This window comes from Planococcus alkaliphilus (assembly GCF_057031095.1).
In genome coordinates this window covers 1622322-1728125 of the sequence record NZ_CM168060.1, presented here as the reverse complement: position 1 = coordinate 1728125, position 105804 = coordinate 1622322, and the positions used below count along the sequence as shown (strand labels likewise).

Genomic DNA, 105804 nt, shown 5'->3' with positions numbered 1-105804 from the left:
ACTTTACAATTTAAAACTTCAAACATATCATCTTCTAAGCTATCATTGTCAGCGGTAATTGACTCTATATATACATTGTTAACTACTTCATATGAGCGTTTATTCTGATTAAAAAGGCTATACTCTCTTATCTTATAGTCAATCGAATACTTAATATTATTAATTGCATACGTTTGGAATTTACAGCCTTTTGAAGGATCAAATGTTTGGGTTGCTGCAAATAAACCCATACGACCAAATTGAAGTAAATCATCTAACTCTAATCCATGAACATAAGCAATTCTATTAGGATTAGGGTAACGTTTATACAGCGTAGCTGGAACTAATTGCTGATATTGTGCATACAATTCTTCTGCTTGTTTGTTGCTTCTCATAACTATCCCCTTTTAGAAAAATAGAGAAGAGGTATAATCCCCTTCTCGTATTCTTTTATTTACTTAATCCCTGTCGATCCATGTGAACCACGATCTTCATTGGTTAATACTTCCACTTCCTCAAATACCACTTCAGGCATCTTCTCCATAATACGGAATTGACAAATGCGGTCATCAAACTCAATCTTAGTATCTCTTGTAGCTAATACAGGCATAAACCATTGGTCATTATCGCCTTTATATGATTCATCAACTACACCAACGGAGTTGCTTTCTAATACACCATAATTCTTAAATGTGCTTCCTCGTGGAGCTACGTGAGCCTCAAAGCCTTCCGGTAATTCCATAGCTACTCCAAGAGGAATAAGTTTGAACTCTCCTTCTTTTAACTCGATAGTCTCTGCTGCTCGAAGGTCAATCCAGTCGCCTTTTACAATCTTAGATAATTTAGTTGACTCAGGATTAAAGTATTTAATTTTAATCTTCAAAGGCTCAGTATCGCCTTCTTCTATAGTTCCATCTACAATTGTTAGATGATATAGATTAGACAAGACAGTAACGTTGCCTTCTAAAGCATTGATTGTAGCTGTATTAGATTTAATGTTAATCGATTCAACTTTACCTACCACTTTTAACTCTCGATCATATACTGTGTCGCCTTTATTAATTTTAACAAATGTCATTTATAATTAATCCCCTTTTTATTATAGTTTATTTAATTAAGCTGTGCAACAAGCTCTTCTAACTCATCTGGCTTATAACCAATTGAACGACTAACTTCGTTATTGTCTTCATCTACTAATACTACAGTTGGTACTGATCCAATATCAAATTGTCCAGCCATAGAAGGATTAGCAAACACATCTACTTTTTCTACTTCTACTTCATTTGCATCTAGAAAGTTTTGAACCATTGTACAAGGGTTGCATCCAGTTTTCTCAAATTTAATTAGCTTCTTCATTTAATTTCCTCCTGTATTATCTTTCTTATATTCTCAAAGTCTATATTTCTAGGATAACCTTCATATTTATACTTGAAGAGTATCTTATTTTTAGGCTGCAATAGCTCTTCTAATAAGTCTAATGCTCCACAATAGTATTGATATTCGCTTCTTCCACTTCCAAAGAAGCCAATCTTCTTGTTGCTTAATGCTACTAATTCATTTCTAATCTTAAAGAAAGGTTTAGGGGGAACGCCTCTCCCCCATGTTGATGTACCAATTATGATTGTTGAATACTTATCAATATCAATCACATTGAATTCTTTAACATTGAATACATCAAAACCATTCTCTTTAAAAACTTCTGCTATAGCCTTTGTATTACCAGTCATTGAATAAAACAAAACCAGTTTAGAGGTCAAAGTCTTCTCCACTTTCATGTGAGTAGTTAATAGCATTACCTTGAAGGAAATCAGTTCTTGTTACAATCTCGTTCTCTTCTCCTGAACGTCTTTTCTTACCATAAGTGTTAATCCAGTTTGATTTCAATTGAGCATTATCAGGGAATGGTTCAGCTACACCAATATTGCGACAGATAAGGTTAGCTAGATATTCTACATAGTCATGATATTCTTTGATTGATAATGTATCGATATCTTCAAAGATATATGATCCCCATTCTTTCTCACGTTTGACGGCTTCTTTTACGTAGTTGATTACTTTCTCGTATCGTTCTGGAGTTGCTAGTTGTGAATTCTCACCCATCATAATTTGATATAGCAAACCAAAGAATACTGAGTGTTGATTTTCATCATCTTTGATAAGTTGAATCATGTTATTTGAACCAATCATCTTCTGATCTCTAGCTAGCGAATGGAAGTATACAAACCCTGCTGAGAAGTATAGCCCCTCTAAAATTACATCTGCTAATAGTCCATCAGCAATTGCTTCTAGTAATTCATCTGAGATTTCATCTGAATCAGTCAATAGAAACTCTTTAGCTTTGTTAACCATATTCTGAATCGGCTCAATTACTAATTCATTTCGTTTAACCAATTCAGGAATACGTCTAGTTTCTTCAAATGCTTGCTCCTTCTCTTGCTGATTAAGCATAGAAGAAGTCAAATATTGATAACTACGATTATGGAGCTGCTCAAATGAACCAATCATAGCGATTACTGAACGTACAGATGAATCAGTACACAAGTAGCCTAGAACAAAGTTGAAGTCTGTAGCGATTGAATCTAACCAATTTAGTTTACCGGAGATAGTATTAAATACTCTACGTTCAGCCGGAGTTAACTTCTCACGATATTCTTCAATATCCTTGCCTAGCTTAATCTCTTGTTCAGTCCAATACTCTTCAAATAGCATTGAGTTAATTTCTAGCATTTGAGGATACTTGATGTCATCCCAATCTCGTATCCCACTAGATTTTCCTCCAAATACTTTTGTTGCAACGTTGTTCGCTTCCCCATCATAAACTCTAAAATTCTGCATATTATCCTTTTCTCTCCTCTATTAAGAACTGCACATAATACAATCTTCAGCACGTTCATATTCTTCAGTGTATGTGTAATAGATCGTTTTCACTGATTTCTTCCATGCTCCCATATCTAATCGTAGAAGCTCAGAGCCTTTAACTGATTTAGATACGTGCATATTATGACTAATACCTTGATCCACATACTTCTGAGCTGCTGCCACTATATTGATTGCCCACATTTCATCCATTTCAAATCCTGATTTATAGAACCACTTAGTTTGATTGTTGTAGTTAGATGGAACAATTACTACGTTCATTCCAGACTTTTCTTCACGATAGATAATCTCATATGGCGGATCAATACTTGGTGAAGTGTTGTTAATTACAGCATTTGAAGATGTAGGTGCAATAGCCATTAGATAAGCGTTACGCATTCCTTTAGATGCCATTTCACGAATCTCTGTCCATTCATCTGATACAAATCCACGCTTATCAAAGAACTCTCCAGTATTCCATTCTGAACCTTCGAATAGTGGGTATGATCCTTTTTCAACTGCTAGATTGTGAGATGCTTTAATTGCTGCTTTCAAATATTGTTTAAAGATATTAGCTGTAAACTCTGATGCTTCATCTGATTCCCATTGAACTCCACTTGAAGTCATATGAGTAACCAATCCCATTGCTCCAGCCCCAACAGCACGATACAAACGATTAGTGTTAGTAGCTTGTTGAACAACTGTACGATTTAATGAGATTACGTTATCAAGCATACGGAATTGAATATCAACTACACGCTGTAAAGGAACTTCTTCATCTTTATTGAAAACATTATTCAATACTAAAGATGATAGATTACATGTAACTAATCCTTCTCCCAATACTTTTGTTACTACAAATCCATCTTCATCTAACTCTTCTGATACTAGTTTATCAACTTCCATGTTCTGGATGATTTCGCTCGCTTATCTTCACTATGATTTCGCTATTATCATAACCGCTATTTAGCTGCTTTATGTCACCATAAAGGCGAGACTATATCATGATCTGTATTGTTAGTACAGACCCTCATCTTTTCCACTCGCTTGAGTGTACTCTACTCGGTTCTCACATATGTCCTCTCGACAAATGCTACCCTTTCGATAGTCGTTTGGCATTTAACTCGATATTAATATTTTAAGCATATTTCCAATCTTTAAAACTGTTTGCTTTAAGTCTGTAGCATACTGTTGAAACCTTCATATTATGGGCTTTACTAGCTTCAGTAACGCTAGGATACAAAACTCCATCAATGACTACTTTTTTAGAGTTGGCTTCTTTAACTCGCTGAATCATTCTCGCAGACTTCGGTTTTCCATACATCGGGTTTCTTTCTCCTGATGAATTAATACTTTTAAGCTTTCTAATTTCTTCCTGTCTGGGATTGTTTGTGAATGTATCTCCACCCATTTTAGCGTTTGAAATATTATATTTTGTAAAAATATCAGAATCAATATAAGACTGTTCAATTTCTATGGATTTCTCTAAATCGCTAGTAGTATAAATAACTTCAAACAAGAATGCTTCTTCACCATATTTATTCCAATCTTCTTGCATTTTAGTATTATTGTGACTAGACTTCCTAAACATATTTTTATGAGAACGCCATCGTTTTTCGATTTCCTGTGATCTCCCAAAGTATACTTTCCCATTGTTCAAACAAGTGATGCTGTAAATGTTATATATCATCTCTCCGCCTCCTTTCTTATAGTTTATTTAATATCGAGTTTTTAGCACAGGATTGTCTCAATGCCATGAGAGTTTCCCTGTTTAGATGAGTTTGCTAACGAGAATCACTTCTCGTAGGTGCTATCAATTAACACAAATTACTGCCAAATGGCATACCTGCATGAGAGTTAGGATTCATTCTAGCTGCTGTATCATGGAAGTATAAATATGGTGTACCGCCTGTTTTACGTGAAGTGAAGACGGATTTATAAATATCAGTAGCTTTAACTGTACGTTTGATTTCAAAAGCCATATTGTTTTCAGCTTTACGATACCAATAAGTGAAAGCATGATCTTCTTCATTTGGAGTTTCGTCTGCCATTAGTTTCTTTTTGTCATATAGACGGTTTAAATCGACTCCCATTTTCTTACGGAACTCATAAGGATCAAAGATAGTCCAATTCTCTTTTGCATCTAATCTACGCATAAATTCATCTGGAAGTGTTACTGCTGTTTTAACTGAGTGCGCTCGTTTCTCTTGTGAGCCAGTCTTCAATCGTAAATCTAAGAAGTCAAAAATATCATAATGCCATACCGGAAGGTACAAGCTAATTCCTGCAACTCGACTTCCCAATTGATTTACATACTCTGCTAACACACTATTCAATCGAGAAGGATGTAATACTCCTGTTGCTCGTCCTTTATATCCTCTAATCCATGAACCGGATGCACGTAGGAATCCTAGATACGTACCGATTCCTGCTCCATTTTGCGAGAACATTGCTGTCTGATCAATACTACGCATAATACTCTTTAAGTCGTCATCTGGAGTAATGATATGGCAAGATGAAAGTGTTCCATTTGTAGCACCTGCATTAAGCAATGTAGGAGTTGCTAATCCAATGTAGTTATTAGCTAGTGACCAATAAGATTCTTTAACAAATTCCATACGCTTAGATTTCTTTTCATCTCTCATCAGATATAGCGCTACTGTTAAAAATCGTTCTTGTGGTAATTCTAAAATTTCCTTTTGATAACCCTTTTTAAGATACGTATTGTTTAACATAAATAGTCCGGCATAACTAAAGTTCTTATCCTTAGACTTATCAATAAGCTTTCCAGCTTTACGAATCTCTTGCTCAGTATAAGAATCTAGTAGAGTTTCATCATAGATACCTTGTTCAACCATTTGAATTACAAATGAATAGTAATCACCATAACCATTCTTATAGTCAAAACCTCTATTTTTTGAAGCGTGTTTATATAATTTTCTACGCAAAGCAGAAGCGCTTAGATATGTGAATTCTGGTGTGTTAGCTGTAATATGCTCATTAGATGCTCGGATAATTAAATCGAACAGTTTGTCAGCTTCCAGTTCTTTCTTTGAATTCACATGTTCGATAACATCTGTTTTAATTGCAGCTAATTTATTTTTATCATACTCACGTTCAGAGTCTTGAATGATTTCATTAAAGAAACGATCAAAACGTTCCTCCATAAACTCTGACTTTTGAATGTGTGAGTTGCGGTCTTTAGTAATTGTTGTCATTCGTATTCCCCTTTATAATAGTTTTATCTTCTAGTTTGAGTCTTCTTCTACTCAACCAATCGCATCACCACCTATATATTATTATAGTTGATTTAATAGGAATTGATTAAATTTTTTCAATGTGTAACATAACATAACTTAGTTTTTCATCCATTGCTTCTCTTAATTCTAAATTTTCAACTCTACCAACTAACATTGCCAATTCTTCAGCATAACCATATGCTTTATCAGCATCATCTCGAATTTCTTCCATTGCCATTTCTACAATGTCTTTAGCTTTATCTTCATAAGTTAATGTCTTCATTAATTAATCTCCTCACTCTATTTGAGTCTATCTAGTTGTAACGCAATTATTTTCCAATGTAATTTTGTGATAATAGCATGGCTACTATAAAAGCTGTATAGAATGTAGCTGCTAAGTTTGATGTCAATGCCTTCTTCTGATCCAATACACTTAATCTATAGTATGAAACCTTAGTGTTTCTGCATTCATTCTGATATTCATAATGGTATAAAATTCTATATATGAACGCTACAGAAGCGATGATGAATAAGATAATCAGTAGTAGATTAGTTAGCAACTTGCACACCACTGTTTTCAATTAACTCGATAACTTCATCCATATTGAGGTAGGTCATTTCTTTAGTTCCGTAATTTCCTACGCTGTAATCACATTCAAATGTATCGTAGAATTTTTCAGTATGATGCTGCAAGTCTTGATTGGTAAAAGTATCTCCACGTTCAATCATACGTTTTAATCGAATACCTTCATTTACTTCAATCTTAATGAAGATAAATCCACGATTCTTTAATGCTTGATATTCATTTGGCATACGACAATCTGTAACGACAATATTTTCTTTAGGTTCATAATTCTTAATTCTATCTTCTCTTTCCTTATCAATATCCTTAAACATGGCATTGATCCATACATCAGGATTGATATTACGGAAATCTGTTCCAATCGTTTGCAGTAAAGCTCTAGGCTTCTCATAGCTGCTATACAGCTCAGGAAACCATTGACTAGCTACTTTCTTCACATTGTCAGCAAAGGCATAACGTGTGAATCCATATTCTTTCACAAGGTAATCAGCAATGAAATCTTTACCTCCACCTGCCGGAGATATTAGGGCAATTTTTATTCCCATAATCATTCTCCTTTTGGCTTAACTAATTCACATTTAGATAATCTAGATTGCAAATCTGTACGCACTCTAGCTTTATATTTTCTATATTTACGACCAGATAAATCTTTCATTCGCTTATCTAATACTTTTAAATGTCCATCAAGCTTACTATTGTTATTTGCCACCTTCTTAATTTCAAGGAGTAGCTCGATCTCATTTTTAATTTCTCTTCTATTTCTACGAGCAACTTGAATTTGCTTTGCAATCTTATATCCTTCTGAAGCATTAAAGTTTTCAAATTCCGCTAAATGTTCAAGATCAATTAGTTCATTATCGTAACGAACCTGAAGCTTATTTAACTCTTCCATTCTTGTAGGTATTCCATCCACAACCTTGCTTATACTTAAAGTAGCATTATGAAACTCTTCAATCAGTGTATTCATCTATTCGCCTCTTCTCATATTTATTTGTTGATATTGTTATAATATACTCAATTAATTAATATGTCAATTATTATAACTTATTTAATTGAGTAGCAATTATTTCCTTTTTAAATCTAATTAAATCAATCCCACCAGTTGCCGATATTCTTCTTCATTGAATCAAATACAAATGCAATGTCTTTCTTCATTAACTTACTTTCAGCCAATCTCCAAGATTGATGATCCACTGTTCCTTTATCAATATCAATGAAATCTTTAGCTGGAAGATAATCATTCTTAATCAATCGTTCCAATGCTGCAATTACATATCGAAGTTGCATGACAATTTCTTCTGTTTGAACTTTATCAATTCGTTCATTATAAAAGAATTTTTCTTTAAGTTTAAGTTTCTTAAGTAGAATCTTATAGATATAATCTTCTCCATATTGACGATCATTCCAGATAACCGGAAGCCATTCAATAAGATTAGATAGTCCACGTTTAATGCTATATAGCTTTAATTGGATTTTATGTTTGAGTCTCATTCAATCAGCCCTTCATCTTTTAAGAATAAAATAGTTTTCATTCTCATACGTTGCATATCTTTAATCATAATATCTAAATTACGATCAAACTCTTCTACATCTTCCCATGCTACTTTCTGATTCATATTCTGAACAATGCCGCCTAGATTCTGAAATGATTTACCTAGCAATTGAAACTGCTTAAATAATTCTTCTTGTTGAGACATATTAATCACTCCAATCCGCTTAAATTATATTTTTATTTATTGAAATTACACTCAATAATATTCTCATGTTCATCACAATACAAAACCTTTAATCTATCTAACATTAAAAATCTAATCACATCTTCCTGCGGTAAATACAATGTATTCATTAGAGTGTTATTCCCTTTAATAAATTTATAAATACCTCTCTTCCAACATATAACTACGTGCGCTTCCTCAAATGCTTCTTTATAAGTCACAAACTCAAACCTTTCTATTTAAAAGGGAAAATTTAATTCAATATTTTCTCTTTCATTTTGTTTAAAGCATCTAACAAGCTTGATCCTTCTGTTACATGAAGTACATTGTCCCTTCCAATTGCATGAACAGTCGGTAAACTTCCGATACTCAATGTAAGTTGAATAGAAATTAATTCATCTTGAAACTCGCTCAATAGTTCCTCAATCATTTTTCATCGCTCCTAATAAAAACTAGATTTTATAGGGTAATTAACCCTCTGTAAACGTTGATATAACAGGCTTCGTAGCCGATAAATAAGGGTTTTCCCTGCATTTCCACTAAAAACAGCTAATATAGAGATATTCTTAAATTTTATGCTCTGAAACCGTTGGGAGAGTAAGGCTTAAACACCCAATAAAACCGATATTTTATGGCATAATAGTATGTGAAATTGAAAAATGGATGCCGTATTTTCCCACCTTTTAAGGATGTCGAATTTCACAATCTTTTTCACTATTGGGTTATTTAATTCTTATCTCACTTTATGTGCGGACGGTTATTTAACATTCTCTAAATCTCTGTCTAAATACCACGCTAATTCACCAATTTCAGACTCAATCAAGTAGGCTCTCACAGATGTGTTTTCAATGAATTTGCAATTCATTACAGTGCAAACTCTACCTTTTGGTAAAAACGCTTTATACTTCGTCCTTACTTTTGTTCCTTTTCCATCTGGATATAACATTTATAAAACCTCCTTCGCTGTTTCCATCTACTTCACATTAAAAATTACATTCAAAGCCAACAGAATTAAAATTCCACAATAGATAATAGTCATCCATTTAATTAACTTATCTCCACTGTCATCAAATCTCACTTCATGTCATCCTTGAAATGCCAATCCTTAGCATCAACATAAGCTGTATTCACAAGTTTCTTAGTTGGATATCTAGTCACATTCTGCAATACAATTCGATCAGGTGTGTATTCAATCATCATTCCAGCTAATTCTTCTCCGGTTTCATTATGAATAATAGTTACATATCTATTACTTTTTAATTCGACCATGAGAAATCACCATACAATAACCAATTGATATTGCCTTCAGTATTCATAAATACATATGCTTCAGATTGATCTACTCCATAATCCATACCGATAAATGTGATACGTTCACCTTCTAGAAAATCATGTTTACCTTCATGAGCTGTTCCGAGTTCACCACGTTTCAACTGAATCATCTCCGATCATGTCAAAGTCTAAATGGATTTCACCTTGAATTTCGAATCCTGCTAAGTTAAGATAGTTATATAGTTTACTCTTTAGTTCTGATTTAATTAACCGGAAATCTTCGTCTGATATATTGTCAAAGTTTTGTACATTTTCGATGTAACTTATATTGTATTTAAGCTGCTTCATTTATTCACCTCAGTACACTGTTTCATATTCTGGATCATATTCATCTACTGGATTTAACTCGTTTGTTAATTCGTGCAGCAATTTAAGTGTTTCATCTAATACTTTCATTCCTGTTTCATTTAATGGCTCACCATCTGTTAGAATAGAATCTAGCTGTAAGGCGAAACTGGAAATTAATCCAGCCTCATCCTTCGCTATTAGTGTGTTAATGTCGTATTGATATTCGTGCATTCTCATTTTAATCTCCGCCTTTGTGGTTTCTATTATATTCGATTTATTTATATTTTTATAGTTTACTTAATTAGACTATTTTAAAATTCTAACTTGTGCTGTTATTCTACCTAATCTTACTGCTTCTCCATGATCTGCAACTAAAATATCAGCGATAAAACCTTTAATTCTCCCTCCGGTATCACCAGCGAGCGCTTTAAATGTGCCATATGGAGTCTTAACTTCTACTAATGAACCTAATGGAATTACATTTGGATCAACAGCAATAATTCTGTATCCATTATGGTGAATTGTATTTGATACATTCCATCCCAAAGCTGTAACTCCAGTACATCCTGTATTGCAAAATGCTGTATAATGTGTAGCTTCAAATTGAATCCATCCACTACCTTCTTCATCATTTTTATTATTACCTCTACTTACAGTTACCTTCTTATTCTCTTCTTTAGCCTTATTCTTAGCTACACGTTTAGCTTCTAATTCTGCTAATCGTTTCTTCTCTGCTTCTTGAGCTAATTCTAATTGGCGTTTCTCTTCTGCAATCTTAGCCAATCTAGCTTTCTCTTCAGCAGCCTTCTTAGCCTTTTCTTCTGCAATTCTTTTTTCTTCTGCTAATCGTTCAGCAACTTTTTTATTTCTATCATCTGCAATCAAGCTAAGTCGATTATCATTGAAGTTATCTTTAATCTGATTAGCTTCTTCTAGTGTAATTCCATTGCTATTTGCTAGATCAACTCGATCTGTAAACTTAGTATAGATGATGATTTCTTTTCTGTCAATTATTATAGTTGATTTATTTGAAATGGATTTAATTTCCTCTTTATCCTTCGTTAAACTATGAACAACTAACGGCATAGCCCATACCAATAATGCTGACATACATACTACAATGATAATTTTCTTCTTATTTAAATTTGAATTCATATACTCGCTTAATACTCACAATGCTTCATAGGAGAAATAAAAAACTAGAATGGTTACTAGTGATCTCCATTTGCAAGCTAAACTTCTCTTCCCTTCTGATTTTGGATTTGATGAGGTTGATTAGGCACGGATACGTTCTGCTTGTAACCCGATTGAGCCATCTGGACGAACTTCTGTGATTTTGTTGATTGTATGTTCACCTTTTGGCGCTTTGAGTACAAATTGATCTGAGCGCCTGAATCCTCGGAGCAACAATAGCTCCCCACGGTTGAACCAACTCTTATCGATAACTACCTTTTTGCCATTCTCTACTTTACTGATTTGTCTATCGTATTGTGAGAAAGCACCTGAGTATAGCTTGCATACAACTACCCCTTCAGGAGTTAATACGGTTACTGAATGGTTGTTTTTATTCTTATCTAATACTGTACCGATAATCGTAAAGAGCTGATAATTTTTCATTTCTCTTCCACGCCATTCATATTCTTCAGTAACAATAGGCTCTTCTGATAATGAATAGAAATCAGTTAATCCATATCGATTATAATCAACCACTTCCAATTCGTGATTGCCAACTTCATAGAATGAATTAGCTTCAAACTGCCATTTACTATTCGTACCGGAAGCCAACTCATTCCATATTTCTCTGAACTGAGCGTTATTATATGAGCGAATAAATGAATCGTCTTCTAGCAGCTTCATACAATCCTTCATCTTCTCATCGTATTCCTTTTTGAATTTCTTTTCTGATACAAGTGGTTGATTGCCTTCCCAACCTACGATTGATTCATCTGTAAAATTGTTAAAGAAGAATGCTTGTGAATATGAATCTAGAATGAGAATCTTATCCTTTGGCTTATCTACTTTGCTGTGTACAGATTTGCTAATATGAGACTTAAAATTGTAGAAATGTTTAAACGAGATTAAGTCTGGAGCGTCCAAAAGTCCAAGTGAGATGACTCTTGGTAGGTTCTGCCCATTCAGCTTATCCTTGACATCAACCTCTTTGATGATAAATTGCTTCATTGTTTCAACAGTAGTATCAAATTCGGTGAATGCGCCTGATTTGATTAGCTTGATGAATTGACCTTTGGTAATTAATTTGGTTTCATACATGCGTTTATAGAAGTCTTCGAATGATTGATATGGTCTGTTGGCGATGATAGCTCTCGCTAAATCGTCTCCCACACCATTAATTCCCTTCAAACCAAAGATAACTTGATTATTGTCGGGATCGGGAATAAAGCCAAAGTTAGCTTTATTGATTAAGGGGAGTGCCACATTGATTCCTGAATGCTGCATTTTTGAAATTGCACTACTTATTTTCCCATAATTGCTTCCTTTGTTACTTTCTGAATCCTCATCTGCACTAGCATTGATTGACAGACAAGCCGTTTGCCAGAATACAGATGGATATTTGTGTTCCAAAAGCAACATTTGCATGGCTATCAATCCATATCCATAAGAATGTATATTAGAAAAACTGTAGCCCAATTGAGGAACTATCTGAGTTTCCCATATATATCTTTTTAAATTATCGCTTGCCAATTAATTCACTCCTTTGCTAAATAACAAATCCTTAACTTCAGGTATCTTATCCATAAGCTTCTTACCTACCACTTTTCTAGCCATGTTAGCTTCAGGAATACTGAATCCGCCTATGTCATCGTCCATTAATAATTCCATCATTTCTTCCTGTGATGAACTTACACCGTAGGATGGATTAAGGTGTTTTCTTACAACTTCCATTTCATCTTCTGTTAATCCATAATCTTTCATTTCTTGAACCCAATCATCAGGACTATTTTTAAAACGTACATATTTGTCAATAGGCTGCTCACCACCATCTGCCATTAGTCGCATTAAATTGTTTGCTGCAACTAATTCAGCCAAGTTTGTAGGCTTAGATTTCTTTGCACATTGCAAGCCTACGTTTGTGTCAAATTGGAATAGATCAGGAACTTTATTTTCTGCAACCTTACTCCACATCTCTTGATCGTCATATTCTAATACGTCAGGATGAAGGTGTTTGTCATAAGTTTCTCTAAGAGTTTTCTCTGGTTTAATATAGCCATGCTCAATCAACAAATCCATACACGTTCTAATTTTATCGAGGGCTTCCACAGTTAACAAATCAAGCTTCAACCCTGAAAAATAATCTGAGTCAGCCATGTCGAATTGACTAACCAATAACCCCGATGAAGTTTTCATGGCTGCATTGTATGTGTAATATGGTGAATCATAGATGTAAACACCGGAAGCATGTTGAGATTTACCTTTGACTAATCCCTCGAAAGCGAGGCTCGCCTCTAAAAGTCCATCGTGCTTGAGGACAGCGTTTTTTAATTCTGCTACAGGCTTCAGTCCATCGCCACCAAAGAAAGACTTCTGCAAACTTCTAGTAAAGCCACGCTCCACTGGAATCAAAGATGTGAGATAGTTTACTTCATCTAAATCAATTCCCATTCCTCTCGCTGCGGATAGTAGAGCTGATCTGCTACCCTCATGGCTAAATGTCCCGATGTTGATTAAATTCCGTCTGCCATATTTGTCTCGTAGCGCTTCAATGATTTTTTTGCGCTTCGATTTTTCGGAATCAACGTCGATATCAGGAAGTTCGGGGCGTTCGCTACTCAAATGGCGATAGTGAGGCAGCGCATAATCTAAACTATTTAGTTGTGTAATCCCTAGCAATGCCACAGTTAACCAGCCTCCAGCAGAACCACGAGAAACACCAACCAGTGAATCGCCACCGATCCAGATTTCGTCAATTATTTCCTTTGTTAAAACGTAATATTTGGACATTCTATCTTCTAATCGTTCCGAAATTAGCCATAGCTCTTTCATCTCAAGGTTGATTCTTTCTAAACATTTATGAAAGTATTCTTTATCTGCTTTGCGTTTCTTAACAATTTGCTCGATTAATCCTTCTTGAACTAGCTGTAGATATTGTTGATCAATAGGATGTTCACTGTAAGCAAAACGTTTAATATATTCGTATTTATCATAGACAGGTTTGAGAATATGCTCTAACGTGAATTCAGTGTTCTTTGGTGTTGGGATGATGGTTTTGTGAAACAAGTCATATATTTCTACTTTATCGTAGATTTCCATTGTATTATCAAACGCCAACTGAAGCTGCTCTTCTGTTAGATGAGGTAGCATGTATTCTCTTACTTCATCTTCACTCATAATATAAGTAGAAGAATAGAAAGCATCAACTTCACGATCCTTGTTATCAGACTGTAGGTATATCTTGTGAATCTCTCTATCTTCCTTCTTCAAGTAATGTCCATCAGTAGCTACAACATATTTAATTCCAGTCTGTTCACTTAGTTTAATGATTTGATGATTAACGTAGATTTGTTCTTCGTTGTCAGATGGTTGCATTTCTAAATAGAAATGTTCTTTTCCAAATACATCAATACAAAATTTAAGGAAGTCTACTAACTCTTGATTGCGTTGCTTAACTTTTGCTTCATCATTTGCTAATTGTGCTTCTCTAATGCGAAGAATAGTTTGACCTAGCATACCTCCGATACATGCAGTAGAAGCAATTACATCACCTTTCTTTATAATTGATTTAAGTGTTGATTTGAAAGTTGGTGTTCTATCCTGCCCTTTTGATGAAAAATGCGATTCCCATGCAATTGTACTAATTTCTCTGATTTGCTGGTGTCCAGATAAATTGGTTGCAATTAAGAGGAAGTGAAAAAATCGAGAATCTGGATCGTTATTTGCAATGTTCTCTTTTAGCTGTTCTAGGTTGTCCTCAGCACATAAGTAAATCTCATCCCCAAGTCCAATTTTGAAGGATTTTTCTAGTTCGCCAGCTTCCATTAATTCTTTGTAGGCTTTAATGAACTTTATATTTCCACTGAGAATTTCGTGATCCGACAAAACTATTCCTTTAAGTCCGATTTGGTTAGCGTATTGAATCATCTCTTTAGGCTTATTCGTACTATCTTTGACTTTAACATTGCTGTACATACTATGGTTGTGAATTGAAAAATATGACAATTAATTTACCTCCTTCGGATACTTTTTATAGTACTCATCTGCAAGATTCCAGCGATATCCATGAGCAGTAAATGATTCCTTTTTTAATGCTCTGCTAATAGAGGCTGCCTTTTTACTATTAAAAAATAATCCTGCCGATTTAATAGATTCCCATTCTCTAATAAAATTCCCCTCTAAGTCTAGTTGTACAATCTTTTTTCTAAGAACTAAGTTTGGAGCATTTCTAGAGCGATCTCTTTTGTACTCGCATAGCCCTGCATTATGTGCTTTCTTTAAGTATTTATTGACTGTGACTCCGCTAACTTTTAGTTCTTTTTCGATTTCTTTTAGGAAGTATCCTTTATTCCAGAGATCGGCTGCAACCTTCACAAAAGAGTGCATAGACATTTTGTTATATTTATTCCAATCTATCTTTCTATTTTCGGGATTAATAATATCTAATAATCCACTTTCTTTTATTGACTTTGTAATATATTCCATTTCAGAAACTCTAGCATCTATAATGTAATATCTATTAATTTTATTTTTTGAAGCCATCGTTTCTTTAAAGTTGTCATTTGCTTGTTCTTCCTCCAGCGTTCTGTCGCTATAAAACATTCCTTTGACTCTATCATAGTGTTGTCCTCCATGCGTTTCTACAATGGCATTAAACTCTTTTAAGTAAAAATCATATCTCTTAGTTTTATTCCATTCAAAGATTTTTTCTGGTTCAAAGTCAATATTTAAATCGAGTAGTAAATTAAACATAAATTTTTCAGGGTATTTTCTTCCATCGGAACATCTTGGACAAGCCAATCCTGTACTATTCACGACTGCTATAGACTTATTTTCTACTACAAAATTACAATCTTTACACTTCCAATCTACTTTCTTTTCGCTTGACTGAGAATATAGATAGCCATCTTCTTTATTATTCAAAAAAGATGCTAAATCAGGATTGGTCGTCCACATATCATTAAAACCAATAAGAACTTTTGCATTAGACTTTGCACAATAGTGACATCCGTTTCCTACGTTTCGATCAGTAATAATTGCCTGCCATTCATGACCACAATCACCCAACCACCAAACTTTTTTGCCACTACCAGCCGTAAAATTATGTGGAGTTTTTTCTTTGTTCTTGATTGGATGCCATTGAGCTGCTAAAACTGGATTTAACACAGCCAATGAATTGGTGTGATTTGCTCTCTTTCCAGAGCAATATGGACAACCTTGATTGTGACTATTTTTATTCTTAATCGTCATATCGTAGTCGCTATTACATTTTAAACATTTCCACCATACTTTTTTGTGTGATCCACACGTTACTTCTTGTGGGCTTATATCTTTATTTAAAAGAAAGCTCCATTCTGATAGTAGCATGGGTTTTAGCGTTGCTAAGCTATTAGTGTGGTTTACTTTTTTCCCTGCACAATAAGGACATCCACCACTCTTTCCCCTATTGTTCGTTGATGCTTCGTAGTTGCTTGTACATTTTAAGCAATTCCACCAAACCTTTTTTCCATGCGATCTCGTCATCTTATAAATATCAATTCCTAACTCATCATTCTTCTCAAAATCCCATTCATCAAATAAGTCCGGTCTGTGTTTCAACATAGCGTTGTCGGCTAATTTAATTGTAGAATCAAATTCTCTTTTCACTAAATCAATTGTATCTTCAATTTCATCAATTACCACCAAAGCCAATCACCCTTTCATAAAACAAAATAGGTGCAGCAATTAAGCTACACCCTAATTATAACATTATAGTTTATTCAATACAAGTGTTTAGATAAACTTTTTATAACTTATTTAATAAAATTCATTAAACTTAAATCTTAATTAAAATACGAATCTAACTTGATCCTTCACTTCAACTATCTCAAAGTCTTCAATGATAAATTGTGGAGTTAAATTACCCTTCCAACTATTCATTCCGGTTTTACCAACGATATTTAATACTGCTGTTTTACCATCTGCTTTCAAATCTTTCAGCGCATCTACTCCACTAAACTTGATAATCTCGATTCCATTGAACATCATCTTAATCATATCTTCATTCTTGCCCATAATGAATGCATCTGATAAGTTTATTTCTATATTTTCTACAGCCCATGCAGGATTTTCTAAGCCTTTCCCCCACACTCCACTGTACTTCTCAATTTGATTAACAAAGTCTTTTGTTAGCATACTAGAAGGTAATACCATATCTACAATATGTGCTTCTTCATTTTCTACTTCAGATAAAGCAAAGTTAATCTTACTATCCAACTGTTTAAACTTATCATATGAAATACGTAATCCAGCCGCTTGAGGGTGTCCTTCAGCCGTATCAAATAAATCTAAATCCTGTAAAAATTTCTTAGTATCATTTAGGAATACATCATAACCCCTCATTGACCCGACAAGAAACTTATCATCTTTCTCATCTTTACGTAGCACTAATGTCGGTTTACGATACTTGCTTACAAGGAAACTTGAAATATACCCACTCATATTCATCTCAAAGTCGCCCTCAATTTCAACGACAATAAATGAATTCTCATAAAGTTTCTCACGTTCAATTTTTGCCGATAAATCTTCTAACAGTTTCTCTTTTAGTTTGCGCTGTTTAGCGTACATATTGTTGCAAATTCGAGTAATGCGTCTAGCCCAAGTCTCAGTCTTATCGGCTTTCCTTAAGCGATTGTTAATTGTAATCTCTTGGTGTCCGATAAATGCTTTAAACAAATCATCCAACTCTTCAACAGTAGCCATTCTAAGGTAGGAATTCAGTTTCGGATTAATTTTATAAGAAAATACACTAGGAGTTAATTCAACATCTTGATCAACGTTTTCCTTAACCATTTCTTTAAGGAATTCATTCTTCACATTGTTTATTCCATCAGTCATTAACCACTTAGTTTCCTTAGATGAGAGCTGCATTGCGTCCCCGATTAAGCCCCAACTAGACAAATCTCTGAAATCTTTAGCATAGTTTTTACCAATCGTTTTATCAATATGTTCAATGAACTTCAAGCACATTCCTGATCCACTTAACCATTTGTTGGGGTAGTCATCTAATTGATTGTTGATGATTAAGGCGTGTTCTGCAATAGCATCTGATTCGTGATGATCGATAACTAAAACATCAACCCCTCTATCATATAGAACCTTATGTTCTTTTAAATCATTTGAACCAGCATCCGGCACTAATAAGAGTGAAACAGTTGAAGCTACTAAATCTGGATTAATACCATGTTTCTTATCTGATAAATGATTTGACCAAGTTAAGTTGATTTGTGGAAAGGCTCTTGTTAAATAGTTATATAATTCGGCTGCCGAATTTACGCCATCACAATCTTTATCTATCTGAATATGAATATGATTGCCTTTTTCGATATGTGATAAAAGCAAACTCACTCCCTTATCTATATTTTTAAGGAGTGAGGAATCATATTCAAACTTCCGAGGATTGATGTACCATTCGATATCATCTGGTGATATATTACGATTAGCAAACACGGTCTTAATAGGATCAAACAAGTTTATATTCTCTTTATCTTTTAATTTATACAATTAAACATCTCATTTCATTATAGTTTATTTAATATAGTTAAGATAAAAACTTCCTTTTACTCAAAATATTCTCCATGTGTATCTTCGCCACATCTCAAACAATAGCCAGCTTGCTCAATGTCGTTACTTGAATATCCTGTACTTACCACATAAGTTTCCCAGTTATGTCCTTTATATTTACAAATCAAACGTTTGATATAATCAATCATTATGATATTCTCCATCTTCTTCTAGTCGATCCACATTAGCATATAAGTTTCCAATTTGAGATAACACCAGACGCAAATCTGATTCACCTTCATCTCGCATATGTCTAACCTCAAATTCAAGCAGCTCAATTAGATTTAATACTTCTTGCTTAAAACTTGCCATATTTCATCAATCCTCCTATAAAACTTTGATTTTATTGGTTAAATATTTTTGGTGCTTCCTATAAATCCATATAGCTATGATGGTTGCTGCAAGAGATGCTAGAAAGTGCCTAGTATCAAGGCTTCCAGAGGTATACATTACAGCTTCAACGGAAAAAGCCATGATTATCACTAAAACCCAGTATTTCACGCCTTTCCCTCCTCTTACATTAAAATGTGAATTTTATTGGATAGTTATTTAGCTTAGTTGTGTCAATACTTGACTCCAAAAAACATGATCTTTGTTATAATCTGCTTTAGCTAGTTTCAACAAATCTTTAGAATCATACCTAATAGCTTCCCACTCTGTGTCATCAAAATCATAACAACTACAATGCCATCCTTCTAAGACGATATAACTTCCATAATTCATTTCTAACAGTATATGTCTTGACATTTCATAGTCGGGATATGATGTAACTGCTACTACAATATGATGTGGTTTAATATCTAGCTCTTTCCAATCTACTTTCTCCATCTTACTCCTCCTCATTCAAATCTAAGCTAATGCTACGTCCATCTAATGTATCTCCAAAGAATGATTTAAATTCATATCCTGCTTCAATTAGCTTTAGGATGTCTTGATTGACGTTTTTTTTATTAGTTGTTGATTTCGCTACTTTATCCCAATTTATCTTTAAAGTGTTAACTATTGAATTAGTAGTATCAGCAGTATCCCAAGCGAAAGGACTAAGTTTAACTTTTAGTATTCCATCTGACTTGTTTGTTTTAACAAAAATTTGATTAAATAAATCTTCATTCATCTTGTACTTTGATCCTGTGTCCACGTATTCGTACTCAATTTCATTTTCCTTTCCTAGTATTTTAGTAATTTTAATTGGTTTCACAATATTGCCTCTTTCGTTTTCGAATAATCCCTGATAGTAGTCGCTAGTGTGTCTTGTCATTATAAATTCCTCCTAGTATTGTTATAGTTTAGTTATTTATATTCTAATAAAAATTATCTTTTATTGTATTAATAAATCTGTATTCATGCTCTCAAAACCCTTATATATCAACGTTTATCAGTCTCTATTTCTCTAATCGCTGACAAATCCTTATAATTAGGCGTTTCTCACACTTTTATCAAATATTAACCTCTCAAACCCTTGCTACTGTTAGGCTCATATATCCAATAAAATTCAGTTTTTATTCTACAATCTATTCCAATTCTTTCATTGATTTCTTGGTTGCCATAGCCATCAATATAATAGGAATCACACAGATTAGATAGATAATCAATCCGGCTACAACTCCAGCAGTATAATTTACATTTGCATCAGTAACTAAATCAATCAACCATGTAATTGTCCATCCTGTTCCTGCATATACAAACGCTACTAACACGAAGAATAATGCTATCAATGCTTTCATATTTCATCTCCTATTAAATTAGTGATTTATATTTAACATCAGCTTCAATGTTTAGTATCTCCTGCTTGTTTTTCATCAGCTTCATTAAAACTGATTTTCCATGATCTGAAGGAGAATCTTTGTAGCCAATCAATCCCTCAGTATCCCATAAGCAATACGTTGATACATATGGAGAAAATTTTCTGCCTATGTCTAACATTTTCTTCATAGCTCTCAACTCTAATTCAGTACCAGTCTCTTTATATTCTTTATCAGTCGCAATCAATACTCGATCTATATCTAAACTCAACAGAACATCAATTTGATGCTGCGAGATAAATGAACCAGATAATGCTACAGCAAAGCAGTCTTCTTGGAAGAAGCTAAAGCATTGCATAACGCTTTTCTCACTCTCAAAGATAATAACTTTGCGATGTTTTTTAATAGCTTCTAGATTCTGATACAATCCATATAGGTTAGCAAACGTTGGATATGAATAAGTCTTCTGCTGAATAGTTAAAGGCATGTATTTCTGGGTTGAATCTGAGAAGATTCCAGTGTATCTCCCACGTAATCCGATTAAATCTCCACTCACGTTATAATGTGGTATAACAATACGACTAGCTTTCTCATAATACATAATCTTAAATCGATCCATTGTTTCTTTACTGATTCCATCTTTTAAGAATTCGGGTGGATATCTCTTGCTAAAAATATCTAGTATAGATTCATTGATTACTGGAATGTCAGGCAACTCTACTTTCTTCTTTTTCGACATCCGGTTCATCCAATTCATTTCTTCATCGGTTGCCAACTCTTTTTCAAGTCGTTCAATTTCGAATCCAAACCCAAATCCCACTTGTTTTTGTGTTCTACTTACCACGTATTGAACGCATTCGCCAAAGGATAAATCACTACCATTAGCCTCAAACGATCTTCTAATCAATTCATATATATCAAACGAGCAAGAACAACTCGTATAACACCGGAACATTCCACCATTATCATCAGGGTAATAGTAAAGTTTCATGCTTCCATCTGATTTGTTATGACAGATAGTATTCGTAATGATATGACCTTTGTTGATTCCACTTTCATCAATTTCCGTTGAGCCTAAACTGTACAATAGAGTCTTCACATCATCTAAAGTTAGGCTCTCCTTAAGGTGATTTTTATCATATTTAATTATGACTATTCACCCCTTAAAAATTGAATGCTGCTGGTAAAGCGTCTTCTTCTTCAACTTGTTCATTATTAATAGCTGCTGGATCACTCATTAATAGCTTCTTAGGAGTAATCTGATTCATTAAATCTCCATCATATGAAACTACGAACATATCCTCAAAGCGTAAGCTCCCTTTGTTAAAGTTTCCATACACAGTTACTCTCTTGTATCTTCCCCCACGATTTTTGTAAACATGGAGTCCAATATTAGGTTGTTTACCAAATGTATTAACTGCTCCTGAAGCATAGATAGCATCTAACACTTTCTGATCTTTTTCACGAATATCAAGAATAATATATCCACCATCAATCTTATCTGCTACTGCTTTCGATCCACGAATCCATGATTGGTCACGGTTATTATTAATGTTCTGGTTATCGTTAAGTTGGGTTGAAGATTCAATGTGAACATCATATTTGTTAGCAAGATTCTTCAATGCAATTACCATGATTAACAATACCTGATCTTCACGAAGTCCTTTAACTCCTTTTTCACTTAAACTAGATAATAATTTCAACGAGGAATGTACATAGTCAAATTCACAGACATTAATATCATTTTTATTAATATGTTTAGTTATAATTGATTCAATATCTTCAATATCAAAATCGCTTAACTCTTCAAACCATAAGTTGGTTTCTTCAAGGATATCCATTGCTTTATCTAATCTAGCTTGTTGCTCAGGTGTAACTAAGTTGTCGTGAATCAAATCTTCTTCAACATCAGCAATATAACATAGGAATGGAATCTTAATTTCTTCCTCATCTAGCTCAGTTGAAATCATCAATCCTCTACCATTTGCTCCTGTTTTAACCCATTTATTCTCACTACTATCCCATATTTCTGGTACACACTTTACGGCAAGATTAGCCATTCCTAGACGACTTTTTCCCCCTCCAGTATTACCGGATTTTAGGTTCACTTTTCGAAGGCGTGATCCTCTAAATATAGCATTAAGCAAGTTGGATACCATTGGCATACCATAGCTAGGTGCTAACTTTTTCTCTGCCATAATATCTTGAATGTTATCAGCCATATGACCACCATTTAATGATTGATCACGTAAGAATTTCTCTCTAATTTCAATCATTTTTAACTCAATATGTTTAACCATATCGCTTAAAGTCATAGCATTGAAACGATCATTTTGTTCTTTCTCGTCTTTCAAATCAACTACTTTTTCATCGTAGATATCTGTAACGTCCACACCAATTTTCTTGCACTCTCTTAGAAATGAAAACTTCTTCACTCTTGTATAGTGCATTTCATAGTTATCTGATTCACCAATCTCTACAGCTTTCATCAGATAATCTAAACCATTGTTATCATTGAATGTTTTATATTGACTAGAGTAGCGACTTAACATGCCATCTATTTCAATGTAACTTACCTTTTCAGCCTTCTCTTCCAATAAATTTACGATTGCACCAAACACAATCTTGTGGAAGCTCTCAGGAAAATCATCAATATCTAAAGGAAACTCCTTCTGATTTAATCTCTCTGGTTTATCTATTAGTCCTGCAATTACATGCAGTATAGCTTTCTTGTCTTGAAGCTTGCTCATTTAATCCCCTCGATATCTATATAGTTAGTACGCTTCTTCTTAGGTTGTCTGACATAAATAACTTCTGGTTTCGTTTCAATCTTCAACTCGCTGGCATCTTGCGTAATACTATGCATTCGTAAAAAATGCTGTTTTGCATCTTCATAAATATATGGCACGATTCCAATTCCTTGCGCTTTATATTTCTTTGCGGCTTCTTCTGCGCTATGACCTTCAATCTCATGAAAGTATTTCAATGACATCAAAATCCCTGGCAGCTTATATCCATAATTCTCTGTAAAATCCTTGATTTGTTTTAAAATGAATCCTGAAATAACAGGCATATTATATAGTTCACAAATGTACTCATGGAGTTCTCTTCTGTGTTGTTTTCCTAATTCAAATTGCTCAAAGCAATGTTTGTGATAATGTTTATTTGAATGTTTTACAAATTCCTGTGCTTCTTTATCAACTTGATGGTTGCACATAGGACATTTTGGAAGCCTTCCTGCTATGATAATCGCATCCTTTGTTATAACTTCTTATAATATGTTGAGAAGTCTTGTACTAAAAAGTGTGTTCCATCCTGCAATGTGATTCGTAAAGTTGGTGTTTCATATCGATCATCCACATAAGCGTTAACCATAATATTTGATCGATTCGTGAATAACTCACAGAAGGTTTCAATTAATGAATGTGGAGTTTTGTTATCTGAAGCATCGAATACTCCTCTGACTTGATTCTCACTAATGATAATGAATTGTTCTCCATAGTCCACAATTTCATAGAAAGTTGTAACCTCTTCTACAAATGTATGGATAAGAGCATTGGTTACAATTTGATTAGCAAGTGAAACTGGAGATGATCTAGATGATTTACTCATTTCATTTCCTCCTATGGAAATTGCGTAGCAATAATAAGCTGCTACGCAATTCAATTTTAGTTTATTTGTATTGTTATAGTTTTGTTAATTAAGAGTTAAGTTTTTCTTCTGCTAAGTCTTTTACATCATCTAGAAGCAACGCCAACATATCCAATTGTGCTGGTTTCGCATCAGCAACTTTCTTCCCTGCTCCAAGATGAGATTCAACTAATTCAAGTAGGTCATCTAAGAATCCAGAGTTAGCAAGCTTACCACCTACAGCATTAATTTCTGCAATTACATCTTCAAATACTAATTTTTCTGAAGCATATGATTCTTTCTGTTCTTCATAACTAACAGCTTGAATTCCCTCTGCTTCTTCTTGTCGAGTAATAGCTTTAGCAATTGCATCTTCCAAGTTTTCTGCTGTAAATTCAGGAATACTAGTATCGATATAATCAAAGCGTGAACGAGCAAAGAATTTATCTGTTTCAGCCAACCAAGCAGTAGATTTGATTACTTTTCCATTTTCATCGATACCATTAGGCGTTAGGAATACACAAAGGTCACTATTATCAATGACTGGTTTAATCGAACGCTTATCACCTTTAGGTAAGAACTTACCTTCTTTGTTTTCTTCAACGTGTGAAATGAATACCAGTGTAAATCCAGCAGACAACAATTTATCTAATTGATCCCAATAAGTTTTCTCATATTCTTTCCAAAGACCAAATCCACCATTACCCTCTCCAATTGTTTCTACACCATGCTTACGGCATACAAAGTCTTGGCAATATAATGCTGAAGTATATACCTCATCAAAGATAATAGTTTGATACTTTTCTTTTACTGAATCAATCGTCTTAGGATCAGTAAGCTGCTTATTTACTTTTACAAAGTCTCTCCAGTTGTTGATTGGCAAGAATGGAATTCCAGCGATTGCACGAATACCTTTTTCAACGCTTACACCCTAGCTTTCGCTATATTTTAAAGGGGCTAGACTATCTCTTCATCCACTAGGGATGCCTACCACTTCGACTTGTAACTCATCTTCAAGTCTACGAGCAAACGCTCTAGTCGTTACACGTTCTCTCACCTGAGAGCTTCGCACGGTATTACCATATCTTATAAGACTTAGGCTTTCACCGTTAGCATAGTAATAACTACACACCTCTGAGTTATAGAGTTCAATAGGTTATCCTCTACTATTGCTAATAAAGGGGGCAAGTTTTTACCCAAGATAGAATGGCTTGCTCATACGTGTCGCTTGTTTGGTTTTCCCTGTGCTATTTGATCCCATTAAAGTAATAACTTTTCCATCAAGTCCTTTAGAAATTGTGCTTACCATTGGGTTCATAATATCGAAATTTGTCATAAATTAAATCATTCTCCATTCTCTTTTTAAGGTTAGAAGGGGAATTTCACCCCTTTATTTAAATATTATTATAGTTTACTTAATTAAGAATTTTTATTACCACATGTTATCAAGATTTACGTTCTTCAATCCTGTGTCCTGTGGTTTAGTAGTTGTTGCTGCACCGCCAAATCCAAATGAGCCTGTTCCAGTTGGTGCTGATGATTGTTGTTGAGATTGTCCTGCACGATTTTTCTGATTCTCAAGATAGATTTCACGAGCTGCTAATCGTGCTGTTACCGCTTCAGGATTGAATGCTTTAGGTGATTCTTCGTCATATGGCATTGCTGCATTCTGAATTAAAGCTTCATTTACATATTCATAAGTTTTCTCTTCGATTGGATCGCCAAACGCTGCTTCAATATATTTAACATTTTCAATCTTCTTATTAACCAACTGACCATATACTTTAATCGTCTGACGCTTCTCTACTTCATCTTGGAAGAAGCTTGAACCTTGTTCAATTACTGCAAATTTGTATGGTACGATTGCATTGAATGTAGGAATATATGAACTAATCAAAGCACGACCAGTTTCTTCATCATTTTCCATTTCAGGCTTAACAGAGTCAATGTAGATTTCTACTTCAAACGTTGCTTTAGGGGTTGGATCGTCTTTATCAGTCAAACGGTTAACAAATTTACCTTCAATTTGTTGGAATTGACGAAGTTGACCATCTTGACCATAGTATTCATTAGTAGTCAATTTTCCATCAATCTTAACTTTAGTAGGTGTCAATTCTGGATTTTCTGCTGCGTCTGCGACTGATACATACTCATCTTTGATCGTCACATAGCCTTTGTACAAGCTGTTTTCTTTGCCTGCGTTAGTGAATTTATTTGAACGTAACCGGATAGTGTGTACTTCATGTTCTCCTGTACGAACACTAATTGAACCGCTAATGTTTTCTACTTTAACTGTTTGACCATCTACTTGTTTATTATATTCACCGAACTCAAGATTCTTCTCAACCAATGTTCCTACTACTGTTACTTTGTTTGCGCCCTCTTTAAGTTCTACTGCTTTGTTTTCTGTTGTCATTATTAATCAAAACCCCTTTAGTTTTATAGTTTTTGTTTACTTTCATAAGGCTTAATTAGCCCCACATATTCTATTATAGGCAACTTACTCAAAAAAGGTAAGCGAATTACAAATATTTTTATAGTTTATTTAATAAACATTTTTTACAAATATTAAATCAAATCTTCCTAAGCTTCTTCAATACATCTTGCTCATACTTCAACAATCCCTCATGGTTATACATACTATATCCTATACGAGCCAAACCATTTGCATCAATTATATCATTCGATTTACTCTCAAATCCCCACTTATCTTTCGTAGGTTGAATCAAATCGGCTTTCTTCGCATTACCATTGTTGCTGATAAACTTCTTCAATGTCTTAGGCGGAATATCCAACCACTTAAATCCATGTTCATTTAACATATCCCGAATCAGCCAGCCTACACCGAACATGACACTGACCCCTTGCCCCTTGCTTCCATAAGAGAATCCTTCAATTAATACTCTATCCGTAGAAGGGTTCAAATGTTTTCTAAGTCGATTAGCTAAATCTCTAAACCTCTTAGGATCGTCATCATTACTCTTAATAGCCTTTAATGATACAGCTTCAATTACTTCCCCTTTATGACTCAAAATCACCAATCCAGTTCCGGCAGTTGAAGGATCGATTCCAACGAATCTCATGTCATCCCCTATTTTCAATCTCTCAACCTACTTTCTATTCCATTCCAATTTCACTAAAGGTATATAGCGTATTCAATGTTTCAATTGCAAGTAGCTTACCGGAATGTTCAATTGTTTCAACCGTACTGGTAACTGTAGCTGTATTATCTTCATATCGAATCAACAAGCTCTTATCTACTCCTAGATTACACAACTCAACAGTTTCACCTGAGCGATACAATCCTCTTTCAGTTGGCTTATCAGTTTCCTTGCTAATTGAATTCACATAGACATATCTCAATCTAGTTTCACCTCAATCTTATCAGTTAAGAATTTACCCATTTCCTTCTTCAAAGTTTTAATTCGTTCGGCTAATTCAATTAGATTAACAATTGGCTCATCTGTGTCTTTGAACACTTCCATATCAATCAAAACTTCTGCAACTCGATCAAATTTCTGAAAGTATCCAATCTGCTTCCATCCGAATTTTCCGCTCAAAGGTGCAAATTTCCCTTTCCCGTCCCTCTTCTCATACTTCTCAAGTAGAATAATATTACGTGGATCAGTATCAATCGCATAATTCTCACTTAATCTAAACTTATATTCCGGCTTCTCCACTTTCTCAGCAACTTCACTCACGCTCTCACCCTATTCCCAAAAAGTATCAGCTAAATTTTTAAACTCAACTTCAACTTCTTTAAAATTGTCATGACTTTCTGCCCAATGAATCTATTCATATATCTCATCAATGGTAACTAATCCAACTTCATATACCTTCAAATTGTTTATAATCTTCTCAATTGAATTAATAAATGAAGCACTAATTGTATGCTTATCTTTCATGTTAACTAGGAATTTCTCGACTCTTATTAGTAATATATCTTCATGGCTCTCCATAAATACCTCCTAGATAGGCTTGTTTGCTTCAAAAGCTGATAGTGAAGCCTGCAAATTTTCACTAGCAATCATAGCTTTCTCAAATTCCTTATCTACTTTAATTACTTCATCTGGATTAAGCTGTTGACGAATTAGATAAATTTCTAGCAGCAAATTCTTAACGGTTTTAATTGAATAAGCCACATCATCTCGATTGATTAAACCTCTGTATAAGCTATCACTCATTTGATCCATGCGATTAAGAATCTCTGCCTCATTGCTTAAGCTATATCTAGTCATCGTTCAAACACATCTCCAATCTGCAATTTTTTCGCTTTGTAAAGCTTATCGAACGTTACAATAGATTCGATTATCTCACCTTCACAGACCATTGCGACTTCAACACCATAATAATGAATTGCCATATCGTCTAGTTTTAATTCCATTTTCTTAGGCTTGCTTAAGATTGCTGTTACAAAATATTGTTTCACTCTGCCTCATTCACCTTCTTACCATATTCTAGCCAGTAGACTTTATTGTAGAATGTCAAAGTGAGAATATAGTATTTAATATCTACCGCATCTTCTGTCGTAAGAGTTAAACCAAATGCTCTGTCTGACTGTGCTAATTTGTATGATCCAGTTTCCATTTTTCTCACCTCTCTTGGCTACTTTCATACTATAGCTTGCTCGATAATTTAACGCAAGTTTTATGTCATTTATTTTTATAATTTATTTAATTAAAATTTTTATAGTAACCTAACTCTAATCAACGATACCTAAATATACTTGCTTATCATACTTTTGATTTGCAGATTGAATACTGCTCACATCAATTACATAAGCACCTCGAACGCCAACTAATGAACCTTCTTCTGTATCTTCTGTGTAAACAAGAGCTTCACCATCATATTTCTGCAACTGTTTAATTAAATCGGATACCCTAATGATTCTATTCATATTGCAACTCCTTATAAAATGATGTTTTAGAAGACTCTTTTTAATTCCTTAACATCTTCTGGTTCAATTCTATATTCTTTTTTGTTTCCATCATAGTGTTGCTTACTGTCATTTACTTCAAAGCTAAAGCCCTCTTCAATCCAACCGCCTTTGGCATATTTTTCATGCAATTCAAAATTCCAAGCACCAAAGCTAAGGTTATGATCATAGAGCCACTTTCCGCTCTTGCATGTGTATAGAATCATGCTTTAATCTCCTTTAAAAGAAAAATTTTATAAGTAATGATATGCTTGTAATTCATTTACAATGCCATCTACAACCCAATTTTCAATTTCATATTTACGGCTACAATATTGTTTTACTTCAGAAGAATATAGATCAAGAATAACTTCTGTTACGGATGTATTAATTTCCTCAATGGTTGAGCCGACATTTAAAAATTTTAATGCCTCTCTATATGCTCCAATAACTGCATCCCCTTTTTGTACTCCTAATACTTCAAACATCAATTTATTCATAATTACATCTCCTTCATTCTTAGTAATCTTATTATAGTTTACTTATTAGAACTTGTCAAACACACATGGCTTAGAATCTAGGATTTCTTTCATATGCTCATGAGCGTTATCTTCATTTAGATCAATGCCCAACATGAATTCAATTTCCTCTTTCATTTCTTGCGGAATCATGTCTAACAATGCTTTTCCGTACCCTAAGTTGTAAATCATTGCGTTATACACTTTTGGATAGTTAAGTCGCATAAATTGTAAATAACCATATTTCACAGGTATCGGACACATCTGACAGCCCGTACGTGGAGTAAACATTTTGTATCCTAAATCAACTAAAACAAAAGATTGTTTCTTATTAAAGTTAAGAAGCTGCTGATCCTTTAATAACTGAAGATCGATTCCAACGCTTTCAAGTCTCTTCTTATTCAACTCTACAATCTCATCGTTATTCTCAGGATAGTTTAACACTGTATTCTTGTCATATAGACCATTATAAGGAATTTTTTCTTTCTCTACATAATCCCAAATTTCTTCATCTTTCATCCACATAATAGGACGAGCTACATATGATTTCCATTCTGTATTGCTATAGAAGTATTCACCATCACGCAAACCTGCACGTAAACGTTGTGTTGATTCATCAGCTCTTAAACCGTTGATAACTAAATCCCAATTGTTCTCTTTAATAGCTCTCTTCATTGGTTCATGCTTTAGAGTCCCACAGCATTTTTCTGATAGTGGTCTTCCTCCACTTCTGTCTCCTTTTCGAGTAAAGAAATAAGAAGAATCTACTCCACCATGCTCATCAATGATTTTCTTAAGAGGTTTCTTAGGTTTAGTAATGAGAAGATTTAATCCCCACTCTTCTTCTAGCATTTTTGCATATTCACGTACTTCTTGGAATTCATTAAGTGTGTTATTCCAAACAACTTGAATCTCTGATGGATCACGACCCAATTCAATCAATGCTTTTCGAGTCATATATAAAGTAACGATTGAATCAATACCAAACGAACAGCTAACTACCGGATCTTTCTTACCTTCTAGAGCCATCTTAATTAAATCAATTCCCCATCTTTCTTTTTCTTCTAATGAGGTTGTGTGCCATAAACTATGCCTATGATAACGAACACCACGAGTTGCACGAGTATTATCCTTAGAAACTTCATCTCCATATAATGTACTTAAATCCATTTTTCTTATTCGCATGTGCATTTCTGCGTCTGCTTTATCCAGTTCCAATTGAATCTTCTTTGAGTTTGGACGATCTTTAGCTTTGTCATATACTTTGCGTTGTTCAAACATTTTAATTGATACTGCGGCTAAATCTTTATAACTCATATTTTCGTACAATTAAATTCCTTCTTTCTAAATTCTGATTGAATTTTCAAGATATTTCTGTAACTTCTTCATACCTAAATCTAGATCGCTATATAGATACAATGCATTACAAGCAATAAATGGATCAATGTAAGGCTTTTCCCAAACGGCAATGATAGGGATACTATTTTCAGTTGCTACAGCACATTCCCACATTGCACCGAAACCGGATGGATTATCTTTCTCCATATACAAGAAAACTAAGTCAGCATTTTTCACTTCATCAATATCTTGTTTTACAAATTGATGCATTGAGGTATTCTTATCCATATCAATTCTAGGATCAAAATAATTAACACCTACTAATTTAGGAACGTGACTTTGCCAGTCTCCATACATGCCACCGGACAGATAAACTTTCATTGAATAACCTCCAATACTTTCATCAGTCGAGCAGTTTCCTTCTCATTTTCTTCCTTCAGGGCTTCGATCAACCCTTTAAAGTTAAAGTCTCTCATTAGATTATCGGCAATCCCACTTCGCTGTTCACGGTTATAGTGGGTATTAATCTCATAATATGGCTCAAGTGGCTTATCTAAATACTCAATCCGTGTGTATAGTTTATTAATTACTTCTGTAGCAGCTTTTTCGTACAACACACCTGACTCATCAATGTGTGCTTCAAATTGAAATTGTAAAGCTGCAAGCAAGTTTTTCAAGGTTTCTGGATGAATGTAACACCTAAATGTTACTGACTGATCTCCAATTTGATATTCATGGTAGATTTTGTATGTGTAATATGCCATTGTCTCATCTCCTTTTCACAACAAAACTAAGATATTATTAGATAAATTTGTACTATTCAATTTCCCTAATTACGCCTAACTCTCGTCCGCCATAATTAAATCGATTACTGCCTCCGTGTTCGCTTAAAACGTAATATTCCTCATCTTTTCTTACGACATGAGTGATCCAATCAATTTCATATAATCCTTTCTTATCCTTGTGGACTTCAATCGGTAGCTCGTTCAAGTCGATAATTCCAAAATCTTCAACTTCCACCAATTTTGCAGTATGTTCATGTTTAATATATGGCTTAATCATCTAATAAAATCCTCCTTTTACAATCGTTTTTCCGCTGCTGATTTACACTCTTCTTCTGATTTGAAAAGTTTATCTTTACTCCTAATACTAAAACTGTCGCTTCCAAATTTTCTATCTACATACTCTACCCAATACTCGACTTCAAGCTGTTTACCATCTGCCCAAGTGTTCACTGTAATTTGTCTAATCTTAACTTTTGCTGGAACGTATTCATATTTAGTTATTGTGCCGTAACTACAATCAGGACATTTGGCTTTAACTTTAGCTCCATTAAACTCAGGATAAATATAGCCGGATTTATCACATGTGGAGCATTTTTCTCTTGAAGTTTTTGTATGAACATACCACGCTTGATCGCTCAGTTTATATCCGCCTAATAGTCCTCGTAGAGCTTCTTCTTTCCCTCTTTTGAATGATTCATTGGATGTTTCTACAATTTTATTCTCTAGCTTTCTAACTTCTGCTCTCAAATCACTAATAGTCTTCTTAGCTTCTGCCGCTGTTTTAAGAGCATATTCATAATTCGTTACTTCTGATTCAACTCTTTTAATAATTTCGTCTTCGATAAGATCATTGATTTTTCCATTAAATTCATAATGCTCTTCTTCATGGTACTCTGGTGGCTCTGGTGGATCATAGTACAATTAATTCTCCTCCTTTTTTAATTATATTTATTAATATAGTTTATTCAATTGGTTAAGTCAAGCAAGCTGTCAGGTAATCCATCTGTGATTTTCTTGTTGTAATTTCTTCTGTCGATATCTTCATTGCACCATTCAATAATCTTTTCCAATTGTTTATCATAAACTTCTGAAAGTGTTAACGGTCTAGTAATATCTTTTCTGAAGCGCCTTTCTTTAATTATCTCAACCATTTTACCTTCATACGCATCTGTACTAAAATTACCAATCTCTTTTAAATCATCTGGATTAGAACTATTATAGATTTTTGCTTCAATTTTTACTAAATCTTTAATTTCGTCTTTGCTATAAGCCCAACTAGGAAAGAATCCATCCTTGAAAAACTTAGCTTGAATAATTACTGTGTGACCATTCCTAGCCCACTGTTTAATAAACTTCATCTATTCAACTCCTATAATATTCATCTTTTATTAAATTTTTTTAATGTTACCTAGTAATTTCCATTTGCTAGTGTCATTTAAGTCAGTCCAAAACACTTCTAATCCACTTCCTAAAACAATAGAACCTTCATGGATTTCAACAACCATAAATGAGCTGAACAAATCATCTTCTCTAACTCTCTGATAAATATCTCCAAACTTTGGAAAATAGCTGCTAGCAAATATTGACATTATAATTTACCCTCCTATCAAATCGTACATTTACTTTATAATTTTAGATGTATACGTGTCCGGCAACTTGTTATTCCCTAAATAAATGTCCACAATAGTTACAGCATTAGATGAAGAATCGCTTTCAAGCTGCTTCAACTCATTAATTAGTCCAATCTTATACCCTAATTTATTTAAGTGTTTCAATTCAATATCGTAGCATTCCAAGTCGTTATCTTTCTTGTGAGCTTCTAATAGTTGATTTGTTAAATCTGTATCTTCCAATGCTTCTTGTAGTAAGGCATCTAACAATACTTGGATATAAGTTTGATATTTAGTCTTTTCCATAATTGTTAACATCCTCTCCTATTTAGCAAATACTTTATCGATTTCAACTTTATAACGATTAAATATTTGCAATTTAATGTTTTCAATCTGCTTTTCCAAATCTTTAAACTGCTGAGAATCAGTTAATCCATCAACTTTCATTTGGTAATACTCTTCCATTAAAATTTCCAGCTCTTTCTGCTCTTCCTTCAACTTAGGATCAATAGCTTCACCCATCACAGAAGTTAAATCCTTATTCACAATTTCTTCCTTCTTAGCAAATCCAATCTTACCTAATTCAGCATTAGCTTTAGAGGCTAATTCATTCGTCCAATTAGATGATGCGCCACTCTGAGCAGAACCGAATAGGACTCCTCCGCCTACTAATACGATTGCTGCTACTGTTGTCAATAATACTTTCTTAATCAAAATGAATTCCTCCAATAATCTTATAGTTTAGTTTCTAAATAGCTCCAGTATTTCTATATCCTGAGATGTTAGTAAGTATGGCTTAAAGATTTCTTGTGTTCCCTTTAAATATGTTTCAATATAAATGTTATCTGATTCAACTTTGCCCATTTTACGCTCTAACCACTTAAACCAAGTCTGTAATTCATCATAACGTTTAACTTTCTCTTGATCGGTCATGTGACACCCCCAATCTACAATCTAAAGAAAAACTCTGCAAATGTTTTCCTATTTACATTTTTAGCTCTTGCTCTAGACTCTTTTCCTAATCTTTCTCCTGCATATACCGCAACCACAATCATATTAATAAATGGACAAATCACAGAGAAAACATCTTCTAGACTAGGATTTACATAGGTTAAATTTTCATGAAAAATCTTTATTTCTTTATAAGCTAGAATGGCTGGCAAAATATAGCCTATGGTTATCCCTAAAATTGTTGCTGCTATTGTCATAGTATTAATCTCCTTCTGTATCGGCATGTTTATTATAGTTTATCAAATGCTTCCTTATTTTTATTTAGCCATCCCTCTTCATCCTTGATCATTAAATCTCTAATAGTATCTTTCATCTTTCCGTTCACATAAACGTATCCACCGTCATTTTGATTCATTATAGCTATTTCTTCTGTATCGAATAATTTCTGTAGCCTTTCAAGAGATTTCTCTGCTGTATCAATTAAACCAATCAACCTATTAGCTTCTTTAAGTTTTGCTCTATCCACATTGATCCCTCCTTAAAACTTCACTTTTATCTAATCCCAAATATTTCCGATAACTTTAGTAAATTCTTCGTCATATCCGTGTGTCCAGAAATCTTTCATGCTACTATTGTATTTACCATCATCCCAAAACAGCCAAAACTCTCCATTTTCTAATCTCACATGACCACGTTTAGAAAATTCACTTCTAAAATTATAAATAAACTTCGATCCGCTAATAATTTTTTCTCCATTGCAATCTCTATACACTGACTCTTCTGCTTCATGATTACTAACTTTTACATATCCGGCTGCTTCAAAGATTCTTTCAGCTTCTTCTTCTGTTAACAGCTCTTCTACATCATTAATATAGTCTCTAAGATTGATTCCCATTCTTAATCCCCCTAGTCTCTCTCATATCCAAATGTAATTACAAACAAATCAACGCTGCCAGTTTTATTCCCAAGACTGATTCCCAATCTAACATCACCTTTAGTTAAGCTTCCGATATAAATTGAAATGTTATCATTGAACCATTCTTTCCAATGCTTATTATTTAACTTACTAGCTTTAAGTCCCATCATAACAGCACCCAAAATCCTTCTTGAATCCAGCGATCAGCATCGTCTTCTGTATAGTCTACTGTCTCACCTTCAAATGAAACACTGTAAATACCATTCTCATAATTAGCTGTGAACACTTGATCTCTATCTTGTTCTGTTGCATGTGCTGAATCATTTAAAGTAAACTGAAATGTAGTTTGATTCATCATTCTCACGTCCCTTTTACTATATATTCATTATTATAGTTTATTCAATAGGAGATTGCAACTATTTTGACCGATTTCCTTAATCCAATAAAAGAATGATATTATACCTTATGTGCAATCAGAGTTGTTAAACTTGTGAATCTATATTCTCCTCTAAACATAATCATTGTGCTGCCATCTTTGAAGATTTTGATACTGTTCACATCTGCATTTAGTGTATCTATTGAATCATTTTCGCATACAGAATATGTCCGGTTCTTAGGATCAAAAATTCTTGTCTCAAAGAATAGCGCATCACTGAATCCATTGAGTTCTCCATCTACGCTCATTGTATCTTTCAGTGGATATAAGTGAACAATGGGGTTATTGATTACCTTGTCGTCATCTTGCTTAACCTCTGTGTACATATCCATTATATCTTTAATTAACTTGAGACTTTCTTCGTGCAACACAATATCATCAAAAGTTAATAGATGTGTAGTCTGTTCTTTAATTGTTCCCATTATCTTCTTCACTCCTTAGAATATTTCCGTCTTAACTCCAACCACCATTAATGAATTAGCAAACACATAATCCCCATAAAATGAAAAATCTTCGCTATCTGCAATTTCCTTATAGAGATTGACCTGATCCTGAGCATCTTTCATCGAGTTGTAGTGGTATGTTCTATCTAATTGTGGCGTGAACGTCCCATCTTCTGTCAAAAATTCAGAAGGTTTGTCAACGTTTGCTATAACATAGTACTTAGCAATAACCATTTGTTTACATCTCCCAATAATATAATAGTTTTATTCGCTAACTTCTTTATGATAAATAAACTTTTCAATGTAATCTTTCTCTTGTGAGAATACTGGAATTTCCTGATCTGCTACCCATCGTGTACGAATAGCTTCACCTTTTTCGTATTTTTCTTTAATAATACAAGCGCCTCGTTTCTGCCAAGTAGGAATATCATTCCAGTTAACTCCAACTTCCATTAGCATATCTTGCTTCATACTTCCGTTCTTTTTGTGTAACTGTTTAGAAGAAAAGTAGTGTTGAGCCACCATTGAGATACTGTTTTTAGTTGCATCTTGTTGTCTCCATAGGAAGTAGTTATTGACTTCATCTTTCGGTAGTACCCAAGCTCTAGCATCGAATAATGCAAGTTGCTTCTCTGGATACTTCTCTCGCATGATTTCGTTGAACTTTGCAGTAGCTAAACTAGCAGCAATAGAGACGATCTTCTGAAGGTTGTTATCAAACCATGCTTCTGTAGTCAGCTTATCATCATTGGTTAACAGTAAACTGATTTCATCTGACTGATGGTAAGCAACTTTACAGCCCATAATGTTCTCACATAGATACTTAGAAGTTTCCCACATTGCATTGTTTAAATCTAAATCAAATGGCTTTTGGCAACCTTTTGTATATGTGTGAAACGCCTTGCCATCAATCCTAATTAATACTGGTAGTCGTCTAGGCAAGCCATGCCTAAAAGCATTTTCATAACCTTTCATTCTGTCACCGAATTTTTCAATTGTCATATTTATCTCTCCAATTCCTATAGTCATTTATGAAATAAAACAAAGTTTTTATAATATTATTTGGCGTAGGTATTGATGTATTCTATCTCCGTATCTAGTCTTTCTGACAAGCTGTTCTTTACTACTTCTAGCTCTTCTAGCCACTTCTTTCTAATTTCCTCTTCATGTTTGCTAACATGGTTCACAAATTCAGATAAAATAGCAATACATTTTGATTCAATTTCTTCATCAATGTAACCAATAAGCTCCATACATTCGTCAATAGTATTGATCACTGAAACAAAAGATATTTCATATTTTGTTAGCAGTAAATCATAATGCCCTTTGTCATTTAATTTAACTTTTTCGACTGCTGGCTTAAATGTATTAGTTAAATAGCTTCTTAGCTTGCTCTTATATACTTTCAAATACTCATCTCTACATGCTCTATAAATGTAATAGCCGTGACTATCTAATTTTTCAAAAGTGAGGCTTTTTAATTTAACATCTTTTACCTTTACAGGCGATTTTGATTCAAACTTAATCGTATTACCTTCAAATCTTTCGCTAAAATATTCATAGCTTTTAGGATCATTCTTTAATTCACTCTTTTTAATTAATGTATCTAATAGTTTAAACTGGTCTTTTTTGATATTAACCATCTCATCTACTGCTACAACACTTTTCAAATAATTTAAAAGTTTGTTCATATCGACATCTCCTTTACTTAATTAACTTATAATATTATTATAACTTATTCAATTAAATAAATCAACAACTATTCACATTTCTTCAATTCTTTTTTAATATGCTGCATTAATTCGATTTCAATATTAGCATCTCTTACTCCATTCTTACATAACAATCTAATTCCAACTCCAACAGCAGACTTCATATAATCCATTGTGATCCGCTCATCATCAGACAAAATGTGTCTTTTATTCAATCCAGACATTTGATTCCTCCTACTGTTCTGTACAAAATTCTAATGGTATTTCCTCATAATCTTCATCTTTCGTATCTGAAATCACAATAGAGCCATAGAATTGCAAATCATTACTTTCCAGAATACTTAATAGTTTATTTGCTGTCACCGGACTATCAATTCTAATATGTCCATCAATGCTAAACCAATTATGTTTCTTCACCTGTGATTCCCCTTTGTGTAAAATAGTGTCCGAGGCGTTTAGTTAGTTTATTCTGTTCTTCAATTACAAGGTATACATTCCCATCAATCATGTGTAGATAAGTCTGGAACATATCAGCTTTCATATAATCTATGTCAAGAGGATCAATCGCAATTGATTTATCTCCATTTTCATTTTTAATTGTTACATAGAAATCTTTCATTGTATTACCTCACTTTATTAGCGAACAATTCAAAGTTTCTTTCCGCACATTGGGCAATAGTTAATTTTGATTTGTTCTTCAAAACTACTGTCACTTGAATAGGCGTTGTAGTTCACATAAATACTCCCTTGTTCAATCCACATAGTGATAAAATCTGAATCAAAACCCTTTTCTTCTTCGCAATGAATACACACATCAATCGCTCCTTTTTCAATTATATAGCAGATACTTCATCTCGCTTAAATCGATAAATCTTATGTCCATCAGAATCAGATTCATTCAACTCAACTTGCACTGGATAGATTTCTTTATTTATAATATGCTGAATTACTCCTGATCCTTCGACCATTAAGCATTTAACTTGAACATTGTCTCCCACTTTCACCCACATTACCTCCTTGCTATGAATACAATCTCCATAGATTTAAAAGTTTTTCTCTCAATTCCTCGCTTATACCTTCCGCTTCATGAATATCATATGCAATATCAGCCATCATCTCCATAAATTCTTCTACTCTCTGCTCTCTATTGTTCATCCTCTTCTCCTCCTCTTATAATAAAATGGAACTCTTATTCTGCAATTTCAATCCAAAAAGTATATAAGTAGCTCGATGTAGTAAACTTTCCTGAAGTATGCACCTTCTGTACATTTACAAGTCGATGTTCACCGTAGTGTGTCTTATAGTACTCTCCGAAATTCATAAATTCTTTTCCATATATATCTTTGATTGGCTCGCCATCTAAAACTCTAAGCTCTCTTTCGTAAATCAATCTACCACTCCTATTTAAAATTAACTTTTTATTGTGCTTTAATTCTTTTCTCAATCTTTTCTTCAGTCGCCTTAATAGCTGCTTGTTTCAGTTTATCTTTAAATTCTACTACTTGTCTATGTGCTTCTAGGAATGACATGTATTCTTTAGTTAGCTTCATCTTCTGATTCCCCAATCTCATGAAATGATACTTCAAACCCTTTATCTTCTTTAACCATTAACCAATAATCATTCCAAGCCATTCTATTAGCTTCTTCTTTAGTGTTGCCTAAAAGAATATAGCTTCTTTCTACATTTTTACGCCAAGACTTTTCTTTCTGGTCTTCCTCTTTTAATTGTGGGAACTTCTTGCAGAGGTCTTTCAAGGCATCTTCAAGTTTCATCTACTTGTCTCCAATCAAAGTATTCTTTTATCCCACTTCTCTAAGTAGTTGAATTGTCTTGTCCATATGATACTTCTTGGCTTCTCCATTAGGGTCTTTATAACCGACAGTGAATTCTAATATCCAGTTACTAGCTAACTTGCCACACAATCCTCTCATCCATTTCTTAAAGCAGATACCACTACTATAATCTCTTGCAACTGCCTCTGCTAAGATATAAATCTTTTCATCTTCTACTGATTCATGAAAAACGACATAGGCTCTATCGTGTTTTCTGTGTCCATAACAACAAAACTTCGTGGTGATGCCGAGGTGAAAGTTTAGAACATCTATAATTTCGATCATTTCTTTATCAATTTCATCATATGGTATTCCATAATCTAAAAATTTCTGCCTCAAATTAACATCGTTTTGAATCGTAGACATATCTTCATCTCCCAATAATAATCTTATTTTAACTGTTCTTTAAACTTCTCTGCAATTTTCCAACCTAAAGTAGCGCCGAATTCATCTGAAATCTGCCAATTAGTATTAGTATATTTGTCATATAGTTTCTTCATATCATCGCTAATTCCAGCATTGATTACTTGGTTGAATGATCCTGTGCCAGAATTTGTTTCAAAGAAGTATCTAATGCTTTCTGAATCTCTATCAAGATAAATATCGTTAAACTTTTCCACCATATTCAGAAATTCATTGTAGTTAATAGAAGCAACAATATCTTCAACAGCTTTATTTAAATCTTCTTTTTTAACTACCTCATATCCGCCAGTAACTTCATATCCATTGACAGAGAGAAGATTAAATAAACGCTCGCTGTCGATTTCATTTCCATCTTTGTCTTCAATTGTTCCATTAAGGATCATCATTTCTTTCCACATGTTGCTCCATCTCCTCTTAAAAGCTCTTATTTATCTCGGTACAATAGTTTTCAATACTTCCTTAATCGCCCAATATTCGGGATTAAATAATGCAGTTGGTGCAATCGAAATCATGATTCCAGTAGCAATAACAGCAATCAACCCCATAACTACAAGTCCAGCTAATCTAATTCCTCCACTTTGTTCATCAAACCAATCCCAATACTTACTAGCAGCCTTTTTCTTCATTGTTGATCGATATAACATATAGAATAGAATCCATGCAACCACTACAATCAATACAGATGTAATTCCATCAATATATGCCTGTCTAATTAAGATTGGATAAAGTTGTTCTACTGTTGTATTAAACGCTGAAGCTAATTGTTCTAATGCCTTATTAACATCAATCTCCATTAGATTCATCTCGCTTCCAACTACTTAAAATGTCACAATAAACATAATGTTTACCTTCTCCTACAACTTTAACATTCAGTGTAGTTTTGGTTTCCTCTAGATACACATGGAATAATTTATCTAAGGCTTTTGCTTTGATACGTTCATTCTTGCTTCTACGTAGTATAAATGCCTGTTTCTGAAGACTCTTATCTTTATATTTATAATTAGCAATGTCATAAATTAATGTTGAAATTTGATCAATCATTCAATCCCCTCCATCATTGCAGCAAACTTAGCTCTATGAATCGCTTCCATATCATCACCGTGAGCAATATTATCATGATGTTCTACGTATAATAGGATATTTGCTAACACATTAAACGCATCTTGATATGAATGGTGATGTAAATCTCTCAATACATCCATGACATCAGCATAGTTACAATCATCTCTGTCTCGTATATATTCAATTAGTCGCTTTTTCATGGTGATTCCTCCTCAAATTCTAATAGTTTAGTAATACATGTCTTCATTTGAAAAACTAAATATAGTGTCTCTTCGGTAAGCCCTGTACTCTCCTAGGTAAATAAAATGGAATGTCTTCACTTTCTCATTTTCGTAAACAAAATAGAGAGTGTCATTCATCTCCCTTTTTAGTTCATCTGTTTCTTTTAAAACTTTCTTGGCTAACAACTCATGCCATTTACTCTCATTATCTTCTTCAAGCAACCAGAGCCATCCATACCCCATACCTTCAACATCAGTCCAATTTTTACGATAAGGACGTTTTTCATCATCGTAAAAATCCCACACTATTTCAATATTTTTGTATAAAGCAGTCGTCAATTTAAGCTCTAGTAGAATCCTAGAGTCTACCAAACCATATTTAATAATTTGATCTTCTGGACGAAGAATGTGATTCAATATTTTATCCATATGACTCCTCCTTATACAATCCATAAGGTTTACCAATTCGATAATAACTACCATCACGTTTTACTCTGAAATCCCATACAATAGTCAATGCTTCGTAATATGATAGGTTTTCTCCAATGATTGTTTCTGTTTTAGCTTTTCGATCATATTTAGTTACAAAGTGATTATCCATTTTTACCTCCAATTAAATAGTTATAGTTAATTCAATAAATCACTTTTAATACCTAACTCATCGCTCAACGCTTCATACTTGGCATAGTCTTTATACCAGCCTTTCATCATTGGCTGTTTATTTAACATCCAAGTAACCTCACCATTCTTTACAATGAACCGCAAGCAGCCATATGCGTACCACGTTCTAGGATGCTTCTTAGCTGCTGAATCTCGCTTATATACCATAGCAAGCCTCATATTGCGTTCCATCTTCCGTCTAGCTTGATCTAGTGTTGTATCTGCATTGTCCTTTACGTGCTTTATATAGTATCTATAAGCATCCTCAGAGAGTTTTAAGTAGTCACCTTCTGTATTGCTATTCTTAAATGTAAATACCGAGCTAAAGAATTTCTTAATCATTTTATTTTCCTCTTTTCTGTTTATTAGTTAAATTTAACTTCACGTTCGAATACTGTCATCATCAAATCAATATCTTCATCATATAGTTCCTGTATCTGCTCCAACATATCTTTGCGCCCCTGTAAATAAGCAAGTTGATGATACTGACGCAAAATTATAAAAATGCTTTTATCTAAAACTAATTTATCTAATCCGGTTTCCTCCACCATCCGTTTCCAGCTTTCCTGAGCCATTCCAGTTTCGTCTTCTTCAAGTCTGTTAGTATAATTCATAATTTCCTCCATTTCTAAAATGTATTTGGTTATTGTTTACAAGATTAAGTATATTCGATTGCCTTTTTATTTACAAGTCTTTATATAGTTTATTTATTAATTAAATTTTAATCCTTTATTTAACAGAAAAACCACTCCTTTTACAAAGTGGCTTCAGTTGCCGTTCTACTTTTTACTATCGAAAATGTAAACATCATAAGTTTCATTATAGTTAGCTAAATAGATTAACGACAATTCTTGTTCTGTTATAGTATTTCATTCTTTCTACAATATCTCTGCTGAGTATAGATAGCTCTGTTTCATTTACTGTCCATACTCAGCAGCAATTTTCTTCCGCTTAAAAATCTGCGTTATGTTATGTGAGTTCAATTGAACCCTCCTATTTCAGGTTGCATGTACAGTTTTCAGTTTACTTGGATTTAACCTTTAGTTCAGAAAAAATCTATGTCTTCTATTTCTTTTGCATTTACTATACTAAATTCTTCTACTTCCAGTAATGCTTTCTCACCTTCCATGTTAGTTATGACGACTCCTTTAATGTTGGATAGTATAGGATTAAAATCACACTCCACTCGATCAAGAGTGTCATCAATAATTCCCGTTACTAGATATTGCACAATCACCTTTGCCATTTGATAGCCTCCAATATACGAACCTTTGTTCGCTTTTCCTAATATTAACTTAATTTGCATGTCCGTGTCAACAACAACATTAGTTATTTTGTAGCAGTCTTTTTATAATAGATTATTACGAGAATGTTACAGATTCTCATCTATTAACGTTACATCTCTATTTTTTGAAAGCCATTATTCAACAATAGCATAAATCATTGTGATCAGTTGTGTTAAATGTCACATGCCTCTACCAATATGTTGAAAGTATCTATCTTAATCATAGTGTTTCTTGTCTAATATAACAAGTAGTAGCACGTATTTTCACAAAACAAATGAAATAATTCCCTTATTTTTATCTAGAGTTATTTCATTTGTCCTACTCACTTTGACTTTTTGATAGTAGCATGGATTAAGATTATTGGCAAAACAATTTTATACATCACATGTAAAATAATTCTAAAGACTACGAAATTATTTATAGGCATATAATTTCTTTTTAACTACCTAAACTTTTGAACTACTAAAAGCTTTCAAGAAACTAAAAACAAATTATATTATAGTTTATTCAATTGGTTAACCAAAACATTCTTCCGACTGAAAAATGATTGGTTGTTATACTATTAATTCTATCTTAAGGTGGTGTCAAATTGCTTTATAACCGTATAGTTTCTCAAAAGTTTCTGATCCAACTAGCTTTTTAATGGCAAATACTGCGCTATCTGTTCTCTCACCAGACTTCTTAGGTTCATTAAATTGCACATAAATTTCATAAAGGTTATCTCTATTTAGTTCTCCGTCTCTTTGATAAATCTCATTAGCAAGATGCATCATTCCACTTTGTTCTACATGTCCACTTCTTAGGAAAGGCATATCGAATACTTTCTTAAATACTTGGAACTTACGAATGACAAAAGCATAATCTAATTTATCTTCAGTTTGTTTTCCTCTTGTAGTCTTCTTAAAAATATATTCTGATTCTACATATTCACTTCTCTGATATCTTTCTCCGGTTGCTTCACCATTTTTATTGTAGTAGTAAATTTCTTGATCTGCTTGATGTAAAAACTCAAACAACTCTTTAGAAATTTCAATTGTTCTAGTAGATTCATTCTTATTAGTTAGCGTTGCATAGAATTTATCATCAATTTCTTTTAAATCTTCTGTTCTTAGATTAAGCATTTCAGAGTATCCTTCACCAGCAATTCCTTCGAATACACAGAGTAGAATAGCTTTATCAGCTACATTATATAGATCGTCACATAAATTCAGAATATCTTTTCTTGTAAATACTTGCTGCTTATAAGTTGCTACAAAGGGTTCTACCCATTCTTTTTTATTAATATTAGTTAAAGGATTAATATTACTTTCAACATAACCATTCTCAATTGCCCAATCGATGTACATTTCTAATTGTACTGATTTAGTATATGCAGAATTTACTGTTGAAGCTGATAGTGCTTTAATTACTTCTTCTAATTCAAATTTATTCATATCATAGATGTCTTTGTTTAACGCAGTTTCAGTTTTCTTTGTACTTTTAAAAATAAATGATGTAATATAGGCTGTTTGTTCCTCTTCAAATGATTCTAAGTATCTTAATTTGGCTTCTCCATTGTACATGTCTTTAAGGTTGATGTTTAACATCATCGTTCACTTCCCTCTATTAAATTAGTTAATTAGTTTTCTATAATGTTTCTATTGTATTTTAGTATTCTATTGTATGTTTTCTCTTAATTATATAATTAATTTTTGTATTTATTTAATTTTTAAACTAGGTTTTTAAAATAATTTGCAATGTCTGTTTCTTTAACTCTATTACTAACTCTACCATCTTGATCAATAACTCCTAGCTCTACCCATAACTTGCTATCTCTATTAAAGTTCACTTCATTTAAAATACTTTCTAACTCATCCAGTTCAATATTCTTTTCTTTCATTTGCGCTGCTAAAGCGATATACCCTGCAAACATCTTGTTATAAGCCATTAAAGACTCATCATAATTTACAACTTCTAGGAACTCTTCTGGATATGCTTCAAATAACTCTTCAAAGAATTTTGCTAAGTATTTTCCAACTTCTCTTGCTTCCTTCTTTAACTTCATATTAAATTCTTGATCAATTGCGTCAGCTAAAACTCTGTAATTTACTAGTTCACCCATTGATAAGTTTACCTTATTAGCAGAAGATGAGATTTTTCCTTTCAAATAAGATTCTGACTTTAACATGTCTAACACCGTGGCAGATAAGCTATTCTTTTCTAGTTCCTGAATACGTGCAGCAGGAATAGGTGTTGCCTTAGCAAGTTGTGCTTGATACTGTTGAGCTTGTCTTGTTGTGTAGTTTGAAATTTGAACCATGAATCTAAAATCGATGTCTGGATTGACACTATATGCTTGCTCGCTTGCTAAACATCTATGATAACCATCTAAGATGTCAAGTCTAGTTCCATTGTTCACTGTCAGAGTATTCTTTTTACCATTATAAGTCAACTCTTCACCGTCTTCATTTGTTCCGGTAGCAGCATTAAATGCAAGAGTTGTTACCTTTAATTCACCTTTAAGCATTAGGTTTTTAATCTCTTGGACATTCTTCTTATAAACCGTTGGCTTGTAGATGATTTTATCCATTCTTTTTACTCTAGTTTCCTGTCGTTGAATTTCATAGTTATAGTTTAGCTTCTTGCTTCTTAGTAAACGTGCAATAGTCTTAACATCAAGACTCACACCGTATAAATCATTTCCTAGATGAAGCACATTATCAAACACTAGTGGAAATTGAATTTCATCTTCGTCATGTAGTAATAGATAATCAAACTGTCGAGCTTCTTTCATCTCTGCTGAAGTAAACCAGTCTTCAGGATTCAACTCTTGGTTACCTGACTTTAAATATACTTGTTCTGTTACTAATGCTAACTCACGAATATCTGCTTCTTCTAATGAGTCAATCGGATCGGAAAAGTACTCTTCAACTCTTCCTGGCAAGATGCGATATTTAGATAACTCTTCCTTAACATCGTCTGCTTTTCTAGTATTGTTAGAAACAAAATGAATACTTTGATCAATTTTTTCTAGCAATTCCGTTCTAGTTCCCTTCATCTGTTATACAGCTCCTTTTGATTTAATTTAATTTTATAAACTTTAACAAGATTGTCTTGTATTTTCAATTATAACATTAATAACTTTATCATAGTATTTTTGTACTGTCTAACATTTTTCGACATAATTCGTCATTGTAATTTTAAATTTAATGTAAACAATAATTCCTTGTTAACCGACTCTAATGATCGGATTAGTTCTTCATGCGATACTTTTTTATACTTTTCATGGTCAATATTTCCTTCCAATGAGAAGTATCCAGTCATCTTCATTTCTTCTTCTTCTAAGTAAAGTTGAGTAGTTGCTGGATTAGAGTGTTTCCCTTTCTTCTGAGCCTCTGTAAATGATCCTGTAAACTTATAGGTATTAGTTACAGCAGTCTTCTTGAAAGAATGGAATGTATAGTTTCTATCGGTATGATTCAATACATTCTTAAGGCGAATCATCATATCCCCTAAATTTTTCTTGCTTAGAGTAAATACCTTGCTCTGTCCCTCTACTTTTAAAGTTAATAGTTCATCATATAATTTTCTACTCATTTTCTCTACGAATTTCTTATTTCCTTTACCAAACCCTGTAATATATACGTACTTTCCATCAGGTTTAAACTGCTTCCATTCTAGCGCTCTTAATTCACTTTCACGTAGTCCAGAATCAATTGCTAACTTTATAATCATTCTCTTTTCTTCTACTTTATGCTTCTCATACTTAACTGCTTCTATATATTGTAGAGCTACTTCCATTGGAATTGATTCATAGCTATTAGCATTAGCCGGTAAAGAATTAATTAGATCAAACATACTTAACTCAGTATTGATAGCTTTTCTAATGTTCAACTCACGATACATCGATTTGATGCTGCTGTAATATCTATTGATCGCATTGTTTGATTTGATTTCATAGAAGCTGTTAAGATAATCCTTTAATGAATCATAGTCTAGTAGCTCTAATTCTTCTGCTGTAATGGTGTTAATCGTCTTGCCATATACTTGCTCTAAGAATAATCCGATGTCGCTTCTATAAGCTGTCTCTGTATCTGCTGATCTCTTACCCTTCTCATGTAAGAAGTCTTCAATCTGTTTACCTACTTTAGTTTGAAAGGGTTTAACAATCGCCATCTGTTGTACCATATTCAATCACTCCTGTTTATAGTTTATTTTATATGTAAGCTAGTTTCGAATCCAGTGACCAAAAAGCAATTCTATTACTGGTTTGCTTCCTCGTCTCTAGATTCGATCTCATTACCTCTAGCTGCTTGCCTTGATCCGTGACTTTAGCATACTGTATCATCTCAAGATGTATACTCGATTTTCACACTTCCTATCTTATTGCTTTGAAGTAAATTAACTAACTTTTACTTCTTGATATTATTATAACATGTTTAATTGATACTGTCACGCTTTTTGTCCATTTATTTTAAAACTTTACATGATCTTTATATTTCTTCATTACAGGATAGTCATAGTCTTCCTGAAACATGGTTATTCTTTTTCTCATTTCCTCAAATGTTTGTAAGTCTAGTTCATCTCCACTATCCAGACAATTACTGAATACTGCTTCCAGATCACTTACTGCTTGTACGCTGCTTATCAGCGGTATTTCAGTGAAGTCTAAATCTTCTATCGCATACTTAGTGTTTAAGAACTCTTGATCGTTTGCCTTGTGATAGCTCAAGCAATTTAAACGATGAAACTTCATAACCTTCTCCTTAGCTAACCCTTCTGCCATAGACAATGAGAGAAATTTCCCTATCCGGTTCAAGTATTCAAGATCAATTATTCTCACACTCATATCCTCATTCCTCCTATATTTCTAATGGTTTATATTTCTTAAATGTAAACTTCCAGCAATCGCCTGAATAAATGCCTACTGAGATTACATTACTGATTTCCTCATAATCTTCAACAATTAAACTTTCTAATTCCCATTCAACATTACCGATTGATCCACTATTAAATCCTAACTTTACTGTGTACGATATTGCCAATCTTTCTAAGAGATTCAATTCTGTCGTTAATTCTTTTGCTGCGATCATTGTTCCCACTCCTCATATTGTTTTATAATTGTCTTACTCGATATATTTATTATAGCACCTTCTAATATATTAAACAACATCTTTTTATAATTAATTTAATTAAAATTAAAAATAATAAGATGCTCTAGGCTGCTTTATTTTGTTAGTCTTTGATGATGAATTGCTCGATGAACTCTTGGCTAATTTGGAATAGATCAGTATTAACCATCCTTAAAGCTTCTCTTACTCCATCTAAGCCACTTCCGGTAACATCGTTTTGGATTAAAATATAAATCTCTTCTGCTATTTTATCCTTCTCCTTCTGTTTCTCAATATACTTCTTGAGTAAATTGTTAGTGTGATTCATTCTAACCCTCTCCTTTTCCATTAAAAAGTTCCATTTATGTGGTAATAATTAAGCTGTCCAGTCCTCCAAAAGACTATACATGTCTCTTAGCTGCCATCCCTCTTCAAAGTCTGCTCGTGCTGAGTTGCTCTCTGTGTCTCTGATAATAATATAGCTTGATCCTACCTCTGTAATTATGCTTCCATTAAGATCATATCGTCTGCCGAAGAATCCATTACAATAGAAATCTGTTATTTCTTTACCTAAAAAGTTGTGACCACCATTAACTCTTTCAAGAAGAAATTCGATAGCATCATGAACTTCACCTTCATATTTATTGACTCTAAAAAATTCCTGAATCTCTTCTACACTCTTAAATTCCATTTTTACTCTTCCTTTCCAGTAAATGTTTTATTTCGTTGGATTAATTCTTTACTAAAGAAATATAGGCAAATGGCGTGCTATATAGCCCGTTAGTACCTATGTCTTTAACTGCTCGTCCAGTTGTTGATCCGATTCCCATTGAAGGAGGACAACCAACATAAACTTGGGAGTCTCCAAATTGCATATCTTCTAATTCTTGTAGTTTTTCTTTTAGTTCTGATACCGTTAGGCTTTTCTCGCTAAATTCAAATTTGATAGTCTCATTGTTCTTCTTCAATTTCTCCACTCTCCCATAAAAGATTTCTTTTACTACCTTAATGCTGAACACTTACAGTAGTCTTTCAATTTCATCGAAGATTAAGCCGTCTTTTTCCTTATCTTCCATGTATTGCTTCCACGCTGTTTTATAGGAACAGTTAAACATAAAGGCTCTTTTCTTTATTAGTTTTACTATCTTTTCATGCCTTAACATATTCTTCAATTCTTCACCTCTTTTTCCGGATAGTAAACATTACCTTCCTCATTTAACTTATAGCAACCGATTAACTTCCCATCTTCCCAAACATCAATATATGAATCCCATGAATCAAACTCTCGATCCTCTTTAAGAGCTTTAACTGATCTACCAAAATCCTCACCAATATAATAAATATCATCTGATTCACCAATACTGCCTTGTACATAGCTCATGTAAGTTTTCATCGAAATCATCTCCAATTCAATTTTATTGTATGCCGAAAACCCTGTAAAACAAGGCTTTTTTGCACCCTTATATCCCAATAAAAGACAGATTTTAAATCGTTAATTAAAAACTTTATAAACCATAATTTCAAAATCTGTCATGCCTTTTGTTGCTTTTTTAAATTTTCTTTTACTTAATGTACTTTCAATCTTATTCAAAAGCAAATACGCTGCTAAGTTAGTAAAAGGTAATAAAGCAATTCCGATTCCCAAACCGATTAATCCACCATTGATTCCATCCATCTCAATCACTCCATTTCATTTTTTAAAGCTAGATTTATTATTTTTTATTCTCTTTTACAATATACACGCTACTTGCTGGATAGCCGCCTCTTTCACCTTCAAAGTATAAGACGGTTCCTCCTCTTCCTCTGCTTTCAATAAGTTTTACTACTTTATACTGGTTAGGATCATCTCCTGTCCAAGACCTAACAACACTTCCGATTGTTCCTTTTACTCCGTCAATGTCCTTAAATGTTTTTCTAATCATCTCAACCACTCCTTTGATTTAGTATACTTTATGTACTGCTTGTTTATCTATAACCATCTTAGCATACCCACAAACTAATTACAACAATATTTATATAGTTTATTCAATAAAAATAAGAAGCTAAAACTCTTCTCCAAGTTTCGACTTCTCTAAGTTGATCAATATTACTATATATTGTTTATTAAACTTCTACTTCACATTCAGCATTCTTAAATACCGCAACCTTGTATTCCCCTTGAAAATTTCCACGATATTCTTCACCAACATTAATTTTAACTTCGCCAACAGATTTGAATTTATTCCTAAGATGTTCATGTACTATTTGTTCTACTTCTGCTTGAGTTAATGTAACATTCATTTTCATTGTATTTCACCTCTATCTCATTTTATCGTGTAGCTAAAAAGCCTATAAATACGGCACTTTCGAACCCTCATATTCCTGTAAAATCAGCATTTTATTGGTTTAATGTACCCTCTACGAGCCTTGATATATCAACGTTTTCAGACTATAAATCCGAAGCTTTAGCCATAATAGCTCAAAACACCGGATTTTCCATTATTTAAGCTATTTTAGAGCCTGAACCCCTTGTCGCTGTAAGGTTCATTTGTCGTATAAAAGAATCATTTTAACTCACAATATAATGAATTATCTACAAAGTAGCACTCGAAATGTATTCCAAGTCTCAGCATCAGAAAATAAACCTTCTGAAGAATCTTGTCCTTTAGAGCCAAGTCCATTATCCATTTCAACCCACACAGAGATACTTTTAGCAGGCTTAGGAAGAAAATCTTTTGGCAGGTTCTTAATCAATAAAGATTCATTGACTCCTTTTGACGATGAATAATAGTCTGTAAATGTCCCTGAAATTACTAACTCTTTAACTGGTGATGCTACAGCCATTTTCTTTTCCATTAATACTACTTTCATTTCTTTCACACTTCCATTCTAATTTAAAAGTATCTTTTTATTTGTCTTTTTTATATACGGTTATTATTTCTGAATCTTCTTCGCCTTTAAAATACATTTGTTTATCATATTTTAAAGCATTAATTGTCATTGAAATATCACGTTTTGATCCAATGAAGTTTATTGAGGCAGCACACAAGAATAGAAGTGCAAACCTATCATATATGAAAGCTAAAATGACATAAAATGTCGTGACTATTATTGATGGAGAAATCAAAATAAGAATCAAGTCTTTTCTTCTTATAAAGCCATCTATACTAATAGAGAATATACTTAGTTTTGAGTCATCCCCATAGCCTAGAATTTTTGCCACTATGAGATGAATTAATTCATGTTGTATAAAAAACGTAGCAGCTAAAAGAATAGATATAAAGAAACTTAAATCAAATTCTATGAATATAGATATAACAGAAAGCTTGCTTACAAACAAACTGTAAAACACCATAGAGATAGTTATAATAATTAACGTGCTATTTTTAGTTACGTTATCTGGTTTAAACTGGTCTATCTCTTTCAACATAACCCTCCCTCTTATCCAATCAAATGAATTTTTATTACGCAGTTTTGTTGAACTATTTTTCAATAGTTTTCATGCATTTTTTGCATATCAATCTACTTTTACCAACTTGTATCAGTTCATCATGAGAACATTCCTGATCAATATTGTTCATAGCTATCTCTTCCTTACCATTATGCTGCTGTTTTGATTTATTTTCTGCTACCCAACGTGCCGCAATCTCTGGAATCGTCTCATCTGAACGAATCATTTCTAAGAGTAATCGAATAGTCTCTTTGTCATATGGCAACGGCTTTGATATTCGCTCTCCATCAATGATTACAAATTGCTCATTTGTTTGAACAATGGAGAAATTACCTTGTGTAAATACATTCATGTTGTCTTCCTCCTTATTAATTTATCCAATCAAACAAATATTTTATCTACTTAAAAATACATCGAAAGTTTCATCATCGTTTTCATCAACTTCAATCACTGTGTATTTAATTGTTTCATGATATAGAGTATCGCCTTTTTCGGGTAGTCTGTCATCTACTCGAAATTCTTCACTATTCCATATACCATTCTTTTTTAAGTTTAATTGTAAGCCAAATATAGTAATCACTCCTAACTTCATAAAAGAAACGTTTTTTTATTTAATCTTGAAATCGTCATAACCAACAGCTTCCAATTCGAAAACACCTTGGGCTTCAAGTTTTCTAAATAACTGTATAATTGTCAAATGGTCAACAGCGCCTAGTTTTTCCCCATCTATTTCAATCTGTTCATCTAAACCTCTATTAATTAGCTTGATTTTCTTCATGTTTTAATCCTCCTTTTCCAAATGAAATAAACATTTTAAATTAATCGTAAGAACCAATACACTCATAACACCAGTAAAGATGTCCATTTCTCCCATGAGGTTTAGTCAAGTCAGTTTTCTCACCACACTCACAGCAAATCTTAAGTTTCTTCTTTAAGCGCTTCTTCATTCAGTGTCCTCCTTCAACCAATTTAACAAGTCTATAGTTTATCTATATATACTTTCCCAATTCTAGCTAAGTGAATAAGAGTTCTTAAATCGCTTGCTGTAATTTTTACTTCCTCATCATCACCGCATTCTACTAATTCAAATAGCATTTCGTCAAAATCATTGTCGTTCATCAAAATCATCTCCATTTCATTTTATTGGGTAAAATAAACCCCCTATTTTACGGCACTTTAGGCATGTCAATTCCATATAAAATTGGAATTTCATTGGTTAATTTCTTTGTATTTGTTTACTATCGCTTCAATCGCTTGATCGCTGGTTGAGAATGCCATTCTGTTTTCATTTCTATAAACGTCTCCATATCCTAAAAGATATCCAGAATAACCATATCTTTCTTTATCAACAATTCCAAACTGTTTATCTTCGCCGTTAACTTTAGTATATAATAATGTACTGTCCCCAAATATCTCTGTACGTGTAATCATTTTATTCACTCCGTTTCAGTTTAATAATTAGATTATATCAAAATATAAAGTTTATAGTCTTTACTCTTTGGATAGTTTAATGCAATCATAGTCGCTGCTAGCGGATGGAATCATAACACTTCCTGATTTAATGTAGGTTGTATACTCTCCTACTTTAACCATTTGACCGCCTTCTGCTTCACATGCTTTCTCTTCTTGATCATAAGCATATGCAATTCCGGCAATTCCAAACACAAAGAATATAGCTAGTAAGACCGTCCACAGCCATCCATTGTTGTCCATTCTTTCATTTAGACATTTAATCCCTAGAAATAGAAACACTGCGAATATTGCTACTATGATTAATCCTGTCAATATAAATTTCATTTTTAATTCATCCTCTTCTACTTAATTTTCCTAATGAATGAGATATTTCGTTGGATAATTTTATCGAGTATAAGCGTAATAGATAACATAAAACCAACTAAAGATACCATGCAAGATTGCCCATAGGATTGATTTATGAATACTCCATGAGATTATCATTGCTAATACACTTCCTGTACTTATTCCTGATTTAACAACTCTTTCCGTTCTTGTAGATTCTTTTGTCATTTAATCCATCTCCTTTTATTAAATAGCTAAAGCTGCTTTCTTAAATACATAGTGCGGAACAATCTTAGAGTATCTTTCATCATCTTCATCATAGAGACTTAAGACTGTACTCATAGACCATGTAGTATAATCAGAAGGTTTGTCGCTACTTCTAATATCAATGTTGTGTTCAAAGCCGTTGTATCTATAGTAGAAGTCGCTTCCTCCATCATGTGCTAAGAAAGTTGTTTCCTCTTCTGCTACTGTATGTTTGAATTTAGGTTGATTTTCAATCATTCTAAATACCATGATTATCTCTCCATTCTTATTATAGTTTATTATGTAGTAGCGAACCAGCTCTGATCCGCTTAACTTCTGTTTTAATTGTAACATCCCACTAAGTTTAAAACAACAATTTTATTATAGTTTATTTAATTAAGCCTCTAAAATAAAGTGAATATACTCACCTTTATGGTCGCTTAACTCTGCTGCTAAATCATGTCCACCAATACTGAAATCTTCTAAATTATATCCTGTAATTGTATACTCTGAGTATCCTGTTAGTCTAATATCCGTTTCCAAATCACCATATAGCTCATAAATCAAAGACTCCTGTGCTTCTTCTAATGTAGACTCTTTTTCAGTAAAGTAGATACGAAGATTGACATCAAAAATCATTGCTCTAGTTCCACCTAGTCCTTTATTAACACTTCTGACTCTACCGTGAGAATTAGCAAAGCTCTCTATCATTTTGGGAATTGAATCAGCTCTCCAACCTGAATCTTCTTTTTCTTCTGCTACAGCTACCATCCAATCACTATCAGTAGTTAACCATCCTTTAATATAAAGCTCAGACATATAGTCCATCTCCATTTCTTTTGTATATATATTTATTATAGTTTACTCAATTTAAAAGTATAAGTTACCAGCTAAGAATGAAGCTACTCCCAATGCTGCTACATAGAATTCATAGACTGTGAAGCGATCACCATATGTAATCTCCTCACTTATATCTGATAATAGATAATGGTCTAATTTCTTCAATAATTTCATTCTATCCTCTCCTTTTAAGTAGTGTAATAACCAATGTTAAATACTTTAACTAGGTTTTCCATCTTCTTAATTGCAATATTTCTTGTGATAAGTGGACGGCAACTTGCATTAAAATTCATATCTTCAATAAAAGTCTCATCTAATAAATGGCTATGATAAACTTTATATTTAATTGGTGTTCCTTCCTCGTGTCTCTTAAATGTTTTTAAAATGAATTTAGTGTTAGCCACTGTTTCAATTTCAGCAACAGTTTCTAGCTGTAAATCTATTTTTATTTGCTCTTCTTTTAGTTCTTTAATTTGCTTTTCTAAATTATTAATCTTCTTCATAATATTCATGTACATTCTCCCCTCTTAGTTATATCCTAATTCCACTTGTAGCTCATACGCTTCCATCATTCTAACTGACTCCAACAGTTGACTGAATCTAGCTTTCTTATCCTTCTTATTGTCGAAGATTGATAGTTCTTCTGTCTGCAATCCAACCATGATATTCTTATGATTCATCACCACTGGTGTTCTAAGCAAAATGTGGTTTTCTATTATCAGTTGGTGATACTCTTTCAATGTAATTGCATCCATATCGATTGTTTCTAACAGCTTCATAGCGTGTTTAGATTTCTTAGTTGGCATTAATCCTTCTAACCCATCTTCAGACAAGTGGATCATTTGAAGAAACTCGTCCCATGTAGGAGGATTCACTTCAATGTTTTGTAGCTTGTAATCGACATTGTTAGCTTCCATATACTTAGATATCGTTCCTGTTGCCTTATTTGCGCTTGTGTAAAATACTTTAACTGTCATATTAATCATTCTCCATTCTAATTTTAGTTTATGTAACATTATAGTTTGCTCATTTGATAAGTTTTAATTTCTAACTAAATTCAGTTTAGCTCATTTCAATTTAGATTGCAATACCTTTTTATAAATTATTCTATTAAATATTTAAACTTGCTGATCTCATATTGAATATCCTTCCCTCATTTCAAGTCCATTGGATTTGACCGGAGTTCACATGTTCAATGGTTTCAAGAATTCTTCCCAATTCATTCTGCTGATGGTGTGTTCTCACTCTGAATGAATTGAGTTGAATTGCTGAACATTTGAGATAACTTGGTGTCTTGTATTTATTATAACACCATTTCAACAGTTGTAAACATTCAAACTTAATATTTTTATAACTTATTTATTTTATTAATGTTAATTTTATCTTCTTACTGTCTCTATAGTTCTGATCCATCTTATATGCTTCTGATTCGATTCTATTTTCATCTAATCCAATTACCTTATAACCTAGCAGCAAGGCTTCTATTATGTCATCGTACACTACTGATAGCTTATGATTCTTTTTGTTGGCTGAATGTGACTTCTCTATTATCAAGGCTAGATAATGAATAGCTGATTCTTCTTGATTGTACTGAATTAGTTGTCCTACGGATAGCTCTCTCTTTGACATGTCCTACACTCCTTTTTGCTTTTTTAGGATAATGTAAATAACCCTATCTGGTATATTTAGAATATACATCAAATAGGGTGACACGTCAAACACTATGTCATTTAATTATATAGTTTGCTTAATTGATAGATTTAATAGAACTTATTTATTAGATAATTTTATATCTGTATGAATATAGAAGGTTTTAGTTTTCTTATCACTACCTGAACCTTTTCTACATTCATATTCTGCTTCTTCGTATATCTCACGACATCTTTTAAATGTGTGTTTACCTTTGAATTCATCATTAATAAAGAGTTCATAAATTGTATTGTTTTTACGTTTTTCAAACCATTTGCTAATACCATCCATTATCATATGTGTTAGGACTTGAACAATAGTTAGTATAATTCCCAACCAGATAATATCCCATAAAGTAAATTCCGGCATTTAATACCTCTTCTCTTCTTTAATTTCTCGACAAAATCTAACTTTTATTCTGCGATTTTAAATGCTGCTTCCTTCAAACTATTGATCCATTGCTGACAGTCTTCTTTAGTTTTATATTTAAAAGCTTTGTTTACTTCTCCATCAATTTCAAAATACCAACAATCGTGAATTTTATCGAAGACAGGAATGATAATCGTTTTTCTTTCTTTCATTAGAATTGTACTCCCCAAAGCTTTCCATCATTATCTACATAGTCTACCGTCAATTTCTCTAAAGAGTGACAATAACCATCCCAACCATTGTAGGGAATATCAAAGTCCATTGGATTATCATATTCTTTCAATTGATGATTCTTACCATAGTTATCTCGTAGATTGATTAACTCAGGAAGAACTTCTTCAAATTCGCTCTTATCAAAATTCATATTCTCAGTAATGTAGTCTCCATCATTTGAATCTGCAACAATCGTGACTGTAAAGGTATTTCTTAAGTTAAAATTTTTCTCCACTAATTTATAAGTCATAGTTTAATATCTCCCTTTCAAATCTATATTTTACTTAAGATACTTTATAAGAACGCAATACATCTAAAAATTTACTGTTTGGGATTTGATCTAGGAATTGAGGCGGTACTCGATTAAATAACGGAATACTGTCTGAGGATAAGAAATCTCCCCAATTGCCAATCAGATCAATTATATGGTCAACACGAACATCAACTACAGTATCTGATCCGTTCAATTCCTCATCTGAGTACATATCATGAATATCGTAGCCATCACAGTCTTCACAGCAATAATAGTCATAGGGGCTACTATGTTGAATATACGGTTCAAAAGTTGAATCAATAAAAACCTTAAAGAAGTCATAATCATATTCAGGGAAGTTATAGTTTATTTCTTCAAGTTTGCGATTGTAAAATTGAAGATAAAGATCATCTATATTAAAACCTTTTTCTTTAAGAGTTGAAATAAGGCTGCTATCAATATCAGAAAATAGTTCTTCTTCAATTTCTTTTCCTTTAATAAAGTTTCGGTAAAAGTCAGGAGTGAATTGAGGATGAGTCAAAAAAGAATAATCAAACAGATGAACATTACTAATTATATAGAAGAAAGTTTCATTTGAAAAAGTTAATTTACCATCTAAAAACAATTGATTATCATTTCTTCCGTATCGACCAAAAGTGATACTATACCCTAAATCAGACAACTCTCTAAAGTAATCCATATATTTAACAGTAAAAGTATCAAGGCTTATATCTAATGGGTATTTAGTATTTTCCTTACAACGAACATCTTCTAAGATAATCTTTTTCATTGCTGAAAATTCAGATTCAGATATAGTTTCTGAATGGATTACCCAAGTTAATAGATCATGTGTACCTAAGCTTTTTCCAAACTTCTTCAGCATCTCAAGTGAATATTTAAAGATGTCATGGTACTCATTTAATAGTTTTACTTTTCTATCCTCAAACCGATGATAAACAATACCTGAACTCTTCATGGAGCGAAACTCGCTATCTGTTAGCTCTGCATCAACTTCTAAGTAGCATTTTTCAAATTTATCCTCATTGAATGTGTCTAGTGATGAAAAGCTTGAAAAAGGAAATGGACTTAAGATATTGATAATCTTGGTTTCATCCACCTCGATAGAGATATGATTATTTTTATTGTTAACATCATAAATAAAATATGCGCCACTCTTTTTATTTTTTAATCCTAATATGATTAAATTCATCTACTCAACTCCTATTTTCATTTTATCGTACAAAATGGATACCGTTAAATACGGGTGTTTAGGAGTGTTAGATTCCCATAAATCCTGTATTTTATTTGATTTTATAATTGCTTAAGATGATTTTTCAATGTGCCGATCCAATAATAATTACCATCTCTAAGAGAGCGATAGTCGACCACCATGCTGTAAGCTTCTCCAAATGTTAATCCTCTTGCTAGTTGACTAAGAGAACCATCAGGAAGCATAACCATGACGTTTTCCAATCTTTCTTGCTGCTTCTTGTTCATACTTCCTCTCCTCTTTCCATGTAAAACTAATTTTATTACTCTTTGTTTAAATATTCTTTAAGAAACTCAAATATTTTATTGACTTCTTCTTTGTTAACTCTAAGACAAGAAATTGATCTATCCGAATAGATTTCTATTTCTTCCTCATAGATGTTTGTAAGACAAAAATCCAATAGACCATCACGTCTTTCATTTATTTCTAAAATTTCATCTTGGTCATCATTGCACAACGCTAATTGATTAACAGTGTCGTTGGGTTTCTTCATTTTTATCTCCTCCTATTATTTAAACCTATTTGTTTCAATCATACCAAGTAGTACTACGTAAGTAACCATATATCTTTCAAACTCTTTTATCTACATATAGTGAATTTAATTAAATTTTTATCTATATATTGTGTCGTTATTCCTATAAAAGTAATTTTTTATTGGATAATTATATATTCAATGAAAACTGTCTTACTTTGCTAACTTTCTCTACCCAATCAAAACTAATAATTCTCTCCATATTGTGATTAGTTTCAACAAAGAGTAGATAGTCATTTAACTGAGGCTTATAAGTTATAAAAATATCTGCATCTTTAAATCTGGTTTCAATTATTTCATCAAAAGGAATGTTTAACTTAACTGTATATTTGTTCATAGTTTCAATTCTCCTTATCCAACAAACGTCATTCAATGCCGTTCAATGACAAATATTTGATTATTTTATTTGTGCTGCCACTTCCTGTAGCTCTTTAATTGCAGTCTCTAATCTCTTCTTATCAAAAACAATATCTCTCATTGGAGGCACAATTCCGCCTGTAGTATTCAATTCATATAATGTGAATTTGCTTCCGTAAATATTGCCTCTCACTACTGATCCGCTTACTATAGTTTGATTGCTGAAGATTCCCATCCAATCACTCCTTATAATTTATTCTAATCTAAGTAACTTTCTAGCTCTTTCTCCTCGATCTTTCTCAATCTCAGATTGTTTGAAATGAGTTATGCTTTCTCCCCATTTGATTTCTCTTTCTTGATAAGTGTAATTTTCATCGTTTGCATAGAATTTTAAAACTGGAAGAACTACACTTAGCGTTTCTGTAAGTGTACGATTCTCTTCTTCTAGTTCCTGTATGCGCTTCGAATAGTCCATTGTTATTTTACCTCCTTATAGTTTATTATCCAATGATCTTAACAATGCCATAGCCTACTGATCCAATAACACTTAATACTCCAACTCCTGCAAACCCTATAATAGTAAATGTAATTACTGTGTTTTCATCTGGTAGTTTCATATTCCTAACCTCCTTATTTGTGTGGATTGTAACCCGTATTAACTTTGTCTTTATCTTTATAAATTACTAAATAGCGTGTAAAGAATCTTCCTGTGTTTGATACAACTGTGTTCATTTTAATATCTACTACATTCTTATCAGATATGAAGTGGTTCATACTTAATTCTACGAGATCATCATAATCATCAAACACTTTTGTTTTAATCATTCAATATATCCTCCAAGATATGCACCACTAAACTTATTCAACTCTACTTCTGTAACTTTCGGATTGAAGCCTTTTTTCTTTTGCTTCTCAATCTCCTTATTAACTCTTGCTTCATTGTCTGACACTAGGATTAAATCTAGCTCTAATCCCCATCCACCATCATAAGTATTTGCAGTTACAACATATAGTTTACTCAATTAATAATCACTCCATTCCTTAAGTACAAAGAAGTCAGTAGAGATTGTTTCATCGTCTAGTTTTAGCAGCACTCTTACACCTGATCCTTCCCACTCAACGCTATCTCTTTCTAACTCAACTTTTAATCTATTTTTAATTAAATCTAATACTTGCTCTTCATCCATTTAATCTCTCCCTTTCAAATAAAACTAAATTTTTATTGGTCAAAAACATCTATTTCTTCAAAATATTGATTTAAACTAAAAGAGCTATCATCGTAATCTTCAGGTTTATATCTCTTATCAAATTCTTTCATTAATATTCTATCTTTGCGTTTGCTTTCGCAATAAGCTACATGCTCATTTAGTTCTTCATCGCTCATTGCTTTAACTTTCTTTTTGAACAGTCTCTTCTTCATGGCTATCACTCCTTATATAAAGTCTGTGGTTTTTGGTGAGTGTCCGGCTTTAAACTGCTCTTGCATAACTTTGTCTACTGCCTCTTCATAACTCATTCCTTTTTCTTCAATGTAATAGTTAATATCGGCTAAGATACCATTATGTTTTTCTGATTCGTATGTGATATGGTTTGCCATTACTAAGTTTCCATCCATTTATTTTCCTCCTTGTTTCATAAATTCCTTATAACATGGCTTACAGAACGTCCACGATGGAACATGATATCCAATTCTAACTCCATGTATCATATCCTTAATATTAAAAACTCTTTTACAAAGATCGCATTTCTTCCAAAATAGGAATCTCATTTCTACTTTCTCTCCAATCTATCTCGCTTCCTAATTGCTTTATATCGCTCATCTGTAGTCATTGGCTGTAATTCTGGTAAATCCGGTCTAGGTGGCTCTTTCTTTTTATTATTAAATCTAGCGAATTGAATACTATCGCAAAAATTTGGAACTTTAAAACTATGACTTCCCTCACCTAAGGTTTGTCTCCCGATTTCATTGCCATCTTTATCATAGAAAATCACACCTTTTGCTTCTAATCTAGAGGATATTGTGTACTCCTGATCTTCTATAATAGATGCTGCTGGGAACTTTTTTATATATTCTTTAAATAGATTAGGTAAATCGTTCCAAGTAATTAATCCATCGCTTTTACTCATTATATTCCAACTTTCAATTTTATTTGGTAAAATGAAGCCTTATAAATAAGGCTTTTTAGCACCTTAATTTGCGGTAAAACATGTGTTTTATTATAGTTTATATATTCGTGTTCTACGCTTGTAATGTGTTTTTCAGTTTTTATTTCAATTGTTTTATCCAGTTTTCCAATTCAGTCTTACCTTCATCACTGAGGATTCCATACTTATCTGATTGTTTTTTGATCTCGTATGGAACATCTGTCCAAATCTCTCTCGCTTTAACTCTATCTGTTTTAATTTCATAGTTTGAACCATATATTTCCACTACTGTTTGCAGTAAATTTTCCATACGCACTTCTTGTAAATCTTTACGCAAAGTTTTGCAATCGTTACAGCTCAGTCCATTGAAAAATTTTTCTTTTCCGCATTCTTTGCATTTATTTTTAGGAGTAGAGAGCAATGAAAAGGTTTGATCGTATGTGTTGCGTTCTAAATCAATTAAATCTAGATTGTTTACTGATGCCTCTGCTATCAGTAAAAGTCGCCAATCTAAAAATGATTGCTCTGGATGTTTTCTTATAGAAATTTCATTAGTAAATTCCTTTTTACCAACCGGCTCTTCCTTATTCAACTTCTTTGAAATTTGATCTTGAATAATATTGCAATTCTTAATCCACTCAAAAGGAATTTCGTTCCCTTTTAGCATTCCATAAGCTAAAAATTCTATTGTTTCTAGACTCCAGATAAATAAATAATAATCTCTATCATCTATCCAATTTAACATATTTTGAAATGCCTCTTTGACGCTAATCTCAGAAGAGAGCGATTCAATTCTTTGTGACTTTGTGTTACTCACATAACTATGAAATTGATCAACAACTTGTAATCTGCCATTCAGGGAAGATACTCTTTTAGCGCTTATTTCCTCGATAGTCTTACTAACTGGTTCTGCTTCTAAGCCGAAAAATACAATATCCATCTAGACCACTCCTTTTTTGATATGTTTTTATCTTATATCAAACTACAAGAGCTTTCAAATCCTGATAAATCGTTTGATTTATTGGGTAATTTATTTATTACCCATTTACAATTAGATATTAATAATTGATGGATGCAAACCTACACCCTCTATCCCATTTGCAAAAGCATTTGGGAATACCTTTCTAATGATGTTTCCTGCACCATTTACATCTGCGTTAATGATTCTATCATCATTCGTCTTATACATTCCTCTGGCGATTCTCTCACCACTAAAAGTTCCCTTGCTTGGTTGATCCATATTTAAGAATGATGCTTTGCTCGTATACGATTCTTCTGTAAGAACGACTCTTATACCTACATCTCTCAATTTATATTGCAACTGATCAATTAACTTTTCAAACGGTACTTGAATAAAGTTTTTCATTCTTGCATTCTGTTTCCACTTATCATTTTTACCAATGACCACAGTATCAATTTTTAATGCTAGACAATAGTTAAGAATCCAGCTTGAAGCATTGTGCATGTAATTATCAATCTTGTTCTCTCTTTTGGTAGTTAGCCATGATAATTTTTTAGTCCAATTCTTATTGTTGGCTTTCTTAGCTTTACTTCTTAATTCAGCGGTTTTCATATTATAAAACTTATTAATTGATTTAAGCGGCTTCCCATTAATTACAAAGGGCTGCTCTCCAAAGTTGTTTTGAGTAGTTACTAAGTTGTTCAATCCTAAATCAATACCTAAGATTCTATTGGATTCATGAATGATATCTGGAATTTCTAGCTTGTATACGATCTCCAACACATAAATATTACCCTTCGGAACAATTCTGGTTTGCATATGATTGCCTTTAATCCTAGTCTTAATCAATCCGCTAAATTCCTTGATAGGCTTAAAACTAAAAACTAATTCATTGTCAATCACCTTGCTCTGAACATTGGTTAAAATCCAGACAAACTTACCCTCAATCTTATCTAAGTAATTTGGCAATTTGGGTCTACCTAGATACTTATGAGGGCTTCTACCATAGCCCTTAATCGCAGCAAAGAAGGATTTCCAATTTTGCTCTAAGACTTTTAGTGTTTGTTGAGCTGAATTCGAGCCAATGTCTTTGAATGGTTCATCATGTTTAAGTTGCTTACCTATTTCAACATAGTTTCCAATATAAACATTATTTTTGATAAACTCTTGCCTAATTAGATAATTGGCATAATTATATAGGTTTTTGGATTTAAAGCAGTACTCTTCACAGACATTAAACATGGGATGACTCTTTTTAATCTGATGTCTCTCAACTCTAGTTATTTTCATTTTCTCACCTCCTTTATATGTCATAAATCTTCTGTTTTATTATACTTTTATTCTTTTCTCCCATTTCACAAACAACCACCCTAGAAGAATTGGAATAAACACAAATCCTAAAACTACCGAGCCAATAACTATATTGTTATAAATCCAAAAAGCAATACCTATCACCAAGAGTATTCCTATAGATAACGCAAATCCTAATATCCACATTTCAACTACTTTCTCCAAGAAATCAACTCTCCTTTTCAATTTGGATTAAGTATGATAATATTTAGTTACTCGCAACGAGATGTTTTATACGCATAACGTCGGGAAGTCCTAGCTGTGGTGGCAAAGAACTTCTTTTTATTTTCCTTATAAAGCTACCTTTTTATAGGACAATCCTCTTCATAATAAGCTCTCCATTAAATTCTCCAGCTAACTCCCAACGACAGTCTCCCATTTCATTTAAAATCTCGATTAGACTTTCAGATTTAAAATCTTCTGATTCATAAAATTCTCTATCCATAATGTCTTCTTTACGTTGAATATTGGCGTATTCAAATTTAACCATTTTCTTCATCTCCTTATAATCTATTTAATACTTGGTTTGGCATTTTGTGGAGGTGGTGGATCAGGTCTAAACCAACTTGCATCAATAAGCATCTTCGCTAAATCTTTCGTAGATAGTTGTCTAATTTTACTAATGCTTAGACGATCCATAATTACAGACACTCTTATGGTAATATCAACATATTTGCTTGCTGCATCTCTAGCCTTAAAGGCTTTCTTGATTGCTTTATACTTTCTATTGCGTTCACGCTTAATCATTCTATCCAATGATTTCATTAAATGACTCCTCTCTATTTATACTTTGGCTTTCCACATCTAAAACAAGCAAATCCAACTTTGGCAGATTTGAATATATAAAAATGTCCTAATAGAATACACTTCCAGTTAATTCTCATTGATTTTCTCCTCTAAATACTTCGCAACCTCTGCCATAGTTTCATTCATAGTATTATATTCTTCTTTCGTGTAAGTATTTTGTCCGCCAGTAAGCAATGCTTGAACATAAGCAACATCAAGATTGACTGCAACTTTGAACAGTTTGATTAGAAGTTCGCTTTCTTTACCCATGCTCTCATCTCCTTAAAATCCCTTACTCCTACCGATCAAACGAATAGTTTCATCTGTCTTCTTCTCAAATGCTTCTGAAATATCATCAACAGCTTTATCTGATACTATTGCACGTTTACCTTTATATTTTCTTTTCTCCTTAGATTCTGCCTTATCTCCTTCATCTACAGCTAAAAAAGTATCACTATAAACTACATTCTTAACTAACTCGCTTGTTCCATTAAAATAATTAACAGTAGCTACTCCATTTTCATATATAACAACTTGTTTAACCATATCTTCTGATCTGATAGGAATATCTCTTGGATTATATTGATTCATTCAACCACTTCCAATCGACTAATTTTATGATGTGAGAATCCGGTTTCACTTCTGATAGTAGCTGCTGTCTTATAGATTGCTGTTACCTCTCCGATTCTATTAGCTATGTTGGAATATGTGGTTGATACTTTGTCGCCTATTTTGAGCTTAGTCATTCGCTGTCAACCTCATTCACTCTACGATAAACTGTAAACTCAATTGCATTACCTTCTGATTTCATTTCAGAAAATACATCGTTAGGATCAGGTTGGATACTTTCTTCATTTAGCTTATCAACAATTTCCTTCTGAAAATCAGCGTATTCTTGACCGAATGGAACATCAGGATTGATTTCTTTTGTGATTGAAAATACTTTTACTTGGTTTGTATTACTCATTTTTACCACTCCTTATTTATATATTTTACTCATTATAACTTATTCAATTGATATTGTCATTCTTTAAGTCAGTCTATTTAATATAGCTCTCATAATCATCAAAGCTAGAAGTATTGCCGTTAATCTTCAAATCGTCATGCCACTCAAACACTTCTGATTCTTGAATGTCAGCAATGACCGGAGAAATATCTAATACTCGCTGCAATCCAGATTCTAATTCTGACTGAAAATGTTCTACATCATGTAAATCATAGTATCCATTTGCGTCTGGTAAATACATTGTAACTTTGTATACTTTAGCCATTTAATCCTCCACAACTTTAACTGCTTTTCCATTAGCCAATAATTCCCTAAGCACACCAAACTTCATATATTGATGTCCACCTGTTCTTGAAACTACTGTAACTCTATTGGCAATATCATCTGTCCGGTAAATACTATAGAGAGTAGTCTCAATTTTAAATTTCATTCCATATGGAAACTCTGGATGATTATCATTGCTATAGCGCTCACCTGTGTCGTTATTATACGTCATAGGTTGCTATCTTTCATCGGAATATATGGATCGCTATCAACTTCCACTGTATATAGCTTAGTTCTCTCATCGTATCTTAATTCGTCATGCGTATAGAAGCGTCCCGAATCCTCTTGATTAAGAAGCACGCTTACATGGTCATTTGTGATTCCAACCTTATATTTATCACACAACAGAGTTAATTCAACCAAGAATTCTTGTAATTTATCATTCATTGTTATTTCCTCCTTTTATCGTATGCGTTAACCCCCTACAAATAAGGCGATTTGAGCATCGTAATTTAGCTTAAAATAGTCCATTTATTGGACAATTTTTAATTAATATGAATCTCTAATTCTAAATGATGCTACGGTTACTTGATTATGTTCTTCCCATATTACAGCTTCAATCTTTTTTAATTCCCAGTAAGCTCCGAAACCATATTCTTTTCCTTCCAATTCATTGAGGAGTGGTTCAATTGCAGACTCATGTTTATCCGCATCATGTGCTTTTGTAGTTTTGAAATAGAACACGATTCCCTCAAAACCTTCTACTAATCCACTAGGTATCTTGCCATACTCTACTTGAATATTATTTACGTAAAAATACTTGCTTAAGTTTGTATTAACATCGTATATTTTTGACATTCTATTTCCACCTTCACAATATAATTTCATTATCATAAATAACTTTATTCATATCATCTAGCATACTTCTCATTAGCTTCAGATCACTAAGTAAATCGTCATCATTCTCATATACTCCAAATCCCAATTTAACATGCTGCTCAATCGTGGCTACAATTTCAGCTAAACTATAGATTGATTGTCCCATTAGCGATAATTCATTTTGTGTTTCGTTTAGTTTATCTATAAGGCTCATTCTGCTTCCTCCTTATCGTACTGCAATTAACTGCTGATATAATGTTCCATGAAACTGTTCAATATTAACTGGAAACTCATCATCTTGAAGTGACTGAACATATTGATCGTACAGCCAGATGAAGTTTAATACCTCTTCTTGTTTCATGTTTGCTAGGATAATTTTGAATCTGCCTTTGGTTCTCATTATGTTTCCTCCTGAGTTATAGTTTACTTAAAACCTTTAAAATTAGATACATCTATACTTTCAATTGTCAATGTTTCATAAACAGGCTCGCCTTTTTTATTAATTCCTATGGCTGTTATTTCTACAAATTCAATAGTTTTTAAATCATTGAAAAAAACCTGATTTCTTCTTTCTGCTTCTTCTTGAATATCTCTGTCGGAAGCTAAAACTGTTAAATCTAAATTATCGTAGAAGTCTGAAAGAAAATCCTCATTGTTCTTAAACTTATAAATATATGCAAAAGTTTTATTTTTACTCGTTTTTTTTAGATTATGCGATTTTGTATTATTTATAGACATTTAAATTCTCCTTTTGTCATCCTAGAAAGCTTTTGTTTCTCTCTCTTGTGATCCGTATTCTTTTTCTACAATATACATTGTTTTCCTTATTGAGAGTTCATCAATTTGACTCTTAGTAGGTTTGCATTGCACAAGTAAGCCCTCTGAATCTTTATATCCGAGATACTGCAATATCAGCAAATTGTTGTACAGATAAAAAGCTCTGTTTGCAAAAGCTGATTCTCTATATTTGTCATTGTCTTGTTGCTTAATAGAATTCTTAATAAATTTATTAAAATATGCTGATAGCATTCCCTTTCTATTTACCTCTTCCAATTTTTCCGTATGCAAAACCTTCACTTTGTATCCCTTAAAAACTCCACCGATTTTAAATTTAACCTTCAATTCCTCATCAATACACTTTTTAGCCTCTCTTGTATTCCTGCTAAATTTCATTCTTGGATATTTGTCAATTTGAGTATATTCTTCATAAGTAATAGAATATAGTTCACACTTTTCTTTAATCCAAGTTTTAACTTTATTATATTTAATTTTTGTGATTTGTGTATCATAAGTTTTTTCTTCTTTTAATGATACTTTAACTTCGCCATTTTCAAGAATCTCTTCCTTCTTCTTTTGTGAGAATCCAATTTCGTAAAATGTATCTTGCAGCTTTATCTTTCCATTCCTTTTAAGTTGATTGAATGCAGTATCAACATAGCTTTTCGATCTTCTAACTAAATCTATATGAAACTGTTGCATAATATGTGAAACCTCTTCTGGGTCTAATGCTGAGTACTCCCTAAGAAGTACTTCTTCTAAATTGCGGTTCGTAAAATCTGTTGGCATATTAAGCAAATTAATCCAATAGCCTAAAGCTCCGTGATCTCTAAATTTAGTAATCTCTAATAAAGAGTTGAAAATGTAACTACTAATAGCTAAATCGTCTTGGTTGTATGTGTTAGTTTTCTTCTTAGGTTCTTTCTTAAGGGTTCTTTTTCTTTTACCTGTTAGTTTATACTCTCTGTCTCTTCCTTTTATTTTATTAGAGTATTCCACATTATTGTAAAGCAGCTCTAAATTTTTCTTGTGAGCGTTTAATGTTCCTACCGACTTTAATTGACCATGTTTCTTATATAGTTCAAGATGTTTCTTTGCTCCATCAATTCTGTGTCGATTGGTTAGCTTAATTGACTCTAGTTCTGAAAGTATTAATTGATCTTGATTTATAATGTTCCCCATTCATAATTCTCCCTTTGATTCTCTATTTTTGTTGTCTTCCTTTTGACCATTCAAGAAGCTCTTTATTAAATTCCTCTGTCTTCTCAAATACCCAAAAGGTTCTTTGAGTTCTATAATGCTTAGTTGTTCTAACTGGATTGAATCCTTGATTTTTCATATGTTTCATTAAGTTTATTGAAAAGCAGTCATAATATTTTTTCATTGTTATTCTCCTTTGCTTAAAAGTGTGCGTGTTAAACAATATAAAACCCTCTAAAAGCAAATGTATAAAGGGTTTTTCGGCTATAAAATTCCTCTTTTTAACACCTCTACTAAAAGAATATAATGTATAGAGGTAACAAAAAGAGGAATTTTAACTCTATTAAACGCTTATTTATAAGGCTTTTGAGCAGCTTCTAAAGTCATAACGTGCAGACCTTTTCAAATTAGAAAGTTCGCTTTCGCAAACATTTCTAATTTGGCTGTTTTTATAGTTAATTATATTATTATTTCTTTAAGGATAAAAATATCCCTACATATTCTATTATAGGCAATTCATGCAAAAAAGGTAAGTAAAAATCAGAAATAAATTAATTATTTTTATAGTTATTTTAATTATATTCTAGCAGCTTAGTAATTTCATATAATCCTTTTGATATTGTAAAACTCTGGTACAATTAGTACCACTTTTTGTACTTCCCTTTTCAAAATTAGATTCATTAAGGGGGGTGGTATCTACCTTTTTGATTTTAATATTTTCATTTTCAGAAACAAAAAAATCAAATTCAATCTCATATTTTTCCTTTTGGAAATAGGCATTTTTAATAATTTCGTTTTGCTTTAGGGAATTACCATTTTGAAATTTTCGTTTTGCTTTGGCAGACTTCTTCCATCTCCCCACTTCTACCTTACTAACAACCTCAAAGCCATTCACCTTATTGATCTCCTCTGCCTGTCTAATTGCTTCAAATGGAGTCAACGCATCTAAATAGCAAATAAGCTGCTCATAGCTCTCACTGTCCAATGTATATGATTCTAATGCTTGCATAAGTATTCCTCCAATATATCGTTATAGTTTATGTATATGGAAAGCATAAAGCCTTCCAGTTATCCATTGTATGTCATATGTTCATTACGAATCTCTTTAGGATATGGTTTATATACTTCTGAATAGATATATGGCTTAAAGATGATTACTCCGGTATCTGTATGAAGATAATGATGTTCAACCAAGCAGCCTTCATGAATATCTAAGTATACTTTAGCATCATGTGGAATTTCAGATGAATGTCTAAATGTAATTTCCTCTAATGTTCCATATGCTTTATAGACTCTGGATGTGCCACGTCTAACTGAGTTGATTTCCTGAGTGAATTCTAATTCGACATTCATCCGATTGAGGAAATTGATATATCCATTGGTTGTGCTGAATGCTTTGTATAGCTTCCCATCCTTATTAATTAGAAATTGATATCTTGCTGATGGATGTGATTGATCATAAGCTACAATTGTGAATAGATGATTCTTCATTTGATTACCCTCTTTCTGTTTTAGTTGGATTACCTTCTGTAGAAATTTACATGAGAAATGAATGTGCTGCTTGACTGGTATGGTGTGTTGTCGATTGCTTGATGACTGAGTTGCTCAATGTTTAATTGAGTTGGTTAGCAATCTATTAAGTAAACTATAATACATTTTATGATGAATAGCAATAGTGAGTATAAAATTTGTGGATTTTTTTTGCTGATTGATTGGATTGTGTGAAGGATTAGTGGATTGCTGCGGAAATTTAGCTGAAATGATGAAATGAGAAATGGACATGCGAAAACACCAGTGTACAAAGGGACTTTTTAGGCTAATTATGCAATAAAACAGGAGTTTTAAAGGAATGTGAGTTGATTAGAGATGTGAGGTGAATTTGTGAGTATTTGTGTGAGATTGTGCGTAGGATCGCCAGAATTAACTCTGAGAGGCTTAGAATGGTATGTGTGAAGTAAATATCTGTAGCTAATAAAGTTGTGAGCTGTTATGCTGATTGAAATGAGAATCTATAGGCTGCCAACTTCGAAGCACGGATTTGGGCGAGCTGTTATACAATTTGAAATGAATTTCTATATAGGTAAAAAGTCCCAGCTCTAATTTCAGATTGCTGTTATACGATTTCAAATGAACTCCCTAGGGAAAAATAAATTATGCAAATTTTTGAGCGGATAAAATCAAATTGTGTCAATTATATACAATATTATGACAATTGTATATAATTTAATCGATATTTATAATAATAATTTGATATATTTTATATTTTTTATCATATATTTAATAAAATTAGTCCATATAATGTGCTGCAAACTACCATTTTTAACTATTCATAGCTTTATGAATGAAATATATAACCTAATTCCTGCTTATGCTTGCTTATGTATCTATCATTAATCTATTACGCTAAAATTTTTCTTATATAGATCAATCACGGATAAAATTTTTCGGATATATTCCCCTTTCTGCTAAAAATTTTTGTGAAAATACCCTTTCTGCTAACATATATAACCGTATATAATCCTGTATAGCTATCAGATCAGTTTTAAATAGCCATGAAACTATGATTTATAAGGGTTTATCGTGTTACCTGGCATGGCTAAAATGATAGTTTAAATTGAGTTTCTACCTATTATATAGCGTTTTAGTTTGCATTAATTTAATAGATTGATCGAATAACTGAAAAGGTTATATAATAAATGTAATTAATTGAATAAATTATAACACTTTATTGTTTACATCTATTCTAGTTGTGGTATACTATTATTAAGAGTTAGGAACACGAACAACTTACATAACAGATCAGAAAGGAATGGTAAAAATGAAAATAACTATAAAAGCTTATGAATTTATGAACAACTTATACTTAACTAAACAGGAAGCAGATTTTGAGCGTGAAGGTTGGGAACATAAAGAAAAAGTAAAAACAGTTTACTTATCAATTGATCTGTACCAATATGAATTAGTTAAAAGTAAACGACTAGTGAGACAACGTGTAGAATGGCTGGAAAGTTTAAATTTAGAAAGATATGAGTTTAAAGAACATGCTGACAGTGAAACGGATCAAGAAAACAGTTTAAAAATAAATTAAAAAAGTTTCAAATATCTATTGAACAAACTATAAAAAGATGCTATAATAAATTTAAGAGTTAAGGAAGTAAGCAGATCAAACAAAAACTATAACATGAAAGAAGGGTTTTATTATGACAAACAAAACAGAGTATAAAATAGTTCATAGTAATACAGATGTTAAAAAACTTTGGTACTTAGCAAAAAACGGAATCTTTTCACACAAAACAATTGAAAACATTTTTAAAAATGAAAGTAGTGATTCAATTATTTTCAACAGTAAAGCAAGCTATGAAAAGTTTAAACGCTTTGAATTTTCTACCTTTGCAATGTACTTAAATAAATAAACTATAAAATTAATATTTTAAAATATGAAAAACAAAAAATAGATGAAAGAAGGAATTAAATTATGAGAAGAATTGAAATTGAAACTGGTTACATCCCAGAAATGGATAACACGGTAATATGTGAAACAGTTTACATCCACGATCAAATAATATCTACAACTATTAAAGGTTTCTACTATGGAACACCAAATGAAGAAGATACTAAAATTTACAATACTGGCGATGTAACTGCAACGTATGATTGAGAATGAGTTAACAATATTATAAACTTATACTCTACTCTTATAAAAAAAACGAAAGAAGGAATTCAAATGGAAAACAAATTTGTATCTTATCTAAGTTTAGTTGCACAAGATTTACAAGAAGATGATTTAACAGAAAGAGAAATAGCAGATTACATCAAAGATAACTTTGAAGAACTTTTCAACTATAGCCAAATGACGAATGAAGAGCTGGAAAAAGATATTTTCAAAGAAGATAAATAATCCTTTAAAGGTATTTTAACTTATCCCCTACCCTGCCAATGGATCAAACAAAAAAATAAAAAATAGAATGGAGCAAAATAAAATGACTAAAAACAAAAACATCGTATCAGAATTTACAGCTAACATTGAAGGCAAGGAAATGAACATAATAAGAATTTACAATGATGTAAACGGAAATCCTCGCTATGTTGTCCACTTCTTAGACTTAGGAGTTAAAATGGATGATTACGGCAAAATTAAAGGATTAAGTAAATATACAGCTAAATGGTTTGGTGGTGGATATGTGATCCAATCATACAACATTCAAGAAGATTTAAAGTATGCAATTGAAACTGTAAACAATTATTATAAAAAATCTTAATTAAATCACTTATAATAATAGAAAGAAGGTAAATAGAATGGATAGAAAAGACATTCACATAATACAAGCCGATATCATTTATAAAGCTTTGCATTATGTATGTAAACATGAAGGTATTCCAGTAAGCAATGAATTAGAGGAAGTGTTTACTGTATTAAGTGAAATGAATCCGGCTGATACTAATGCAAGCGATTGTGTAGATGTAATGGCAAGTTTAGCAAACTTTATTAAAACGCATGAAACATATGCAGAATACTTCAATGAAGGGAATGAAGAAGATGAAAATTAACCTAACTAAAAAACCATATATCAATTTAAATAAAAAAGCTGGAAATGGAAATGCAATTTGTTCGGCTGATTGGAAAATAATAAAATTGAGATTGAATTTGAGAAAGTAAAACTATAACTAATTGGAGGAATTAATAATGAATACTATAACAATAAGTAAAGATAATAGCTTTAGTGCTACTAACAAAAGAGATGTAACTATAGATAAAGAAACAATGACTTATGAGTTGAAAAAGTTCTTTAAGTGGAAAACACCAACAAAAAGATACAATACTTTCATTGAAAGGTACTTCTCCTTAGGCTCTAGTGATTACGACAGATTTGCAAATTATCTAATTGAGCAAGGTTACTAATTATTAAACTAAAAATACTAATTTATCGGGTAATACAAAAAACTAAAAATGAATGGAGAATGATCAATATGACATTTACTAAACTTACTTACTTGCATACAGATACTTTTGAAGATGAAGGAATTAAAGAAATTAAGTTTTCCGCTAACTTTGAAAAAGAAGAGTTAGAAAATACTACTATTGAAATATGGAAAAGTGAAGAAAATACAGATGTTCTAATGGTATGCAATGAAACAAATGATACTAACTATGTAAGCAATGAAGAAAAGAATTTTGTTCTTAATTTCGCAAATGAAAATAACTTATTATAAAACTAAACTTTTAAAGGTTATATAAACTAAAAAACTAACTCATAGAATGGAGAAAATAAAATGAAAACAAACATACTTGGATATTATACAGATCACAACTTACAAAGTGAAGAATTGAGCGCAAAAACTGTATTTGTAGTATTTGAAGTTGAAGGCGATAACGTAACTTATATTTATTCCCCTACTGAACAGCACAATGAATTGAAAGATAAAGCTTATTTAGATGAATGTGAAAAGATTACAGTAAATCAATACAAAGAGTTAGGAAAACTATTTTATACGCCTGTAGAATACTTAAAATAAAACTATAAAAAGAAAAGGAATGATATTAAATGAATGCAATAATAATAACCGGATTATCTAAAACACTTGAAAGACTAAACTATTATAAGTATCTAATACTACTTACATGGTTCTTTATGGCTTGCTTGTTTATCGGATTGGTATAAATATACTAAATAGAAAAGGAATGGTTTAAATGATAATACTAATTAAAAAACCGTTTATTAATCTCACTAAGAAAAAAGGAAATGCAAAAGGAATAATAATAAGTGAGTCTATCAAACAATACATTAAGAAAGAAGGAACAATAATATGAAGATCAACCTATTTGTAAATGTAAAAGTAGAAAATGGTCGTGTGAGTATTAATAGAATTATCTTTAATGATGATATTGAAGAACATTATCAAAACAGCTTAGATTTTGCCCAACAATTTGAAAACGATAAATTTGAAACTTTAGAAGGCTATAAACTTTCATTCTTGAATATTGACATTAAACCGGATAGACGGAAAAAGAATATTACTGATAAAGAAGTATTTAAAGAATTAGTGAATCAAAACTATGCAATGAAACATAGTGATAATATTTTTGGCGGTATTTACTCCCCTACTTCTAAACTAACAGATAAACTTGAAACTCAATTGAATCAGCGTAGAGAATTAATTAAGAATGGTGAATTTGTAACTTTACAGACTGCATAAACTAAACTATACGAAAAGGAATGATTAGAATGATTAAGAAAACATTATCAATAATAGCATTAAGTGGTGCAATGATTACAGGTGGCTATCTATTTAGTATTGATAACAGTACAATTGAAAATGGAAAATTGGTAGAACAAAATACAGTAGATCAAACTGAAACGGTTGCTTATGAATCTAATACCATTAGTGAAGAATTTATAGTAACAGAAGTAACTGAACATATTGTTAGAGGTGAATTGGTAAACGGACAAGGTGAAGGAATCTATTATGAATTGAATGATGAAGATATAAAGGAACATGAAGCATTTTATAATCTTGCTACTAATGATTTAATCATGATTGAATGGACAACAGACAATTATAATGCTGGCAATTGGACAGATATCGAAAGAGTAACATATAATAAGAATGGTAATATTAGTGATAGTGTGAATGTAATTGGTATGAATGAATGAACAAAGGTAAACGATATGTAATTGTAAGCATAAAGCGTGATGATGTAGTGTTCATTGATTATATTGATAAGACTATAGGTAAGACTGTAGATGATGAAATGGATAAGATCGTATTAGATAGAGGTGAGCCATTGAGTGTTGACATGAATATGAATAGCACCGGATTGATTGAACTAGGATATTGGAATAAGAAGTATAAGCTTCATGAAACAGTATTGATATGCTATGGTTATGATTGAATTGAATTGATATATGATTGATTAAGTTATGCTCGCATGACTTCGCATAGACTAAACAGAAAAGGAATGATTGATAATGTTTAACACATTGAAGATAGGTAAAATAGATAAAGCTGTACAGGAATTAGTAGATAGCTATAAGCATGATAATATTGAATTGGATCAAGAAACATTGAAAGATTGGATTAGTGAGGCATCTGATTATGATTGCATTAGTAAGTATGAATTAATGAAAATTAATAGCTATCTTATTGAGAATGGTACAAGTATGGATAATCTTATTAAAGTATATAGCTATCTGAATAGTAGTATCACATTGTTGAGTGAAGATGAGTAGCTGAATGAAAGGATTGATAGAGATTGATATGATTGTGATTAAGTATAGATTGATTGAACATGATGTGAACATGATTAGATATAGAATGATTAGATTGATTCGTAATGGATTGAATGAACCGGATAAAGGAATGAATAGGAATAGAGTTAAAAGCCTGTATGATTGATTGTATGACTTGTAATGAGTCGTGTGGTTAGTTGTATAGGCTTATTTTATTTGCATTGATTTATGCTTATATGAATATGTGATTGTGCTATTCTATATTTGATATTTTGATATATGATATTTTGATTGTACTATTCTTAGCTATAATATAAGTAGTGAATGAGATTATATATTATACCTAACTTAGTACAAATTGAATGATACAACCATAGTGAAACTACGGCTGATTGATCGGATTGATTGATTTGATATTTGAATATGGGAATTGTGAAATTTGATATGTGATATGGGAAATTTGATTTGATTGGATAAGCTGGAATGATGTGATATGGATTGATTATATATGATACTGTATGATGTATAGTATAAGGTGATAAGCTTTTCTTATTGATAATATGAATAGTGATAAGTATAGTTTATTGTAAGAGCTAGGATTTGAGTCGCCTGTTATATATCGAATAGAACAGATATAAGAAAAAATTTAATAGTATAAGATGAAAATTTTTAAATTGGATATAGTTTATAGTTGACAGATTTATATAATGTATGGTATGGATTGCTGCAAATTTGATACGGATTAGATCAATTATAAGGATGAATATAAGAAAAGTTACATAATGACTATTATAGAACCTTTATAAAGCCTTATATATAAGGGTGGGGCATGGTTTCAGTTATAGGAACAATTGTTCTAATTGTATGGCAGCCACCACACTGAACTCGCTACTCTATTAATTCTGCAACTCCGATACGATAAATATTTCCAATAAATTTCCATATTGAATTTCCAATCTCATCCAATTTTCATCAATATTTTCACTCATCTCATTTTCCCTTCAAATTTCACCAATTTTCATCTCGAAATCCCTCTCGTCACAGTCCGAGTCAACCCTATATTTTCCCATCATATTCATATCACCAATTTCACCTAAATTACCCTTCTCCGTCATATTCCATCAAATTTCATCTCATAGTCCCCTATTCTCCTAGCTTCATCCGAGTTCCATTCAATCACATCACATATGCCATATCTCACATATCCATAATCCTCTCCAATCCATCATTCCCAAATCATCATAAATCCCATACAAACCCCATCATATCTCCATCTAATCATCTCTCAATCCTATTCAATTTCATTCATATTTATCAATCTCACTCGTCAATCAAATTTCATCATGTCGGATCAATTTTACCTTCGAGTCCAATTTTCTATTCATCGTATTTCAATCTAATTATCATCCTTCAAGCCTATATTATTCAGCAGTTTCACATAATTCATTATCAATTAATCTAATTTTGTCACCCTGTTTCTATCACACCATTTAAATTTTCAACTCAATCTCATCCTCAATCTCATCCCAACTATATCTCACATCACAGAATCAAAATTTCAATACAAATTTAACTCCTGAAGCTCTCCTAATCATATTTCCTAACTCATACTCATCAACTAGCTATCTCTCGTCTAGGATTAACTGAGAATTAAATTTAGCTATGTTGATCATATTTGTAATTTATATGTATAATTTCAATTTCAATCATGCAGCTAAATTAATCTCACAGTTCCAATACAATCATCCTAACTCTATCATTCTACTCAGCATACCTCTATAAGCCTCTCTCGTACTCCTGAGCAAGCCTTAGCATCATTCCCTAATCAGACTTCATTCTCATACTACAATCAATTTAATCCTATTCAGATTTGACCATTCTATTCATTCACCCTATAGAGGGGGCACATGTTTCAGTAAATAGAAAAAGAAGCAGCCTATATAGACTACCTCTCTAATTTGGATCATATATATTTTTCATCTCACATTTTAATTTTAATTTCATCTGCTTACTATCTTATGCTCACACACATCATTTTTTAATAGCTATTTAATTCTCTGAGGTTGATTAGGATGATAAATGAGCAATCACCTTAGAATTGACAACGCATCTCTGAGGCTTATATTTGTATTGAATATGAGGTGTCACTTTTATTGTGTAATTTCAACCTAACTAATTTAATTCTATCAACGCAATGGGTATGGGAAATGCTAGGCGAGTGTTGCGGTCTTTGCAACCTCGTCTTTTCCCATCTTGAAAGCTAATCAATTTAATTAAAAATAGCAAAAGGTTACGTTTCGTGCATATATAATAATTAATCTTATATATTATAATATATATATATATAAATAATAAAGGCTCAGTTATTATGTTGTCATAAAACGTAACCTTTTGAAACTGCACAAAACGTAACCTTTCCTTTCGTACCAAGGGTTCAAGCATCATTTCTCACATAATATTGACGGACAATCTGATAACTGTTTCGTTTACCTTGAAATTTATGTTTCTGCTCTTTATGAATCAATCCCACTTTAACTAGTTCACTTGCTATCTTCGTAACTCTTCGCTCATGCCACAATGTAATATCAGCTAAAGTTTCATTTCCAATTTCAAACGTAGAGTTCTGATTAAAGTGTATAGACTTATCTTCAATGTATTTTAATATTGCATATAGATAGAATCCAGCACATCCTAGTTGACTATTATTCATACAGATATGAAATACATAAGCTGATACACTATGACTGTCATCTACATTCCAAAAGTAACCATCGTCAATCCCATTCCCAATATGAATAACTGGAGCTTTAACTGAATACTTTAATGGCTTATTGGATTTAATCATCCGCTGATCAGACTTATTAAATTCACTTAGCATGGTGAAAGCTAAATCATCTTTATCCTTCTGATCCCAACTTACCGGATAATCTGTTGCATATTCAGTAAGTCCAACCTTATCTAAAAGTCCATTCTTCTTGATTAAATAATCTAAACGTTTTTCATCGGGATTATATTTTAACAATTGCTTAATATCCTTTTGAGTTACATTGAGTTGATAATACTTTGCATATCTCCAGAGATACACTAGCAGCCAATAGTAAGCATAGATGAACTCCTGATGCTGATTAGATTTCACAGCACCAGATAGAGTCCACTCTTTTAGATTCCTGAACAATTTATTGGGCATCTGAATTGTTCGGTTTAATTCATCCTCATAGTCAAACAGCTTCACTTAATCATCTCCATATTATTATAGTTTACTCTTTTAGACTTTCAATAAGTTAACCTCCTCTGCACGAATCATATCTTGTAGGAATGTTCGTCTGGATTGGCTACTATCTGTTTTGATAGCTGAAAATAAAGCATTGTTCTCAACTAATGCTACACCTTTAATTGATGTTCTTGTCATAGCTGTATATACCAATTGCTTAGACAATAATTTATATGCGCCATAATCTAAGGCAAACACAACATTCTTAATACTACTTCCCTGTAGCTTATGAACGGTAGCTGCGTATGCCATTTCGATCTTATCTAGCTCAGATTCAGTCAATGGAATAATTCCATCAAAACCATCTAATCGGATGGATACTAATTTATTATCTTTATCAATCGTATCAATATATCCGAGAGTGCCATTGAAGAAATCAAATTCATAAGGAGTCATATACTTCTTAGCTTCTGAATCTTTCATATAAGCTGTTTCTTCTTTTGTAAAATGATATTCCTGAATTGTATCAAACTTATATTTCTTATAAGCGTTACCTTGAGTGATAATCTTATCCCCTTCTCTATATTCATATCCATTTCGGTTAAGAGAAGGTTTGGATAAATCGTTGAATATTGCTTGCAGCTTATTGTTGAGATTCTTAACGCTAAGATTGCCTCGTTCTTTGTTAGCTACAATCACTTGGAAATCATATAGGTCTTCAGGTGAGTGAATTCTAGATTTATAAGCTTTAGCAATATTGATAATGTCACTAGGAATAGCATCTTTATTGTGATAGCTAATTACAGTCTGATCCTGTAATTCTCCAAATGTTTCATTCTTAGATTCATTGTAACCAAATACTTGATTGCCTTCTCGAATACTATTGGCAAGACTTAAGATTCCTGATTTAGCTGCTTGTCTATGAACCTTGGTTAATTCAAACTTAGGGAATGAATTTGTTGCAAGCAAGTCACGTAATACATCACCATATCCAATTGCAGGAAGCTGACCACTATCTCCTACTATAATTAACTTAGAACCAGTTTTAACAGCAGAGATTACATTATAAATCAATGAAACATTAATCATTGATACTTCATCTAGTACAACCACATCGAAAGGTAATGGTGAACCCTCTTTGTAGATGAAATCTCCTTCTTGAAATCCTAACATCCGGTGAATAGTAGATGCTTCAATCCCCCGTTGAGACAATACGTTTACAGCTTTACCTGATAATGCAGCAGTCATATAGTTTGTTGTACCAAGTGAATCAATCAAACCTTTTACTGTTGCAGATTTACCTGAGCCAGCTAAACCATTCAATATCATAACTCCATGCTGAGAGCCTTCGATAATTGCGTTGGCTTGTTCTTCTGTGAAACTATATCCTTGATAAACTTCTGTTTCTTTAATCTTAAATTGGATATCCTTAATACTTGGTGGTTTAAATCCATTCTTGATTCGGAGTAAATGATCAAGCACACTCTGTTCTTTCCTACGGATATATGCAATAGCCACTACATCTCCACTTTGATAAATGACTGATTGCGGAATAGCTTCTAGAACCTTATTAACATCATTCATCGACATAGATAGCATATCAGCACAGGACTCTAGCAGCTTATCTCTAATTGACCACGTATGTCCCTCATTGGTATCTTCTCTTAGTTTGTAAATGACGGCAGCTTGGATTCTTGTTTTACTGTTAGGATCATCTCCACGTTTTAAGGCAATTTCATCTACCGTCTTGAATCCAAATGATTTGATGTCACATAAGGAATAGATATTGGAATCAATTGCTTGTAATGCTAATTCTGGTGATTTGAAATGTTCAACAATCTTGCTGAGTTTATTCGTAGAGATTTGTAAATCAGATAATTTAGCTATTAAAACAGATAGCTGCATATTGCTTTCGATGTTCTCTTTAATCTTAGTGAGTGTTGGAGCTTTGATTCCTTTAGTCTTATTCACATCCACTTTATCAGCAAGAATGAAATCAACTAGCTTTTCATTTGGATATGCTTTCTTGAGTGTATCGAATTGATTACCTGTAAGAATTTCTCGTAGAAACTTATCCTGTGAGTCCGATGAATCTAATTTCTCTGCTTCCACTTTTACAATCTTATAGTATTTACCGTACTTAGGATGATCGTATGAACCATCAAGGATGACGTTGTACTTCTCCCCTTCTGCAAGTTTTCGTGTATCACCTTGCATTGAGAAGCTACCAAAACTACCCCTTTCTAATTCAGTGTTGTATCCGGTAATGTCAAAGCCATAGATGCCCCACATCTTTTCGTTATTATAGAATACTTGCTTCTGGACAACTACTTCTAACTCAAACTCTTTAGTCATTTAATTACCCCTTTATCATTATAGTTTGCTTAATATGAAACATTTTAGACATGAAGATACACGTCTATCTTTATATTATAAGCAGATGGAATCAGGAATGCAAGGATTAATTGAATAAAGTATAAAAATATTTAATTTATTTTTCAAATTCGCTTACCTTTTTTACGTAAGTTGCCTATAATAGAATGTAGAAGGAATTATTTACAAGAGAAAGGCTTCCTCTTATGAGGAATGTTAATTAAATAAACTATAAATATATAATTAGATAGATAGCAGGGGGAATAGATTTGGGTGCAACCAAAATTGATACAAAAAAGGCTGAGAGAGCTTTTACTGACTTAACCTTTTCAGATATAAACGTTGTTAGATTATTAATGGAGTATAGATATAAGTATGATCCGTATTCAGGGTTTGAAGCAGATGCTACATATGACATTGCTGGAACAGTAAGTTCAGTGAATGTTGAAGTTATAGCTACCTTCGCTTCCCTCGATAGATTAATTGAACAATGCAAGTTTGATGAAATTCAGTTGAAGATTATACGTTTAGCTGAGGATGGCTATACATTAAAAGAGATTGCCACACTAGTTGGATTGAATCATGCAGATAATATTAAGAAGCGCATGAATACAATTTGCAAAGAAATTGTTAAAAGGAATTTATGGAATTGGCGTAAAGTTACCTACGATGATGTATTAGGATTAAAAAAGAAGACTTGCAGCAAGTGTAAGGAAGAATTGCCAGCTACATTTGAGTTCTTTAGAGATCATACAATCACTAAAGATGGGCTACAAAGTAGATGTAAAATGTGTGAAAAGTAAATTTAACGGAAATATACGGCTTTAACCCCCTTCCCAAGGCTAGAACATTAGAGGGGTATATTTTACCAATAGGAGATAAGAAAATGAAACTAAAACTACCCCATCAAACATTTAACTTAGATATGGAACTTGAACTAGAAGAAAGAGTTCCTGTTATTAATAAAATTTTAGCAGATAAGATCGAATTTCATAGCGAAACAATGACTACAGAAGAATATTTTAGATATACATGGGACAAATCAAATACTAAAATTTGTTTAGACATTATTGGATACTACTTAACAAAAGAGAAAAGAAATTTAGAAATTTTATCTACGAAGAAACAATTAGAGATGGAAACAGGATCAAAAAGACATACAACATTTACAAGTATGGGCTATGATAACCAAGTTTCAGTAGGTTTAGTTGACATTGAAGATTAAATATATCAGTTTAGGAGCTTAAAACCTCCTAAATAAGTAAACTATAACAATAACTGTATTAAAAAGTAACTAATATCACGGTAAATTAAATGGTTTTTGCGTTCTTTTCCTTAAAAAGCGTAAGAGAAAACAGAGAAAAGGGAGATTGATTTATATGACAACAGTATTAACTAAAACAGAATTGGTAAAAGCATTTGCAGAAGAGCGTGGAACTACACAGAAAGAAGCCGCTGAAATTCTAGATCAGGTATTTGGAACAATTGAAGGTGTTCTATATGAGCAGCAAGCAGGAGTTAAACTTGGAGCAATTGGTACATTGAAAGTCGATGTTGTTCCAGAACGTGAGCATCAAAACCCTTCTAACGGAGAAAAGATTACTAAGCCTGAACATTATGCAGTTAAATTTAAAGTGAATTCAGCATTCAAACGAGATTTAGCGGAAGTTGCAATCGAAGGTTAATCTAATTCAGTTTAAACCATAAGAAAAATAACTGGATATGAGAAGAAGAACTGCTGTCGATCATCATCACACGTTCGGTAACTACCTCACACTTCTTCTCATACTTCTATAGGGAGATATGTTCAATGGTTAGCGTTTCTAAGTATCAAGATAAAGATATTCGTTGGAAGTGGTTAGCAGAAAAAGGTTACAACGTACTTTCTGATAAACATCAATATGCATACATGCAATCATTATGGGCTGATACTGGAATTGTGCAATCTGTATTTGTAGATGCCAAAGCTGGTACAGGAAAAACTAGTCTTGCCGTTGCTGCTGGAATTTATGAAGTTGAAAAAGGAACTTACGACAAAATCATTTATATTAGAAACGCTGTTGCTGTCCGTGAGCAAGGTTTCTTGCCGGGCAGCATTGATGAAAAAGAATCACCCTACTTCACTCCCCTATTTGATGCTTTAGATAATCTAAGCCCGAATGGATATGCAAATTGGTATGAAACAGATAGTGAACATCAGAAGATATTTATGACATCCACTTCTTTCTTGCGTGGAGTTAACTTTAAAAATGCTTATGTCATCCTTGACGAAGCCCAAAATTTAGACCTTGTAGAACTACAAACCACATTAACTCGTATTCATGATAGCTGTAAAGTCGTAGTGATTGGTAGTACAAGACAAGTAGATAATATCAAGAAGATGAAATTGTATAGTGGAATTACACCTTTTGAAGTTTACATGAGACACTTTGATGGACATTTAAGCGTACAACACAAACTTATTACTAACTACCGTGGAATGTTCTCTAACCATGCTGATGAAGTACAAGAAACAATTGATTTAATTGAAAAAGAAAATGCTAGGAATTAAGCAAACTATAACACACTAGCGCAGGACTGTAATTCCTGTTGCAGTTACATATGAGAGGAGTTTAGAAATGGAAAAAGATTCAGTATTAGTCTTCAACCCTAAGATTGCCAGAGACTTAATTAAAAAAGGATTCAACATTATAGACATCAAGCCTTTCAAGGAAGATAAAGATAGAACGATATTCGTGTTTAAGCGCACAGAGGAAATTTTAAAAGAAATCCACTCTTAGGTTGAGTGGAAATAAAAAGGTAAAATAAAAGGATGAATTAAATGCTAGTGACAGACACAATAACAATAAAATGGCAAACGAGTAACAAGAAAAACTACTCAAATAAAGGATATGTATTCACTAATTACGGAGAAGAATTTGAAATTAAAGTCGAAGATTTGTCTCCCTACTCTTTAATTGAAGTAAGTGTCTACTGTGACTATTGCTTAGAAAATGGAATAAAAAGAATCGTTAAAAAGATACAATACAATAAAAAGAAAAACGGGAAAGATTGCTGTCATAATTGTGCTAGAAAGAAGCAAGTGGAATCAAAGCGTTACAAGCCTAGAGGAAAAGGGAAAAACAATAAAAAAGATAAACAGATAACTAAGTCCGATAAAAACAATTTAAGAAAAGAAAAAACTTTTTCTAAAATCAAAGATAGATTCAAAGAGGAAGGTTCGATACTACTATCAAAAGAAAAAGAGTATAAAAATAAAAGTTCTATACTTCTTTTTATTTGTTCAGAACATGGTATTCAAAATGCTAGTTGGGATCACATAAGAGGAAGAAAATTAGCTTGCTTTAGCTGCAAATCTATAGAAAATAAATTATTAATAGTAGAAAAAGATTTTCTAGAAAGAGGTTATAGACTTTGTGAAGATCAAGTATATAAGAATGGTCACATTCCATTGAATTATGTCTGTCTTACACATGACCATGAAATTCAAAAAGTCGCCTACAGTAGTTTTAAAAGAAGTATTCATAATTGCACATATTGTTTTTGGGAATATATAGGGTATGATGAAAATGAAATTAATAGAGGAAGAAGAAATGAAAAAGAATACTTCAAATGGAGAGAGTCAGTACTAGTAAGAGACAATTACATTTGCAGGTGCTGTGAAGACTCTTTTAATAAAAATCTTCAAGTACACCATATAGATAATTACTCTAGTAATAAAGATGCAAGAATAGATATCTACAATGGAATAACAATGTGCAAAGAATGCCATGATAATAGAATAGAAGGTTCTTTCCATCGGACTTATGGAGTTAAAGATAACAACATATTCCAACTTCAAGAATATTTCGATGATATTAGATCAGCTCTAGGGCTACCACTCATCAAAATTGAAGATATTATTTATTCAAAAGAAATCGTATCAATTTAACAAACTATAATAAACTATGTGCAGCAGAGTTCGCTTCACGTTAAAAAAATATAACTCAACAGAATTATGGCGTTGTGCTGCCACATTAAACATGAAAATGCACCCTATAAGATATGCTGATTATGCTGACCAGTTCCTTGACTATAGGAAGAGCCTATGTTCAGCAGTAAGAAACCCTCGTTAAGAGGCGCAAGGGAATCACAGCTCAAAGGATCGCAACCTTTGCTTGGTTCTATACATACCCAAAATAGCGAATTAGCTTGAGGGAAAATAAATTACTTGGAGATGAATCAGATGAATTTTTTAGTTGGAAATATTGATTTTGCATATGATGAACATAGAACTGTTTCAGAAGTAGGTATTCGATTTGATGCCAACGATGAAAAAGGTGCAAATTTAAGCGGCTATATTCGCATTAGTAAGGAAGAATATGAAGCAACAGACAAGAGTTTAGAGGCATTGAGTAGTTTAGCTAAAGCTAAAGTGATTGCACAATTAAACAAAGAAGAAGAATCTGAGGAATTTTAAACTGAGAGCGTGATATGCGCTTTCTGCATACATATATAGGGTTCATAGTCTCCCCTACCTAAAACTATGATGAATCTAATGAGAATAAGGAGATTGATATATATGGCTAAGGTGACTAAGAATGCACAATTAAAAGGTAAATTAGAGGTAGATTTTAATACAGGTTCGGGAATCGTAACTGAAGTAACAAAGGAGGCAGAATTTGAATATGACTTCTTTAAATTGCTAGAAGAGTTCAACGGAAAGACGGTTAAGATTTCTATTTCAGAAGAAAATGAAATTGAAACTATTGGTGATACTGAATGAATCCAAAAAAATATGAGTCGGAGTCTCTAATTGAGTATAAAATTCGGATTTGTGGAAATAAGGAATTGTTAAATCTTACGTGGACACAGGTAGCAAAATTGTTAAATGAAGAATCAGGTCAAGATTTTACCGAATCAACATACCGTAAGTGGTTTACTCAATTCAACTCAGGGTTAGAATACGCACAAGAGAATAAATTAGATTCCAATGAAGCTATCGAAGAATTGAAGCAGAAAACGAAAGAATTTGAAATTGCTAAGATTCAATTACAAGATCAGAAACGTGAAGTTAAAAACTATTTACGTCATGAAGGTCGCTTAGACCATCTCCTTAAAACAATGCTTGAATCAATTAAAGATGAAATGAACACTAAGAAGCCTCTAGAATGGTATAAACCTGTAATCAAGAAAGACAGTAAAGGCGCTTTAACTTTGCTACTTAGTGATTTACACAAAGGTATGGTAACTGATAACTATTGGAACAAATATGATAATGATGTATTTTATCAGCGTCTTAATCAACTAACTCAAGAAGTTTTAGATTATCAAGTGATTACAAATACTAGTGAGATTCATGTATTTGAGTTGGGAGATGTAATTTCAGGCGTTATCCATCGTATGACTAAACTATCTGAAACAGAAAATGCTGTTGAGTCTACTCAAAAAGTTGCTGAGGCATTGTCTGAATTAGTATCTGTACTAGCTAATAACTTCGAGAAAGTTCACTACTACAATGTAAAAGGTAATCATGATCGTGTAGCTGCTCGTAAAGAAGAAGAAGTTAAAACTGAATCCTTCCACTCTTTCATTGCATGGTATATGAAAACTAGATTAGAAAAACATGAGAATGTAATCTTCCATGATAATGAAATTGACAGCGAAATGATTGTAGCAGAAATCCTCGGACATAATTATTTTGCAGTACATGGTCATTTAGATGGCTTGGGTAAAGTTGTTCAAGATTTAACTATGATGACACGTAAATTTCCCACGGCTGTATTTATGGGACATTATCATCGTAACTTTGAAAATGAGATTCATGGTGTCGATTTGATTATGAATGGATCATTTGGTGGAACTGATGATTACGCTAAGGATGCAAGGTTGACTTCTAAAGCACATCAGAAACTATTATGGTTAGATGAGAATGGTCGCAAAGCTACTTTTTATATTAAGTTTAAATAAATAAACTATAATAATATTAAATTGAGGGTTAAGAATTGTGGGGTATGCTCCTACTACCCTCTCTTATTTTTATATAAGGGAGATTAACCTAATGGCAAAGAAGAAAACACAAAATGAATTTAAAGATGATATTTTTAATTTATACGGAAACGAGTATTTAGTTGATTCTCGATACTATGGAAACAACAAAAATATAAGAATTCTTCATGCTCCGTGTGGGGATAAAATCAATATATCAGTTTCTACCGCATTAAAAGGAAATATACGTTGCATTAGATGTTATGGTGTTGATAATAGTGCAAGAAAAGAAAGCTTCTTTAGAAAGTTTAACAATAAATTTAAAGATGAGTATTCAGTTGTAGGAGAATATTCAAATTGTAAAGAGAAACTGGAAATCAAGCATGAGAAATGTGGCTATCAATGGTTTATTTTACCTGACGCTTTAATAAACTCTTCTAAAGGATGTCCACGATGTAATGGAAATGTAAAGAAAAAAACAACCGAATCTTATAAAAAAGAGATACAGGACAAATATGGCGATGATTATCAAGTTATTGGAAAATATAAAAATATAAAAACCAAGATTCGAGTAATCCATAAATGTGGTTATGAGTTCGATGCGTATCCTTCTGGTCTACTAAACAGACCAGTATGTGCAAAATGCAATGGGAAATATATTAGAAGCGAAGAAGAGTTTTTAATAGAAGCATCAGAAATTCTTGGTAATGAATATATTATAAAAGGAAAATATATTGACACGGCAACACCGATTGATATTTTTCACAAAAAATGTGGGAGAATATGGTCTGCTTTTCCTTCTTATATCTTATACTCAAATGGAAGATGCACATGTAGAAGATTTTCAATAGGTGAAGATAAAGTAGAAGAAATCCTGCAACTAAACAATCTTAATTATATGAGTCAATTTAAATTCAATGATTGTATATCAGTTAGACCACTACCCTTTGACTTTGTAGTATTTGATTCTAGCGGTAAAATAAATTTTCTAATCGAATATGATGGCAGACATCATTTTGAACCAATTGATTATTTTGGTGGAGAAGAATATTACCAAAAAGTCATAGAAAGAGACGGAATAAAAAATCAATATTGTTTAGACAATAATATTTCACTACTCAGGATACCATATTGGGATTTCAAAAATATTAAAGCGATTATAGCTAATTTCATAGAATTAAACAAAGAGAAGGAGAGATTATATGAGTGTAAATAAAAATTCAGAAGAAGAATGCGAATGCAGCGTCTGTCAGCTCGTGTCTGAGTTCCGTGAATTAATTGAAGCAAATACAGATTGGGAAACGGCTTTACGATACGTCCTCTACTCTGCTACTTCTAAAGATGATGAAATTATTTCAGAAGTTATTGAGGAAACTTTCAACGAAGGATTTGAAGAAGGCATCCTATTTGCTACTGAACAAGCTCAAAGAATGATGGATGGATATGTTGATAATGTAATGGATAAAGTTTATGACATTAGAGATAGACGAGAAAATCCAGAAGATTATGCTGATGAAGATGATAATGATGTCGAAAGTTTAGAGGATTTAAGCGATGAAGAATATGATGAAATTCAGAAAATTATTCGTGCAAACCTTAAATAAAGGATATCAATATGTGAGTGATTTAATTCTATTTGGATATGTAAGATGGATTATCTGGAGTGAAGAAGCAAGAAAAGAAGCTGAGAAATTTGTCTATCGTATAGATGAGAATATGAAAGATCGTTAATTGAGGATTAGATAAAGCTATTTGGTGCTTAACCAATTGAGACTGAGGAGGAAATGTTTATGACAGAGCTAAAAAAGAAACCTAACAAATTTGGTATTGATGCAGAATATTTAGAGCTTGAAGTTCCTTCTACAATTGATGATTATCTTACTTGGATTTCTTATAAGGAACGTAAGATTATCTTAAATGACAATATTGACACATCTACTATTAATCGAGTATCACATTGGATTAATCGTTGGAATGATGAAGATGATAATGCAGGATTAGTTGGAGAACAACGTCCCGAAATTAAATTGGAGCTAACTTCCAATGGAGGCGATGTTATTTCTGGTTTCAATGTGGTGGATTGCGTCCAAGCTAGTAAAACGCCTGTAACTATTACAACTTATGCTTGTGCTGCTTCAATGGGCGCATTAATTCTATTATCTGCTAAAAAACGTAGAGCTTACAAGAATTCAATTATATTGATCCACGATGGATCGTTGCAACTGCAAGGTTCAAGCCGGAAAGCAAAGAATACAATGACATTTTACGATAAGCTAGATGGTCGTGTGAAGGATTACATTTTGAGCAATACTAAGATTACCGAAGAAATGTATGACGCTAAAGTTGATGAAGAGTGGTATATGTTTGCAGACGAAGCTTTAGAGTTAGGCGTTATTACAGAAATTATCGAGTAAGTATTTGTTGGAAGGGCTTATTGAGCCTTTCATAGAGATACTTAATAAATAAGCTATGACAAGGTAGGTGTGAGGATGTCCCCTCTTCCCTATCTTTTTCTGTTTCTAGAGAAACTGAAAGAAAGGAGTGCTTAAATATTGGTTAAAACAACTGAAAAGAAATCTAGTAAAAAAGTCTGTCTCAAGTGTCAAAGAGACCAGGCTTTTTCTAATTTCTATAATACGGCTGATACAGAATTATTTACAGATTCAAAAATGCCAATTTGTAAAACGTGCGTCTTTAAACATATCGATGAAAAAGGATTCGAAGGATTCCAATCTATTATGAGACTTATTAATAAGCCTATTTATCAAGATTTATTTAAGGGAGATTACAAGGATTATATTAGACAAGTTAACTCATTAGGTCAGTGGAAAGATGTCTACTATGATGATTCTGATATGTTCAAAGAAGCTAAAAACAATGAAATCACTAAAAGAGCAAAACCCAAAGAGTTATCACCTGAAGATTTGAAAGAAAGTGAAGACTTTTGGGGAATTGGTTACACAGAATCAGAATACATTTGGCTTAACCTTGAATATGGCGATTATCTAGATAGATATGAAGTTGATGGTAAAACCCTAGAGAATCTAATTAGAGAGATATGTTTAGTTCAATTGGATATTAGGATTGCTAGAGCTAACAAGAGAGATGTTAAAAATGAGCTTAAAGCGTATAACGATCTTCTTACTGCTGCTAATTTAAAACCTGTTCAAGAAACAGGTGCTCAATCAGTTGACCAAGAATCTTTTGGAACACTTATTAAAAAATGGGAAGATACCAGACCTATTCAGGATAGTGAAGAATGGGAAAAGAATGATTCAGTTGGGAAGTATTTAAAAGTATGGTTTACAGGACACTTAATGAGAATGTTTAGCTTAGAAAACAAAGATGAGCGAGAGTATTTTGACGAAATCAATAAGTATACTGTTGCGACCGAAGAATTTGAAGGTGAAGAAAATGGCGGGAATAGCTAATTTTCAAGTAAATAGGAATAAGTCCACAAAAGGATTGAATATTTTCAAGACTGGTAGAACCCATAGAAAAAAAGAAACCAAATCTGAAAGATTGATGAACGGTGTAAATATATGGGCAAGCTTTTATAGATTTAGAATGGATATGTTTGTTAAAGATTATTTAGGGATACAGCTTAAGCTGTTTCAAATATTCTTAATCTATGCCATGCAGAGCAATCATTTCTTTATGTATCTCGCAAGTCGCGGACAAGGAAAAAGTTTTCTATCTGCTATCTATGCAGTATCTCGTTGTATTTTATATCCGGGAACAATCGTAGTAATTGCTTCAGGAACAAAAGGACAAGCAACAAGTGTACTTAAAAAAATAGAAGAAATGATGCCTGATTCTCCTAATCTAAGACGAGAAATACTAGATATAAGGACTGGAGCTAATAATGCTGAATGTTCTTTTCATAATGGTTCGGTTATTAGAGTGGTAACTTCCAATGATAACGCTCGCTCCGCACGGGCGCACATAATTCTCGTAGATGAGTTTCGGATGGTCGATTTTCAAGTAATTTCAAAAGTTTTGAGAAAATTTCTCACAACACCAAGACAGGCTGGATTTCACGCTAATCCTGCCTATTCCCATTTACAAGAACGTAACAAAGAGATTTATCTAAGTAGTTGTTTTTATAAATCGCATTGGTCATGGGATAGAGCGCAAACTTATTTTAAAGCAATGGTTGAAGGTAAAAAGTATTTTATCTGTAGTCTTCCCTATCAACTAGCTATTAAAGAAAATCTATTAATGCGAGATCAGGTAATTGATGAAATGTCAGAATCAGATTTCGATCCTATCGGTTGGGAAATGGAAATGCAAGCACTGTGGTTTGGAGAAAATGAGAAATCTTATTTTAGTTTTGAAGATTTTAATCATAATCGTAAAGTCACTAAAGCCTTCTATCCATCAGAAGTCTCTGAGCATATCAGCGATAAAAAACTCAATATCAAAAAGGAAATTGGTGAAATAAGAGTAGTTTCTGCCGATATTGCAACGATGAAAGGTGCTGCGAATGATGCAACCGCCATTTTTTGTGTGAGATTGATTCCGGTTAAGGACGGATATGAGAGACAAGTTGTTTATGCGGAAACCTTTGAAGGTGGAATTGTTCAAGACCAGACGCTCAGATTGAATAAATTTTATCATGAGTTCTCCGCTGACTATATTGTTTTAGATACTCAAAACGTAGGTGTTGCACTTATAGATTTATTGGGACAAGGGAACACCGATCCAGATACAGGAGCAGAGTATCCCCCACTTAAATGTATGAACGATGATAAATTAGCTGAACGCTGCTCATATTCAAACGCAGCAAAAGTTATTTATTCTATTAGAGCAACTGCTCAGATGAATAGTGATATTGCTAAAGCAATGAAGGCGTCACTTAGAAGTAAAAAATTAAAGTTAATGATTCACGAAAACGATGCTGAAGAGTATTTATCTAACCTTAAAGGTTATAGCTCTCTTCCTGAGGATTTAAAAATTAAATTTAAGATGCCCTTCATTCAAACTAGCTTATTGATTAATGAAGCCATTAATTTAGAGGCTGAAATGAACGACACAGGAACAATAAAACTAAAAGAGCAAGGTTCGGCAAGGAAAGACCGTTACAGCTCTCTTAGTTATTTGAATTTCTTTGTATCAGATTATTTAGAACCAAGAAATAGAAAGCAAAAAAATGTTGTTGACGTATCAAAGCTTTTCATGGTTAAAAAAGGCAGACACTACTAATCACCAATATTTTTAATCCTTATTAAGGAAACTATAACTATATCTAATATAAAATACAAGAAAGGAGTGAAATTGATTGTCCAACAATAAAACGTTTAAACTCAACTCCCCTTCCAATCAAAAGGAAAAGCAAGAAAAGATTATGAAAGCTCAAGCAGAAGAAAAACAAAAAATGTTTGCTTCCATTAATAAGATGAAAAATGTTTACAATAACAAATTCTCAGGTGTCTCTTCCCTATCCAAATTTGATATAGAAACTATTTCTCGCTACTTGCAGAATCCAATTAAAAGTGAAAAACAGTTACGAGATTTATCTAATTATCTTTATAACGTCAACTCAAGCTATAAGTTAATTATAAATTATTTAGCTTTAATGCCTACTTACGCTTATAAATTAACACCTTCTGGCAATCCCTTTGACAATAAGGATGTAACTAAAAAGCGTGATCACTTTATTAAGATGCTTCAGTATGTTGATAAATTAAATTTAAGGCATGAGCTTATCACAGTTATGAGAGTAGCCTTCAAAGAAGATACTTATTATGGATATGAACATGAATCGAATGACTCTTTCTTCTTGCAAAAGCTAGACGGAGATTTCTGTAGAGTATCATCTGAAGAGAAAGGCATATTTAATTTAGAGTATGACTTTTCATATTTCGATAGATATAAAGACACTCTAGACTCCTTCCCTATTGAGTTTAAAGAAAAATATCAGCAATACCAAGCTACCAAAGAAAGATGGATTGAAATAAATCCAGATAAAACACTAGTGCTAAAAGTAAATGAAGATATTGTTAACTATTCTATACCCCCACTAAACGGTATGTTTGAAGCACTCTTTGATTATGATGAGTATAAAAAGATAAGTAAAGCTAAATCAAAAATGGATATATTTATGGCTCTCATACAGAAGATTCCTTTAGATGAGAAAAACCCAGAAATGAATAAATTTTTGATTGACTTGGATTTAGCAGCCGGATTCCATGGTAAAGCTGAAGAAGGGCTTCCAGAAGGAGTTACCTTAATTACATCTCCTATGTCGATTGAAGCTGTAAAGATGGAAAAAGGACGTTCAGATCAAGACGTTGTTGCTCAAGCTTTACGTGCTGTACATGATGCTGGAGGTGTTAGTCAACATCTATTTAACTCTGATAAGAGTACAGGCGTTGGACTTGAGAAATCTGTATTAACAGATGAAGAGACTGTATTCGCTATTCTTAGACAAGTAGAACGTTGGATTAATAGAAAAATAAAAAGAGAATCTGGCAAGTATAAATACAAGTTTGAGTTTCTTGACATGACTATTTTTAATAAAGATACTTATTACGATAAGTTTTTAAAAGCCGCTCAATTTGGTGTGCCAGTAAAACTAGAAATTGGTGCATCCCTTGGACTTTCACCATTGGATGTAATTAATAAGGCAGTATTAGAAAACGATATTTTAGGCTTAGGTGATTTATTTGTTCCACTTACATCTTCGCATACACAAAATGGAGATAACCTTGATACAGGTGGAAGACCTAAAAAACCTGAAAATGAAATATCTGCTTCCACTGAAGTTAATCGAAACAATGAATAGCTTACTTTACTTCGAGAGGCGGTGAATAAATGAAAGTGAACAACACTCTTACCTTTAATGGCAGTGTAACAAATTATGAAAACTTTAACGATTCTCTATTTCGTACGAAAATTCGAGTTTTTGCATTTGGAAATAACAGGAACGGCTCGAATTTCTCACCAGAATCTTTCTCTATTGCGACTCAAAAAAGTATGTCACTAATTCCTATCGTTGCTAAATACAATGAAGAAGAAGATGACTTAGAAGGTCACAATGTTAACTTAAAGAAGAATTGTTCTGGTGAATACGAACCCCACTTTGATACTTATCCAATTGGTATGGTCTCCCCTGACAGTAACTTTACATTGGAAGAAGTCAATGAAGGCTCAGAAGAGTTCCCCGATATAAAAACCTATGTAGTAGTAGATAATATCTATTTGTGGAAACGCTATGAAGCTACTAAGAAGATTATTTCATGGTTAGAAGAAGGCGTTTCACCTAAAGTGTCAATGGAAATTGATGGTGTTACCGGAAAATTTTCAGAAGATGGTTATTTCCAAATTGAGTCATTCAAGTTTTCTGCTATTGCAGCATTGGGTAGTGAGATTGAACCCTGCTTTAAAAAAGCTGGAATTGAAGCATATTCTCAGCAAGACTTTAAAACAGAATTCTCAACCTTAGTATATGAGTTGAATGAAACACTTAAACAAGATGGACAAGGAGGTACAAAAATGACAGAAGTAACAAAAACACAAGAAGAGTTAGATGCTGAATTAGAAGCCAATAAAGCTGAAAATAAAGCAGATATCAAAGCTGAAGAAACACCAACAGAAAAACCAGAAGATAAGGCAGAGTTTACGGATAAAGATGAAAATCAAACCGAAACGAAACCTGAATCTACTGAAAAACCTGATGAGTCTAAGGCAGAGGAAGCCACTGAATCAAAAGAGCAAGAAGAACCATCTCAAGAGTTTGCTTTAACTTCTAGTCAACTTCGACAACAAATTGAAGGTGAATTAAGAAAAGAACATTATCATGATAGTTGGGGTGATAAGTGTCGTAGATATTGGTATGTAGATCATACTGATGCAGTTACTATTGCTGAAGACTGTAATGACGGATATCAATTGTATGCAGTACCTTATACTTTAAATGGCGATAATGTTGAATTAAAACTTGAAGAATCCTATAAGGTTAAAATTGAATATGTAGCATTCGAGGGTGAATCTACTTCTTTTACATCTAACTTTGAACGTATTGAGGATGAGAAGTCTTCCCTTCAATCACAATTAGAAGAATTAACATCATATAAACGTTCTCGTGAAGAAGATGACATTAAATCTCAGTTTGCTGATAAGCTATCTGATGAAGAGATGACTGAAGTATTTACAGCAATGAAAGAAGCATCCATTGAGGATGTGGAAGTTAAATTGTTTGCATTATACGGGAAGAAAAACTTTACAGTCTCAAAATCAACTCAAACTCAAACAACTGATAAAGTAACATTCTCGTTGCCGAAGGATAGCGATAAAAACGTGAGTCCGTACGGCACAATCTTTGATGAAGAATAAAATAAACTATAACAATAATGGAGGAATTTATAATGGCAGTTAAGAAAAGTGTAGTACGTTTGGATGATGCTCGTTTCCCACGTGGAGATGTATTCTCAGTACGCTCAGAAGATATTTTGGAAAATGGTTTTGTAGGTAAACTTGGTGACACAGAAAAAGAAAATCGTGATGTACACAAGCTTGAAACACCTGCTGCTGGAGACGGAGATTTAGTTCTTATTGCTAACCCAGCAATGATTTATGATAACGCTCGTCGTGGTTCAGCTACTGAAGATAAGTATGAAATGGAAGCTGGCGAAGTTGTCCGTGCTTACGGTCTACGTAAGACAATTAAATTCGGTGTATCTAAAGAAGGTATTAATGGAACAGCAGTTGTAGATCAATATTTGGTAGCTGGAGATGGCTACAAATTAGTACCGGCAGCAGAACTACCAGCAACAGGATTTGCAGCTAAAGTTATTCGTGAAGATGTAGCTGGTGGAGCTTTAAGCATGAACGCTACACAAACACCAACTGTATATGTAGTAGTAGAAGTCGTACAAAACTAATTTAATTAAACAAACTATAAGAAAACAATGGAGGAATATTATAATGGAAAAATTTGAACTAATCAATCTTTGTGTGGATGTAGTTAAAAATCCTGCACAAGTACAACAATTCTCAAAAGGTAAAGACGTGGACGTAGCTATTCGAGGTAAATTCTTCGAAATTATGGGAACTGAAACTCCTACTAAGAAAGATGTCCGTGCTAATAAAGTAGCTATCTTCGAAATTTTAGAAGAAGTCCTAGTTGAAACTTACCTTACTGGTATCAATGAAGATGAGTTCTTCATGCGTTTCGCTGATATCCGCAACCTTGCATTAGGAGATTCACAAGAATTCTTCATTGAAGATGATGGTGTGATTATTGTCTCTGAACATGCTGGAAACCACTGGAACATTGATCGCCAGAAACTTGAAGGTGGAGATTCATTCACAGTACCAGTTAAAGCTCATGCTGCTGCTATCTATGGTGACTTCTTCTTGTTCGTTACTGGTCGCTTAAGCTTTGGTCGTCTAGTTGCAAAAGTTGCAGAAGGCATTCAAAAAGCTATTGCACAAGAAGTTGCTGCTTCATTCGCAACAGGTGCAGCTAACCTTCCAGCAGCATTCAAGAAAACTGGTGCTTATGATGAACAAAAACTATTGGAATTGGTTTCACATGTTGAAGCTGTTGCAGGTTCAGCTTACGTAGTAGGTACTAAGAAGACTATTGGTAAAATCGTTTCTGCTAACCCTAACTTGTTCTCAAATGAAATGAAAAATGAATATGCTCGTACAGGTCGTGTAGCTAACTGGAATGGTATGACTCTAGTTGAACTTCCTCCTGTCCATAAAGCTAATTCTTTTGATTTCGCTTATGACGACAACCAAATCCTAGTATTGCCAGCTAACGATGACAAGTTCATCAAGCTAGTATTCGAAGGCGATGATATGGTTCGTGAAACTACTGATAACACAGCTAACGTTGATATGACTTTTGATTACTCTTTCATCTCTCATTGGGGCGTTAAAACAGTATTCTCAAGCCTATTCGGGACTTACACATTAGCTTAATAATATTATGGCGTTCTATATGAGCGCCTTTTTATTTTTACTAATAGAGAAAAAGGAGACTATTAAATGACTGAAACTAAAAAAACTACAACTCGTAAAGCGCCTGCTCGTAAAGCTGCTGCTACTAAAAAAGAAGTAGTTAAAGAGCCAGAAGTTGAAGAAAAAGTTGAACCAAAACAATCAAAACGAGCTAAGAAAATTGATATTGATCGTAATGAAATGATTCCTACTAGAAGCGCAGTTCACGGAGAACTAATCTATATCTCCAATAGAACAAAAGCCTTATACACTTGGGAAGATTTTGGAACGATTGTCTATTTAGAAATGGGAGAACTTCAGGATATGAATGGTTCTAACCGTAAATTCCTGCATGATGGATATTTGGTTATTGATGATGAAGAAGCTGCGGAAGCACTTGGATTAACTAAATTATATGAAACTATTTCCCATATCGATAATCTTGACGAGTTATTTGAAAAAGATGCTGAAGACTTACTAGTTATTATTCCTAAACTACCAAAAGGTATGAAAAGTACATTAGCAGCAAAAGCTCGTGAGCTAGTTGAAAATGGTACGTTAGATCGTCTTGGTAAGATTCGAGCAATTGAATCAGCATTGGGAATTGATCTAGAAGGCTTCACTAAGCGTTAAGAAAGGTGTGCATATAGATGGCAACACCATTTCAAGAAATATACGATATGTTTCTCTCACAAGTCACTGATTATGAATTAGCGGTAATGGAAGAAACAGCATTAGAAGATAACTTACAGTTATGGATGATGAGTGCTGTAGGATATTTTTCTAGTTGTCGACATGACTTAACAGACTATAGCTTAATGCTAAAACAATTTAACCATGATTTAAAAATGATTGAAAAACAAATCCTAGCTAAATATATGTTGTATACCTATATGGACACCCATTTAATTAAAGAAGATTTGATGAAACAATCATTAAACTCCAAAGACTATCGTATGTACTCTCCTGCCAATCAAATTAAAGCCATTCAAGGACTCAAAGAATCTATCAGTTCAGAGGCTAACACCCTTCTCTCTCGCTATTCATACAACATTCACACATTAAAGGATCACTTCAAATGACCAGTATCAGTGAAAAAGATTACCGTAATTATTTAATCCAACTGAAAGATAGAGTCTGGAAGATACTTCCTATGTATGAAGAAAAGAATGAAACGATTGAGGACTACATTGAGAGTGTAAGCTTTGAGTTATTTGGCTTAAGAAAATTAATTGGAGATTTACCACATGGAATTTGGTATGTAAAATCATTGGCTACGTTGAAACAATTGAAAGTTGAAGTTGCGTTAATTGATCGGCAACGGATTGTGAAGAAGGAAATATTTAAAATCTTGAATACGATTGATAAACAAATTGACGTTTTGAAAGGAGAGTGAGTATATGAGCAAATATAAGTCTTATCGTGATAGATTAGGTGTTCCTGCTGGTGTGAGATCATCGCAAGATGCTTTACGTGAATCAACTAAAAGACAAAACCATAGCTTCATAACCAACTCGCCCTCTAAATCAAACGTTCGATTAAATGATTCAATTGAAGAAGTTCCTTGTATCGTATCTAATAAAGAATCATTCAATAAAAGGTTGTTTTTATTCTTACCGGATACGCAAGTTGAAGTTGGCGATTATGTTCATCATGATACATTTACTTATTTAGCAACGGATAGAAACAGGAATGATTTATATCCTGAATTGACTGGTGAGTTGTGTAATGAGACATATAAACTGATTGGTAAGCAAATTAAACGTATTGTTGGATATGATGATTTTAAACGTCCTATATATGACACGATGAGCGAAGAGTATGATATTCCTTGTGTTATGACAACTAAGACATATAGCACCGCTGATAACTCTGCTATTCCCCTACCTGAAGGCGCAATGATTGTGAAGATTCCTTATATGGAAGATAAGCTTCCCAAAGTAAACGCTGAATTTAAAATATGGAATGAAGATTATCAAGTTACAGACGTAAACTATACAAATGTAATTAATGGTGTTGGCTATATTGAAATTCGTTTGGCTCGTGAGGTGGATAACATCTAATGGCTATCGAACAAGGTTCAATGAGACAAGTAGTTAATCATATATATAGCATTCTAATCAATGATGAAAAATTAATGAGGTTATTATTCTACTATCCGAAAGATACAAACAGACCTGATCCCCTATCTGATGAATTGGAAAATATATTAGACAGAGATGATTATTGGGAAATTGTTGAGGATAGAGTTTTAATTGCTGAGAAGTATTCAGATATTATTGGTAGAGACATTAATCGATTGTATATTACTCAAGGAAGACGCAGACCTGTATTCGGAAACTATTTACTAGCTACCCAAGAAATTATGATAAGTATTTACACTCATGAAAATTATGAAACAGATATGCGTTCCGCATGGATTTCAGATCGAATTAATGAGCTGATTGCTTTAGAGAATATTAATGGGATATACGGTAAATTGGAATATGCTGCTGGAAATCCGAGAGTAGCTGCCATTCATTACAAGAGATATGATACTGTTTACGAATTTACAACGAGTAAGAAGTGATGAGTATGGAAATTGATAAGGAATTTTTCATATTTGGATTACCTGTTGAGACTGAATTATGTAGTGTGAGGTTTCTTAAATATCATGAGTATGTTCAAGTGCTTCCAGAACTGAGTATGATGTCACTTAACGTATTGCATTTATACTATCAATATAAGAATGCTAATAAGGAAAAGAATCCTGAAATTGATAAGATTTTAGAAGAGCTGAAACAAGATAAATTATTCAACATTGTTTTAGGACAAGAGGAATTTGCAATGGCATATCTTAAAATATTTAAGATGGTTATTGACGATGAATCAGTTATTGAAAAGATATTTGATAATGAAAATCTATTCATGTTCTATCGGAAATTGGTATTAGATATGCAAATTTTAAACGAAGAAATTGTATCCCCTAACGAAGAAATCCAGAAAGCAATTGAGCGAAGTAGAAGAGTTAAGCAACAGAAAGCTGAGAAGCAATCATATGGAGATATTATATCTTCTATTGTTGCCGGAACTTCTAACTCATTTAAAGATGTTACTGAAATGAACGTTTATCAGGTATATTCAATTTTTTATAGAATGTCTGCAATATTTAATTATCAAACCTCCAGTCTATTTGCAACTGTTGCTGAGAAGGTTCAGATTGAGTCATGGAACAAACATATAGACTTATTTAAGAATGAAAGCGACACGTTTGAGCAAGGTGAATTTAACAAGAAATTTGGAAGCATGTTCTCATAGGACATGCTTTTTATATTTAAATAGGAAATTATAGGAGGAAATATAAAATGGCAAAACTAATTATCCAAGATACGGCTGAAATTTTGGTCACAAATCTTAAAACAGGCAAGATCGTAATGATGGGTGAAGCCCAAATTGCTGGTATCGAACAGTCAATTTCAGAAGAGGTAATTCGTGGAGGAATTGGAAATAAAAGTATCTTCATGATGAGATCGGACAAGGAAATGACACTTAATATGACTTCAGCCACTTTTGACATGGATTATTTATCTATGACTCAAGGTGTTGAAATTGAAGAAGCTGGAACAGCTACAGTAACTCGTACACTTGCTGGTAAGGCTGTTGACAACGGTGGTACTCTTGAAGTTACATTAGCAAATGCTCCTGCTGATTTAACAACTGCTACTATCCGTGACACTGATGGCTCTCAAGAAGAAGTTGCTGTTGTTGGTGGTAAAATCACTCTACCTGTTGGCTATGAAGTTGCAGAAGGTGAAACTGTACAAGCATTCTTCAAAGATGATGTTATTGGTCGCTCAATCGAATTGAACGCTGCTAAATTCTCAGACAAATATAAAGTTGAATACCGCACAATTGCTTATTCTGTTGAAAACGCAACTGTTCACAGTGATATCTACTTTATCTTTGATGAGGCTATCCCGAGCGGAAACTTCTCGCTTTCTCTAGAATCAGGATCAGCATACGCACCAGAATTAACGTTCACAGTTATGGCTCCAATTGGTTCAGATAAACTTGGCGAAATGATTCAAGTACCACGAGTTTAATTAAATAAATTATATAAAGCTGAGAGGTTCGCCTCTCTCTTTGTATTAAGCTAATTAATAATATCCAACTTAATTGACTTAATAGAAAGAATAAACTATAATAATATTTGAAGAGATAGGCTAAGGAGTTGCTACCATAGCTGATAAAGGAAGACGCTCCATCTTCCCTTCTCTTTTTTACATATAAACTGGAGCAAATAAGAATCTAGGAGCAGATTAAATGGCACAGTTAACAATGAAAGAAATAAAACAAAGACTATATGAATTAAATAAAGACATTATAATCACAAGCAACGAGTATATAAGTAGTAAAGAAAAACTACAATTAGAGTGCTTAATTTGCGATACGAAATTTACTAAAACATGGAATGGAATTACCCTTGGTGGTTTTTGTCCTTGTTGCGGAAGCAACGGTATCAAAATTAGTAAACAAGAAATAATAGAACATGTTGAGAAATATGGATACAAGATAGTTAATTTTGTTAGGAATGACAACAGAAAAGGAACAATATTTAATCTACAGTGTTCACAAGGTCATCCAATCTATGAAAGTAGCTATAGAGTTTTTAATAGATTCGAACCTACAAATGGAGACGGAAAGAGCTGTAAAATTTGCTCACAAGAAGGCGTTGGATCAGGAAAGAGAAGAAAGCCTGAAGAAGTACAAACAATTCTTAAAGAAGCTGGCTATACAGTGGACGATAATTTTAAATATATCTCTGCTAAGACTAAGCATGATTTTAAGTGTTCAAAAGGACACATTAGACATGTTACATTTAAAACTATAGTTGATAATCCTACATGCTATGAATGTGAAGGTATAATTTTACAACATACTGAAGAAACTATTATTGCTGCTATGTTGGAAATTGGACTTGAATATATAAGTGGATATGAAAATATAAAAAGTAAAATATTATATAAATGTAAATGTGGAGAAACAGATGAAGGATATTTCCCTAATTTTAAAAGAACTCCTCATTGTAAAAAGTGTTCAGGAAAAGAAAGAAGAAGTTTGGAAGATATGAGAGCTATTTTTGCTGGCTATGGATGTATTTTACTGGATGATGAGTCTGTACTTGCCACTAATCTTTTAAACTATAAATGTTCTTGCGGTGAGTATGCAAAGAAACATTTATATCAGTTTTTAAAACATCCTAATTGCCCTGCTTGTGATAATAGAAATCCTTCCGGTGAAGATCATCCTATGTGGATTTCTGAGACGACTGAAGAAGAAAGAATCAGAAATCGTAAATATAAAGAATACGATAGATGGAGAAAGCAGGTTTACGAAAGAGATAACTATACTTGCCAATGCTGTAGCAATGGGAAAGAAGTCATTTTAAATGCACATCATCTTGACGGTTATGAATGGGCTATTGATTTAAGAGTGGATTTAGACAATGGAATTACCCTTTGTAAGCCATGTCATATGGACTTTCATAAACTTTACGGGTATAACGGGAATACAAGAGAACAATACGAAGAATACATTGAAGAATTATATGAAAATTTAGCTATTTAATAAACTATAACAAACTAGAGCGAGTAGTTAAATCTACTCCTCTTTTTTGTTGATTTAATATCACAAAATGAACCCAAGGAGGAATAATCAATGCCAATTAAAGTAACTAACCCTACCGATTCAACTGAACAAACTGAAAATAAATCAACTAAATCACCAACTAAATCAAATAAATCTAAGAAGTCCCCCACTCCCTCATCTCAACCTAAGAAACCTAGACAGAAGAAATTAAGTCTCAAGTCGATTCAAGAAAAAGAAGCTGAAATTAATAAGTTATCTACTTATGTAATCAATGAAGAAACTAACGAGGTAATCAAGTATTATAAAATTTTTGATGAATTTAAGATTCAGGAATTGATTAATGAATGCTTCGACAAGATTAAATATGCAGAAGAAAACGGAATTGAATATTTCACACAAGATTCTCATCTAGGGATGCATATCTCATATCTAATAATTAAGCACTTCACACATTTTGAAGATGAATTACGTGATAGCACATTGGAACAAGATATTTCAGCATTGAATGCTTTAGTTTCAACTGGATTATATTATACGATTCTCGAAGATATTCTTGATCCAAATGAAATTTTAAAAGTAACCGATAAGATTGAGAAACATATCGAAGGTTCAGCTAAAGCATTAGAAGCTCAAGCCAAGATTCAGCAAGAATCATATAATATGGTTCAATCTCCTGTCATTAAATCTAAATTGCAGAATACAGAAACGTATAGAAATGTGTTGAGTTAGGATGCCTAAGTTTACTAATTTGAATGATTTAGAAACGTATGTTCAGAAAAACTTATATGAACTGCTATTTAAATCAGGTGAAATAGAACGCATTATGGCTGAGGAAATGTCTAAAGCTGTTGAAGAAGTAGTATATGCTGCTTACTCTCCTGAATCTTATGAAAGACGTGAAGATAATGGAGGTTTGTCCGATCCTCGCAACATGCAAATTACGGAAGTTTTTGTTGAAGGAAATGGAGTTAAATTAACATTTGAAAACTTAACTAAAGGTAACGATAGCTTGCAAGGTGAATATACTGCTGACTTAATTGAATATGGTGAAGGTTTTGCTGGTAAGCATTGGAATTCAGTTGGTGAATGGAGTAAGCCACGTAAGTTTGCTGAAGAAACAGCTATTAGGCTTCGTAGTAATCCTGCACAATTGCTAAATGCTTTGAAGAGTGAGTTATCTAAGCGAGGCTTTCAAGTACGCTAACTCTTCTCTACGATTACGAGAGAGGCTTATATGAGCATGTAGTTATAATAAGATAATTAAATAAACTATAAAATATAATAGAATATGGAAGTGGAATAATTGAGTGAAAGACTTGTGAGTTTACCTAAGAAGGAATTTGAAGAAAAGGTTAATGAGTTTAATCAGATGATTATGCAGGAGTTTTTAGAGCAGCAACAATTATCAGATCAGACACTAAAACAATATGAAAGTGCGCTCCGTATATTTTTTAGCTGGGTTTATAAAAATTGCATGAACAAACCAATTCACCAGCTCAAGGCTCGTGACGCCTTAAAATACCAGAACACACTTATGAGCGCTGGTTTATCTTCGAATGCTGTTAAGTTTAAACGTTCAGCAGTCTCTTCTTTAGCAGGATATGTTGAAGTTTATTATGGTGAAGACTTCCCTATGTTTAGAAATATCTATTCTAAAGCTGTAGCTAACCCACCTAAAGAGTTTGTTAGAGAAAAGAAAGCTATACCACTCGAAGAGTTTGAATTATTATTACAAACGCTTAGAGATCAAAATGAGTTGCAAATGGTAGCGTATTTGATTACCAGTTACTATACAGGTGCTAGACGTTCAGAGATTGCACAATTTAAGAAGAGCTTCCTAGAAATGCCTAAGGTTAAGGATAAAGATTACTACATGACTCCTGAAATTAGAGGAAAAGGTAGAGGTAAAAATGGTAAGCGTATTAAATTAGCTTATGACGATGTAGTTAGAAATGCCTTATTAGATTGGATTAATGTACGTGGTGAAGATGACGTAGATGAAATCTTTGTACGTAAATTTAAAGACGGTAGAGTTGAACCACTTGCCCCTTCTACTTTTAACGCATGGTTTACAGATAAATTTAATCCTATTATGGGAACAATCGGATTTGCTCCACACAGTTTAAGACGATCCAGAGCTACTCATATGATTGAGCAAGGAATGTCTATTGATAAGGTAAAAACCCTGCTCCAGCATGAGTCAAGCGAGACTACCCAGATGTATGTTATCAGAGACACTGATGATGAATTGGATGATATTTTTTAATTAGAACATTGATAAAGCAGTCCTGCCCCCCTTTCAGGACTGTTCATTGAGTGTTTGAGTTAAAAAATAAAGCGAACATTTTATCGCAAATCATATTCCCTCCCCTTTCCATTTCAATTAAATAAATTATAAATTAAGTAGTTTGACAATTTACTCAATAAGGTATATAAATGGTATAATAGATAAAATTGTAAATTAAAACTACATTGATTATGTCATGGAATAAACTTATTGGGGGAATTTATATGAAAGTTGGATTGAGGAGTAAAAGAAAATTTGGATTGCTGTTTGTATTATTGAGTGTTGGATTGTTGATTGGATGCTCTGCTGAAGCTGAGAATGGTAGAGCTGTTGAAACTAATACTGAGGTTAAATCAGAAGAGGAAGATACATTAGCATCGAGAACTGCTACCCCTATTG

Annotated in this window: 181 protein-coding genes and 1 pseudogene (2 of these 182 running past the window's edge); 42 read left to right on the top strand and 140 right to left on the bottom strand. The window is 32.8% G+C overall.

Translation table 11 applies throughout. The features are described 5' to 3' along the window. From AC2EXB_RS09270 to AC2EXB_RS08585, 138 genes and pseudogenes are all read right to left on the bottom strand, one after another. Nucleotides 1-374, bottom strand: partial view of a sigma-70 family RNA polymerase sigma factor gene (locus AC2EXB_RS09270; RefSeq protein ID WP_483604583.1) — the 5' portion only. It extends 205 nt beyond the left edge of the window; the window shows 374 of its 579 coding nt (coding positions 1-374); the start codon lies at nucleotides 372-374; the stop codon falls past the left edge of the window. Between the two features lie 59 nt (nucleotides 375-433). Next, nucleotides 434-862 (bottom strand): dUTP diphosphatase, encoded by a 429-nt coding sequence (locus AC2EXB_RS09265; RefSeq protein ID WP_483604729.1) that lies wholly within the window; start codon nucleotides 860-862, stop codon nucleotides 434-436. Between the two features lie 227 nt (nucleotides 863-1089). Beyond that, nucleotides 1090-1335, bottom strand: a complete 246-nt coding sequence (locus tag AC2EXB_RS09260; protein WP_483604582.1) for a thioredoxin family protein — start codon at nucleotides 1333-1335, stop codon at nucleotides 1090-1092. Then, complete coding sequence (locus AC2EXB_RS09255) at nucleotides 1332-1736, bottom strand: flavodoxin family protein (RefSeq protein WP_483604581.1); 405 nt, start codon at nucleotides 1734-1736, stop codon at nucleotides 1332-1334. The genes AC2EXB_RS09260 and AC2EXB_RS09255 overlap by 4 nt, the downstream gene beginning before the upstream one ends. Beyond that, nucleotides 1726-2814 (bottom strand): ribonucleotide-diphosphate reductase subunit beta, encoded by a 1089-nt coding sequence (locus AC2EXB_RS09250; protein ID WP_483604580.1) that lies wholly within the window; start codon nucleotides 2812-2814, stop codon nucleotides 1726-1728. Before AC2EXB_RS09250 ends, AC2EXB_RS09255 begins: the two co-directional genes overlap by 11 nt. 21 nt (nucleotides 2815-2835) lie before the next feature. Next, nucleotides 2836-3741 (bottom strand): ribonucleoside-diphosphate reductase subunit alpha, encoded by a 906-nt coding sequence (locus tag AC2EXB_RS09245; protein WP_483604579.1) that lies wholly within the window; start codon nucleotides 3739-3741, stop codon nucleotides 2836-2838. Between the two features lie 232 nt (nucleotides 3742-3973). Further along, on the bottom strand, nucleotides 3974-4525 hold the full coding sequence (locus AC2EXB_RS09240; protein WP_483604578.1) for a GIY-YIG nuclease family protein: 552 nt from the start codon (nucleotides 4523-4525) through the stop codon (nucleotides 3974-3976). Between the two features lie 127 nt (nucleotides 4526-4652). Beyond that, nucleotides 4653-6053, bottom strand: coding sequence for a ribonucleotide reductase N-terminal alpha domain-containing protein (locus AC2EXB_RS09235; protein ID WP_483604576.1), 1401 nt, complete (start codon nucleotides 6051-6053; stop codon nucleotides 4653-4655). Nucleotides 6054-6159: 106 nt separating this feature from the next. Beyond that, on the bottom strand, nucleotides 6160-6357 hold the full coding sequence (locus tag AC2EXB_RS09230) for a hypothetical protein (protein ID WP_483604575.1): 198 nt from the start codon (nucleotides 6355-6357) through the stop codon (nucleotides 6160-6162). 266 nt (nucleotides 6358-6623) lie between these two features. After that, nucleotides 6624-7202, bottom strand: coding sequence for a nucleoside/nucleotide kinase family protein (locus AC2EXB_RS09225; protein WP_483604574.1), 579 nt, complete (start codon nucleotides 7200-7202; stop codon nucleotides 6624-6626). Between the two features lie 2 nt (nucleotides 7203-7204). Then, nucleotides 7205-7624, bottom strand: coding sequence for a hypothetical protein (locus AC2EXB_RS09220; RefSeq protein WP_483604573.1), 420 nt, complete (start codon nucleotides 7622-7624; stop codon nucleotides 7205-7207). Between the two features lie 122 nt (nucleotides 7625-7746). Beyond that, entirely contained in the window at nucleotides 7747-8148 is a 402-nt protein-coding gene (locus tag AC2EXB_RS09215; RefSeq protein WP_483604572.1) for a hypothetical protein, read from the bottom strand. Beyond that, nucleotides 8145-8354 (bottom strand): hypothetical protein, encoded by a 210-nt coding sequence (locus AC2EXB_RS09210; RefSeq protein ID WP_483604570.1) that lies wholly within the window; start codon nucleotides 8352-8354, stop codon nucleotides 8145-8147. The genes AC2EXB_RS09215 and AC2EXB_RS09210 overlap by 4 nt, the downstream gene beginning before the upstream one ends. Nucleotides 8355-8625: 271 nt before the next feature. Next, nucleotides 8626-8802, bottom strand: a complete 177-nt coding sequence (locus AC2EXB_RS09205) for a hypothetical protein (protein WP_483604569.1) — start codon at nucleotides 8800-8802, stop codon at nucleotides 8626-8628. 327 nt (nucleotides 8803-9129) lie between these two features. Next, complete coding sequence (locus AC2EXB_RS09200; protein WP_483604568.1) at nucleotides 9130-9318, bottom strand: hypothetical protein; 189 nt, start codon at nucleotides 9316-9318, stop codon at nucleotides 9130-9132. Nucleotides 9319-9446: 128 nt separating this feature from the next. Beyond that, nucleotides 9447-9641: a hypothetical protein gene (locus tag AC2EXB_RS09195; RefSeq protein WP_483604567.1), complete on the bottom strand. Its 195-nt coding sequence runs from the start codon at nucleotides 9639-9641 to the stop codon at nucleotides 9447-9449. Beyond that, nucleotides 9629-9805 carry a hypothetical protein gene (locus AC2EXB_RS09190; RefSeq protein WP_483604565.1) on the bottom strand — a complete coding sequence of 59 codons (177 nt, stop codon included), beginning with the start codon at nucleotides 9803-9805 and terminating at the stop codon, nucleotides 9629-9631. Before AC2EXB_RS09190 ends, AC2EXB_RS09195 begins: the two co-directional genes overlap by 13 nt. Nucleotides 9806-10001: 196 nt before the next feature. Continuing rightward, the gene (locus AC2EXB_RS09185) at nucleotides 10002-10229 is read right to left on the bottom strand and encodes a hypothetical protein (protein WP_483604564.1); all 228 of its coding nucleotides are present in this window, start codon (nucleotides 10227-10229) and stop codon (nucleotides 10002-10004) included. 69 nt (nucleotides 10230-10298) lie between these two features. Then, on the bottom strand, nucleotides 10299-11147 hold the full coding sequence (locus AC2EXB_RS09180; protein ID WP_483604562.1) for a 3D domain-containing protein: 849 nt from the start codon (nucleotides 11145-11147) through the stop codon (nucleotides 10299-10301). Nucleotides 11148-11267: 120 nt separating this feature from the next. Next, nucleotides 11268-12695 (bottom strand): helix-hairpin-helix domain-containing protein, encoded by a 1428-nt coding sequence (locus AC2EXB_RS09175; RefSeq protein WP_483604561.1) that lies wholly within the window; start codon nucleotides 12693-12695, stop codon nucleotides 11268-11270. After that, complete coding sequence (locus AC2EXB_RS09170) at nucleotides 12696-15167, bottom strand: PHP domain-containing protein (RefSeq protein WP_483604560.1); 2472 nt, start codon at nucleotides 15165-15167, stop codon at nucleotides 12696-12698. Then, nucleotides 15168-16844, bottom strand: a complete 1677-nt coding sequence (locus tag AC2EXB_RS09165; RefSeq protein WP_483604728.1) for a zinc-ribbon domain-containing protein — start codon at nucleotides 16842-16844, stop codon at nucleotides 15168-15170. Between the two features lie 144 nt (nucleotides 16845-16988). Beyond that, nucleotides 16989-18704, bottom strand: coding sequence for a DHH family phosphoesterase (locus tag AC2EXB_RS09160; RefSeq protein WP_483604559.1), 1716 nt, complete (start codon nucleotides 18702-18704; stop codon nucleotides 16989-16991). Between the two features lie 56 nt (nucleotides 18705-18760). After that, a complete protein-coding gene (locus AC2EXB_RS09155; RefSeq protein WP_483604558.1) occupies nucleotides 18761-18913 on the bottom strand; it encodes a hypothetical protein in 153 nt (50 codons plus the stop codon). Continuing rightward, the gene (locus AC2EXB_RS09150) at nucleotides 18906-19076 is read right to left on the bottom strand and encodes a hypothetical protein (RefSeq protein WP_483604556.1); all 171 of its coding nucleotides are present in this window, start codon (nucleotides 19074-19076) and stop codon (nucleotides 18906-18908) included. The genes AC2EXB_RS09155 and AC2EXB_RS09150 overlap by 8 nt, the downstream gene beginning before the upstream one ends. Before the next feature lie 237 nt (nucleotides 19077-19313). After that, nucleotides 19314-19592, bottom strand: a complete 279-nt coding sequence (locus tag AC2EXB_RS09145) for a hypothetical protein (RefSeq protein ID WP_483604555.1) — start codon at nucleotides 19590-19592, stop codon at nucleotides 19314-19316. Between the two features lies 1 nt (nucleotide 19593). After that, nucleotides 19594-20022: a hypothetical protein gene (locus AC2EXB_RS09140; protein ID WP_483604554.1), complete on the bottom strand. Its 429-nt coding sequence runs from the start codon at nucleotides 20020-20022 to the stop codon at nucleotides 19594-19596. A gap of 253 nt (nucleotides 20023-20275) precedes the next feature. Beyond that, nucleotides 20276-20488 (bottom strand): hypothetical protein, encoded by a 213-nt coding sequence (locus tag AC2EXB_RS09135; RefSeq protein ID WP_483604553.1) that lies wholly within the window; start codon nucleotides 20486-20488, stop codon nucleotides 20276-20278. A gap of 13 nt (nucleotides 20489-20501) precedes the next feature. Continuing rightward, entirely contained in the window at nucleotides 20502-21593 is a 1092-nt protein-coding gene (locus AC2EXB_RS09130; protein WP_483604552.1) for a hypothetical protein, read from the bottom strand. Between the two features lie 76 nt (nucleotides 21594-21669). Further along, nucleotides 21670-23256 carry a DnaB-like helicase C-terminal domain-containing protein gene (locus AC2EXB_RS09125; protein ID WP_483604551.1) on the bottom strand — a complete coding sequence of 529 codons (1587 nt, stop codon included), beginning with the start codon at nucleotides 23254-23256 and terminating at the stop codon, nucleotides 21670-21672. Then, complete coding sequence (locus AC2EXB_RS09120; protein ID WP_483604549.1) at nucleotides 23253-23723, bottom strand: hypothetical protein; 471 nt, start codon at nucleotides 23721-23723, stop codon at nucleotides 23253-23255. The genes AC2EXB_RS09125 and AC2EXB_RS09120 overlap by 4 nt, the downstream gene beginning before the upstream one ends. A gap of 44 nt (nucleotides 23724-23767) precedes the next feature. Further along, nucleotides 23768-24118: a hypothetical protein gene (locus AC2EXB_RS09115; RefSeq protein ID WP_483604547.1), complete on the bottom strand. Its 351-nt coding sequence runs from the start codon at nucleotides 24116-24118 to the stop codon at nucleotides 23768-23770. A gap of 88 nt (nucleotides 24119-24206) precedes the next feature. Further along, nucleotides 24207-25049, bottom strand: a pseudogene (locus AC2EXB_RS09110) (AAA family ATPase); the annotation flags it as partial. Between the two features lie 519 nt (nucleotides 25050-25568). Then, nucleotides 25569-26552 carry a hypothetical protein gene (locus AC2EXB_RS09105; RefSeq protein WP_483604546.1) on the bottom strand — a complete coding sequence of 328 codons (984 nt, stop codon included), beginning with the start codon at nucleotides 26550-26552 and terminating at the stop codon, nucleotides 25569-25571. Between the two features lie 157 nt (nucleotides 26553-26709). Further along, on the bottom strand, nucleotides 26710-27219 hold the full coding sequence (locus AC2EXB_RS09100; protein WP_483604545.1) for a hypothetical protein: 510 nt from the start codon (nucleotides 27217-27219) through the stop codon (nucleotides 26710-26712). A 34-nt stretch (nucleotides 27220-27253) separates the two neighbouring features. Then, nucleotides 27254-27499, bottom strand: a complete 246-nt coding sequence (locus tag AC2EXB_RS09095; protein WP_483604544.1) for a hypothetical protein — start codon at nucleotides 27497-27499, stop codon at nucleotides 27254-27256. Beyond that, a complete protein-coding gene (locus tag AC2EXB_RS09090; RefSeq protein ID WP_483604543.1) occupies nucleotides 27496-27837 on the bottom strand; it encodes a hypothetical protein in 342 nt (113 codons plus the stop codon). Before AC2EXB_RS09090 ends, AC2EXB_RS09095 begins: the two co-directional genes overlap by 4 nt. A gap of 267 nt (nucleotides 27838-28104) precedes the next feature. Continuing rightward, entirely contained in the window at nucleotides 28105-28374 is a 270-nt protein-coding gene (locus AC2EXB_RS09085) for a hypothetical protein (protein WP_483604542.1), read from the bottom strand. Beyond that, nucleotides 28371-28565 carry a hypothetical protein gene (locus AC2EXB_RS09080; protein ID WP_483604541.1) on the bottom strand — a complete coding sequence of 65 codons (195 nt, stop codon included), beginning with the start codon at nucleotides 28563-28565 and terminating at the stop codon, nucleotides 28371-28373. The genes AC2EXB_RS09085 and AC2EXB_RS09080 overlap by 4 nt, the downstream gene beginning before the upstream one ends. 273 nt (nucleotides 28566-28838) lie before the next feature. Then, on the bottom strand, nucleotides 28839-29033 hold the full coding sequence (locus tag AC2EXB_RS09075; protein ID WP_483604540.1) for a hypothetical protein: 195 nt from the start codon (nucleotides 29031-29033) through the stop codon (nucleotides 28839-28841). 26 nt (nucleotides 29034-29059) lie between these two features. Beyond that, nucleotides 29060-29278, bottom strand: coding sequence for a hypothetical protein (locus AC2EXB_RS09070; protein WP_483604539.1), 219 nt, complete (start codon nucleotides 29276-29278; stop codon nucleotides 29060-29062). A gap of 27 nt (nucleotides 29279-29305) precedes the next feature. Next, the gene (locus tag AC2EXB_RS09065) at nucleotides 29306-29551 is read right to left on the bottom strand and encodes a hypothetical protein (RefSeq protein WP_483604538.1); all 246 of its coding nucleotides are present in this window, start codon (nucleotides 29549-29551) and stop codon (nucleotides 29306-29308) included. Between the two features lie 45 nt (nucleotides 29552-29596). After that, nucleotides 29597-30898 (bottom strand): phosphoadenosine phosphosulfate reductase family protein, encoded by a 1302-nt coding sequence (locus AC2EXB_RS09060; protein WP_483604537.1) that lies wholly within the window; start codon nucleotides 30896-30898, stop codon nucleotides 29597-29599. A gap of 15 nt (nucleotides 30899-30913) precedes the next feature. Continuing rightward, on the bottom strand, nucleotides 30914-31288 hold the full coding sequence (locus tag AC2EXB_RS09055; protein WP_483604535.1) for a hypothetical protein: 375 nt from the start codon (nucleotides 31286-31288) through the stop codon (nucleotides 30914-30916). After that, nucleotides 31285-31671: a hypothetical protein gene (locus AC2EXB_RS09050; RefSeq protein ID WP_483604533.1), complete on the bottom strand. Its 387-nt coding sequence runs from the start codon at nucleotides 31669-31671 to the stop codon at nucleotides 31285-31287. Before AC2EXB_RS09050 ends, AC2EXB_RS09055 begins: the two co-directional genes overlap by 4 nt. Nucleotides 31672-31723: 52 nt before the next feature. Beyond that, complete coding sequence (locus tag AC2EXB_RS09045) at nucleotides 31724-31969, bottom strand: hypothetical protein (RefSeq protein WP_483604532.1); 246 nt, start codon at nucleotides 31967-31969, stop codon at nucleotides 31724-31726. Nucleotides 31970-31986: 17 nt separating this feature from the next. Continuing rightward, nucleotides 31987-32613 (bottom strand): hypothetical protein, encoded by a 627-nt coding sequence (locus AC2EXB_RS09040; protein WP_483604531.1) that lies wholly within the window; start codon nucleotides 32611-32613, stop codon nucleotides 31987-31989. A 44-nt stretch (nucleotides 32614-32657) separates the two neighbouring features. After that, nucleotides 32658-33050, bottom strand: a complete 393-nt coding sequence (locus tag AC2EXB_RS09035; RefSeq protein ID WP_483604530.1) for a hypothetical protein — start codon at nucleotides 33048-33050, stop codon at nucleotides 32658-32660. A gap of 30 nt (nucleotides 33051-33080) precedes the next feature. Continuing rightward, nucleotides 33081-33281 (bottom strand): hypothetical protein, encoded by a 201-nt coding sequence (locus AC2EXB_RS09030; RefSeq protein ID WP_483604529.1) that lies wholly within the window; start codon nucleotides 33279-33281, stop codon nucleotides 33081-33083. 30 nt (nucleotides 33282-33311) lie between these two features. Further along, nucleotides 33312-33608 (bottom strand): hypothetical protein, encoded by a 297-nt coding sequence (locus AC2EXB_RS09025; protein ID WP_483604528.1) that lies wholly within the window; start codon nucleotides 33606-33608, stop codon nucleotides 33312-33314. An 18-nt stretch (nucleotides 33609-33626) separates the two neighbouring features. Then, on the bottom strand, nucleotides 33627-34016 hold the full coding sequence (locus AC2EXB_RS09020; protein WP_483604527.1) for a hypothetical protein: 390 nt from the start codon (nucleotides 34014-34016) through the stop codon (nucleotides 33627-33629). A gap of 27 nt (nucleotides 34017-34043) precedes the next feature. Next, nucleotides 34044-34235, bottom strand: coding sequence for a hypothetical protein (locus AC2EXB_RS09015; RefSeq protein ID WP_483604526.1), 192 nt, complete (start codon nucleotides 34233-34235; stop codon nucleotides 34044-34046). A gap of 14 nt (nucleotides 34236-34249) precedes the next feature. Then, a complete protein-coding gene (locus AC2EXB_RS09010) occupies nucleotides 34250-34510 on the bottom strand; it encodes a hypothetical protein (RefSeq protein WP_483604525.1) in 261 nt (86 codons plus the stop codon). A 32-nt stretch (nucleotides 34511-34542) separates the two neighbouring features. Continuing rightward, nucleotides 34543-34779, bottom strand: coding sequence for a hypothetical protein (locus AC2EXB_RS09005; protein WP_483604524.1), 237 nt, complete (start codon nucleotides 34777-34779; stop codon nucleotides 34543-34545). Between the two features lie 30 nt (nucleotides 34780-34809). Continuing rightward, on the bottom strand, nucleotides 34810-35148 hold the full coding sequence (locus AC2EXB_RS09000) for a hypothetical protein (protein ID WP_483604523.1): 339 nt from the start codon (nucleotides 35146-35148) through the stop codon (nucleotides 34810-34812). Nucleotides 35149-35335: 187 nt separating this feature from the next. Then, nucleotides 35336-35527, bottom strand: a complete 192-nt coding sequence (locus tag AC2EXB_RS08995; protein ID WP_483604522.1) for a hypothetical protein — start codon at nucleotides 35525-35527, stop codon at nucleotides 35336-35338. A 98-nt stretch (nucleotides 35528-35625) separates the two neighbouring features. Continuing rightward, nucleotides 35626-36027 carry a hypothetical protein gene (locus AC2EXB_RS08990; protein WP_483604521.1) on the bottom strand — a complete coding sequence of 134 codons (402 nt, stop codon included), beginning with the start codon at nucleotides 36025-36027 and terminating at the stop codon, nucleotides 35626-35628. A gap of 15 nt (nucleotides 36028-36042) precedes the next feature. Continuing rightward, entirely contained in the window at nucleotides 36043-36282 is a 240-nt protein-coding gene (locus AC2EXB_RS08985; protein WP_483604520.1) for a hypothetical protein, read from the bottom strand. Between the two features lie 30 nt (nucleotides 36283-36312). Continuing rightward, entirely contained in the window at nucleotides 36313-37050 is a 738-nt protein-coding gene (locus AC2EXB_RS08980) for a tRNA(His) guanylyltransferase Thg1 family protein (RefSeq protein ID WP_483604519.1), read from the bottom strand. Nucleotides 37051-37106: 56 nt separating this feature from the next. After that, a complete protein-coding gene (locus AC2EXB_RS08975) occupies nucleotides 37107-37739 on the bottom strand; it encodes a hypothetical protein (protein ID WP_483604518.1) in 633 nt (210 codons plus the stop codon). Between the two features lie 68 nt (nucleotides 37740-37807). Next, nucleotides 37808-37984: a hypothetical protein gene (locus tag AC2EXB_RS08970; protein WP_483604517.1), complete on the bottom strand. Its 177-nt coding sequence runs from the start codon at nucleotides 37982-37984 to the stop codon at nucleotides 37808-37810. A gap of 10 nt (nucleotides 37985-37994) precedes the next feature. Beyond that, nucleotides 37995-38177 (bottom strand): hypothetical protein, encoded by a 183-nt coding sequence (locus tag AC2EXB_RS08965; protein ID WP_483604516.1) that lies wholly within the window; start codon nucleotides 38175-38177, stop codon nucleotides 37995-37997. Continuing rightward, nucleotides 38164-38379 carry a hypothetical protein gene (locus AC2EXB_RS08960; protein WP_483604515.1) on the bottom strand — a complete coding sequence of 72 codons (216 nt, stop codon included), beginning with the start codon at nucleotides 38377-38379 and terminating at the stop codon, nucleotides 38164-38166. The genes AC2EXB_RS08965 and AC2EXB_RS08960 overlap by 14 nt, the downstream gene beginning before the upstream one ends. A gap of 214 nt (nucleotides 38380-38593) precedes the next feature. Next, the gene (locus tag AC2EXB_RS08955) at nucleotides 38594-38764 is read right to left on the bottom strand and encodes a hypothetical protein (protein WP_483604514.1); all 171 of its coding nucleotides are present in this window, start codon (nucleotides 38762-38764) and stop codon (nucleotides 38594-38596) included. Nucleotides 38765-38780: 16 nt separating this feature from the next. Further along, complete coding sequence (locus AC2EXB_RS08950) at nucleotides 38781-38915, bottom strand: hypothetical protein (protein ID WP_483604513.1); 135 nt, start codon at nucleotides 38913-38915, stop codon at nucleotides 38781-38783. A gap of 34 nt (nucleotides 38916-38949) precedes the next feature. Then, nucleotides 38950-39150, bottom strand: coding sequence for a hypothetical protein (locus tag AC2EXB_RS08945; protein WP_483604511.1), 201 nt, complete (start codon nucleotides 39148-39150; stop codon nucleotides 38950-38952). Between the two features lie 28 nt (nucleotides 39151-39178). Continuing rightward, nucleotides 39179-39310, bottom strand: coding sequence for a hypothetical protein (locus tag AC2EXB_RS08940; RefSeq protein WP_483604510.1), 132 nt, complete (start codon nucleotides 39308-39310; stop codon nucleotides 39179-39181). Beyond that, the gene (locus AC2EXB_RS08935) at nucleotides 39297-39533 is read right to left on the bottom strand and encodes a hypothetical protein (RefSeq protein ID WP_483604508.1); all 237 of its coding nucleotides are present in this window, start codon (nucleotides 39531-39533) and stop codon (nucleotides 39297-39299) included. The genes AC2EXB_RS08940 and AC2EXB_RS08935 overlap by 14 nt, the downstream gene beginning before the upstream one ends. A 27-nt stretch (nucleotides 39534-39560) precedes the next feature. Continuing rightward, nucleotides 39561-39959, bottom strand: a complete 399-nt coding sequence (locus AC2EXB_RS08930) for a hypothetical protein (protein ID WP_483604506.1) — start codon at nucleotides 39957-39959, stop codon at nucleotides 39561-39563. 23 nt (nucleotides 39960-39982) lie between these two features. Then, entirely contained in the window at nucleotides 39983-40414 is a 432-nt protein-coding gene (locus AC2EXB_RS08925) for a hypothetical protein (protein WP_483604504.1), read from the bottom strand. 30 nt (nucleotides 40415-40444) lie between these two features. Then, nucleotides 40445-40810, bottom strand: coding sequence for a hypothetical protein (locus AC2EXB_RS08920; protein WP_483604502.1), 366 nt, complete (start codon nucleotides 40808-40810; stop codon nucleotides 40445-40447). Beyond that, nucleotides 40800-41057 carry a hypothetical protein gene (locus AC2EXB_RS08915; RefSeq protein ID WP_483604501.1) on the bottom strand — a complete coding sequence of 86 codons (258 nt, stop codon included), beginning with the start codon at nucleotides 41055-41057 and terminating at the stop codon, nucleotides 40800-40802. Before AC2EXB_RS08915 ends, AC2EXB_RS08920 begins: the two co-directional genes overlap by 11 nt. Continuing rightward, nucleotides 41054-41278 (bottom strand): hypothetical protein, encoded by a 225-nt coding sequence (locus AC2EXB_RS08910; RefSeq protein WP_483604500.1) that lies wholly within the window; start codon nucleotides 41276-41278, stop codon nucleotides 41054-41056. Before AC2EXB_RS08910 ends, AC2EXB_RS08915 begins: the two co-directional genes overlap by 4 nt. Before the next feature lie 27 nt (nucleotides 41279-41305). Next, the gene (locus AC2EXB_RS08905) at nucleotides 41306-41728 is read right to left on the bottom strand and encodes a hypothetical protein (protein WP_483604499.1); all 423 of its coding nucleotides are present in this window, start codon (nucleotides 41726-41728) and stop codon (nucleotides 41306-41308) included. After that, nucleotides 41721-41900, bottom strand: coding sequence for a hypothetical protein (locus AC2EXB_RS08900; RefSeq protein ID WP_483604498.1), 180 nt, complete (start codon nucleotides 41898-41900; stop codon nucleotides 41721-41723). The genes AC2EXB_RS08905 and AC2EXB_RS08900 overlap by 8 nt, the downstream gene beginning before the upstream one ends. A 26-nt stretch (nucleotides 41901-41926) precedes the next feature. Continuing rightward, nucleotides 41927-42301 carry a hypothetical protein gene (locus AC2EXB_RS08895; RefSeq protein ID WP_483604497.1) on the bottom strand — a complete coding sequence of 125 codons (375 nt, stop codon included), beginning with the start codon at nucleotides 42299-42301 and terminating at the stop codon, nucleotides 41927-41929. Between the two features lie 23 nt (nucleotides 42302-42324). After that, nucleotides 42325-42573: a hypothetical protein gene (locus AC2EXB_RS08890; RefSeq protein WP_483604496.1), complete on the bottom strand. Its 249-nt coding sequence runs from the start codon at nucleotides 42571-42573 to the stop codon at nucleotides 42325-42327. Between the two features lie 431 nt (nucleotides 42574-43004). Next, complete coding sequence (locus tag AC2EXB_RS08885; RefSeq protein ID WP_483604494.1) at nucleotides 43005-43205, bottom strand: hypothetical protein; 201 nt, start codon at nucleotides 43203-43205, stop codon at nucleotides 43005-43007. Between the two features lie 624 nt (nucleotides 43206-43829). Then, nucleotides 43830-44834 (bottom strand): phage lytic cycle repressor MrpR family protein, encoded by a 1005-nt coding sequence (locus tag AC2EXB_RS08880; RefSeq protein ID WP_483604493.1) that lies wholly within the window; start codon nucleotides 44832-44834, stop codon nucleotides 43830-43832. Nucleotides 44835-44953: 119 nt separating this feature from the next. After that, nucleotides 44954-46282 (bottom strand): DNA sulfur modification protein DndB, encoded by a 1329-nt coding sequence (locus tag AC2EXB_RS08875; protein WP_483604492.1) that lies wholly within the window; start codon nucleotides 46280-46282, stop codon nucleotides 44954-44956. Between the two features lie 131 nt (nucleotides 46283-46413). Next, a complete protein-coding gene (locus AC2EXB_RS08870) occupies nucleotides 46414-47412 on the bottom strand; it encodes a tyrosine-type recombinase/integrase (protein WP_483604490.1) in 999 nt (332 codons plus the stop codon). Between the two features lie 286 nt (nucleotides 47413-47698). Then, on the bottom strand, nucleotides 47699-48073 hold the full coding sequence (locus tag AC2EXB_RS08865) for a hypothetical protein (RefSeq protein ID WP_483604489.1): 375 nt from the start codon (nucleotides 48071-48073) through the stop codon (nucleotides 47699-47701). Between the two features lie 13 nt (nucleotides 48074-48086). Next, nucleotides 48087-48317, bottom strand: coding sequence for a hypothetical protein (locus tag AC2EXB_RS08860; protein ID WP_483604488.1), 231 nt, complete (start codon nucleotides 48315-48317; stop codon nucleotides 48087-48089). Nucleotides 48318-48459: 142 nt separating this feature from the next. Next, nucleotides 48460-48663, bottom strand: a complete 204-nt coding sequence (locus AC2EXB_RS08855) for a hypothetical protein (protein WP_483604487.1) — start codon at nucleotides 48661-48663, stop codon at nucleotides 48460-48462. Between the two features lie 48 nt (nucleotides 48664-48711). After that, on the bottom strand, nucleotides 48712-49026 hold the full coding sequence (locus AC2EXB_RS08850) for a hypothetical protein (RefSeq protein ID WP_483604486.1): 315 nt from the start codon (nucleotides 49024-49026) through the stop codon (nucleotides 48712-48714). A gap of 40 nt (nucleotides 49027-49066) precedes the next feature. After that, on the bottom strand, nucleotides 49067-49303 hold the full coding sequence (locus AC2EXB_RS08845; protein ID WP_483604485.1) for a hypothetical protein: 237 nt from the start codon (nucleotides 49301-49303) through the stop codon (nucleotides 49067-49069). Nucleotides 49304-49503: 200 nt separating this feature from the next. Continuing rightward, on the bottom strand, nucleotides 49504-49728 hold the full coding sequence (locus tag AC2EXB_RS08840) for a hypothetical protein (protein ID WP_483604483.1): 225 nt from the start codon (nucleotides 49726-49728) through the stop codon (nucleotides 49504-49506). Between the two features lie 99 nt (nucleotides 49729-49827). After that, nucleotides 49828-50010 (bottom strand): hypothetical protein, encoded by a 183-nt coding sequence (locus AC2EXB_RS08835; protein ID WP_483604482.1) that lies wholly within the window; start codon nucleotides 50008-50010, stop codon nucleotides 49828-49830. Between the two features lie 37 nt (nucleotides 50011-50047). Further along, nucleotides 50048-50257 (bottom strand): hypothetical protein, encoded by a 210-nt coding sequence (locus AC2EXB_RS08830; RefSeq protein ID WP_483604481.1) that lies wholly within the window; start codon nucleotides 50255-50257, stop codon nucleotides 50048-50050. A 181-nt stretch (nucleotides 50258-50438) separates the two neighbouring features. Beyond that, entirely contained in the window at nucleotides 50439-50621 is a 183-nt protein-coding gene (locus AC2EXB_RS08825; protein WP_483604479.1) for a hypothetical protein, read from the bottom strand. A gap of 282 nt (nucleotides 50622-50903) precedes the next feature. After that, on the bottom strand, nucleotides 50904-51185 hold the full coding sequence (locus AC2EXB_RS08820; protein WP_483604478.1) for a hypothetical protein: 282 nt from the start codon (nucleotides 51183-51185) through the stop codon (nucleotides 50904-50906). A 37-nt stretch (nucleotides 51186-51222) separates the two neighbouring features. Then, entirely contained in the window at nucleotides 51223-51744 is a 522-nt protein-coding gene (locus tag AC2EXB_RS08815; RefSeq protein WP_483604477.1) for a metalloprotease family protein, read from the bottom strand. A gap of 52 nt (nucleotides 51745-51796) precedes the next feature. Then, nucleotides 51797-52117 carry a hypothetical protein gene (locus AC2EXB_RS08810; RefSeq protein ID WP_483604476.1) on the bottom strand — a complete coding sequence of 107 codons (321 nt, stop codon included), beginning with the start codon at nucleotides 52115-52117 and terminating at the stop codon, nucleotides 51797-51799. Nucleotides 52118-52159: 42 nt separating this feature from the next. After that, entirely contained in the window at nucleotides 52160-52357 is a 198-nt protein-coding gene (locus tag AC2EXB_RS08805) for a hypothetical protein (RefSeq protein ID WP_483604475.1), read from the bottom strand. Between the two features lie 15 nt (nucleotides 52358-52372). Beyond that, nucleotides 52373-52543 (bottom strand): hypothetical protein, encoded by a 171-nt coding sequence (locus tag AC2EXB_RS08800; RefSeq protein WP_483604473.1) that lies wholly within the window; start codon nucleotides 52541-52543, stop codon nucleotides 52373-52375. Nucleotides 52544-52743: 200 nt separating this feature from the next. Next, nucleotides 52744-52884 carry a hypothetical protein gene (locus tag AC2EXB_RS08795; RefSeq protein WP_483604472.1) on the bottom strand — a complete coding sequence of 47 codons (141 nt, stop codon included), beginning with the start codon at nucleotides 52882-52884 and terminating at the stop codon, nucleotides 52744-52746. 90 nt (nucleotides 52885-52974) lie between these two features. Then, the gene (locus AC2EXB_RS08790; RefSeq protein WP_483604470.1) at nucleotides 52975-53196 is read right to left on the bottom strand and encodes a hypothetical protein; all 222 of its coding nucleotides are present in this window, start codon (nucleotides 53194-53196) and stop codon (nucleotides 52975-52977) included. A 60-nt stretch (nucleotides 53197-53256) separates the two neighbouring features. Beyond that, complete coding sequence (locus tag AC2EXB_RS08785) at nucleotides 53257-53562, bottom strand: hypothetical protein (protein WP_483604469.1); 306 nt, start codon at nucleotides 53560-53562, stop codon at nucleotides 53257-53259. A gap of 246 nt (nucleotides 53563-53808) precedes the next feature. Further along, nucleotides 53809-54078: a hypothetical protein gene (locus tag AC2EXB_RS08780; protein WP_483604468.1), complete on the bottom strand. Its 270-nt coding sequence runs from the start codon at nucleotides 54076-54078 to the stop codon at nucleotides 53809-53811. 126 nt (nucleotides 54079-54204) lie between these two features. Further along, the gene (locus tag AC2EXB_RS08775) at nucleotides 54205-54627 is read right to left on the bottom strand and encodes a hypothetical protein (protein WP_483604467.1); all 423 of its coding nucleotides are present in this window, start codon (nucleotides 54625-54627) and stop codon (nucleotides 54205-54207) included. A gap of 51 nt (nucleotides 54628-54678) precedes the next feature. After that, nucleotides 54679-54822 (bottom strand): hypothetical protein, encoded by a 144-nt coding sequence (locus AC2EXB_RS08770; protein ID WP_483604466.1) that lies wholly within the window; start codon nucleotides 54820-54822, stop codon nucleotides 54679-54681. Nucleotides 54823-54836: 14 nt separating this feature from the next. Next, nucleotides 54837-55160 carry a hypothetical protein gene (locus tag AC2EXB_RS08765; protein ID WP_483604465.1) on the bottom strand — a complete coding sequence of 108 codons (324 nt, stop codon included), beginning with the start codon at nucleotides 55158-55160 and terminating at the stop codon, nucleotides 54837-54839. 15 nt (nucleotides 55161-55175) lie between these two features. Then, entirely contained in the window at nucleotides 55176-55625 is a 450-nt protein-coding gene (locus AC2EXB_RS08760) for an ArsC/Spx/MgsR family protein (RefSeq protein WP_483604464.1), read from the bottom strand. A gap of 382 nt (nucleotides 55626-56007) precedes the next feature. Then, on the bottom strand, nucleotides 56008-56277 hold the full coding sequence (locus AC2EXB_RS08755) for a hypothetical protein (protein ID WP_483604463.1): 270 nt from the start codon (nucleotides 56275-56277) through the stop codon (nucleotides 56008-56010). Nucleotides 56278-56418: 141 nt separating this feature from the next. Next, nucleotides 56419-56706, bottom strand: a complete 288-nt coding sequence (locus tag AC2EXB_RS08750) for a hypothetical protein (protein ID WP_483604462.1) — start codon at nucleotides 56704-56706, stop codon at nucleotides 56419-56421. A 44-nt stretch (nucleotides 56707-56750) separates the two neighbouring features. Next, nucleotides 56751-56918, bottom strand: a complete 168-nt coding sequence (locus AC2EXB_RS08745) for a hypothetical protein (RefSeq protein WP_483604461.1) — start codon at nucleotides 56916-56918, stop codon at nucleotides 56751-56753. After that, nucleotides 56918-57229: a hypothetical protein gene (locus AC2EXB_RS08740; protein WP_483604460.1), complete on the bottom strand. Its 312-nt coding sequence runs from the start codon at nucleotides 57227-57229 to the stop codon at nucleotides 56918-56920. Before AC2EXB_RS08740 ends, AC2EXB_RS08745 begins: the two co-directional genes overlap by 1 nt. Nucleotides 57230-57263: 34 nt before the next feature. Then, nucleotides 57264-58442 carry a hypothetical protein gene (locus tag AC2EXB_RS08735; RefSeq protein WP_483604459.1) on the bottom strand — a complete coding sequence of 393 codons (1179 nt, stop codon included), beginning with the start codon at nucleotides 58440-58442 and terminating at the stop codon, nucleotides 57264-57266. Between the two features lie 101 nt (nucleotides 58443-58543). After that, nucleotides 58544-58729, bottom strand: a complete 186-nt coding sequence (locus AC2EXB_RS08730; protein WP_483604458.1) for a hypothetical protein — start codon at nucleotides 58727-58729, stop codon at nucleotides 58544-58546. A 35-nt stretch (nucleotides 58730-58764) separates the two neighbouring features. Beyond that, nucleotides 58765-58995 (bottom strand): hypothetical protein, encoded by a 231-nt coding sequence (locus tag AC2EXB_RS08725; protein ID WP_483604457.1) that lies wholly within the window; start codon nucleotides 58993-58995, stop codon nucleotides 58765-58767. Nucleotides 58996-59164: 169 nt separating this feature from the next. After that, complete coding sequence (locus tag AC2EXB_RS08720; RefSeq protein ID WP_483604456.1) at nucleotides 59165-59371, bottom strand: hypothetical protein; 207 nt, start codon at nucleotides 59369-59371, stop codon at nucleotides 59165-59167. Nucleotides 59372-59431: 60 nt separating this feature from the next. After that, nucleotides 59432-59626, bottom strand: coding sequence for a hypothetical protein (locus AC2EXB_RS08715; RefSeq protein WP_483604455.1), 195 nt, complete (start codon nucleotides 59624-59626; stop codon nucleotides 59432-59434). An 18-nt stretch (nucleotides 59627-59644) separates the two neighbouring features. Beyond that, entirely contained in the window at nucleotides 59645-59866 is a 222-nt protein-coding gene (locus AC2EXB_RS08710) for a hypothetical protein (protein ID WP_483604454.1), read from the bottom strand. A 155-nt stretch (nucleotides 59867-60021) separates the two neighbouring features. Then, on the bottom strand, nucleotides 60022-60216 hold the full coding sequence (locus tag AC2EXB_RS08705; RefSeq protein ID WP_483604453.1) for a hypothetical protein: 195 nt from the start codon (nucleotides 60214-60216) through the stop codon (nucleotides 60022-60024). Continuing rightward, nucleotides 60213-60413, bottom strand: a complete 201-nt coding sequence (locus AC2EXB_RS08700) for a hypothetical protein (RefSeq protein ID WP_483604452.1) — start codon at nucleotides 60411-60413, stop codon at nucleotides 60213-60215. Before AC2EXB_RS08700 ends, AC2EXB_RS08705 begins: the two co-directional genes overlap by 4 nt. Beyond that, nucleotides 60414-60578, bottom strand: coding sequence for a hypothetical protein (locus tag AC2EXB_RS08695; protein ID WP_483604451.1), 165 nt, complete (start codon nucleotides 60576-60578; stop codon nucleotides 60414-60416). Between the two features lie 32 nt (nucleotides 60579-60610). Continuing rightward, entirely contained in the window at nucleotides 60611-60811 is a 201-nt protein-coding gene (locus AC2EXB_RS08690) for a hypothetical protein (RefSeq protein ID WP_483604450.1), read from the bottom strand. A 12-nt stretch (nucleotides 60812-60823) separates the two neighbouring features. Beyond that, nucleotides 60824-61006, bottom strand: a complete 183-nt coding sequence (locus AC2EXB_RS08685) for a hypothetical protein (RefSeq protein ID WP_483604449.1) — start codon at nucleotides 61004-61006, stop codon at nucleotides 60824-60826. A gap of 155 nt (nucleotides 61007-61161) precedes the next feature. After that, the gene (locus AC2EXB_RS08680) at nucleotides 61162-61518 is read right to left on the bottom strand and encodes a hypothetical protein (RefSeq protein WP_483604448.1); all 357 of its coding nucleotides are present in this window, start codon (nucleotides 61516-61518) and stop codon (nucleotides 61162-61164) included. 139 nt (nucleotides 61519-61657) lie between these two features. Continuing rightward, complete coding sequence (locus AC2EXB_RS08675; protein ID WP_483604447.1) at nucleotides 61658-62476, bottom strand: hypothetical protein; 819 nt, start codon at nucleotides 62474-62476, stop codon at nucleotides 61658-61660. 111 nt (nucleotides 62477-62587) lie between these two features. Next, nucleotides 62588-63787 (bottom strand): RNA-guided endonuclease InsQ/TnpB family protein, encoded by a 1200-nt coding sequence (locus AC2EXB_RS08670; RefSeq protein ID WP_483604446.1) that lies wholly within the window; start codon nucleotides 63785-63787, stop codon nucleotides 62588-62590. 39 nt (nucleotides 63788-63826) lie between these two features. Then, nucleotides 63827-64012, bottom strand: a complete 186-nt coding sequence (locus AC2EXB_RS08665) for a hypothetical protein (protein ID WP_483604445.1) — start codon at nucleotides 64010-64012, stop codon at nucleotides 63827-63829. A 142-nt stretch (nucleotides 64013-64154) separates the two neighbouring features. Beyond that, nucleotides 64155-64337: a hypothetical protein gene (locus AC2EXB_RS08660; RefSeq protein WP_483604444.1), complete on the bottom strand. Its 183-nt coding sequence runs from the start codon at nucleotides 64335-64337 to the stop codon at nucleotides 64155-64157. A 20-nt stretch (nucleotides 64338-64357) separates the two neighbouring features. Continuing rightward, a complete protein-coding gene (locus tag AC2EXB_RS08655; RefSeq protein ID WP_483604443.1) occupies nucleotides 64358-64612 on the bottom strand; it encodes a hypothetical protein in 255 nt (84 codons plus the stop codon). 108 nt (nucleotides 64613-64720) lie between these two features. After that, the gene (locus AC2EXB_RS08650; RefSeq protein WP_483604442.1) at nucleotides 64721-64903 is read right to left on the bottom strand and encodes a hypothetical protein; all 183 of its coding nucleotides are present in this window, start codon (nucleotides 64901-64903) and stop codon (nucleotides 64721-64723) included. Nucleotides 64904-64915: 12 nt separating this feature from the next. After that, nucleotides 64916-65224 (bottom strand): hypothetical protein, encoded by a 309-nt coding sequence (locus AC2EXB_RS08645; protein WP_483604441.1) that lies wholly within the window; start codon nucleotides 65222-65224, stop codon nucleotides 64916-64918. 151 nt (nucleotides 65225-65375) lie between these two features. Then, nucleotides 65376-65600: a hypothetical protein gene (locus tag AC2EXB_RS08640; protein ID WP_483604440.1), complete on the bottom strand. Its 225-nt coding sequence runs from the start codon at nucleotides 65598-65600 to the stop codon at nucleotides 65376-65378. Between the two features lie 73 nt (nucleotides 65601-65673). Then, the gene (locus AC2EXB_RS08635) at nucleotides 65674-65904 is read right to left on the bottom strand and encodes a hypothetical protein (protein ID WP_483604439.1); all 231 of its coding nucleotides are present in this window, start codon (nucleotides 65902-65904) and stop codon (nucleotides 65674-65676) included. Then, complete coding sequence (locus AC2EXB_RS08630; RefSeq protein ID WP_483604438.1) at nucleotides 65905-66135, bottom strand: hypothetical protein; 231 nt, start codon at nucleotides 66133-66135, stop codon at nucleotides 65905-65907. After that, entirely contained in the window at nucleotides 66132-66350 is a 219-nt protein-coding gene (locus AC2EXB_RS08625; protein WP_483604437.1) for a hypothetical protein, read from the bottom strand. The genes AC2EXB_RS08630 and AC2EXB_RS08625 overlap by 4 nt, the downstream gene beginning before the upstream one ends. A gap of 102 nt (nucleotides 66351-66452) precedes the next feature. Continuing rightward, on the bottom strand, nucleotides 66453-66761 hold the full coding sequence (locus AC2EXB_RS08620) for a hypothetical protein (protein ID WP_483604436.1): 309 nt from the start codon (nucleotides 66759-66761) through the stop codon (nucleotides 66453-66455). Between the two features lie 13 nt (nucleotides 66762-66774). Continuing rightward, nucleotides 66775-66996, bottom strand: coding sequence for a hypothetical protein (locus tag AC2EXB_RS08615; RefSeq protein ID WP_483604435.1), 222 nt, complete (start codon nucleotides 66994-66996; stop codon nucleotides 66775-66777). A 12-nt stretch (nucleotides 66997-67008) separates the two neighbouring features. Next, complete coding sequence (locus AC2EXB_RS08610) at nucleotides 67009-67182, bottom strand: hypothetical protein (RefSeq protein ID WP_483604434.1); 174 nt, start codon at nucleotides 67180-67182, stop codon at nucleotides 67009-67011. A gap of 23 nt (nucleotides 67183-67205) precedes the next feature. Then, complete coding sequence (locus tag AC2EXB_RS08605) at nucleotides 67206-67520, bottom strand: hypothetical protein (RefSeq protein ID WP_483604433.1); 315 nt, start codon at nucleotides 67518-67520, stop codon at nucleotides 67206-67208. A 21-nt stretch (nucleotides 67521-67541) separates the two neighbouring features. After that, entirely contained in the window at nucleotides 67542-68741 is a 1200-nt protein-coding gene (locus AC2EXB_RS08600; protein ID WP_483604432.1) for a hypothetical protein, read from the bottom strand. 22 nt (nucleotides 68742-68763) lie between these two features. Beyond that, nucleotides 68764-68943 (bottom strand): DUF5659 domain-containing protein, encoded by a 180-nt coding sequence (locus tag AC2EXB_RS08595; protein WP_483604431.1) that lies wholly within the window; start codon nucleotides 68941-68943, stop codon nucleotides 68764-68766. 399 nt (nucleotides 68944-69342) lie between these two features. Continuing rightward, a complete protein-coding gene (locus tag AC2EXB_RS08590; RefSeq protein ID WP_483604430.1) occupies nucleotides 69343-69768 on the bottom strand; it encodes a hypothetical protein in 426 nt (141 codons plus the stop codon). Between the two features lie 59 nt (nucleotides 69769-69827). Then, nucleotides 69828-70250, bottom strand: a complete 423-nt coding sequence (locus AC2EXB_RS08585) for a hypothetical protein (RefSeq protein ID WP_483604429.1) — start codon at nucleotides 70248-70250, stop codon at nucleotides 69828-69830. Between the two features lie 1327 nt (nucleotides 70251-71577). On the opposite strand from AC2EXB_RS08585, the gene AC2EXB_RS08580 reads away from it, so the two are divergent. From AC2EXB_RS08580 to AC2EXB_RS08525, 12 genes are all read left to right on the top strand, one after another. Beyond that, a complete protein-coding gene (locus AC2EXB_RS08580; RefSeq protein WP_483604428.1) occupies nucleotides 71578-71847 on the top strand; it encodes a hypothetical protein in 270 nt (89 codons plus the stop codon). A 112-nt stretch (nucleotides 71848-71959) separates the two neighbouring features. Beyond that, the gene (locus AC2EXB_RS08575; protein WP_483604427.1) at nucleotides 71960-72172 is read left to right on the top strand and encodes a hypothetical protein; all 213 of its coding nucleotides are present in this window, start codon (nucleotides 71960-71962) and stop codon (nucleotides 72170-72172) included. Nucleotides 72173-72234: 62 nt separating this feature from the next. Beyond that, nucleotides 72235-72417 carry a hypothetical protein gene (locus AC2EXB_RS08570; RefSeq protein ID WP_483604426.1) on the top strand — a complete coding sequence of 61 codons (183 nt, stop codon included), beginning with the start codon at nucleotides 72235-72237 and terminating at the stop codon, nucleotides 72415-72417. 66 nt (nucleotides 72418-72483) lie between these two features. Next, the gene (locus tag AC2EXB_RS08565; protein ID WP_483604425.1) at nucleotides 72484-72657 is read left to right on the top strand and encodes a hypothetical protein; all 174 of its coding nucleotides are present in this window, start codon (nucleotides 72484-72486) and stop codon (nucleotides 72655-72657) included. An 82-nt stretch (nucleotides 72658-72739) separates the two neighbouring features. Beyond that, entirely contained in the window at nucleotides 72740-73018 is a 279-nt protein-coding gene (locus tag AC2EXB_RS08560) for a hypothetical protein (protein ID WP_483604424.1), read from the top strand. Nucleotides 73019-73055: 37 nt separating this feature from the next. Continuing rightward, the gene (locus tag AC2EXB_RS08555; RefSeq protein ID WP_483604423.1) at nucleotides 73056-73307 is read left to right on the top strand and encodes a hypothetical protein; all 252 of its coding nucleotides are present in this window, start codon (nucleotides 73056-73058) and stop codon (nucleotides 73305-73307) included. A gap of 136 nt (nucleotides 73308-73443) precedes the next feature. Further along, the gene (locus tag AC2EXB_RS08550; protein ID WP_483604422.1) at nucleotides 73444-73659 is read left to right on the top strand and encodes a hypothetical protein; all 216 of its coding nucleotides are present in this window, start codon (nucleotides 73444-73446) and stop codon (nucleotides 73657-73659) included. A 68-nt stretch (nucleotides 73660-73727) separates the two neighbouring features. Next, nucleotides 73728-73970: a hypothetical protein gene (locus AC2EXB_RS08545; RefSeq protein ID WP_483604421.1), complete on the top strand. Its 243-nt coding sequence runs from the start codon at nucleotides 73728-73730 to the stop codon at nucleotides 73968-73970. 60 nt (nucleotides 73971-74030) lie between these two features. Beyond that, complete coding sequence (locus tag AC2EXB_RS08540) at nucleotides 74031-74273, top strand: hypothetical protein (protein WP_483604420.1); 243 nt, start codon at nucleotides 74031-74033, stop codon at nucleotides 74271-74273. Between the two features lie 291 nt (nucleotides 74274-74564). Beyond that, complete coding sequence (locus AC2EXB_RS08535) at nucleotides 74565-74954, top strand: hypothetical protein (RefSeq protein WP_483604419.1); 390 nt, start codon at nucleotides 74565-74567, stop codon at nucleotides 74952-74954. Between the two features lie 29 nt (nucleotides 74955-74983). Continuing rightward, entirely contained in the window at nucleotides 74984-75412 is a 429-nt protein-coding gene (locus AC2EXB_RS08530) for a hypothetical protein (RefSeq protein WP_483604418.1), read from the top strand. 315 nt (nucleotides 75413-75727) lie between these two features. Then, nucleotides 75728-75988 carry a hypothetical protein gene (locus tag AC2EXB_RS08525; protein WP_483604417.1) on the top strand — a complete coding sequence of 87 codons (261 nt, stop codon included), beginning with the start codon at nucleotides 75728-75730 and terminating at the stop codon, nucleotides 75986-75988. A 2434-nt stretch (nucleotides 75989-78422) separates the two neighbouring features. Here AC2EXB_RS08525 and AC2EXB_RS08520 read toward each other — a convergent pair. Further along, the gene (locus AC2EXB_RS08520; protein WP_483604416.1) at nucleotides 78423-79220 is read right to left on the bottom strand and encodes a hypothetical protein; all 798 of its coding nucleotides are present in this window, start codon (nucleotides 79218-79220) and stop codon (nucleotides 78423-78425) included. 33 nt (nucleotides 79221-79253) lie between these two features. Continuing rightward, the gene (locus AC2EXB_RS08515; protein ID WP_483604415.1) at nucleotides 79254-81554 is read right to left on the bottom strand and encodes an AAA family ATPase; all 2301 of its coding nucleotides are present in this window, start codon (nucleotides 81552-81554) and stop codon (nucleotides 79254-79256) included. A gap of 287 nt (nucleotides 81555-81841) precedes the next feature. Between AC2EXB_RS08515 and AC2EXB_RS08510 the strand changes: the two genes are divergently transcribed. The 30 genes from AC2EXB_RS08510 to AC2EXB_RS08365 form a co-directional block, all read left to right on the top strand. Continuing rightward, a complete protein-coding gene (locus AC2EXB_RS08510) occupies nucleotides 81842-82375 on the top strand; it encodes a hypothetical protein (RefSeq protein WP_483604414.1) in 534 nt (177 codons plus the stop codon). An 83-nt stretch (nucleotides 82376-82458) separates the two neighbouring features. Continuing rightward, nucleotides 82459-82797, top strand: coding sequence for a hypothetical protein (locus AC2EXB_RS08505; RefSeq protein WP_483604413.1), 339 nt, complete (start codon nucleotides 82459-82461; stop codon nucleotides 82795-82797). A gap of 154 nt (nucleotides 82798-82951) precedes the next feature. Then, complete coding sequence (locus tag AC2EXB_RS08500; protein ID WP_483604412.1) at nucleotides 82952-83257, top strand: HU family DNA-binding protein; 306 nt, start codon at nucleotides 82952-82954, stop codon at nucleotides 83255-83257. Between the two features lie 125 nt (nucleotides 83258-83382). Continuing rightward, nucleotides 83383-84123 carry a PhoH family protein gene (locus AC2EXB_RS08495; protein ID WP_483604411.1) on the top strand — a complete coding sequence of 247 codons (741 nt, stop codon included), beginning with the start codon at nucleotides 83383-83385 and terminating at the stop codon, nucleotides 84121-84123. 67 nt (nucleotides 84124-84190) lie between these two features. Continuing rightward, a complete protein-coding gene (locus AC2EXB_RS08490; RefSeq protein WP_483604410.1) occupies nucleotides 84191-84352 on the top strand; it encodes a DUF5659 domain-containing protein in 162 nt (53 codons plus the stop codon). 41 nt (nucleotides 84353-84393) lie between these two features. After that, complete coding sequence (locus AC2EXB_RS08485) at nucleotides 84394-85503, top strand: HNH endonuclease (protein WP_483604409.1); 1110 nt, start codon at nucleotides 84394-84396, stop codon at nucleotides 85501-85503. A gap of 294 nt (nucleotides 85504-85797) precedes the next feature. Continuing rightward, nucleotides 85798-86031, top strand: a complete 234-nt coding sequence (locus tag AC2EXB_RS08480) for a hypothetical protein (protein WP_483604408.1) — start codon at nucleotides 85798-85800, stop codon at nucleotides 86029-86031. A 102-nt stretch (nucleotides 86032-86133) separates the two neighbouring features. Next, nucleotides 86134-86337: a YonK family protein gene (locus AC2EXB_RS08475; RefSeq protein WP_483604407.1), complete on the top strand. Its 204-nt coding sequence runs from the start codon at nucleotides 86134-86136 to the stop codon at nucleotides 86335-86337. Then, nucleotides 86334-87521, top strand: a complete 1188-nt coding sequence (locus AC2EXB_RS08470) for a metallophosphoesterase (protein ID WP_483604406.1) — start codon at nucleotides 86334-86336, stop codon at nucleotides 87519-87521. Before AC2EXB_RS08475 ends, AC2EXB_RS08470 begins: the two co-directional genes overlap by 4 nt. Before the next feature lie 91 nt (nucleotides 87522-87612). Then, nucleotides 87613-88755, top strand: a complete 1143-nt coding sequence (locus tag AC2EXB_RS08465; protein ID WP_483604405.1) for a PDDEXK family nuclease — start codon at nucleotides 87613-87615, stop codon at nucleotides 88753-88755. Then, nucleotides 88742-89143, top strand: a complete 402-nt coding sequence (locus AC2EXB_RS08460) for a hypothetical protein (RefSeq protein ID WP_483604404.1) — start codon at nucleotides 88742-88744, stop codon at nucleotides 89141-89143. The genes AC2EXB_RS08465 and AC2EXB_RS08460 overlap by 14 nt, the downstream gene beginning before the upstream one ends. A gap of 186 nt (nucleotides 89144-89329) precedes the next feature. Next, entirely contained in the window at nucleotides 89330-89953 is a 624-nt protein-coding gene (locus tag AC2EXB_RS08455; RefSeq protein WP_483604403.1) for an ATP-dependent Clp protease proteolytic subunit, read from the top strand. 138 nt (nucleotides 89954-90091) lie between these two features. Beyond that, the gene (locus AC2EXB_RS08450; RefSeq protein ID WP_483604402.1) at nucleotides 90092-90970 is read left to right on the top strand and encodes a hypothetical protein; all 879 of its coding nucleotides are present in this window, start codon (nucleotides 90092-90094) and stop codon (nucleotides 90968-90970) included. Continuing rightward, on the top strand, nucleotides 90954-92744 hold the full coding sequence (locus tag AC2EXB_RS08445; RefSeq protein WP_483604401.1) for a terminase large subunit domain-containing protein: 1791 nt from the start codon (nucleotides 90954-90956) through the stop codon (nucleotides 92742-92744). The genes AC2EXB_RS08450 and AC2EXB_RS08445 overlap by 17 nt, the downstream gene beginning before the upstream one ends. Nucleotides 92745-92820: 76 nt before the next feature. Beyond that, nucleotides 92821-94326 carry a hypothetical protein gene (locus AC2EXB_RS08440; protein WP_483604400.1) on the top strand — a complete coding sequence of 502 codons (1506 nt, stop codon included), beginning with the start codon at nucleotides 92821-92823 and terminating at the stop codon, nucleotides 94324-94326. A 29-nt stretch (nucleotides 94327-94355) separates the two neighbouring features. Beyond that, complete coding sequence (locus AC2EXB_RS08435) at nucleotides 94356-95876, top strand: hypothetical protein (RefSeq protein ID WP_483604399.1); 1521 nt, start codon at nucleotides 94356-94358, stop codon at nucleotides 95874-95876. A gap of 32 nt (nucleotides 95877-95908) precedes the next feature. Next, complete coding sequence (locus AC2EXB_RS08430; RefSeq protein ID WP_483604398.1) at nucleotides 95909-96424, top strand: hypothetical protein; 516 nt, start codon at nucleotides 95909-95911, stop codon at nucleotides 96422-96424. A gap of 43 nt (nucleotides 96425-96467) precedes the next feature. Beyond that, complete coding sequence (locus tag AC2EXB_RS08425; protein ID WP_483604397.1) at nucleotides 96468-97472, top strand: hypothetical protein; 1005 nt, start codon at nucleotides 96468-96470, stop codon at nucleotides 97470-97472. A gap of 66 nt (nucleotides 97473-97538) precedes the next feature. Then, nucleotides 97539-98123, top strand: a complete 585-nt coding sequence (locus AC2EXB_RS08420; RefSeq protein WP_483604396.1) for a hypothetical protein — start codon at nucleotides 97539-97541, stop codon at nucleotides 98121-98123. 17 nt (nucleotides 98124-98140) lie between these two features. Further along, nucleotides 98141-98572 (top strand): hypothetical protein, encoded by a 432-nt coding sequence (locus AC2EXB_RS08415; RefSeq protein WP_483604395.1) that lies wholly within the window; start codon nucleotides 98141-98143, stop codon nucleotides 98570-98572. Next, nucleotides 98569-98886, top strand: coding sequence for a hypothetical protein (locus AC2EXB_RS08410; protein ID WP_483604394.1), 318 nt, complete (start codon nucleotides 98569-98571; stop codon nucleotides 98884-98886). Before AC2EXB_RS08415 ends, AC2EXB_RS08410 begins: the two co-directional genes overlap by 4 nt. A 4-nt stretch (nucleotides 98887-98890) precedes the next feature. After that, entirely contained in the window at nucleotides 98891-99553 is a 663-nt protein-coding gene (locus AC2EXB_RS08405) for a hypothetical protein (protein ID WP_483604393.1), read from the top strand. Next, nucleotides 99553-100059: a hypothetical protein gene (locus tag AC2EXB_RS08400; protein WP_483604392.1), complete on the top strand. Its 507-nt coding sequence runs from the start codon at nucleotides 99553-99555 to the stop codon at nucleotides 100057-100059. The genes AC2EXB_RS08405 and AC2EXB_RS08400 overlap by 1 nt, the downstream gene beginning before the upstream one ends. Nucleotides 100060-100064: 5 nt before the next feature. After that, complete coding sequence (locus AC2EXB_RS08395; protein ID WP_483604391.1) at nucleotides 100065-100787, top strand: hypothetical protein; 723 nt, start codon at nucleotides 100065-100067, stop codon at nucleotides 100785-100787. Between the two features lie 47 nt (nucleotides 100788-100834). Beyond that, nucleotides 100835-101572 carry a hypothetical protein gene (locus AC2EXB_RS08390; protein ID WP_483604390.1) on the top strand — a complete coding sequence of 246 codons (738 nt, stop codon included), beginning with the start codon at nucleotides 100835-100837 and terminating at the stop codon, nucleotides 101570-101572. A gap of 220 nt (nucleotides 101573-101792) precedes the next feature. After that, on the top strand, nucleotides 101793-103097 hold the full coding sequence (locus tag AC2EXB_RS08385) for an HNH endonuclease (RefSeq protein ID WP_483604389.1): 1305 nt from the start codon (nucleotides 101793-101795) through the stop codon (nucleotides 103095-103097). Between the two features lie 90 nt (nucleotides 103098-103187). Next, a complete protein-coding gene (locus tag AC2EXB_RS08380) occupies nucleotides 103188-103847 on the top strand; it encodes a hypothetical protein (protein WP_483604388.1) in 660 nt (219 codons plus the stop codon). Nucleotide 103848: 1 nt separating this feature from the next. Beyond that, a complete protein-coding gene (locus AC2EXB_RS08375) occupies nucleotides 103849-104322 on the top strand; it encodes a hypothetical protein (RefSeq protein WP_483604387.1) in 474 nt (157 codons plus the stop codon). Between the two features lie 99 nt (nucleotides 104323-104421). Then, nucleotides 104422-105384 carry a tyrosine-type recombinase/integrase gene (locus tag AC2EXB_RS08370; protein WP_483604386.1) on the top strand — a complete coding sequence of 321 codons (963 nt, stop codon included), beginning with the start codon at nucleotides 104422-104424 and terminating at the stop codon, nucleotides 105382-105384. 245 nt (nucleotides 105385-105629) lie between these two features. Next, on the top strand, nucleotides 105630-105804 hold the beginning of the coding sequence (locus AC2EXB_RS08365; RefSeq protein WP_483604385.1) for a hypothetical protein. 437 nt of this gene lie beyond the right edge of the window; the window shows 175 of its 612 coding nt (coding positions 1-175); the start codon lies at nucleotides 105630-105632; the stop codon falls past the right edge of the window.

Excerpts from the sequence above, each read along its gene's own strand:
- AC2EXB_RS09125 (WP_483604551.1), bottom strand. The coding sequence starts at position 23,256 with ATGAGCAAGCTTCAAGACAAGAAAGCTATACTGCATGTAATTGCAGGA.
- AC2EXB_RS08410 (WP_483604394.1), top strand. The coding sequence starts at position 98,569 with ATGACCAGTATCAGTGAAAAAGATTACCGTAATTATTTAATCCAACTG.
- AC2EXB_RS09050 (WP_483604533.1), bottom strand. The coding sequence starts at position 31,671 with ATGGCATATTACACATACAAAATCTACCATGAATATCAAATTGGAGAT.
- AC2EXB_RS09225 (WP_483604574.1), bottom strand. The coding sequence starts at position 7,202 with ATGGGAATAAAAATTGCCCTAATATCTCCGGCAGGTGGAGGTAAAGAT.
- AC2EXB_RS08850 (WP_483604486.1), bottom strand. The coding sequence starts at position 49,026 with ATGGAATTTAAGAGTGTAGAAGAGATTCAGGAATTTTTTAGAGTCAAT.
- AC2EXB_RS08405 (WP_483604393.1), top strand. The coding sequence starts at position 98,891 with ATGAGCAAATATAAGTCTTATCGTGATAGATTAGGTGTTCCTGCTGGT.
- AC2EXB_RS09015 (WP_483604526.1), bottom strand. The coding sequence starts at position 34,235 with ATGACCGATCAAGAGAAAGTTAAACGTTATGATGAATTACAGACTTGG.
- AC2EXB_RS09205 (WP_483604569.1), bottom strand. The coding sequence starts at position 8,802 with ATGATTGAGGAACTATTGAGCGAGTTTCAAGATGAATTAATTTCTATT.
- AC2EXB_RS08780 (WP_483604468.1), bottom strand. The coding sequence starts at position 54,078 with ATGGTATTTAGAATGATTGAAAATCAACCTAAATTCAAACATACAGTA.
- AC2EXB_RS08495 (WP_483604411.1), top strand. The coding sequence starts at position 83,383 with ATGGTTAGCGTTTCTAAGTATCAAGATAAAGATATTCGTTGGAAGTGG.
- AC2EXB_RS08385 (WP_483604389.1), top strand. The coding sequence starts at position 101,793 with ATGGCACAGTTAACAATGAAAGAAATAAAACAAAGACTATATGAATTA.
- AC2EXB_RS09155 (WP_483604558.1), bottom strand. The coding sequence starts at position 18,913 with ATGATTGATTATATCAAACGTTTGATTTGTAAATATAAAGGACATAAC.
- AC2EXB_RS09145 (WP_483604555.1), bottom strand. The coding sequence starts at position 19,592 with ATGGAGAAAGTAGATTGGAAAGAGCTAGATATTAAACCACATCATATT.
- AC2EXB_RS08545 (WP_483604421.1), top strand. The coding sequence starts at position 73,728 with ATGACATTTACTAAACTTACTTACTTGCATACAGATACTTTTGAAGAT.
- AC2EXB_RS08750 (WP_483604462.1), bottom strand. The coding sequence starts at position 56,706 with ATGCCGGAATTTACTTTATGGGATATTATCTGGTTGGGAATTATACTA.
- AC2EXB_RS08390 (WP_483604390.1), top strand. The coding sequence starts at position 100,835 with ATGGCAAAACTAATTATCCAAGATACGGCTGAAATTTTGGTCACAAAT.
- AC2EXB_RS08865 (WP_483604489.1), bottom strand. The coding sequence starts at position 48,073 with ATGAGTGTGAGAATAATTGATCTTGAATACTTGAACCGGATAGGGAAA.
- AC2EXB_RS09180 (WP_483604562.1), bottom strand. The coding sequence starts at position 11,147 with ATGAATTCAAATTTAAATAAGAAGAAAATTATCATTGTAGTATGTATG.
- AC2EXB_RS08655 (WP_483604443.1), bottom strand. The coding sequence starts at position 64,612 with ATGAAATCATTGGATAGAATGATTAAGCGTGAACGCAATAGAAAGTAT.
- AC2EXB_RS08640 (WP_483604440.1), bottom strand. The coding sequence starts at position 65,600 with ATGAGTAATACAAACCAAGTAAAAGTATTTTCAATCACAAAAGAAATC.
- AC2EXB_RS08490 (WP_483604410.1), top strand. The coding sequence starts at position 84,191 with ATGGAAAAAGATTCAGTATTAGTCTTCAACCCTAAGATTGCCAGAGAC.
- AC2EXB_RS08445 (WP_483604401.1), top strand. The coding sequence starts at position 90,954 with ATGGCGGGAATAGCTAATTTTCAAGTAAATAGGAATAAGTCCACAAAA.
- AC2EXB_RS09220 (WP_483604573.1), bottom strand. The coding sequence starts at position 7,624 with ATGAATACACTGATTGAAGAGTTTCATAATGCTACTTTAAGTATAAGC.
- AC2EXB_RS09185 (WP_483604564.1), bottom strand. The coding sequence starts at position 10,229 with ATGAGAATGCACGAATATCAATACGACATTAACACACTAATAGCGAAG.
- AC2EXB_RS09235 (WP_483604576.1), bottom strand. The coding sequence starts at position 6,053 with ATGACAACAATTACTAAAGACCGCAACTCACACATTCAAAAGTCAGAG.
- AC2EXB_RS09065 (WP_483604538.1), bottom strand. The coding sequence starts at position 29,551 with ATGAATAAATTGATGTTTGAAGTATTAGGAGTACAAAAAGGGGATGCA.
- AC2EXB_RS08940 (WP_483604510.1), bottom strand. The coding sequence starts at position 39,310 with ATGAAGCTAACTAAAGAATACATGTCATTCCTAGAAGCACATAGACAA.
- AC2EXB_RS08960 (WP_483604515.1), bottom strand. The coding sequence starts at position 38,379 with ATGAAAGATTTCTATGTAACAATTAAAAATGAAAATGGAGATAAATCA.
- AC2EXB_RS08860 (WP_483604488.1), bottom strand. The coding sequence starts at position 48,317 with ATGATCGCAGCAAAAGAATTAACGACAGAATTGAATCTCTTAGAAAGA.
- AC2EXB_RS08580 (WP_483604428.1), top strand. The coding sequence starts at position 71,578 with ATGAAAATAACTATAAAAGCTTATGAATTTATGAACAACTTATACTTA.
- AC2EXB_RS08765 (WP_483604465.1), bottom strand. The coding sequence starts at position 55,160 with ATGAATATTATGAAGAAGATTAATAATTTAGAAAAGCAAATTAAAGAA.
- AC2EXB_RS08465 (WP_483604405.1), top strand. The coding sequence starts at position 87,613 with ATGGCAAAGAAGAAAACACAAAATGAATTTAAAGATGATATTTTTAAT.
- AC2EXB_RS08375 (WP_483604387.1), top strand. The coding sequence starts at position 103,849 with ATGCCTAAGTTTACTAATTTGAATGATTTAGAAACGTATGTTCAGAAA.
- AC2EXB_RS09000 (WP_483604523.1), bottom strand. The coding sequence starts at position 35,148 with ATGGGAATCAATCTTAGAGACTATATTAATGATGTAGAAGAGCTGTTA.
- AC2EXB_RS08815 (WP_483604477.1), bottom strand. The coding sequence starts at position 51,744 with ATGTTGAAAGAGATAGACCAGTTTAAACCAGATAACGTAACTAAAAAT.
- AC2EXB_RS08645 (WP_483604441.1), bottom strand. The coding sequence starts at position 65,224 with ATGAATCAATATAATCCAAGAGATATTCCTATCAGATCAGAAGATATG.
- AC2EXB_RS08715 (WP_483604455.1), bottom strand. The coding sequence starts at position 59,626 with ATGGGAATCTTCAGCAATCAAACTATAGTAAGCGGATCAGTAGTGAGA.
- AC2EXB_RS08475 (WP_483604407.1), top strand. The coding sequence starts at position 86,134 with ATGGCTAAGGTGACTAAGAATGCACAATTAAAAGGTAAATTAGAGGTA.
- AC2EXB_RS08975 (WP_483604518.1), bottom strand. The coding sequence starts at position 37,739 with ATGAACAAACTTTTAAATTATTTGAAAAGTGTTGTAGCAGTAGATGAG.
- AC2EXB_RS08800 (WP_483604473.1), bottom strand. The coding sequence starts at position 52,543 with ATGAAGAAAATCAAGCTAATTAATAGAGGTTTAGATGAACAGATTGAA.
- AC2EXB_RS08930 (WP_483604506.1), bottom strand. The coding sequence starts at position 39,959 with ATGTCTACGATTCAAAACGATGTTAATTTGAGGCAGAAATTTTTAGAT.
- AC2EXB_RS09075 (WP_483604540.1), bottom strand. The coding sequence starts at position 29,033 with ATGAATAGAATCATTAGGGTATCCGATTTAATTAAACAGTTGCAGAAA.
- AC2EXB_RS08525 (WP_483604417.1), top strand. The coding sequence starts at position 75,728 with ATGTTTAACACATTGAAGATAGGTAAAATAGATAAAGCTGTACAGGAA.
- AC2EXB_RS08530 (WP_483604418.1), top strand. The coding sequence starts at position 74,984 with ATGATTAAGAAAACATTATCAATAATAGCATTAAGTGGTGCAATGATT.
- AC2EXB_RS08820 (WP_483604478.1), bottom strand. The coding sequence starts at position 51,185 with ATGAAAGTAGTATTAATGGAAAAGAAAATGGCTGTAGCATCACCAGTT.
- AC2EXB_RS08615 (WP_483604435.1), bottom strand. The coding sequence starts at position 66,996 with ATGAGCCTTATAGATAAACTAAACGAAACACAAAATGAATTATCGCTA.
- AC2EXB_RS08660 (WP_483604444.1), bottom strand. The coding sequence starts at position 64,337 with ATGGTTAAATTTGAATACGCCAATATTCAACGTAAAGAAGACATTATG.
- AC2EXB_RS08585 (WP_483604429.1), bottom strand. The coding sequence starts at position 70,250 with ATGAAGAATCATCTATTCACAATTGTAGCTTATGATCAATCACATCCA.
- AC2EXB_RS08985 (WP_483604520.1), bottom strand. The coding sequence starts at position 36,282 with ATGGTTATTGCTAAGTACTATGTTATAGCAAACGTTGACAAACCTTCT.
- AC2EXB_RS08745 (WP_483604461.1), bottom strand. The coding sequence starts at position 56,918 with ATGAAAGAAAGAAAAACGATTATCATTCCTGTCTTCGATAAAATTCAC.
- AC2EXB_RS09140 (WP_483604554.1), bottom strand. The coding sequence starts at position 20,022 with ATGACAAGACACACTAGCGACTACTATCAGGGATTATTCGAAAACGAA.
- AC2EXB_RS08595 (WP_483604431.1), bottom strand. The coding sequence starts at position 68,943 with ATGAAAAAATATTATGACTGCTTTTCAATAAACTTAATGAAACATATG.
- AC2EXB_RS09260 (WP_483604582.1), bottom strand. The coding sequence starts at position 1,335 with ATGAAGAAGCTAATTAAATTTGAGAAAACTGGATGCAACCCTTGTACA.
- AC2EXB_RS08485 (WP_483604409.1), top strand. The coding sequence starts at position 84,394 with ATGCTAGTGACAGACACAATAACAATAAAATGGCAAACGAGTAACAAG.
- AC2EXB_RS08575 (WP_483604427.1), top strand. The coding sequence starts at position 71,960 with ATGACAAACAAAACAGAGTATAAAATAGTTCATAGTAATACAGATGTT.
- AC2EXB_RS08425 (WP_483604397.1), top strand. The coding sequence starts at position 96,468 with ATGGAAAAATTTGAACTAATCAATCTTTGTGTGGATGTAGTTAAAAAT.
- AC2EXB_RS08875 (WP_483604492.1), bottom strand. The coding sequence starts at position 46,282 with ATGAAGGGAACTAGAACGGAATTGCTAGAAAAAATTGATCAAAGTATT.
- AC2EXB_RS08730 (WP_483604458.1), bottom strand. The coding sequence starts at position 58,729 with ATGAACAAGAAGCAGCAAGAAAGATTGGAAAACGTCATGGTTATGCTT.
- AC2EXB_RS09150 (WP_483604556.1), bottom strand. The coding sequence starts at position 19,076 with ATGGCAAGTTTTAAGCAAGAAGTATTAAATCTAATTGAGCTGCTTGAA.
- AC2EXB_RS09100 (WP_483604545.1), bottom strand. The coding sequence starts at position 27,219 with ATGAGATTCGTTGGAATCGATCCTTCAACTGCCGGAACTGGATTGGTG.
- AC2EXB_RS08600 (WP_483604432.1), bottom strand. The coding sequence starts at position 68,741 with ATGGGGAACATTATAAATCAAGATCAATTAATACTTTCAGAACTAGAG.
- AC2EXB_RS08890 (WP_483604496.1), bottom strand. The coding sequence starts at position 42,573 with ATGAATTATACTAACAGACTTGAAGAAGACGAAACTGGAATGGCTCAG.
- AC2EXB_RS09120 (WP_483604549.1), bottom strand. The coding sequence starts at position 23,723 with ATGTGCAACCATCAAGTTGATAAAGAAGCACAGGAATTTGTAAAACAT.
- AC2EXB_RS08805 (WP_483604475.1), bottom strand. The coding sequence starts at position 52,357 with ATGAAGTTAGGAGTGATTACTATATTTGGCTTACAATTAAACTTAAAA.
- AC2EXB_RS09210 (WP_483604570.1), bottom strand. The coding sequence starts at position 8,354 with ATGTCTCAACAAGAAGAATTATTTAAGCAGTTTCAATTGCTAGGTAAA.
- AC2EXB_RS09245 (WP_483604579.1), bottom strand. The coding sequence starts at position 3,741 with ATGGAAGTTGATAAACTAGTATCAGAAGAGTTAGATGAAGATGGATTT.
- AC2EXB_RS08970 (WP_483604517.1), bottom strand. The coding sequence starts at position 37,984 with ATGTCTGGATTGAATAAAAGACACATTTTGTCTGATGATGAGCGGATC.
- AC2EXB_RS08535 (WP_483604419.1), top strand. The coding sequence starts at position 74,565 with ATGAAGATCAACCTATTTGTAAATGTAAAAGTAGAAAATGGTCGTGTG.
- AC2EXB_RS08515 (WP_483604415.1), bottom strand. The coding sequence starts at position 81,554 with ATGACTAAAGAGTTTGAGTTAGAAGTAGTTGTCCAGAAGCAAGTATTC.
- AC2EXB_RS08840 (WP_483604483.1), bottom strand. The coding sequence starts at position 49,728 with ATGAAAACTTACATGAGCTATGTACAAGGCAGTATTGGTGAATCAGAT.
- AC2EXB_RS09105 (WP_483604546.1), bottom strand. The coding sequence starts at position 26,552 with ATGACAACAGAAAACAAAGCAGTAGAACTTAAAGAGGGCGCAAACAAA.
- AC2EXB_RS08735 (WP_483604459.1), bottom strand. The coding sequence starts at position 58,442 with ATGAATTTAATCATATTAGGATTAAAAAATAAAAAGAGTGGCGCATAT.
- AC2EXB_RS08680 (WP_483604448.1), bottom strand. The coding sequence starts at position 61,518 with ATGAGTAAAAGCGATGGATTAATTACTTGGAACGATTTACCTAATCTA.
- AC2EXB_RS08935 (WP_483604508.1), bottom strand. The coding sequence starts at position 39,533 with ATGAAACTTGAAGATGCCTTGAAAGACCTCTGCAAGAAGTTCCCACAA.
- AC2EXB_RS08415 (WP_483604395.1), top strand. The coding sequence starts at position 98,141 with ATGGCAACACCATTTCAAGAAATATACGATATGTTTCTCTCACAAGTC.
- AC2EXB_RS09240 (WP_483604578.1), bottom strand. The coding sequence starts at position 4,525 with ATGATATATAACATTTACAGCATCACTTGTTTGAACAATGGGAAAGTA.
- AC2EXB_RS08760 (WP_483604464.1), bottom strand. The coding sequence starts at position 55,625 with ATGACAGTTAAAGTATTTTACACAAGCGCAAATAAGGCAACAGGAACG.
- AC2EXB_RS08835 (WP_483604482.1), bottom strand. The coding sequence starts at position 50,010 with ATGGATGGAATCAATGGTGGATTAATCGGTTTGGGAATCGGAATTGCT.
- AC2EXB_RS08695 (WP_483604451.1), bottom strand. The coding sequence starts at position 60,578 with ATGGATGAAGAGCAAGTATTAGATTTAATTAAAAATAGATTAAAAGTT.
- AC2EXB_RS08565 (WP_483604425.1), top strand. The coding sequence starts at position 72,484 with ATGGAAAACAAATTTGTATCTTATCTAAGTTTAGTTGCACAAGATTTA.
- AC2EXB_RS08905 (WP_483604499.1), bottom strand. The coding sequence starts at position 41,728 with ATGGATAAAATATTGAATCACATTCTTCGTCCAGAAGATCAAATTATT.
- AC2EXB_RS08685 (WP_483604449.1), bottom strand. The coding sequence starts at position 61,006 with ATGGATGGAAACTTAGTAATGGCAAACCATATCACATACGAATCAGAA.
- AC2EXB_RS08825 (WP_483604479.1), bottom strand. The coding sequence starts at position 50,621 with ATGAAAATGAATGTTACATTAACTCAAGCAGAAGTAGAACAAATAGTA.
- AC2EXB_RS08400 (WP_483604392.1), top strand. The coding sequence starts at position 99,553 with ATGGCTATCGAACAAGGTTCAATGAGACAAGTAGTTAATCATATATAT.
- AC2EXB_RS09085 (WP_483604542.1), bottom strand. The coding sequence starts at position 28,374 with ATGACTAGATATAGCTTAAGCAATGAGGCAGAGATTCTTAATCGCATG.
- AC2EXB_RS09030 (WP_483604529.1), bottom strand. The coding sequence starts at position 33,281 with ATGTCAATATTTGCTAGCAGCTATTTTCCAAAGTTTGGAGATATTTAT.
- AC2EXB_RS08550 (WP_483604422.1), top strand. The coding sequence starts at position 73,444 with ATGAATACTATAACAATAAGTAAAGATAATAGCTTTAGTGCTACTAAC.
- AC2EXB_RS09230 (WP_483604575.1), bottom strand. The coding sequence starts at position 6,357 with ATGAAGACATTAACTTATGAAGATAAAGCTAAAGACATTGTAGAAATG.
- AC2EXB_RS08455 (WP_483604403.1), top strand. The coding sequence starts at position 89,330 with ATGACAGAGCTAAAAAAGAAACCTAACAAATTTGGTATTGATGCAGAA.
- AC2EXB_RS08775 (WP_483604467.1), bottom strand. The coding sequence starts at position 54,627 with ATGTCTGAGCTTTATATTAAAGGATGGTTAACTACTGATAGTGATTGG.
- AC2EXB_RS08650 (WP_483604442.1), bottom strand. The coding sequence starts at position 64,903 with ATGGGTAAAGAAAGCGAACTTCTAATCAAACTGTTCAAAGTTGCAGTC.
- AC2EXB_RS09215 (WP_483604572.1), bottom strand. The coding sequence starts at position 8,148 with ATGAGACTCAAACATAAAATCCAATTAAAGCTATATAGCATTAAACGT.
- AC2EXB_RS08795 (WP_483604472.1), bottom strand. The coding sequence starts at position 52,884 with ATGAACGACAATGATTTTGACGAAATGCTATTTGAATTAGTAGAATGC.
- AC2EXB_RS08430 (WP_483604398.1), top strand. The coding sequence starts at position 95,909 with ATGGCAGTTAAGAAAAGTGTAGTACGTTTGGATGATGCTCGTTTCCCA.
- AC2EXB_RS08675 (WP_483604447.1), bottom strand. The coding sequence starts at position 62,476 with ATGGATATTGTATTTTTCGGCTTAGAAGCAGAACCAGTTAGTAAGACT.
- AC2EXB_RS08785 (WP_483604469.1), bottom strand. The coding sequence starts at position 53,562 with ATGAAATTTATATTGACAGGATTAATCATAGTAGCAATATTCGCAGTG.
- AC2EXB_RS08625 (WP_483604437.1), bottom strand. The coding sequence starts at position 66,350 with ATGAATGATAAATTACAAGAATTCTTGGTTGAATTAACTCTGTTGTGT.
- AC2EXB_RS08710 (WP_483604454.1), bottom strand. The coding sequence starts at position 59,866 with ATGGACTATTCGAAGCGCATACAGGAACTAGAAGAAGAGAATCGTACA.
- AC2EXB_RS08725 (WP_483604457.1), bottom strand. The coding sequence starts at position 58,995 with ATGAAGAAACCCAACGACACTGTTAATCAATTAGCGTTGTGCAATGAT.
- AC2EXB_RS08810 (WP_483604476.1), bottom strand. The coding sequence starts at position 52,117 with ATGAATGTATTTACACAAGGTAATTTCTCCATTGTTCAAACAAATGAG.
- AC2EXB_RS08870 (WP_483604490.1), bottom strand. The coding sequence starts at position 47,412 with ATGGTACAACAGATGGCGATTGTTAAACCCTTTCAAACTAAAGTAGGT.
- AC2EXB_RS08770 (WP_483604466.1), bottom strand. The coding sequence starts at position 54,822 with ATGAAATTATTGAAGAAATTAGACCATTATCTATTATCAGATATAAGT.
- AC2EXB_RS08460 (WP_483604404.1), top strand. The coding sequence starts at position 88,742 with ATGAGTGTAAATAAAAATTCAGAAGAAGAATGCGAATGCAGCGTCTGT.
- AC2EXB_RS09070 (WP_483604539.1), bottom strand. The coding sequence starts at position 29,278 with ATGATTCTATACACATGCAAGAGCGGAAAGTGGCTCTATGATCATAAC.
- AC2EXB_RS09035 (WP_483604530.1), bottom strand. The coding sequence starts at position 33,050 with ATGAAGTTTATTAAACAGTGGGCTAGGAATGGTCACACAGTAATTATT.
- AC2EXB_RS09195 (WP_483604567.1), bottom strand. The coding sequence starts at position 9,641 with ATGGTCGAATTAAAAAGTAATAGATATGTAACTATTATTCATAATGAA.
- AC2EXB_RS08630 (WP_483604438.1), bottom strand. The coding sequence starts at position 66,135 with ATGACGTATAATAACGACACAGGTGAGCGCTATAGCAATGATAATCAT.
- AC2EXB_RS08980 (WP_483604519.1), bottom strand. The coding sequence starts at position 37,050 with ATGACAATTGAAAAATTCGGTGACAGAATGAAAGGTTATGAAAATGCT.
- AC2EXB_RS08925 (WP_483604504.1), bottom strand. The coding sequence starts at position 40,414 with ATGTGGAAAGAAATGATGATCCTTAATGGAACAATTGAAGACAAAGAT.
- AC2EXB_RS08560 (WP_483604424.1), top strand. The coding sequence starts at position 72,740 with ATGACTAAAAACAAAAACATCGTATCAGAATTTACAGCTAACATTGAA.
- AC2EXB_RS08740 (WP_483604460.1), bottom strand. The coding sequence starts at position 57,229 with ATGACTTATAAATTAGTGGAGAAAAATTTTAACTTAAGAAATACCTTT.
- AC2EXB_RS08480 (WP_483604408.1), top strand. The coding sequence starts at position 85,798 with ATGAATTTTTTAGTTGGAAATATTGATTTTGCATATGATGAACATAGA.
- AC2EXB_RS08855 (WP_483604487.1), bottom strand. The coding sequence starts at position 48,663 with ATGAATCACACTAACAATTTACTCAAGAAGTATATTGAGAAACAGAAG.
- AC2EXB_RS08950 (WP_483604513.1), bottom strand. The coding sequence starts at position 38,915 with ATGAACAATAGAGAGCAGAGAGTAGAAGAATTTATGGAGATGATGGCT.
- AC2EXB_RS08900 (WP_483604498.1), bottom strand. The coding sequence starts at position 41,900 with ATGGATAATCACTTTGTAACTAAATATGATCGAAAAGCTAAAACAGAA.
- AC2EXB_RS09045 (WP_483604532.1), bottom strand. The coding sequence starts at position 31,969 with ATGATTAAGCCATATATTAAACATGAACATACTGCAAAATTGGTGGAA.
- AC2EXB_RS08590 (WP_483604430.1), bottom strand. The coding sequence starts at position 69,768 with ATGCAAGCATTAGAATCATATACATTGGACAGTGAGAGCTATGAGCAG.
- AC2EXB_RS08620 (WP_483604436.1), bottom strand. The coding sequence starts at position 66,761 with ATGTCAAAAATATACGATGTTAATACAAACTTAAGCAAGTATTTTTAC.
- AC2EXB_RS08395 (WP_483604391.1), top strand. The coding sequence starts at position 100,065 with ATGGAAATTGATAAGGAATTTTTCATATTTGGATTACCTGTTGAGACT.
- AC2EXB_RS08880 (WP_483604493.1), bottom strand. The coding sequence starts at position 44,834 with ATGATGTTAAACATCAACCTTAAAGACATGTACAATGGAGAAGCCAAA.
- AC2EXB_RS09200 (WP_483604568.1), bottom strand. The coding sequence starts at position 9,318 with ATGTTATATCCAGATGGAAAAGGAACAAAAGTAAGGACGAAGTATAAA.
- AC2EXB_RS08915 (WP_483604501.1), bottom strand. The coding sequence starts at position 41,057 with ATGATTGATCAAATTTCAACATTAATTTATGACATTGCTAATTATAAA.
- AC2EXB_RS08570 (WP_483604426.1), top strand. The coding sequence starts at position 72,235 with ATGAGAAGAATTGAAATTGAAACTGGTTACATCCCAGAAATGGATAAC.
- AC2EXB_RS08605 (WP_483604433.1), bottom strand. The coding sequence starts at position 67,520 with ATGTCTATAAATAATACAAAATCGCATAATCTAAAAAAAACGAGTAAA.
- AC2EXB_RS08690 (WP_483604450.1), bottom strand. The coding sequence starts at position 60,811 with ATGAAGAAGAGACTGTTCAAAAAGAAAGTTAAAGCAATGAGCGATGAA.
- AC2EXB_RS08670 (WP_483604446.1), bottom strand. The coding sequence starts at position 63,787 with ATGAAAATAACTAGAGTTGAGAGACATCAGATTAAAAAGAGTCATCCC.
- AC2EXB_RS08435 (WP_483604399.1), top strand. The coding sequence starts at position 94,356 with ATGAAAGTGAACAACACTCTTACCTTTAATGGCAGTGTAACAAATTAT.
- AC2EXB_RS09010 (WP_483604525.1), bottom strand. The coding sequence starts at position 34,510 with ATGACAATAGCAGCAACAATTTTAGGGATAACCATAGGCTATATTTTG.
- AC2EXB_RS08995 (WP_483604522.1), bottom strand. The coding sequence starts at position 35,527 with ATGATGAATCAAACTACATTTCAGTTTACTTTAAATGATTCAGCACAT.
- AC2EXB_RS08500 (WP_483604412.1), top strand. The coding sequence starts at position 82,952 with ATGACAACAGTATTAACTAAAACAGAATTGGTAAAAGCATTTGCAGAA.
- AC2EXB_RS08555 (WP_483604423.1), top strand. The coding sequence starts at position 73,056 with ATGGATAGAAAAGACATTCACATAATACAAGCCGATATCATTTATAAA.
- AC2EXB_RS08610 (WP_483604434.1), bottom strand. The coding sequence starts at position 67,182 with ATGAGAACCAAAGGCAGATTCAAAATTATCCTAGCAAACATGAAACAA.
- AC2EXB_RS09025 (WP_483604528.1), bottom strand. The coding sequence starts at position 33,608 with ATGGAAAAGACTAAATATCAAACTTATATCCAAGTATTGTTAGATGCC.
- AC2EXB_RS08790 (WP_483604470.1), bottom strand. The coding sequence starts at position 53,196 with ATGATTACACGTACAGAGATATTTGGGGACAGTACATTATTATATACT.
- AC2EXB_RS08705 (WP_483604453.1), bottom strand. The coding sequence starts at position 60,216 with ATGATTAAAACAAAAGTGTTTGATGATTATGATGATCTCGTAGAATTA.
- AC2EXB_RS09250 (WP_483604580.1), bottom strand. The coding sequence starts at position 2,814 with ATGCAGAATTTTAGAGTTTATGATGGGGAAGCGAACAACGTTGCAACA.
- AC2EXB_RS08505 (WP_483604413.1), top strand. The coding sequence starts at position 82,459 with ATGAAACTAAAACTACCCCATCAAACATTTAACTTAGATATGGAACTT.
- AC2EXB_RS09135 (WP_483604553.1), bottom strand. The coding sequence starts at position 20,488 with ATGAAAGCATTGATAGCATTATTCTTCGTGTTAGTAGCGTTTGTATAT.
- AC2EXB_RS08895 (WP_483604497.1), bottom strand. The coding sequence starts at position 42,301 with ATGATTAAGAAATTCTTTAGCTCGGTATTTACATTTAAGAATAGCAAT.
- AC2EXB_RS08885 (WP_483604494.1), bottom strand. The coding sequence starts at position 43,205 with ATGGCAAAGGTGATTGTGCAATATCTAGTAACGGGAATTATTGATGAC.
- AC2EXB_RS09115 (WP_483604547.1), bottom strand. The coding sequence starts at position 24,118 with ATGAGTAAATCATCTAGATCATCTCCAGTTTCACTTGCTAATCAAATT.
- AC2EXB_RS08380 (WP_483604388.1), top strand. The coding sequence starts at position 103,188 with ATGCCAATTAAAGTAACTAACCCTACCGATTCAACTGAACAAACTGAA.
- AC2EXB_RS08830 (WP_483604481.1), bottom strand. The coding sequence starts at position 50,257 with ATGATTAGAAAAACATTTAAGGACATTGACGGAGTAAAAGGAACAATC.
- AC2EXB_RS09055 (WP_483604535.1), bottom strand. The coding sequence starts at position 31,288 with ATGAAAGTTTATCTGTCCGGTGGCATGTATGGAGACTGGCAAAGTCAC.
- AC2EXB_RS08990 (WP_483604521.1), bottom strand. The coding sequence starts at position 36,027 with ATGGGAACAATTAAAGAACAGACTACACATCTATTAACTTTTGATGAT.
- AC2EXB_RS08540 (WP_483604420.1), top strand. The coding sequence starts at position 74,031 with ATGAAAACAAACATACTTGGATATTATACAGATCACAACTTACAAAGT.
- AC2EXB_RS08470 (WP_483604406.1), top strand. The coding sequence starts at position 86,334 with ATGAATCCAAAAAAATATGAGTCGGAGTCTCTAATTGAGTATAAAATT.
- AC2EXB_RS08755 (WP_483604463.1), bottom strand. The coding sequence starts at position 56,277 with ATGTCAAAGAGAGAGCTATCCGTAGGACAACTAATTCAGTACAATCAA.
- AC2EXB_RS08920 (WP_483604502.1), bottom strand. The coding sequence starts at position 40,810 with ATGGAGATTGATGTTAATAAGGCATTAGAACAATTAGCTTCAGCGTTT.
- AC2EXB_RS08635 (WP_483604439.1), bottom strand. The coding sequence starts at position 65,904 with ATGGCTAAAGTATACAAAGTTACAATGTATTTACCAGACGCAAATGGA.
- AC2EXB_RS08910 (WP_483604500.1), bottom strand. The coding sequence starts at position 41,278 with ATGAAAAAGCGACTAATTGAATATATACGAGACAGAGATGATTGTAAC.
- AC2EXB_RS08720 (WP_483604456.1), bottom strand. The coding sequence starts at position 59,371 with ATGAACAAATATACAGTTAAGTTAAACATTCCTTTTGATGAAATAATT.
- AC2EXB_RS08420 (WP_483604396.1), top strand. The coding sequence starts at position 97,539 with ATGACTGAAACTAAAAAAACTACAACTCGTAAAGCGCCTGCTCGTAAA.